The following is a 115,343-nucleotide window of genomic DNA, read 5'->3' on the forward strand; positions in this document are numbered from 1 at the left end:
CCAAGTAAATCTGCAGCTGAGCGAGCCGTGACTTCTAGCACAAAAAATTCAAGTAATTTTCTCTGTATAGATTTCTTTAGTTTACAATGAGTTATATTCATTTTTGTAGATTAGCATAGTACCTAATCTACGTCAGCCCCTAATTTTTTATTATAAAAACTAATTCTTTAAAGTTGGCACGATAAAGATTAGTATCTAGCCGCCCTATACTCTCAATTTCTTTAATCGTAGGTAAACTAAATGAAAAAGTATTATCTTTTTGATTATCCAGTAATTCTTTTTCAATCAAGGCTAAAATTGATTGATGGCGTTCTTTAATCAATCGCTGTTTATTCACAATCGCTCGAGTTAAATTCTCTACAAATTGAATGACGTTATCGGTATTATCATTCGGCATAGGAATTTTACAATCCAAAAACAAGGTTTTTGCGTGTCGAATAGTTGCTCCTTTGGGTACAATAAAATCTAACTGTTCACGAAAAATAGCGTGTTTCATCATGGCAAGCAGATAATATTTATACCGCCTAACAGGTAGCTTATACAATGCTCCAGACAACATCACATTGGGATAGTCTTTATCCAAAATCACAATTTCGCCAATATTACTGTCTTTAGAGATAATCAAATCCCCAGCTTTTAAATTCATCTTAACAAAACTGCTTGGCATAATTGGTAATACTGTTTCAGGTGTGACCTCAGGCAGGTAAGAATGGTTTTGCAATGCTTTGGTACGCAAAAAATAATGGCTAGATTGTCCGATATAATTCGCGGAACCCACCTCTACGCCTAAATCTTTACGAGATAAATCATGAGTTAGAAAATCTTTTACCAATTTACAATTCTGATTAGCAATTTCAAATTTTTTATGTCGTGATGATGATAAGCTAAAATCACATTCTACAATATTGTTGTAGCTAATCATTTTGGGGGTATGTATATAATTGCTCATGATTATTTTGCCTTAATAAACATATTTTGTAATGCTTCTTCTTGCGATACACACCACGCTTTAAAATCAGCAATCGTTTGGCTAAAATCTTCATCTAACAGCGGATTGCCTTCATCATCAATTTGTACCTCAAAGGTTTTATAATCAATCTTATACGTCGGCACAAACTGTTTAACACGCTTACTGGTTTTGACTTCATAGCCTACTTTTTTAATATCTTTTGCAAAGACTTGATAATTTTTCATTTTTAGCTTTTGGAGTTCATCAGCCGTTGGTTTATACGCCACGATAATAGACGTATTTACGCCTGTTTCGGCAAATACATTGGCTGGTAAATCAAAAATTGCCACAATTCGCATTTTATCCATCAACCATTGACGAGCGATTTTATGGCTATCAATGCTGGCAATAGAATTGGACAACACAATCCCCATTCTTCCTCCATCTTCTAAAATACGGTAGGCATTTTCAAGAAACACCACGCCCAAATCAATTTTTTTGGCTTGTTTTTTGGATTTCTTGTTGTCGTCCGTTTCGTTATCATTGCCTTTACTCCCATACAAATTCCACAATTCGTAACACTCAATCACGGCTTTATCTTTATCATCTTTTGGCGTAAAGGCACGGTCTTCACCAAATGGCGGATTGGTTAAAACCACATCAAATTTTTTGAGTTTATTTTTATCAGGGCGGTTATCCCAATTACCGTTTTGGTTCATAGAAGGCACAAGTTCTAAAATATTGCCTTTATGGTCGAACTTTGATAATAGAGAACCGTAACCTGATTTAGCTTCAATAGTGGCATTGCCATCGCCATTTAACAGCATATTTAAGGTCGCCAGCATTACCATTTGCTCGTCAATATCCATACCAAAAATATTGCCGTCATCTAGCTTACTATTTGAATTTACATAAGAAACTGATAAGAAGTCAGCAATACCTACTGTTGGGTCAATTACAGTTTCGCCATTTCTAGGATTAACAATTTTGACTAAGAAATCAATAAGCGGTAAGGGTGTTACAAATTGTGCGTTATTATCTTTTGCAAATGGTGTGGCAAACTTATAAAACACAAGTTGATAAAGGTCAGTTTTGTGTGACCGCACAAAAGAGTAGTTTTGAAATTGGGTAATAACTTCAATCAACACTTTGATGTGATTTTCGTTTTTGTCATCAAACGCATTATTTTCTAAAATACGAAAATACTCACCAGACGCCTTCTCTCGTAACTGATGAATACGACTTAAAAATTGTTGTATATTATCATCGGCTAATGACTGATATTTTTTCTCATCAGGTGTGATATAAAAATCAAGATAATGGCTAGTATTTTTTTCGTTACGTTTTTCATCAAAAATTTTTAAGGATAAAATCTGAATTAAAATTTCAAATCCACGTTGATTGGTTAAACCAACCTTATCCATAGTTCGCAAAATACTGCTCATTACATCGTTAATTTGCGTAGAATGTACGCCCGAAATAATATCCAAATCCCAAATGGTCTGTTTTGATAAATCTTTTTCTTTTTCATTTTCAATATCCAAGATAACATCAAAATTTGGAATATTAAGATAAGGGTCTGGCAGATTTAAAGACAAATCTTTAGTTTTACTCTCATCACCTTTTGTATTGTACTCATCGCTAAATCGTAAAAATTTACCATTGTGTTTTTTAAATAAGTACAAACGCTCGGTATCATACAAAATACCCAAACAAAAGTTTTTGTTACTTTCTTTCATATAGGCTTTAAGCTGCTTATCCCATACATCAGAAATATTTTTGTTATCTTCTTTTTTAAACTCAATGGCGACTATCATGTGGTCTCGGAGCCATTCCAAGCTATCTAAATCATTTTTAAGGTGATAATTTTGGTAGTGTATAAACCAGTCTTTATCATCAAAAATAACGGCATCAATTTTTAATGCTGTTGAAGATTTATTACCTTTAGGAAAATGGATTTCCGTACCAATATAATCTTTGGCTACCAATCCCGAATTGATAAGAGCATACAAAAATTGCCATTTGTAATATTGCTCATTTTTTGTTCCATTAGCTTTTTTGAAGTTTGATTTTGGCGTGGGATTTAAATGCTCTGTCAGAAATCCTTGATATTCAATATCTAAGTTACCATATTCATTATCAAAATCATTTTTTAATAATGAGAATGTCTGCTTATTGGCTGTTGGCTGTTGGCTGTTGGCTGTTGGTTGTTGGCTGTTGGCTGTTGGCTGTTGGCTGTTAGCTGTTAGCTGTTGGCTGTTGGCTGTTGGCTGTTGGCTGTTGGCTGTTGGCTGTTGGCTGTTGGCTGTTGGCTGTTGGCTGTTGGCTGTTGGCTGTTGGCTGTTGGCTGTTGGCTGTTGGCTGTTGGCTGTTGGCTGTTGGCTGTTGGCTGTTGGCTGTTGGCTGTTGGCTGTTGGCTGTTGGCTGTTGGCTGTTGGCTGTTGGCTGTTGGCTGTTGGCTGTTGGCTGTTGGCTGTTGGCTGTTTCATTTTTATGCCTTATTTTGAAAAGTCAAGTTGATTTACAAAGGAATAGCAGAACGTTTGGATATATCTGCTGACCTAATCGTACATATGGTTTTGCGAATATAATCGAGCAAAATCGTTTCTTTATTTGTCACAGTATCTTTGGCGAAATTCACAAAATTGTGATACACCAAATAATTATTTAAGTATTTAGTGGCTACACCCTTGAAACGATGTACCAGCATGTTTTTCAGTCGGCTATGATAGCTGTTGATTGTTTGAATATTGAACGTACCGACTGCACGTTTACCACGTGGAATACGGATATGGCTTAGATTCATATCCAGCGATAGCTTTTGATAAGGGCGCAACGAATCAGTAACAAAAACGGAATCTTTGGCAATTTTACCATTCAAAACTTTCTGCAAATCTCGCAATGAAGGCTTGCCGAGATTACTAATTCTAGCAATAGATAAGCCATTAAGGTTAATACCACAAGGAACGCAAACCTGTTCTTTAGAAATGCCACGTTTAGTCGCTCTCGTTCCTCGTTTGTGAGCGGGACGTGGCAGGTTAAAATTTTTGTGATTACCCTTGTAAGAAATGGTTGAATAAGTTTCATCAGCTTGGACAACACCATCTAACTCAACTTCATTCATCATGTTTTGAAGGGCATCTAAAATTTTGTGTCGCCATACAAAAGCGGTAGCCAGACTGATTCCACAAATTGCAGCGCATTTACGAAGTGGATATTTTTCAATCATGCAATGAATGTATTTCTCCCAAACTTCAATGTCTTTTTGCGTACCATACAAAATAGTCCCTGTTTGCTCAACGAATGATTTCTTGCAATCACGACACAAATATCGTTGATTCCCACAATCTTTCCCATTTTTGACAAAATGTGTAGATTGGCAATGTGGGCAATTCGTAATTTTTCTCGGCTCAATGACTCTCTTAACCTGTTCTTTTGGGCTGACAGAAGTCAAAAAAGCCTGTTTATCTGTCTCGGATAAATTTTCAAAAAGTTGTTTTAAAATGTCTAATTCTTTCGTTATGCCCGACATGATAAAATCCCTTACAGTTCAATTAACTATAAGAGATTTTATCGAAATTTAGTGGGAATATCAACGGATTATTAAAACACAGCCATTTTCAACAACTTCAATAGTCCATTCACCTTCTTTTAAAACTTGACTAGTTAAAGCATAAGATGAAACATTCTCAATGCCTGTAAAATATTTCTCTTTCTTATCTTTAAAATCCCAATTTGAAGCTGAAGAATTACGTCTTTTATTTAGAGGCACAAGATTAGCTAAACGATGTAACCACAATTGATGATTATCATCAGACCATAATTTCTGCCATTGGCTATTTTTGTCAAGTGTTTGAGGCAAAACATGCTCAATAGTAAGTAACACATTTCCGTCCTATCGATCGGGTATCCAATGCCATTTACTACAACTTGCGTATTATGCTTTTAATGATTGCATATCAATAACAAAGCGATATTTTACATCTGATTTAAGCATACGCTCATAGGCGTGGTTAATATCTTGAATATTGATCATTTCAACATCTGGCACGATATTATGTTTACCACAGAAATCTAACATTTCTTGGGTTTCTTTGATTCCCCCAATATTTGAACCCGCAATTGAACGTCTGCCTAAAACAAGAGGAACCGTGGTAATACTTGGTTCAAGATCACCAATTAACCCCACAAGCACAAGCGTACCGCTGATTGCTAAGGTTGGTACATATGGTTTGAGATCGTGGGTATAAGGTACGGTGTCGATGATTAAATCAAAAGTATTTGCCACTGATGCCATTTGTTTTTCATCGGTTGAAATCACTACACGGCTAGCACCTAAGCGGAGTGCATCTTGTTCTTTGCCCGCTGAACGCGTGAAAAGTGTTACCTCTGCCCCTAACGCTACGGCAAGTTTGATCGCCATATGGCCTAATCCACCTAAACCAATAACGGCAACTTTTGAACCTTTGCCAATGTTCCAATGGTGTAATGGAGACCAAGTCGTAATACCTGCACAAAGTAATGGTGCAACCGCTTTTGTATCAAGATTTTCTGGCACGCTCAAAACAAAGCTTTCGGTAACCACAATTTTTTCGCTATAGCCGCCGAAAGTAGGTGTATTATCGCCATAACGGTCGGTATCACAATAAGTAAGTACTGCACCGTGATCACAGTATTGTTCTAACCCTTGTTCACAAGGATGGCAATGACGGCAACTATCGACAAGACAGCCAACCCCGACTAAATCGCCCACTTTGAATTTGGTGACTTTATCACCAACACGGCTTACTCTGCCGACAATTTCGTGGCCTGGCACCACAGGGTAAATTGATGATTTCCAATCGTTACGAGCTTGGTGCAAATCTGAGTGGCATACACCACAATAGAGAATATCAATTTCCACATCATCTACACGTATATCACGGCGTTCAAAAGTATATGGAACAAGAGGCGATTTTGGATCTAAGGCGGCAAAGCCTTTTACTTTAAATGTCATAAATTTTCCTTTTTGGATATGTGAAAAGTGCGGTCAATTTTGCAAGAGAATTTGTAAAATTGGCGTTATCGAAGTCGTAGAAGAACAGGCTTGAACGGACAGATCACGATAAATCAATGTTTCCTTTTTTGTGTATCAACACCCTAAAAAGGAAACCACACCGCTTTATTTTAATCCTCTTATGATTAAATACAAGATAGATTGCAAATCTTATTTTCCTACACAATTCCTTCTACACGAGGGGCAGAATGATGAATTGCCAATATTTCTCGCCAATAGGATTAGTTCGCATTATTTGCTTTTAACGCCGTTTTATTGCTGATATAAATAAAATATAAGGCAATGGCTAAAGATACGGCTGCCATAAGGCGAGTTGGCGAGAAAGAGAGCGATTGATTGCCAAATAAACCAAAATTATCAATCAGTAAACTCATTAAAATTTGCCCAAAAATCACTGCCACTGTCCCCGTGGTTGTGCCGATTCGTTTCACCGCCAGCACCATCGCCAACAGATACGGCACGCCGAAAAACGCCCCCATTAGCTGCCATTTAGGCACATTCATCAAGCCCATCTCACGGCTATGTTCAAAAAAGATAATGGAAAGCCCCGTAAGCAGTGTGCCTAAAAAGAAGGTTAAAAACGCAGTATAAAAAACGCCTACCTGACTGCCTAATTTACCATTTACCGCCGATTGCACGCTAAGCATCGCACCGCCTAGCACCGCTAAAATTACCATTAACCAAGTCATTTTATTCTCCTTAAATAATCATCAACATTAACGCGATAATAATAAAAAATAACGCGACAACTCTTTTCTTATCCACCTGCAAACGCGGCATACCAAACCAACCAAAATGATCGATTAAAAGGCTTTTTGCCACCTGCCCGAACAGCACGCCGATCATCGCCATTGCGATACCAATTTTTGGGGTGATTAATGCCAAAATCACCACATACATCGGCCCTAAAATACCGCCCGTAAGCGTCCAATTAGGCTGCGAAAGCAAAGATGGCACTTTGCGTGGTGCAAAAAAGAGCATCAGCAAAAACGTTAAAACCGTTCCCACAGAAAAAATGCTAAATGTCGCCCAAAGGTTCCCAACATTTTGCGATAATGCAGAGAGCAATCCTGCTTCCACCGATAGCCCCATTCCCGCCAAAATCACGATAATAATTAACAAAAAGTACATATTTACCTCTCAATATTCATTAGATGCCGCTATTTTAAGGTGTTCTTCTTTGCTTAAAAAGCGTATAATCCTCAAAACACTTTTGCAAAATTCGCACAAATGAACTCATCTATCAACCTTAATCAAATTAATATCAAGGCGTTGCGTTATTACGTGGACGTTTGCCATCAAAAAAGTTTTTCTGTTATAGCACGCAAAGAAAATGTTTCTGTTTCCGTGATTTCTCGCACTATTTCGCAATTGGAAGATGTGCTGGGTATCTCGCTACTTTATCGCAACACTCGCTCGGTGCTGCCTACCGAAGCTGGCGTGATTTTTCTGCAAACGGCACAAAAAATTTTAGAAATGTTGGATCGCTCATTACAAGAGCTACACAACAACACAGAAGAAGTGCAAGGCTTGGTGCGAATCAACGCACCGCTGAGTTTTACCAGACACCATATAATGCCTTATCTTGCGGAATTAAAACTAAAATACCCCAAATTACAATTAGCATTAACCCAATCAGATACTTATATCGACCCGCATCAACAAGGCACTGATTTGATTTTCCGCATTGGCTCTTTAACTGATTCCACACTGCGTGCGAGGATACTAAGTGTGGTCAATTATGCGTTATTTTCCTCGCCCGATTATTTACGCACACACGGAACGCCCGTTGATTTAGATGATTTAAAAAGCCACGAACGCATTTTATTTAAAGGGCATTTAGGGGTTGAGACTTGGTTTGTACAGCAAGATGACAATTTACAACGCATTGATTTGCCTGTTTCTTTTACCGTGAATGATGGCGACAGCTTATTAGCGGCTGCAGAATCGAGTATGGGGATTGCGATGCTTCCCGACTGGTTGGCTTGTCAATCGGTGAAAAATGGCAAATTAATTCCGATTATGACAGATCACAAATGGTGCATTAGAGCAAAGCCCATTCATATTGCGATGATTTACCCCAATGTGCAGAATTTGCCTTGTAATGTGCGTGCCGTAATGGATTATTTTATTGAAAAATATCAAATTGGATGGTGAGAAGTCGCCATTTTTGCATAAATAGCAAAATACTTTTCACTTCTTTAGGCGGGGAATTAGGTTATAATCGCCCTCCCTTTTAATATAGAGAAATCAGTTATGAATATTTTATTACTTAATGGTGCGAAATCTTTCGGACATTCGCAAGGGCAACTCAATACCACGTTGCATAATGAAGCCAAAACCGTTTTAACGGAACTAGGGCATTCAATTCAAGAAACGCAGATTGATGCAGGCTACAATATTGAACAAGAAATTGAAAAATACCTTTGGGCAGATGCGGTGATTTACCAGATGCCAGCGTGGTGGATGGGCGAACCGTGGATCGTGAAAAAATATATTGATGAAGTTTTCACCATTGGCCACGGCAAACTCTATCAAAGTGATGGTCGTCATCGCGTTAATCCAACGGAAGGCTATGGCACAGGTGGCTTACTACAAGGGCGTAAACATATGCTTTCACTCACGTGGAATGCCCCTATTGAAGCCTTTACCCGTGAGGGCGATTTTTTCAATGCTGTTGGCGTGGACGGCGTGTATCTGCACTTCCATAAAGCCAATGAATTTTTAGGAATGAGCCAGCTGCCAACCTTTATTTGTAATGATGTAATTAAATCGCCAGATGTGCCAACCTACTTAGCGAATTACCGCCAGCATTTAACGGATGTGTTTGGTGAGAATAGATAATCTTTGATCTAATAGTCTGCCTGAAAGCAATTTCAAGCAGACTATCATTTTATAAAATGAGATGAGAACCTTGACTAATCACGTTTACGGCTGAGTAGCCACCAAGTAATTAATAGGAACATAATACTTGGCAATAATGCTCCGATTAATGGAGTGACGTTATACACCAAGGTTAAAGGTCCAAAAATTTCATTGACTACATAGAAGAAGAAGCCGAAACAAATACCTGTCACAATGCGCGCGCCAGCAGTTACACTGCGTAATGGTCCAAAAATGAAAGATAGCGCGAGCATCATCATCACGCCCACTGAAACAGGTTGTAATAATTTACGCCAGTAAGTGAGCTCAAATTTTTTACTGTCCTGCCCTGTTTGTTTTAAGAAACTAATATAATCAGCCAACCCAGAAATTGAAAGCGAGGTTGGGCGCAATGATACAATCCCCAATTTATCGGGAGTCAGGTTAGTTTTCCATTGTTGCGTCAGATAATTTTTTGTGTCGATTTTATCTGCTGAAATTTCTGAAACATTAAATTGCTTTAATGTCCAAGTGCCATTGGCATAATCGGCGCGACTAGCGTGGCTCACCTGTTGCAACTTGCGATCATCGGCAAAATGATAAATATAAACATCTCTCAGGCTCGCATCTTCATTCACTTGTTTCACATATATAAAGTCGTTGCCATCTTTTGCCCATACACCATTTTTTACGGACATTAATGAACCGCCAGAAATGGCTTTAGTTCGCATATCTCGTGCATATTGTTCCGTTTGCGGAATGCCCCACTCACCAATAACCATAGTGAGAAGCACTAATGGAATTGCCGTTTTCATCACAGCCAAGCCGATTTTTAAACGCGAAAAACCTGCAGACTGCATAACCACAAGTTCACTACGACTCGCAAGATTCCCCAAGGCAATCAATGCTCCAAGCAATGCCGCCATTGGGAAAAAGGTTTCAATATCTTTAGGCATAGTTAAGACTGTATAGGCAACGGCTTGCAAGGTGTCATAAGTGCCGCTCCCGACAGTACGAAATTGTTCAACAAATTTAATAATCGCAGACAATCCCACCAACACGAATAACGTGGCAAAGATTGTGCCTAAAATACTTTTCCCGATATAACGCTCAAGTGTATTCATTTGCCGTCCTTATGCTGTTTTTTTGCTAAATAGATGACGAATTTTATACATAAATGCACTTTCCCAACTGTTCAATACAATGCCAATAATCAAAAACAACAGATTAACGAGTGGCATAAAAATACTCGCATCTAACTTGCCCACAGCCCCTGCTGATTTCAACGAGCTTTGCGCTAAGAAATAAATCAGATAAAGCAATAAAGCAGGCAAGACTTTAGCAAAACGCCCTTGACGAGGGTTTACTCGGCTAAGTGGCACCGCAATTAAAGCCATTAATGGCACCGCAACCACCAGCGCAATGCGCCAATGAAATTCCGCTTTCATTGCGGGTGTTTTGCCTTTTAATAATTCATTCACTGTGAGCATTTCCGCTTCTGAATTATTATCATTGACAGATTGATGGCCTAAATAAGCCTGATATTCATCAAAATGGGTAATCCGAAAATCAGGTAATGCCGCAGTGCCTTCCACACGTTGGCTATTTTGTAAACTTAAAATTTGATCGCCATTTGGCAACGATTTTAATTCACCTTTCTCAGCGGTCACCACCGACGGTTTCGCGTTTTTCGTTTCTTTCGTTTGGAAAAGATAAACGTCATTAATTTGATTATTTTGGATATTGTTGATAAATAACACAAATTCGCTGTTATTGGACACAATAAACTGACCTGCCGAAAGCGCAGACATTCGCGGATTAGCTTTCGCGTCTTCGATGATTTCTGCTTGTTTTTTGATTGCCCAAGGGGATACCCACAATGCATTATAAGCAGCAAGGGCGGCTGTCAGAAATGACAATATTAACGCCACACGCACTAAAATCCGCTGCCCCACACCACAAGCTCGCATCACAGTAATTTCACTTTCGGCATATAAACGCCCAAATGTCAGCAAAATGGCGATAAATAAACAAAGCGGCAACATCAGTTGCGCCATTGTTGGCATTCCTAGCCCAAGTAATGATATGACCAGATCCGCAGGCACTTTACCAGTTGACGCCGATCCCAATACGCGCACCAGTTGTTGACAGAAGAAAATCAGTAATAAAATAAACAAAATCGCGATCTGGCTTTTGAATACTTCTTTCGTTAAATATTTGGTTAAAATCACGTTATCTCTTTTTTCACTTGCAATTTTTAGAAAATTCGTTCATTTTAGACCGCACTTTGAGCAAGTCTATGCGGTCAAATTCGGTCGCTTATGATAGCTTATTTTCATTGATAAAGACAGTAGGAATAAATATGAAATATTCAGCAAATTTAACCGCACTTAATGGTGCAGAAGCCGTTTTTGTTGCCATTTTTGAAGAAGGCAAATTATCAGCCACCGCAGAAAAATTCGATCATCAGGGGGAAATCTCCGCATTAATCAAGTGCGGTGAAATTTCAGGAAAAATCGGGGAAACCGCCCTACTCCGCCAAGGTTCGCAACGCATTTTATTAGTTGGTGCAGGCAAACAAGGTGAAATTAGCGAACGCCAATTCAAGCAAATTAATCAAAAAGCGTTCCAAGCCATTAAGGGCTCTGCGGCGAAAACTTTGGTGAATGCCTTAACGGATGTGCAAATTAAAGGGCGCGATCTGTATTGGGCAATCCGCTTTGCCGTAGAAACCATTGATGCGGAAAATTATGTGTTTGATGCATTTAAAAGCAAAAAAGCTGACACCATAAAACTCGAAGAGATCATTTTCCCCGTAGAATCGGAAGAGGCTAATCGCGCCATTCAGCATGCAAGTGCGGTCGCTTTTGGGGTTAAATCTGCTCGCGATGTAGCCAATTGTCCGCCTAATGTGTGCAATCCCAAATATCTGGCCGAACAAGCCAAAACGCTTGCTAAACAGACCGCACTGATTAAAACCACCGTCTTAGGTGAAAAAGAAATGGCGGAATTAGGTATGCAGGCGTATTTAGGGGTGTCGCAAGGTGCTCAAAATGAAGCACAGCTTTCCGTTATGGAATATAAAAATCACCCAAATCCTGATGCAAAACCTATTGTTTTGGTGGGTAAAGGGCTCACCTTTGACGCAGGCGGTATTTCATTAAAACCTGCCGCGGACATGGATGAAATGAAATATGATATGTGCGGCGCCGCTTCGGTTTATGGCGTGATGAATGCCCTTGCTCAATTGCAGCTGCCGCTAAATGTGATTGGTGTGATGGCGGGTTGTGAAAATCTACCTGATGGCAATGCTTACCGCCCAGGCGATATTCTCACCACGATGAACGGATTAACGGTGGAAGTGTTAAATACCGATGCCGAAGGGCGTTTGGTATTATGCGATACATTAACTTATGTAGAACGCTTTGAGCCTGAATGTGTGATTGATATTGCTACTTTGACAGGCGCTTGCGTGGTGGCATTAGGTCAACATAACAGCGGTTTAGTTTCGACCGATGATGAACTAGCCGCCCAATTGTTCCAAGCCTCGCAACAAACTCAAGATAAAGCATGGCGTTTGCCACTGAGTGAAGAATACCAAGAGCAACTAAAATCGCCATTTGCCGATCTCGCCAATATTGGTGGACGTTGGGGCGGCGCTATCACTGCTGGCGCATTTTTGTCGAATTTCACCAAAAAATACCGCTGGGCACATTTAGATATTGCTGGCACAGCGTGGCTACAAGGCGCAAACAAAGGCGCTACAGGACGCCCAGTAGGGTTATTAACCCAATTCTTGATCAATCAATGTCAATAACGGATTATCAATAACCCAAAGGGCACGCATTGTGCCCTTTTTATCATTTGGAAACCCATAACGGTATTCTCTACTCGCCAATCATTGCTAATAGAGAAAAAAACTGCCAAATCAGTCCATTACAATGATTATTATAGGCAAAGCATAATGGCTTATGCTTATTTTTAACTACAAAGTGCGGTCAAATTTTGACGAGTTTTTTCTTTTACTTCATCCAATATTCCTTGGCGTTGTTCATGAGTAATGCCATATAGGCTACCGAATATGCTGTGCTCAATGTCTGTTATGCCACAAAAGTTAAACAAACCATTTACTAAACACACATTTAATCCGTCAGCAAAGCCGTTATTTTGGTATTCCGTTTCATTGCTACCAATATTGATAAATTGTTGCATTTTCTTGCCGTGAATCAATCCAACAGAGCCATTTTCATCCGTTTTATAAGCGAAACCGTGCGTCAACACACGATCTAAATAACCTTTCAAAATCGCAGGAAAACCCATCCACCACAAGGGATAAATCAAGGTGATAAGATCGGCATCACGAATATATTGCTGCTCTTGCAACACATCTGTCGCGAGCTCGCCGTTCAATTCTGTTAGATTTAAAACAGGGTTAAAATTCATTTGGTACAAATCGCGTACAATCGTTTTTGTCTGCTGCGGATCGCCCGCTTCGATTACCTTTTCCACCATTGCTTTTGTAAAACTGTTGGGGTTCGGGTGTGCAAAAATAATAAGATGATTTATCATTAAATTCATTTCCAATTAAGTAATACGGCTTTGTCAAATTAAAATAAGAAAGGGCGTAAATTATACGCCCCTATTGTTCCTTTAAAATTAGAGTACGTTTTTCACATTCAGAGTAATGCCCTGTACAGACTGCACTTGTATTGTATCGCCAATTTGAAGTCGTTCGCCTTTAATACGCCAAGTGGTATCGCCAAAACGTCCTCGCCCGATACCATTGGCACTCACTTCTTCAACAATACCTTTCGCGCCGATCATCGCATGATCTCGTTGATTGAGCGCTGTTTTTTGATCATCCAAATAATCACGATTTCGTTGATATTTCCACCAAATCAGGCTTAAGAATATTGCCAGAATCGCAAAAATAAAACTTAAGGTGCTGAAACTCAAGGCTGGAAATAATGCCATCAACCCTGCCACAACTAAAGCGGATAGCCCCCACCAGAGCAGGAAAATGCCCGGCACAATAATTTCGGCAATTAATAAACCAAAACCTAGCATTAGCCAGTGCCATACATCCCATGTTGATAGCCATTCCATAATCGCCCCTTATTTTTTCTCGCCTTTTAACAATTCTGCAATACCCGCGACAGAGCCAATTAAATTGCCCGCTTCTAATGGCATTAACACGACTTTGCTATTATTTGAACCACCAATATCTTTCAACGCTTCCGTATATTTTTGCGCGATGAAATAATTAATGGCTTTGGTATCGCCGTTCGCAATGGCTTCTGAAACCATTTGCGTTGCTTTGGCTTCGGCTTCTGCCGCACGTTCACGCGCTTCAGCTTGCAAAATCGCTTCTTGTTTTTCCCCTTCCGCTTTGAGAATACGGGATTGTTTTTCCCCTTCTGCACGCAAAATTTGCGCTTGGCGAATCCCTTCTGCTTCTAAAATTTCTGCACGTTTATTACGCTCTGCTTTCATTTGCGCATTCATGGCTTCGCTTAATTCCCGTGGCGGACGCACATCTCGAATTTCAATACGCGTCACTTTCACGCCCCAAGGGTTCGTGGCTTCATCCACAATGGCAAGCAAACGCCCGTTGATACTATCACGTTGAGATAGCATTTCATCAAGTTCCATCGCCCCAAGCACGGTACGAATATTGGTCATCACAAGGTTCACAATCGCTTGCTCTAAATGATTTACTTCATAAGCGGCACTGCGCGCATCAATCACTTGCACAAAGCAAACTGCATCAATCGCCACGTTGGCGTTATCTTTTGAGATCACTTCTTGCGATGGAATATCTAATACTTGCTCCATCATATTGATCTTGCGACCCACACGATCAATAAAAGGCACCACAAAATTCAAGCCTGGGGTTAAGGTTTTGGTATAACGCCCAAAACGTTCAATCGTCCAATGATAGCCTTGCGGCACTGCTTTAATGGTGGAATACAAGACCACAAAAATCAGAATGACAAAAACGATGCCAATCGGAAAAGCATCAAATAAATCCATTTTATACTCCTTAATTTCGAAATCACGAAAACAGAAAAACTATAACAAATTAGACCGCACTTTGTACATATTTATAGCCGCCATTTTCTGCAACAAATTCAAAAAGATGCGTAATACAATTCGGCGCGTCTTGGTCTTGATGAGAAACAAATAACAGCTGAGTTTCACTGTTGGCAACAAGCTGTTCAATAAAGCTTTTTACCAACTTTCTGCTAATTCCATCTAACCCTTGTAGCGGTTCATCTAAAATTAATATCGGCGGATGTTTCACCATCGCCCTTGTTATCAGCAACAAACGCTGTTGCCCCCATGACAACGAACGAAACGGTTTATTCGCAAGTGCGGTCAAATTTAAGCGAGAAAGCCATTGCATTGCTTTAAGACGCAATGCGTCAGGCACTTGCTGATAAACCCCAATGCTATCGAAAAACCCCGATAAAATCACATCTAGCGCAGAGCTATTCACACGATAATCCATATGCAGTTGGCTGCTGACATAACCGATTTTTGATTTAATATCCCACACCGTTTCGCCACTGCCCCGCTGCTTGCCGAATAAGACAACATGGTTGCTAAATGCTTGCGGATGATCCCCTGTGATCAACGACAGCAAAGTGGACTTGCCTGCGCCATTGGGGCCTTTAATCCACCAATGCTGCTTAGGTTCGACACGCCAAGAAAGTCGATCCAAAATCACTTTATCGCCATAACGCACGGTAACATTTTCTAGCTCAAAGTGCGGTCGATTTTCGGGTAATTTTATTAACGGCGCGGCACTTTCAGGCAATGCCACATCGATTGCGTTTTCTGCATAACGAAGTTGCTGGAAAATGCTTTGGTTCTCAATTTGCTTGCGTTCGCCTTGCAAAATCAAGGTTAAATTATCCAATATGGCAATATTTTTTGCTTCGTTTGGAATATCAGTAAAACGGTTTACAATTAAAACTAGCGCCATTTTTTGATTTAACAACGCCAATAGCTGCATCCAGTCTTGGACGGATTGTTGATCTAGCCCTTCAAACGGTTCGTCTAAAATTAATAATTGGGGCTCGCTCACCAAGGCTTGCGCAAACAATACTTTGCGACTTTCCCCCGTGGAAAGCTGCATAAAAGGGCGATCGAGCAATTGGCTGATCTGCAAATAGTTGGCATATTGCTCACAAAGATCGTGGCGATCGGTACCGTTTAAAATAGTTTGTAGCGCTGTTTTGCCAAAATCATCTGGGCTCACGGTGTCATTATTACGATCGTTGAAGGTTTGCTCTAAAATTTTCTGTTGCTTTTCAAAAGAAAGCAAACTGATGTGGCGGAACTGATTATCATAGCTCCCCGAATAAGGCGCAAGACTGCCTTCCAACGCCATTGAAAATGCGGTTTTTCCACTTCCATTGCCGCCAATCACCACCCAATAATCTTGCGCGTTGATCTCAAAGTGCGGTAGATCAAGAAAACGATTTTGATATAACTTAAATTTCCCATTCTCAATTTTTAACATAATGATTTCCTACATATAAAAAAAGCGGCAAAAGCCGCTTTCTAATTTGGTTAAAGTTATCCGTTATTTTTATTTTCTTCTGCCATACACACTGCAGCAGTGAATAATACGTCAGTTGATGAGTTGAGCGCGGTTTCCGCTGAATCTTGTAATACACCAATTACAAAACCAACAGCAATCACTTGCGCCGCCACTTCTGCTGAAATACCAAACAAGCTACAAGCAAGCGGGATTAATAATAGCGAACCACCTGCCACACCTGATGCACCGCAAGCACAAATCGCTGACACAACGCTTAATAGAATTGCTGTAGGAATTGAAACCACAACACCTAATGTTTGTACTGCAGCCAGCGTTAAAATAGTAATAGTAATTGCCGCACCCGCCATATTAATGGTTGCACCTAAAGGAATCGAAACGGAATAAGTTTCTTCATCTAAGTTTAGTTTTTTCGCTAAATCAATATTTACAGGGATATTAGCGGCAGAACTACGTGTAAAGAATGCAGTTAAACCACTCACACTAATACATTGCCACACTAAAGGATATGGGTTACGGCGAATTTTCCAATACACAATCATTGGATTTAGCACTAATGCCACAAATAACATTGAACCGATTAGCACTAAAAGCAAATGACCATAATTCCAGAGCGCGCTTAAACCTTTATCGGCAAGGGTTGATGCTACTAAACCGAAAATACCAAACGGCGCTAAGCTAATCACTAAGTGAACCACTTTAGATACCGCTTCGGCGAAATCATTGAACACATTTTTTGTTGTGTCCGCTGCGTGACGTAATGTCATCCCTAAGGCAATTGCCCAAGCCAAGATCCCGATGAAATTACTGGTTGCAAGAGCATCAACAGGGTTTGAGAAAATATTAGAAATAACAACGGTAAATACATCAGCAACGCTGCCTGGTGGCGAAATTGAATCCGCAGCTGTTGATAAAGGAATATGCATTGGGAAGGCAAAACTTGCAAATACTGCAATCACTGAAGCCCCGAAAGTGCCAAGAATATAAAGCAACACAATATCTTTCATATTGCTTTTGGTGCCAACACGTCTATTTGCAATGGCCGCAATTACCAGCACAAAAATCAAGATTGGTGCCACAGCACGCAAACCTTTTACAAATAAACTACCAAGAATGCCGACTTTTTCAGCTAGATTAAAGCCTAAAGTGGATTCTAAATTTGGGCTGATTAATGCAACAAGCACACCGAGGACTAAGCCAATGATGATACGTTTCACCAAGCTGCCGCGAAAAAATAAAGATAGAAAACGAGAAGTTGTCATAATTAAGTCACTTAGGTTATGCAAGCGTTTGCCTGCGAGTTAAAAAAAGAGAATTTAAAGATAGCGGAAAATACATATAAAAGAAACATAAAATTATAAATTTCTTCGCCATATTAAAAAATTTCTAAAAAAAGATCGAAAAAACAGTTGACGATCTATTTTTAGATACAGTAATATACAGCTGTTTAAAAAACCAATATGACAAAAATATAGTATTTATCTAATTTTACAAAGAGAGAAATAGGAGCAGATTATGCACTATATGAACACTAACTCAATGATCGCTAATGATTTTTCATATCACCCAATGCCATTTTTTGATGATGGTATTGAGTCTAATTGCTCAATGGGATCAAATTATAGTCGTAAACTGGATCTAAATTTATACTGTATTAAAAATCCAAAACAAACTTGTTTTATTCGAGTGACTAATCCCGATATGCTCGCTTGGGGCATTGAACAAGGTGATATGCTTGTCGTAGAAAAACATGAGGAAATCTGCGAAGGTGATCTTGTGGTTATCGAAAATAATCACAAAATGGAAATTTATGAATTGATGACGCACCATAACAATGAATTTGTCTTTTTTGCGTTAAGTTCAAAAGCACCCAATATTAAAACCACTCATCTTGCACAACTCGATATTGTAGGCACAGTGACAAATACTATTCATCAAGTGAAACCGCGTGCCCAACGCCTGATGAAATTTGCTGCATAATGTTAAAGCAAGAAAAGTAAGAAATGAAAGCCATAACGGCAGATATTTAATTAAAGCAAAAGTGCGGTCAAAAATTTCAATATTTTTGACCGCACTTTTAACTTGTTAAATATTCAGATTATAAAATACGACGAGATTGCGTATAAGTTCTTGCCCAGTAGGCTTCATCCAATGAGCTAATTGTTACACCTTGGCTTGAACTTGCATGCATAAATTTATTATTTCCCATATACACGCCAACATGTCGATTACCACGGAAGAACACTAAATCCCCTTGTCGTAATTGTTGTTTTTGAATGCGTTGACCTAAATAACGTTGTTCTGCTGTTGAGCGAGGTAAACTGATACCAAAAGCGGCGGCAAAGGTTTCTTGCATAAACGCTGAACAATCAATACCGTTTGCACCAGTTCCCCCCATGCGATAACGTGTACCAGCCCATTGATTATAGACTTTTGCTAATTTCTGATAATCCGCTTTAGAAGTCGGGGAAACTGTAAATGATTGATAAGGACGGTTTGTTTTCAGGCTACCAATCAATGCCGTTAATTCTGCATCATTTTGTTCGTTAACCGAGGGATAACCTGCATTTTGCTGTGTGGGTGCTGATGAACAAGCAGCTAAAAATAATACGCTTGCGACAGCAATAATCTTCTTAAACATAATAAATACAATCTAAAATAAGTAAATCAACTAAACTTGCTAGACTTTACCAAAAAAAAACTGATAAGACTACCCTTAATTCGGTTTTTAATCATTTTTTGCGAGAAAAATCACATTTTTATGCAATTTTAAAAGTATAAGCATATTTAAATGCATAATTATGCAAAAATAAAACCGCACTTTTAATTCTATTTATCAAAAGTGCGGTCAAGTTTTATTAAATTTTATTGCTTATTTTTTCTTTGCTTTAGGATTTGGTAGATCAGTGACTGAACCTTCAAATACTTCCGCTGCTAAGCCAACAGATTCATGTAAAGTTGGATGCGCGTGAATGGTTAATGCGATATCTTCTGCATCACAACCCATTTCAATAGCAAGACCAATTTCGCCAAGTAATTCACCGGCATTCGTCCCGACAATTGCGCCACCTAAAATACGATGTGTGCTTTTATCAAAAATTAATTTCGTCATCCCATCTGCGCAGTCTGATGCAATCGCACGACCAGATGCTGCCCACGGGAACATTGCCACTTCGTAGTTTAGATTTTCAGCTTTACATTCTTTCTCAGTTTTACCCACCCAAGCAACTTCAGGCTCAGTATAAGCAATAGAAGGAATCACTTTAGGATCAAAGTAGTGTTTTTTGCCTGCGATAACTTCTGCTGCCACATGACCTTCATGCACGCCTTTATGCGCAAGCATTGGTTGACCCACAATATCACCAATCGCAAAAATGTGTGGAACATTGGTGCGCATTTGTTTATCTGTGCGGATAAAGCCACGTTCATCCACTTCTACGCCTGCTTTTTCAGCATCGATCAATTTACCATTTGGCGTACGACCAATTGCGACTAACACAGCATCATAAACACGAGTTTCATTCGCCGCTTTGCCTTCCATTGATACGTGAATACCATCTTCTTTCGCTTCAACTGCTGTTACTTTTGTTTCGAGCAACAAGTTAAATTTGTTTTCGATACGTTTAGTGAAGATTTTCACGATGTCTTTGTCTGCCGCAGGAATCACTTGATCAAACATTTCCACGACATCTATTTGTGAGCCTAATGAACTATACACAGTACCCATTTCTAAACCGATGATACCGCCGCCCATAACCAATAATTTTTTCGGTACTTCACGCAAGGCAAGTGCATCTGTTGAATCCCAAACACGCGGATCTTCATGTGGAATAAATGGCAATTGGATTGGGCGTGAACCCGCAGCAATAATTGCGTTGTCGAATTTGATCGTTGTTGCATTGCCATCACGATCCGTGGCAACTAAAGTATGGCTGTCAGCAAATTTTGCTAAGCCTTCAACTACGTTCACTTTACGCATTTTAGCCATACCAGCTAAACCGCCAGTTAAACGGCTCACTACGCCATCTTTACCTGCACGAATTTTATCTAAATCAATCGTTGGCTCGCCAAAAACAACACCATGATGTTCAACGTGTCTTGCATCTTCAATCACTTTTGCTACATGCAATAAAGCTTTAGACGGAATACAACCAACGTTTAAACACACACCACCTAACGTTGAATAACGTTCAACTAATACAGTTTCTAAACCTAAGTCTGCGCAACGGAATGCAGCGGAATAACCCGCAGGACCCGCACCAAGCACAACAACTTGTGTTTTAATTTCTTTACTCATTTCTTTTCCTTATCAAAAATGTGCGGATTTTGACCGCACTTTTTTGCCTTTACTTACATCGCTAAACGGCGTAAGTCTGATAATACACCATTAATAAAGCTAATGAAACGTGCACCATCTGCACCGTCAATAACACGGTGGTCAAATGACAATGACAATGGCAACATTAAGCGAGGTGCAAACTCTTTACCATTCCATACTGGCGCCATTTCAGATTTAGACACACCTAAAATCGCCACTTCTGGCGCATTCACGATTGGTGCGAAGTGCGTTGTACCAATACCGCCTAAACTTGAAATAGTGAAGCAGCCGCCTTGCATATCTGATGCAGTTAATTTGCCTTCACGCGCTTTTTTCGACACTTCCATTAATTCGCGTGAAAGTTCGATAATGCCTTTTTTGTTCACATCTTTAAACACAGGCACAACTAAACCGTTTGGCGTATCAACAGCCACACCGATATTGACGTATTTTTTCAGCGTTAAGCGTTGACCATCTTCTGAAATTGAGCTGTTGAAACGTGGGTATGCTTCTAACGCTTTTGCTGCCGCTTTCATGATGAACACCACTGGAGTGATTTTCACGCCTAATTTTTGTTTTTCCGCTAAGGCATTTTGCTCTTTGCGGAATTGTTCTAAATCGGTAATGTCGGCACGGTCGAAATGGGTTACGTGTGGAATCATCACCCAGTTACGATGCAAGTTTGCACCGGAAATTTTGTTGATACGGGTTAATTCAACTTCTTCCACTTCACCAAATTTGCTGAAGTCCACTTTTGGCCATGGTAATAAACCAAGACCGGCACCGTTGGCAACGCCAGATGAAGCGGCACCGCTTTCAAGCGCTTGAAGTGCTTTTTTCACGTATTCTTGAACATCTTCTTTTAAGATACGACCTTTACGTCCAGTACCTTTTACTTTATCCAAGTTCACGCCAAATTCACGGGCTAAACGGCGCACAACTGGAGTTGCATGCGCATAACCATCACTTGCTTCTACGGCATCTTGATTCACAGGCGCTAAAGATTGGCTTTGCGCTGCTGGTGCTGAAGCTGATGTTGTGGTTGATTCTGGTGCAGATGCTGGCGCACTTGGTGCTGCCGCTGGTGCAGAACCTTGAACTTCAAAGCGCATAATTAATGAACCTGTTGACACTTTGTCGCCAGATTGAACAAGAATTTCTTTTACCACACCTGCAAATGGTGCTGGTACTTCCATTGAAGCTTTATCGCCTTCAACTGTAATCAATGATTGTTCTTCTGTAACTGTATCACCAACTTTAACCATGATTTCTGTTACATTCACTTCATCGCCACCAATGTCTGGCACGTTGACATCTTTCACTGAAACAGAAGCTGTTGCTGGTGCTGATGATTGTTCCGCAGCGGCTGACGCTGGAGCTGCGGAAGCTGTTTCAAATTTCATGATTAATTTGCCAGTCGATACTTTATCGCCCACAGCAATTAAAATTTCTTTCACCACACCTGCGATAGGGGCTGGTACTTCCATTGAAGCTTTGTCGCCTTCCACATTAATAATGGACTGGTCAACTTCAACGCTGTCGCCCACTTTCACCATAATTTCAGTTACGTTCACTTCATCAGAACCGATGTCTGGCACGTTCACTTCAACGACAGCGCTCGCTGTAGGTTGAGTCTGAGCTGGCGCTGCTGTTTGCGCTGGTGCTTCAGCGGCTGGCGCAGAGCCTGCAGCTTCTAATACAAACATAGGTGAGCCCGTTGACACTTTGTCACCCACTTTTACTAAGATTTCTTTCACCACACCTGCTTCTGGGCTTGGGACTTCCATTGACGCTTTATCACCTTCGACATTGATAATAGATTGGTCAACTTCGACGACATCCCCTACTTTTACCATTACTTCTGTTACGCTAACTTCATCGGCGCCGATGTCTGGTACATTAATTTGTTTTGACATTTTTATCATCCTTCATAGAGTGGGCAGCTCGCCCACCATAAAATTTGCTGCGGCGGTCAATAAAACTTAAGCAAATTTGACCGCACTTTAGTGGGCAATAAGCCCACTCATTTATTATGCGTGTAATGGATTAATACGATCCACATTCAAACCAAATTTTGCAATAGCATCTGCAACCACTTGATTTGTTACCGTACCTTCTTTCGCTAATTGTGATAATGCAGCAACCACAATGTAACGTTCATCCACTTCAAAATGCTCACGTAGGTTCGCACGGCTGTCTGAACGACCAAAACCATCAGTACCTAACACATGGTAGTGTTTGCTTGGTACGAATGCACGAATTTGATCGGCGTATGATTTCACATAGTCAGTTGCGGCAACCGTTGGTAGATCCGCAAGCACTTGTGCTACATACGGTGTGCGTGCTGCTTCGGTTGGATGTAATAAGTTCCAACGTGCACAATCATGGCCATCACGACCTAATTCATTAAATGATGGCGCACTAAATACATCCGCTGTTACACCATAATCATTCGCTAAAATTTGCGCTGCTTCACGCACTAAACGCATGATTGAGCCAGAACCTAATAACTGAACACGACCTTTGCCTTTGCCTTCCACGGTTTCAAATTTATATAAACCTTTACGGATGCCTTCTTCTGCGCCCGCTGGCATAGCTGGTTGGTCAGTGATTTCGTTCAAGGTTGTCATGTAATAGAACACGTTTTCTTGTTTTTCACCGTACATACGGTTAATACCGTCTTGCATGATAACTGCCACTTCAAAGGCGAATGATGGGTCATAAGTGACACAGTTCGGGATAACGCCTGCTTGAATATGGCTATGACCGTCTTCATGTTGTAATCCTTCACCATTCAATGTTGTACGACCTGAAGTACCGCCGACCATGAAACCTCGCGCTAATTGATCGCCTGCAAGCCACATCATATCGCCCACACGTTGGAAACCAAACATTGAGTAATAGATGAAGAATGGGATCATTGGCAAGTTATTGACAGAGTAAGAAGTTGCCGCAGCTACCCAAGATGAGGTTGCCCCTAGCTCATTGATACCTTCTTGTAAAACTTGACCATCTGTTGCTTCACGATAGTAAGCCACTAATTCACGGTCTGAAGGCACATAGTTTTGTCCTTGTGGATTATAAATCCCGATTTGACGGAATAAACCTTCCATACCGAATGTACGCGCTTCGTCCGCAATAATTGGCACGATATTTTTACCCATATTTTTATCTTTCAATAGGGTATTTAATACACGCACGAACGCCATGGTTGTTGAAATACCACGTGGCTGTTCATCTAACAACGCTTTAAATTCATCTAATGCTGGAACTTGGAATTCCGTTGTGAATTTAGGGTGGCGCGCTGGTAAATAACCATTTAATGCTTTACGACGACCGTGCATGTAAGCATATTCTTCGGAATCTTCAGCGAATTTAATGTATTCTAATTTTTCTACTTGCTCATCAGTTAATGACAATTGGAAATAATCACGGAAACCTTTAAGGCTTTCTAGTGACATTTTTTTAGATTGGTGAGCTGTATTTTTACTTTCCGCTTCTGGGATTTTATAGCCTTTCACTTGGTGCGCTAAAATCACAACAGGTTTACCTGCATTCTGTGCTTTCGCATAAGCCGCGTATAATTTTTCGCTATCATGAGCACCGCGGCGTAACTCCCAAATTTCGTCATCAGTCATATCTGCCACTAACGCTGCAGTTTCTGGGTAACGACCGAAGAAGTGTTCACGAATATAAGCACCATCTTTTGATCTAAAGGTTAAATAATCCCCATCAACGGTTTCCATCATTAACTGGCTTAATTTACCTGAGGTATCTTTCGCGAATAATTTATCCCATTCGCTACCCCATAATACTTTAATGACTTCCCAACCCGCACCAGTAAACAAGCCTTCAAGCTCTTGAATAATTTTACCGTTGCCATCTACTGGGCCATCTAAACGTTGTAAGTTACAGCTAATAGTGAAAATTAAGTTGTCTAATTTTTCACGAGCGGCAAATGTTAATGCCCCTTTAGACTCAATTTCATCCATTTCGCCATCGCCAAGGAATGCATACACTTTTTGATCTTTGGTATCTTTCAAACCACGGTTATCAAGATATTTTAAGAAACGCGCTTGATAAATCGCATTTACAGGGCCTAAACCCATTGATACCGTAGAGAATTGCCAGAATTCAGGCATTAATTTAGGGTGAGGATATGAAGATAAACCGTCTGCAAAGGCTTCTTGACGGAAATTATCCAATTGTTCTTCTGTTAAACGGCCTTCTAAGAAAGCACGAGCATACATACCTGGTGATGCATGGCCTTGGAAGAAAACTAAATCGCCGCCATTTTTTTCTGTTGCCGCTTTAAAGAAATGGTTAAAACACACTTCATACATTGTTGCTGCTGCTTGGTATGTAGATAAGTGACCACCGAGATCTAAATCTTTTTTCTGGCTACGCAATACCATTGCGATCGCATTCCAACGCGCAGCAGAACAGATGCGCTCTTCAATTTTGTGATCACCAGGATAAGCAGGTTGTGCAGAAACTGGGATCGTATTGATATAAGGTGTTGTGATACCTGATGGCAATGAAACGCCACCAACACGTGCTTTGCTCATTAACTCTTCAATAATAAATTTTGCACGTTCTACACCTTCTTCACGAATTAATGAATCAAGTGATTGTAACCAATCTTGGGTTTCGATTGGATCTACGTCATTTTTTAAAATTTCTGACATAGTTCTTTCCTTTTAGTAGATGAATGAAATGGCTTTTACAAGGAAAAGCCGCTAAAGTCCTAAATGAATAAATTCCTTTTGTTAATTTTTCACTTAACAAATTGTTGAAATTTTATAAAATTTTTTGAGTTAAAGATAGTAAATTTTACTTATTTTTAACAATTAATTCACTTAACCACGCTGTTTTTGGCTAAATTTGTCAAATTTTGACCGCACTTATGCGCGCTTTTCATGATTTGATTTATTTCTACGACAGCCAAATACCCCAAAAGTGCGGTCATTTTTGCGCAAGTTTTTGCCATTCAAGGCCATTCACTTTCTTAGCAAAGTGCGGACAGATTTTAACATATAAAAAAAGCGTGAATATTGATTCACGCTTTTTATTAGACGACTAACGCTAATTATTTAGCCGCTTCGCCATATTTTTGATTTAATGATTTATCCAATTCATCTAAAGCTTTTGCAGAGCTTTGTAACTCATTCACTTGTGCTTGAAGTTTGGCTTTTTCTTCATCTGTTAAGGGTGTTGCTACAGCTCTTGCTGATTTAGACGCGATTTCTACAGATAATTTAAGTAGTGCTTCGCTTTTATCTTTAAGTTCTTTTACTTCTTTATTTTTTACATCAATTTTATCCAATGAAGCAATAATTTCTTTGGCACCATCTTCATATTTTTTAATGATAGGCTCAACATCCGCTGGCGTTTTTGCTTGTGATAAAGCAGTTTGAAATTCGCTTAACATTTTTTGTTGAGCAGGTTGTTGCTGTTGATTCCAATCAACGATTTTTTTATAGTCTGCTTTTGGATTATCACCACAAGCAGTGATGGTAAATGCTAACGCTAAAGCAGCTACAAATTTGATAAATTTATTCATAAGTTTTTCCTTATATTTAAGTAAGAGAGATTAAATTGCCCAACCAAAGGCATAGAACGCAACTAATGCGATTGCGATTAGTACCGTTCCAAGGTTTAAGTTTTTCACATCGCCTGACACGATGCGACCGATGACTAATGTTGCGAAACCAAGCATAATGCCCGTGACAATATTAGCTGTTAATACAATAAATACAGCACAAACTAAACCGCTTATTGCACCAACAAAATCATTAAAATCCAGCTTGCTTACATTACTTAACATCAGTAAACCAACGTACATTAATGCTGGAGCTGTTGCATAGTTCGGCACCAGAGTAGCAAGGGGCTGAAAGAATAACATTAATAGGAAGCCAATGCCAACAACAATTGCAGTAATTCCCGTTTTTCCGCCTGCTGCTGTACCCGCTGCTGATTCAATATAAACTGCTGCAGGTGCAGTACCAAACACGCCAGACATTAAACTACTCACTGAATCTGATGTTAACGCCTTGCCGCCATTGATAATTTGCCCATCTTTGTCTAACAAATTACCTTGCCCAGCAACTGCGCGAATTGTGCCTGTTGCGTCAAATACGGCGGTCATCACTAAAGCGAAAACTACTGGTAAAATCGCAGGCTGTAATGCGCCTTGAATATCTAATGCCAAGAACAAGGATTGTTCACCAAATGTTGGCATTTTAAAGACTTCGCCGCTAAATTTTACATTTGGATCAACGATTAAACCAATTATCGTGATCGCAATAATCACCCATAAAATTGCACCTTTAACTTGCAATTTTTCCAAGCCAATAATCAGCGCAAGACCGATTAACGACATTAATACAGGGAATGCAGTGAAATCGCCCAATGCCACTAATGTGCTTGTGCCGCTGGCTTTGACAATACCAACGCCTCCCGTAGCAATCAGCAACAAGAATAGCCCAATACCAATTCCTGTACCGTGAGCAATGCTCGCGGGTAAGTTACGCAAAATCCACGAACGGATACCCGTTGCAGAAATTAACGTAAAGAATAACCCCATTAAGAACACAGCGCCTAAAGCAACAGGAATGCTCACTTGTTGCCCTAATACCAGACTAAATGCGGTGAAAGCCGTCAATGAGATCGCACATCCAATTGCCATCGGCGCGTTCGCCCATAAACCAATTAGGATCGATCCCAAACCAGAAACCAAACAAGTGGCAATAAAGACACTTTCCGCAGGAAACCCTGCTGTGCCCAGCATATTTGGCACCACAATAACGGAATAAACCATCGCTAAAAATGTCGTTAATCCAGCGATAATTTCTTGGCGAACATTCGAGCCTCGCGCTGAAAGTTCAAAGGTTTTTTCTAAAGACATACGCTACCTTTTCAAAGATCTAAAAATTTCGCGTATTTTACCGAAAAGTTGCCAATAGTAAACGTTTTCGTCATAAAAAAGATCTGCAGATGCAGATCTTATAAAGAATGTTGACGATTATTTGTTGATTTGGCTACCGATTACACCACCCAACGCTGCACCACCTAAGGTTGCCCCTGTTGAATTGCCGAGTACATTACCCGCTACACCACCGATTGCAGCGCCAATAGCGGTATTTTTTTGTGTACGGCTCATATTGCTGCACGCAGCCACTGAACTAGCAATAAATACTAAGGTTAAGATTTTTGCGATACTTTTCATAAAAATAACTCCATTTTTCCAAGTTAATCAAAATTAAAAATCCGTGCTTAAGACAATGGAGAATACTGAAAGTTCGTAATTAAATTGTTCGCTATCATTTTTTTTTCATACAAGTGCGGTCAAAAACAGTAAAATTTTTCACCGCACTTTGTACAATTGAGCTGCAATTTAGCGAGCTGATATTCGGGAAACAAATGAAAATCGCTTTTGCTCTAATCCTAAAGGATTTATACTAATGGCTTGGTAACCTCTATTCAAAAGGAAAAGATGATGGCAATTTTAGTGACTGGTGGCGCTGGCTATATTGGTTCGCATACGCTTGTGGAATTATTAAATAATCACCGTGAGGTTGTGGTATTAGACAATTTATGCAATTCCTCCCCAAAATCCTTAGAGCGCGTAAAGCAAATCACGGGGAAAACGGTAAAATTCTATGAAGGCGATATTTTAGATAATGCGCTATTGCAACGTATTTTCGCTGAAAATAAAATTGATGCGGTAATTCATTTTGCAGGATTAAAAGCCGTTGGCGAAAGCGTGCAAAAGCCGATTGAATATTATCGCAATAATGTCACGGGTTCCCTTAATCTTATTCAAGAAATGCGTAAAGCCGGCGTGTGGAACTTTATTTTTAGCTCATCTTCTACCGTGTATGGCAACCCTGAAGTCATTCCTGTTACAGAAGATTGCAAGGTGGGTGGCACAACAAATCCTTACGGCACATCAAAATTAATGGTCGAACAAATTCTCACGGACATCGTCAAAGCGGTTCCTGAATTTAGCATTACCCTATTGCGTTATTTTAACCCTGTGGGCGCTCATGAAAGTGGCTTGATCGGCGAAGATCCAAATGGTATTCCAAATAATTTAATGCCATATATTAGCCAAGTGGCAATTGGTAAACTCAAAGAATTATCTATTTTTGGTAACGATTATGACACCGCAGACGGCACAGGGGTGCGTGATTATATCCATGTTGTCGATTTAGCTATTGGGCATGTTAAAGCCTTAAATCGCCATGAAAATGACGGTGGTTTACATATTTATAATTTAGGAACAGGTGTGGGCTATTCCGTGTTGGATATGGTGAATGCATTTAATCGCGCAAATGGTATTGAAATTCCGTATAAATTTGCTCCTCGCCGAGCAGGCGACATTGCTGTAAATTATGCCGATGCTTCGCGTGCAGCCAAGGAATTAGGCTGGAAAGCCGAACGTGGTCTGGAACAAATGATGAAAGACACATGGAATTGGCAAAAAAACAATCCGAAAGGTTATAAGGAATAATGTATTCTTCATCGGGGCGTCATCACGCCCCATTTTTTTACTAAGCTAGGTTTAGGCTATTACATTGCAACCCCATTATGCTACAACAACGTTCAATCATTTCACAAATTTTCAGTAAGAATATGCTCCTTTGCCTGTACACTGGTTTCTGTTCAGGTTTGCCTTATTTTTTATGGGCGCAATTATTGCCCGCTTGGTTCACAAAATCAGGCTTAGACATCAAACTCATTGCGGGTTTCACCCTTACTTCGCTCCCCTACACATGGAAATTTCTGTGGGCGGCACTGCTCGACCGCTATGCTTTACCCTTTTTAGGCCGCCGTCGTGGTTGGATTTTTGTGGTGCAAGTTTTACTGATCACCATTATGGCGTGCTATGGCTTGCTCGATCCACACCAAGATATTCTGATGATTGTGGGTATGTCGATTGCGCTCACGTTTTTATCCGCCACGCAAGATATCGTGATTGATGCCTATCGCCGAGAAATTCTCTCTGATGAAGAGTTAGGTTTAGGCAATTCTATTCATGTTTATGCCTACCGCATTGCTGGGCTTATCCCAGGTGGGTTGTCGTTATTTTTAGCCGATCATTACGCTTGGCAAAGCGTCTTTCTCATTACGGCAAGCTTTTTGCTGCCTTGCCTATTTGTAACGTTTATTGCTCGCGAACCCAAATCTTTGCCTGTGGATCGCAACCAGCCTTTTTATATGGCATTCGTTGCGCCATTTAAGGAATTTTTCCAGCGCAAAGGTATTGCAAGTGCGGTCGGTTTAATCGCATTTATTTTCTTATATAAGTTAGGGGATTCCCTTGCCACATCATTGCAAACGCCGTTTATTATGAGCATGGGCTACAGCCTTTCAGATATTGCCGCGGTTGTGAAGCTAACATCATTTTGGGCAAGCTTGGCGGGCGGTATTATTGGCGGGATTGCGATGATAAAAATTGGTGTCAACCGCGCCTTATGGCTTTTCGGTTTAGTGCAATTAATCACCATTTTAGGCTTTGCTTATCTCGCTAGCTTTGAGCATTTTGATACGGTTCAATTAGCCGAACTGATTAAATTAGGCATCGTCATTACTGGGGAATATCTCGGCGTGGGGCTTGGCACAGCAGCGTTTGTCGCATTTATGGCGCGAGAAACCAACCCGCTTTATACCGCAATGCAACTCGCTATTTTCACCAGCTTATCAGCACTGCCAAGCAAATTACTTGGTGCTTACACGGGGCACATTGTCACCTGGCTGGGCTATTACCCATTCTTCTGGATCTGCTTTTTCTTAGCCATTCCAGGGATGATTTGTCTGATTTGGGTCGCGCCTTGGAATGAAAAATCAAAAGAAAATTAGGAATAAAAAATCGAAAGAAAAATCGCCAGCCTAAAACTGTGAGAATTTTGACCGCACTTTTGCCTGTTTCGGGCTGCATATATTCCATCACACAGTCCTTATCTTATGCGTGATGAATATACAAAATTGTTAAACACCACAAAGCAGAATTTGTTTTCAAGCTCATTGCCTTATGCATTAACTTTCCGCATTTTTTTGCATTCAGGGCTTGAGTTTATTCTGCTAGCAAGGTATTTTATGGGGATATTTTTCACAGTCAGAGGTTAATATGAAAATTATTCTTTTAGGCGCACCAGGTGCGGGCAAAGGCACACAAGCGCAATTCATCATGAATAAATTTGGCATCCCACAAATTTCAACAGGGGATATGTTGCGTGCGGCAATCAAAGCGGGTTCTGAGTTAGGCAAACAAGCCAAAACCTTAATGGATGCGGGTCAATTAGTGCCAGATGATTTAATCATCGCCTTAGTGCAAGATCGTGTGGCACAACCCGATTGCGCCAAAGGTTTCTTATTAGACGGTTTCCCACGCACCATTCCACAAGCGGATGCGTTAAAAGCAGTGGGCGTTAGCATTGATTATGTTTTAGAATTTGATGTGCCTGATGAAGTGATTGTAGAGCGTATGAGTGGACGCCGTGTTCACCCAGCTTCTGGGCGTTCTTATCATGTGGTTTATAATCCACCAAAAGTGGAAGGCAAAGACGACGTTACGGGCGAAGATTTAATTATCCGCGCCGATGACAAACCTGAAACTGTATTAGATCGTTTGAAAGTGTATCACACAACAACAAAACCGTTGGTTGATTACTATCAAGCAGAAGCCAAAGCGGGCAACACTCAATACTTCCGTTTAGACGGAACGCAAAAAGTGGAAGAAGTGAGCGCGGAATTAGACAAAATTCTGGCTTAATCCACATATTTAGTTAATCCATACAAAAGTGCGGTCAAATTTTTCAAAATTTAACCGCACTTTTCTTATGTTAAAACCTTTGTTTTTCTATTATCTCACTTCGCTTGTTTTACTTCACTGCGGATTCCAGCTCAGTCACCATTTTATCCATAGATTCCAAGCCGCCAAAAGTTAAATACCAATTTTCCGCATTCAAATACACGATATGGTGATTTTTCGCTGCGTTAGTTTTATTGACGATTTCATTATTTAACACAGTTTGCGCATTATTGGCTTTATCAGTAATTGCCGCGGTGCGATCTACAACCAGCAAGTAATCAGGATTTTTCTCCGCAATGTATTCAAATCCAATGCTGTTGCCATGAGTTGAACCGGTCAAGTTGGTATCAATAGGGGTAAAGCCGAAGTTTTGATACACCATAGCATAACGTGAATTTTGACCAAACGCACTGATACGGCTTTCGTTCACTAATGTCATCAGCGCAGTTTTCCCTTTAGCTAAACTCGCTAGTGCAGAAATGCGTTTATCGAGCGCTGCTAATTTCTCTTTGGCTTGCGCTTCTTTATTGAAGATTTTTCCAATGGCTAAAATATTTTGTTGCAAGCTTGGATAATAATTTGTGTAATCATTTTCAATGTAAAACACTGGCGCAATTTCTTTTAAACGAGCAAGTGCTTTTTTCTGACGGGTGGAAGCAATAATTAAATCTGGTTTCACATCATTAATATTTTCAAACGCAGGCTCTGGTGCAGTGCCCATATTGGCATATTTTTCATCCTTAAATTCAGATAAATAAGCCGGTACTTTGCCTTTGATTGTGCCTACCACACGATCTTTCACGCCTAATTGACGCATAGTATCTAACGCCGCAAAATCAAGCACCGCAACACGTTGCGGATTTTCTGGCACCACTTGTTTGCCCGCAAAGTTTTCGACCGTAATGTCCGCTGCATTCGTATTAACAGCCCAAAGTGCGGTTAAAGTAACAGCTAAAATTGAACGTTTTTTCATTATGATTTTCTCCTGTTAATAAATTTTAGTTTCTAAAATAGGTCGCAATTTTATGTCCTGCAATTTCTTGAATAGGGATCGACATTTCATAAATATCTTCCAAAACATGGCTTTGCATAATTTCTTCAACACTGCCCTGCGCCACTAAATTGCCCTGTTTCATCGCCACAATATAATCGGAATAGCAAGAGGCAAAGTTAATATCATGAATTACGATCACCACGGTTTTATTCAGTTCGGTGACCAATTTACGCAACACTTTCATGATTTGCACCGAATGTTTCATATCTAAATTATTAAGCGGCTCATCAAGCAAAATGTAATCCGTATCTTGAGCAAGAGTCATTGCGATGTAAGCCCGCTGACGTTGCCCCCCACTTAATTGGTCAATATAACGATGGCGAAATTCCTCTAAATCCATATAGCCAATCGCATTGTCAATAAAAGTGCGGTCAGTTTTCGTTAAATTTCCTTTAGAATAAGGAAAACGCCCAAACGCCACTAAATCTTCCACCGTTAAACGCAAATTAATATGGTTCGACTGCTTTAAAATAGAAAGCTGTTTCGCGATATCTGCGCTTTTTTGTTGAGAAAGTGGGCTGCCATTTAGCAACACTTCGCCATTATCCGCTGCAAGTAAACGGCTAATAATGGATAATACCGTGCTTTTCCCTGCGCCGTTTGGGCCGATAAACGATGTAATTTTCCCCTGTGGAATGGTTAAAGAAACCGAATTTACTACCGTTTTATCGCCGTATTTTTTCGTAATATCACAAATTTCTATTGCCATTTTTTGCTCGTTCTTAACAGTAAATAAATAAAATACACGCCACCGACAAAATTAATGATAATGCTTAAGGTCGTGTTAAAAGTGAACACGCGTGCCACCAATGTTTGCCCTAAAATCAATGTCATCATCGAGATCAACATCGCGGCAGGGATTAAAATCTTGTGTTTATAGGTTGGCATAAATTCAAAGGTTAAATTCATCACCAACAGCCCAAGAAAGGTTAATGGACCGACAAGTGCGGTCGCCACGGAAATTAAAATTGCCACAATCACCAATAAAATTTTCGCCAGTGATTGATAAGGCACGCCAAGATTAATCGCTTGCTCACGCCCTAAAGCCAACACATCAAAATAACGCCAATAGCGCAATGACCACAGCATTGTTGCCACTAGCATCACCAAAGCGAGCCAGAGAATATCTTGGTTTATGCGGTTGAAACTGGCGACACCAATATCTTGCGCTACTTGAAATTCATTCGGATCGATCAGCACTTCCATAAAGGTTGTCATGCTTTGGAAAAAAGTGCCGAAAACGATGCCGACTAATAATAAAAAGAAAATATTTTGGCTTTCTCGGCGGAATAAAAAATAATAAAGCAACAAAGCAAAGCCAACCATAATGGACGTAGAAACAAGAAATAGTAATGTTTGGTTGACCGACATCAAGGTGGTGAAACCAAACATAAAGATAATCAGAGTTTGAATTAAGAGATAAAGCGAATCCAACCCTAAAATACTCGGCGTTAAAATACGATTATTGGCAATCACTTGGAAGATCATAGTCGCCAGCGCAATTGCCGCCCCAGTGACCGCAATGGCAATGAGATTCAACACTCGATGATGCAGAGCATATTCCCAACGATTCGGTAATTGATAAAACAAAAATGCCACCACCGCAAACAAGACTAGCAAGCCTAAACTTGCTAATTTTTGACCGCACTTTGCACCAGATTGACTATTCATATTGATACCGCTTGAAAAGTAAAATCAAAAAAATCGCACTACCACATACCCCAACCACCGCATTAATCGCAATTTCATAGGGATAAATCACTACACGGCCTAAAATATCACACAGCAACACAAATACCGCCCCGAGCAATGCCGTATGCGACAAAATTTTCTTCAAATTATCCCCTAAATATAAGGTGACTAAATTCGGAATAATCAAGCCTAAAAAAGGAATTACGCCAACCGAAATAATGATAATTGATGACACCGTTGCCACAATCGCAAGCCCGAGATAAAGCACTTGCGTATAATTCAGCCCTAAATTCGTGGCAAAATCCTGCCCCATTCCCACAATGGAAAAACGGTGTGCAAATAAATAGGCAAAAATAAGCGCGGGAATACTGAAGTATAAAAGCTCATAACGCCCCGCCATCACCAAAGAAAAATCCCCTTGCAGCCAGCCCGAGAGATTTTGGATAAGATCTTCTTTATAGGCAATAAACATCGTAATCGAGCTGATAATATTGCCAAACATAATCCCCACCAGCGGAACGAAAATGCTGTCCTTAAATTTTAGGCGAGAGAGAATCGTCATAAATAACAACGTGCCGATAAACGCCACCGCAATGGCTACCGTAGTTTTTGTTAATACTGAAGCTGTCGGCAAGAAAATCATCGTGAGCAAAATGCCTAAACGAGCGCTATCCATTGTGCCCGCCGTGGTTGGAGAAACAAAACGGTTACGGCTCAACTGCTGCATCACCAAACCACAAATGCTCAACGAAGCCCCAGCGATCAAAATGCTAATTAAACGTGGAACACGGCTAATTAAGAAGATCTGCCATTGTTCAGGGTTGAAGTTAAGTAACCCACTGATATTTAAGGTGCTCACACCAATAAATAATGAAATGAAAGAAAGCAAGATCAATAAAAAAACTAAATAACGGCGCTTAAACATCACCCTCAATACCGATAAAGTAAAATGATAACAATTCTTAATATAGAATATCATCCTAAAAATTTTGCGCAATAAAAAAGTGCAGTAAAAATTAAAGCATTTTTGACCGCACTTAGGTTAGCTTGTTGATATTGCTATTTTGCTCACTCAAACATCATAACAATTACATTGCCACTGCAATTTTCCCATCGGGTTTTGACCCGTATTATTGAGTTCTTAGAGCAATAAATATTAACTGAATTACCAAGGTTGTGTTGTTGGGCCCAAAGTAAATTCACTCACATTGGTGTCATCTGGCTGGCTTAATGCAAATGCGACTACATTTGCCACACGTTCTGCCGGAATTTCATAGGCATCGTATAACTGACGGTAAGCTGTCGATGTTGCTTCATCAGTGATATTAGAGACTAATTCTGATTGTACCGCCGCTGGATAAATAGTCGCTGTACGAATGTTAGTGCCAGCTTGTGCGGATTCCATACGCAAAGCTTCCATAATGGCTTTCACCGCCCATTTGGTACCACAATACACCGCACAACCTGGATAGACTTTTAAACCTGCCACAGAAGACACGCTTAAAATATGACCTGATTTTTGTTCGTTGAAAGTCGGTAATACGGCAGCGATACCATTCAACACGCCTTTGATATTTACCTCCACCATCGCATTCCAATTTTCTGTTTCAAGCGCAGAAAGCGGTGAATTTGGCATTAAACCTGCATTGAGAAAAATTGCATCGAGTTTACCAAAGGCGGATTTGGCTAGCTCAACCAGCATAGCATTATCTTCAGGTTTAGTTACATCAGTAACACGATAAACCGCTTCGCCACCTTGTGCTTTGATATTATTTACAATTTCCTGTAATTTAGCCTCACGACGCGCACCAAGTACAAGTTTTGCGCCTTCTTCTGCCAATTTATACGCTGTTGCTTCGCCAATACCACTTGATGCTCCCGTGATAATCACGACTTTATTTTTAATGTTATCCATTGTGTTTTCCTTTTGTTTTGTAGCTAATGACCATAAGCTTACACTTGTCATTTACGCATAACAATGACATAAATCCGAATTAATTATTAAGCAAATCCGAATAATCTTTTTATATTTAGGTCAGCTATTTCTCTCTATTTTGCTGAGAAAGCTCAATTGTGGCTAATTTTCTGCTCTAACACATAAAACAAGAGAAAGATTACAATTTGTTATATTCTTCGTCTGAAACTGCTTCTAACCATTCGTTACTGGTATTTTCTCCGTCCACTTCTACGGCTAAATGTTGAAACCAGCTGTCTTTAGCGGCGCCGTGCCAATGTTTTACGTTGGCTGGAATGTTCACTACATCGCCTGCTTTGAGTGCTTGTGCAGGTTTGCCCCATTCTTGATAATAGCCTCGTCCTGCTGTCACAATAAGCAGCTGACCGCCGCCTTTGCTTGCATGATGAATATGCCAATTGTTGCGAACGGTGGGTTCAAACGTCACGTTATAGATTTTCACTTGCTCGGTCGAAATTGGGGCAAGATAGCTTTTGCCTGTAAAATATTGAGCATAAGCATCATTTGATTGACCAAGCGGGAATTGGCTCAATGTTGGCGGAAGTATGGCTTTAATTTCAGCAATTTGCGCATCCGTCACGCCATTATGCTTACTAATGCCAATATGCGCATTAAGTTGGCTTTCTGCGCCTGCAAGCTGGCTAAGGGCTGCCACAGTCACGATTTCGCGTTCTTGCCATGTTAATAAATCGCTAGCAAAAATATCGCCAAATAAATGCGCTTTTAAATAGCGATCGATATCGGGCGAAAGCGCGGTTAAATTCACAGTTTGTCCGACTAAATCGGTTTGTGTTTGCGTGCCTTGTTGAAGAATATCAGTATCGGCTGCAAGTGCGGTCGGTTCTCGTCCAATTTCTGTTTTTACGCCTTTTTCTTGTCGCTCGTTCACGGTTTCCATCAACGCATTTAACGCATTTAAACTGCGCGGAAAGCCCGTATAAGCATAAAGTTGCACCATCACATCTTTAATTTCATTCACGGTTAATCCGTTATCTAACGCCTGATCGGTGGCAATTTTTAAGTTTTCGATATCGCCTTTAGCGGTTAAAGCGCCAATTTTGGCAAGTGAATATTGTCGAGTGGAAAGATTCATTTGCATTGCTCCTTGTGCTGTCTGTTGTGTTGCAGGTTTTGTGTCAGTGGCAAAAACGTCTCTGGCAAGGCAAAAAGTGCGGTCAAAATTTGAAGGGTTTTGGTTAGCGGTGTCATTTGTTCGCTAACCATATAAGTAGAAACAATTATATATTATAGAACCTTGTTTATGTGATGATAATAACGAAAAAACGAATTCTCTATTAGGTAGAATCAAACAATCAGTATATGATAACGCATATAAAAATTAATAAATTTGATGAGAAAAATACTATGCACAGTTCAATTTATGGCTATTTGACTATATTTCATACAATTGTCGCTGAAGGCTCTATCGCAGGAGCGGCGCGTAAATTACAAATGGCATCGCCTTCAATTAGCCAATCCCTCAAGCTCTTGGAACAGCACGTGGGCTTGCCGCTATTCAACCGCACGACGCGGAAAATGGAATTAACCGAAGCGGGTTATCGTTTGGCGGAATCCACTCGTGATGCATTGCAATCCTTAGCCGTTGCCGTAGAAACGGTGCAAGATCTCAGCAACACGCCCAAAGGCATCGTCAGAATTACCGTTCCCCAAGTGGCATATTGGTTGTTAATCGAGCCCCGCTTAGGCGAATTTTCCGAACGTTTTCCCGATATTCAATTAGAAATTTCGATTAATGACGGCATTGTCGATATTTTAAAAGAGCGGTTTGATTTGGGGATCCGCTTTGGTGATAAAGTCGAAGAAAATATGGTCGCCAAAAAACTCACCGCGCCGCTCCGTTTGGGAATATATGCGTCTAAGGCTTATCAAGCAAAATTCGGGCTGCCTAAAAAAATTGAAGATCTGCAACAACATCGTTTAATTGGCTTTCGTTTTACCACCTCTAATCGCATTTTCCCATTAACCTTACTCAAAGACGGCGAAGAAATTTCAGTGGATATGAAAATGCCAATGATGGCGAACAGTTTATCGGTTGTCAAATCTGCGATAAAACAAGGGGTTGGCATTGGGCATCATTTTGAGCCATTAATCGCCAGCTATGAAGATAAATCCGAATTTTCACCCGTGCTAGAAAAACATTGGAAAACCTTCGGCACGCTTTATCTCTATTATATGCAGCATAACCAAAAAGCAGGGCGAATACGCGCTGTGATTGACTTTCTTACCGAGCCCCAAGCTTAAAACAATATAGACCGTCTTTAAACTAGGCGGTCTTTTTTATTTCAAAGGTAACATTCTGAGCATTTCAGGCTTTAGGTTAAGATAAAAAAATCCTGTTTTTTTGACCGCACTTTTATCGAAAATAAGCCCATTAAACTTTTCATTTATGGAAATATGGATTTTAAATTCGCATATTGTTGCAAATATTCTCTGCTTTCAGATTTATCTCACCACTAAAATTACGCTCTTTGGCTGGTTCGTAATAACGTCCGTTGCCGTCATTGATGACTACCGTAGCGTAATGCTAATAATGCTTTTTCATCGCATTTTTTAGATATTGTTATTAAAAAAGGAGATAAATACTACCGCACTTATCTCCTATGCTCTAAATAATTAAGCCGTTATTTTACTTCAAATACTAAGATTGAACCTGGGTTGGCTAATTGATCGGTAACTTTACCATCAAGCCCCATTACATTACCCGCCACATCAGTTGCCACATAGATTTTTTTCGTATCTGGGTTAATTACAGCTTTACGATAACGGTTATTTGAGTGGAAGTAAGTTTTTACATCACCACGAATATTCGTGCCATCAGCATTTAATGGTAAAACGTAAAGTTGGCCATTTTTCAATGATGTCACCACTAATGAGTTATCCCACGTTTTGAGCGAACCTTCTTTTGGATAGTAGGTTACGCTACCTGGGGCAATGGTTGGCCAGCAGATATAAGCCATTTCACCGCAAGTTGCATCACTGAAAGAATAATTTTTGCTAACGGTATAGAATGATTTTACTGGTGCTTCAAAATCTTTATGGTGCCAATCGGTTTCTTTTTCGCCTTTCACGTCAGTTGGCATACCTTCTTTTGGACGCACTTTTGATGTTGAATAATTGACATACTCGTAAGCTTGGTTATCTTGATAACCTGCAACGTGTGGCCAACCGTAGTTTTTACCCGCTTTTAAAATATTCACTTCGTCATCACTTGATGGACCTTGCTCGCTTGAATACAAAGTATTGCCAACAAACACTAACCCTTGTGGATTACGGTGCCCATAAGTAAATAAATGGCTTTTCACCCCGTTGATAACAGGGTTATCCGCAGGAATAGAACCGTCGGCATTTAAACGCAATGATGAACCAACATAGGCAGAGAAATCGCCTTTAGCAATTTCCGCCTTCGTTGGGGTGCGTTGCGCTTCGTTTTCTTTATATAAATTTTTACCTTGGTTATGCCCCATATCACCAATGGTGTAGTACAGTTTTTCATCTGGGCCGAAAATTAAACGCCCTGCATTATGGTCATTTGAGGCAGGCAAGCGGTCTAAAATTGCGGTTTCTTTGCCTAATTTTTGTGCTTGTTCGTCATATTCAAAACGAACGATTTTTGCCAACTCTTTTTCCCCATCTTTATAGGTATACGCCGCATAAACATAGTTTTTGCTATTTGGTTTTAAAAAGTCTGGTGCTAATGCAAGCCCTAACAAACCTTCGTGTTGTGGGCCGATGAACACGTTGTCCAATGTAATTAGCGTATGTTTTTCACCCGTTTCTGGATTAATACGATCAATACTTTTTCCTTGGCGTTCAGTAACCCATAAAAAATTATCTGGCCCCCACAACATTTCCCAAGGCGCATTTAAGTTAGTGGTTAATACTTTGCTTGAGAACTGGGGTTCAAGTTGAACGCTTTATTCTGTTTGTGCATTCGCTGCAGCCGTAAATGCTAATAAGCCTAATGCGATTAATGATTTTTTCATTGTCTTTCCTTTTTTAAAAAATTAAGGGATTTTCTAGCTATTTTCCAGCTAGTTATGGGTGTTTTACCATTCATAACAATGATAAAACTACCCCATTGTAATATAGACAGAAATTTCCGCCTATCATATTTTTAAACTGTTTCTACCAACACTAATTCCGCATCTTCAACCGCCGTTACACGCACACTGCTTTCGCCGTGAATTGCTGCTCCATCGCCTTTTTCAATGCGAATGCCGTTGATTTCTACTGTGCCTTTAGCTGGCACAAGGTAACCGTAATGGTCGGCGTTATCAAAATGATATTCCACGCATTCACTAGCTTTAATTGTTGCACCAACAACACGAGCATCCGTGCGGATTGGTAATGCATTTTCTGCTGCATCGTTGGCAAAACCACTCGCTAAGATAACGAATTTGTTTGAGCGTTCATCTTTCGGAAAAGGTTTTGTTCCCCAAGACGGTTTGTCCGCGGCATTGGCGTGGGTTGGCAAAATCCAAATTTGGAAAATTTTCGTTGCTTCGTCTTCAAGATTATATTCTGAGTGGTAAATTCCTGACCCTGCAGACATCACTTGCACATCGCCAACCACTGTTCGCCCTTGGTTCCCTAAACTATCTCGGTGAGTGATTGCACCTTGGCGAACATAGGTTACGATTTCCATTTCTTTGTGTGGGTGAGTATCAAAACCTGCTTGGGCGGCGATAGTGTCATCATTCCATACTCGTAAATTCCCCCAGTGCATACGGTTGCGATCGTAATAACCAGCAAATGAGAAATGGTGTTTTGCATCTAACCAACCGTGATTAGCAGCACCTAATTGTGAAAAAGGGCGACGTTCGATCATTTTTGTATCTCCAAAATTTGTTAATGAATAGAATGAAGCAGAAAATGCTTTTTCGTTCTCTCTATTCGGTATGGGTGCAGTATAGTGAAAAGTTATTTGATAAAAAATAGAAAATATGGAATATTATTTATTCCAAAATAACGATGATAAGAGATTAATATGAGTGGATTACCCGATTTAGAAGCCTGGGCGATTTTCGCCAAAATTGTTGAAACTGGCTCGTTTTCACAAACCGCCCGAGAATTAATGCTGTCGCAAGCGACCGTATCCAAGGCAATCACTCGTTTAGAAGAGCGAATGAAAATTACCTTATTTCACCGCACTTCACGCAAAATGACCTTAACCGACAGCGGAATGGCAGCGATTGGCTTGGCAGAAAAGCTATTACAAACGGGCGAGTTGCTTGAAATTGAAATTGGCGAACAAGCTAACCACCACCGAGGCAACATCCGCTTCACTGTTCCAATGTCTTTTGGCTTGCTCCAAATCGCCCCATTACTCCCCGAATTTATGCAGCGCTATCCCGAAATTCATTTAGAAATGAATTTAAGTGATGAAGAGGAAGACCTAATCAACAGTCGTTATGATTTTGCTTTACGCATTACCGACCCCAAAAGCTCAAGCCTCATAGCTAGAAAATTATGCGATGTACCCATTTTATTAGTCGGTTCGCCCTCTTATTTTGAACGTTATGGCAAACCTGAACACCCACGAGAACTTGTTCACCACAAAGCCTTATCATATAGCAACGCTAAAAACCACTTAAATTGGAAATTTACCCACCCCGAACAAGGCGAATATATCCAACCCATAGTCCCCATTATGTTAGCTAATAATGCCGAAGCTTTTACTCCCACACTGCTTGCCGGGATCGGCATCGCATTACAACCTGAATTTATGGTGCATAACGAATTGCAAAACGGCACTTTAACCACAGCACTTGATGACTGGGAAACCTCATCACTCGGATTGTACGCCTTAACCCCGCCCCACAGAAACCGACCGCAAAGGGTTAAATTGTTGATGGAATTTTTGAGAGCTAAATTAAAAGGGGAAGAAGTTTAGAAAATCATTTAGTCCATTAAGAGAATAGAGATTCCATTATTCGTGGTGTAAATCGCTTTCAATGGTTTTAATGGAAAAAGTGGTTTCGGTTAATTTTAAGGCTTTGTGTATTTGCTACCGCAATACCGAAAAACTTGCGGTATTATGTAGCAGTTGCACAAAGATTTCGTCCGCTTGATAAATTAAAATCCTGATAAACCATTCTACTTTATCAGGATTTTTTTATGAGTAAAGCAAAAGAAAAACGCAGAGCCATTTGTTATGACTATCTCAGTGATGAGATAGAAGCCCTTAATCGTCAAAATGTAGAGCTTAAAGCCCAATTATCTGAAAACAAGAAGATAATCTACGCCCTAAAACAGACCATTGTTTACCTAGAATCAAAACAAAACTTGTTTGGCTTAGAAAGTCCTACTGTTGATATTTTGTATGATAACATTATGTACCCTTTCAAACGTAATTATATGCAGTTATTAGGGGAAGTGTTAAGGGAAAATCAAACACGGTGGCTGACAATAGATTTCATCTTAGATAAGATGTTAGAAAAGGATGGGGTAAAAGTAAGGCTTGATTTTCCGCATCATAGCTTTCACACCCGTTTATACTATGCTTTACGCAAATTACATCAACGGGGATTAGTTTTTCGTGAAGGGGATGACGATGTGCCAGAATCGGTATTAAATCAACTTGTGGAAGATGATTGGAAGAAAACAAACGAGTCTCGTTGGTTAATCAATATGGGGGCATATAAAGTTACGATGGACGCTTAAACTTCCAACGGACATGAATTGTTGTGCGTTGCTCTCGCTCTACCATGCCTTTATCTAACCAATGCTTTAATGCGCCTCGTACCGATACAGTATGCCCTTCCGTGAAAGCCGATTCAGGTTGGTTATCGGCTTTTAATAGCAGAAAGGTGAGTTCAGTGACACCAAAATAACGATTCGGCTCGGCTTTTAGTATGCTGAGCAAGGTTGTCCGCAGTTTGAGCTTAAAACGAGGTTTATGCGTACGATAAGAGTATAATTTTGTATTATGTTCCTCTAAACGGGATTTGGCTTGCATAATGTCAATGGCTTGATGAAGTGTTGCAATCTTTTCATCCACCAAAATTAAGTGTTGTAATACTTGTTTTCGTTCTCGTTGTAACTCGGTCAGTTTTTTCTCAATTTGGTTTAAATACACTTGTTTTGCCATTAGTGAAAAATCACCTCTTGATATGCAGTTTCACGTTGCCAATAATGGTTCCATTCGGTTTCATTGTGTGTGGTAAGGCACTTTTCTAAAATGTCACGGAACTGTGAACCATTTGATACCCGACGATTATCTTCACGGTAAGCCACTTCATTTGCATAGTTGAGCAAATAGGCGTTGCTCATCTTATGCATTTGTCCGTAGTACATCCGTTTGAATCGGGCAAAATAACTTTCCGCCTGATTGTTTGTTACCCCTAAATCACTACTGTATTCTTCTTTGTGATTTACCGTGCATAAATCGTAAAATGGCATAAGCACATCATACGCATGACTTTCATCGGTATTGATACGTGTGCCTCGCTCAACAAATTTGTCCGCAAAGCGTTTGACTGTCGATTGTGTTTCCCCGAACGTAACAGCAACCTGCGTACTTTTTGCCCCACGATATAATGGATTTTTCGCTTTTTCTTCTGCGGTATAATGCTCACGAGCAACTAAAATACAACGTTTTTCGGGATTTTGATTTTCCTTTAAACGGTAATCTATACGGTCAATCTTCTTATTTGCTTTGCGAGGTGCGGGGTGAATATATGTGCCATCTATATCGACTTCGCCTGAAAAGGTGGCAAATTCTCGTTGCTCAAGTAAGGCTTTACGAATCTTATGTAACAATACATAAGCACTTTTATACTCAATATTTAAATCCCGTGCCATTTGTAACGCAGAAACCCCTTTAACTGCATTTACAAATAAAGCGATGGCATATAAGTAGGTTTGGATAAGCAGTTTGTGATTTGCAAAGATTGTGCCAGATGTTACCGAAAAGGTATGCCGACAACTATTCACTTTACAACGCCACTGCTTGCGAGAGGCAATAAAATAGGCTTGATGACGACAACCACATTTCGGACAGGTCACGACTGTTTCACTTCCCCATCTTAGCTCGCACAACAATGAAAACGCCTTATCATCAGATAGCGTAGCTATCTTGATAGGCGAAAGCGTGCGGGCTTTGTTAGAAAGAAGAAAATGTTGTGCCATATAAATGGTTTTACCTAAAAAGATGTTTCTGATAATATGTATTAAAATTATCCAAATGAATAATTTTACAAATCAAAGATTTTGCAGAACGCTGTGATATCCCTTATCGCTCAATGTACAACTATGTACGTAGTGAGCGAGAACCTAATTTAGAAGCTCTTTCTAAAATGAGCAAAACTTTTAATGTCGATCTAAATTGGTTGATTTTGGGAGAAGGAGAAATACTGAAAGGTATATCAAAAGAATCATTTTCAGCCGAAGAAAATCAACTAATCACTCATTATCGCTTAATGCCTAATCTTGTACAAAAAACAATGAAAACAGCGTTTAAGGCGATTTCAACTGAAAAATTTTAGAGAATTTTTATTATGAGCCAAAATAAACTTCTATCTACTTTAAAAACTGCTCTGCATTCTTGCAACGGTATTTGGGCTAATGATGACAAAACAGAATTAGCATTTAATTTACTACTAGATAAATTGGAAAAGCACGATGTAGAGACAATGGCAGCACTGTTAAGTAACTCAGATTTAAAACGCCATTTTTTTACCGAGATCGCTGGGGCGTTAGTATTTAAGAAAGCTGATTTTCAATTTTTCTTGTCACAAAACAAAATCAGCCACTCATACACCCGATACAAGAACCGTATAGGTTTAACAGATGGCAGTCGTTTCTTAAAAGACAGTACTGATATAGTGTTGGATTTTCCGTTTAAAGATTGTGTGTTAAACGGTGGACAGAGTTCAGAAGAAGGTGATGAGACTTATTTTGAATGCAATAAGGACGCTCAGCTCAGCTCAGCTCAGCTCAGCTCAGCTCAGCTCAGCTCAGCTCAGCTCAGCTCAATTGTACACTAAAAAATCCCGCAAACGTCAAGAAATTTTCTTTAATCAAGTTTTAGCTTTTGATGAAATCGACCGCTTACTCGATCCGAAAGCCCTTTCAAATTTCTCTCGCTATAATCAAAACGGCAAACAGCCTGTTGGTACACTTAAACGCCATTCAGACGGCACACTTGCTGAAAATCTAATTATTAAAGGCAACAATTTAGTGGCTTTGCATACTCTTCTTGCTACGAAGTTTAAAGAGAGAGTGAAATTGATTTATATTGATCCGCCCTACAATACAGGCAACGACAGCTTTAAATATAACGATAAATTTAACCATTCCACTTGGTTGACTTTTATGAAAAATCGGCTAGAAATCGCACGGGAATTGTTGGCTGATGATGGCGTGATTTTTGTGCAATGTGATGATAATGAGCAGGCTTACTTAAAGGTTTTGATGGATGAAGTTTTTAGGCGTGAAAATTTTATTAATATTGTAACAGTAAAAACTAAAATCGGGGGAGTATCTGGAAGTTCGGAAGGAAAAAGTTTAAGAGATGCAACCGAATTTTTACTTTTATCTTCAAAAGATAAATTCAAACTACAACTTAATCCTGTATTTCAAAAAACAGAAATTAGTGAATATGTAGAAGATTATAAAAGCACAGGCAAAAGCTGGAAATATACACAAGTATTAGTTGAACTAGGGGAAAAATTTTTATTAGAAGAACAAGATGATTTTAAATATTATCATTATCCAAACTCTAAAAGTGTATCAATAGCAAAATATTGTGCTGAAAATAATTTATCTGAAAATGATGTTTATAATAGCATTTCCAATAAGGTTTATAGAACAACGAACGCCCAATCTAGTATTAGAACAAAAATAATAGAAGATTTAAAAGACATTAAAGATGGTATAGTCAGTATTGAATATACACCAAAGAAAGGAAAGAACAAAGGTCAGGTTACAGAAGTCTTTTATAATGGTTTTAATAAAGATATGTTTATGTTCCTATCTGATATGTTGTTTTTTGAAAATAAAAAATTTTTCTACCTTCAAAAAATAAATACTCTTTGGGAAGACATCCAATACAACAATTTAAATAAAGAAGGCGACTATATTGATTTTACCAATGGCAAAAAGCCAGAACAATTAATAAAACGCATTATTGAACTAGCCACAAATGAAAATGACATCATCCTAGACTTCCATCTTGGTAGCGGGACAACCGCTGCTGTAGCACACAAAATGAATCGCCAATATATCGGCATTGAGCAAATGGATTATATTGAAACCCTTGCAGTGGAACGTTTGAAAAAAGTTATTGATGGTGAACAGAGTGGTATTTCTAAAGCAGCCAATTGGCAAGGAGGTGGCGAGTTTGTTTATTTTGAACTGGCAGCGTTTAACGAGAAAGCCAAAGATTTAATCTTAGCTTGTGAAGATTTTGACAGCTTAAAAACCTTGTTTAACGAGCTTTGCAGTCGCTATTTTTTAAAATATACATTAAGCATCAAAGAATTTGCCGACATTATGCAAGAAGCGGAGTTTCAAGCCTTATCGCTTGATGAACAAAAACAGATGATGTTAGAAATGTTGGATTTAAACCAACTTTATGTAAATGTTAGCGATATGGAAGATAGTCAATTTGATGACGTGTTATCTGACGAAGACAAGAATTTAACCCTGCAGTTTTACGGAGAGCAATAATGGAAAAGACCTTATTTAATGTGATTAAAAACGAACGTAAAGCGGTTAAAAAATACAAACCTGAATTATTGGAAATACCTGAATTTGTGTCTAATAACTTAAAATTTAATTTTTTTGACTGGCAAAAAGCCGCTCTTGAAAACTTTTTGATTTTTGACCGCACTTCAGAGCTAGACGATTTCCCTGATTTAAAAAATAAGCCAACGCATTTGTTGTTTCATATGGCAACAGGTGCAGGTAAAACGATGATGATGGCAGCCTTAATGCTATATTACTATGAAAAAGGCTATCGTCATTTTCTATTTTTTGTGAATCAAAATAATATTGTAGATAAAACAGAAAACAATTTTGTGGACTCATCGCACCACAAATTTTTGTTTACACCAAAGATTTTGCAGGGCGACAAAGTCATTCCAATAAAAAAAGTGGAAACGTTTAGCGAATTTTCAGACGGTATTGAAATTAAATTTACCACCATTCAAAAATTGTATAATGACATTCATATAGAGCGTGAGAACCAAACCACGTTAGCAGACTTGCATAAGCTTAATATCGTAATGTTAGGTGATGAAGCACACCACTTAAATGCTCAAACCAAAAAAGGCAAACAAAACACGCTAGATTGGGAAGTGGAATTAAGTGGCAAAGCAAGTTCAGAAGAAATTGAACGTAGAGGTTGGGAACATATGGTATTGGAGTTGCTACTCAATAAAAACGGTAATACAAGCAAAAATGTGTTACTAGAATTTACTGCAACTTTACCTGAAAATGATGACGTAGCGAAAAAATATGCCGACAAAATTATCGCTAAATTTACTTTAAAAGAATTTTTACAAGCAGGCTATACCAAACAAATTAACCTTGTTTCATCAAAATTGGTAAAAAAAGAGCGTGTCTTTCATGCTTTATTATTTGCTTGGTATCGCTATCAAATTGCGATTCAATACGGTATTGCCAATTTCAAGCCTGTTATGCTATTTCGTAGTAAAACCATTGATGATTCTTGGGCGGATTATCAAACATTTTTGCAATGGACGGAAAGTGCAAATGGTCAAGATTTTGATTTTTTAACGACATTAACGCAAAACTTAAATGATGGCGGTACAGAAAACGAACAAGGTAAAACTCGTACAGAGCAAGTCTTGCTGTTTATGCGTGAGCATAATTTGACGATGTCGCATTTAGCGAATTGGGTAAAGGAAAATTATCAACCACATAATGTAATTATTACTAACTCGCAAACTAACAAAAGTAAAAGCGAAAAAACCGATGTGGATACAGAAAAACTTTTAAATAATTTAGAAGCTGCGGATAATCCGATTCGAGCGATTTTTACTGTTGAACGTTTAACGGAAGGTTGGGACGTGTTGAATTTGTTTGATATTGTTCGTTTGTATGAAGGACAAAATGGAGGTGGTTCAAATAAAAAGACAGGTAAAACAGCAGCCGCAACGGTATCAGAAAAGCAGCTAATCGGACGTGGTGTTCGATATTTCCCGTTTGTTTTTGAAGATAAATTGCCAAATAAACGCAAGTTTGACGGCGTAGAGCACGAACTAAAAATCTTGGAAGAGCTGTTTTATTATACCTTTGATGAGCAATCTCGCTATATTTCCGAACTGAAAGCTGAATTGCGAAAAGACGGCTATATCCCTGAAGATACGGATAGAATTAAGGTGCGTTTTGCGATTAAGCCTGAACTGGCACAGAACGAAAGTTTTAAAAATCTATTAATTTGGTCGAATAAAAAAGTGCCGAATCCAAATGCCAAAGCCAATAATGCAGATAGTTTAAGGGCATTAAATCAACCTTTAAGCATTACGGTTCACAGTAATGGATTGTTACAAGAAACACAGTTTAATACTGATGAACTGAATCAGTTAGGTATGGAAAACAATCACTCAAAAACCTTAACTATTGGCGAGATTGAACAACATATTTTTGATAAAGCTATTCATATTAAAGGTAAAAATAGCAATTCGTTGTTCCATTTTGACCGCTTGCAAGAAAAACTAGACATTAAAAGTCGCCGAGAGTTGCAAACGGATTTGATGCAAGATTGGAAAGTGGAGTTTTTGGGATTGGACAACAATCTTACCATCTCGCCATATGAAAAATTAAAGGCTTGTTTGATAGCACTAGATACTGCAGAACAGCATTTAAAACAAAGTGATACGCCATTTATAGGCACAAAAGAATTTACAGCAAAGACCTTGTGGGAAATTTTTGGACAACCTAAAGAAAAATGGGTCAGTAAAGATACAGTTAAAACTGAAGTAGCAAAACCTGAATGGTATGCTGTGGATAATTTTGCAGGCACGGATTTGGAAGCGAGCCTAGTTCAATTTGTGAAAGAAAGAATGGGAAATTGGGAGAGTAAATACGATTTCCATCTATTACGAAATGAAGAAGTATTAAAATTAAGCAATTTTGATAATGGTGAGGGTTTTATGCCTGATTTTATTTTATTACTCAAAGATAAGACAAGAACAACGCTAAACAACATCAATGCTTGTTTGCATTATCAAATTTTCATTGAACCAAAAGGTGCACATTTAACAGAAAAAGACCAATGGAAAGAGAATTTTCTGCAAGCTATCACGGCAGAGTATGGTAAAGATAAACTTATCCAAAAAGATACCCCTTATTATAGGCTAATTGGCTTACCATTTTACACAGAGAAGTCTTCTGATTTTATAGATAAATTTAATGGAATTTATGTGGAATAAATTATATTAATGCCATTAATCATTGATGAACATCTACAATTTGCCAATGAACCATTTATTTATATTTAGCCTAGCTTCTTTCAAAGAAACACAGCGAACCATATAGGCATAGAACCCTTTTATTAAGGCTCTATGTTGGGTTTGTAACTCATTTATTAAAATCCACGCATTTCTTGTGGCAGTACGGTATTCAAGGCAAAACGCTTTGAGCCGACCTGAAAATTCAGGTGGGCGATTTTTTATGTCTGGCGTTTAGCTTTGAGTGCCTTGTGCATACAAGAAAGATTTACTGCTCATTACTTTCAGACAAATCCAAAAGCCATCCCTTAAAGATATTTTGCTGTTTAAAATAAAAGCAAACAAAACAATAACACTTTTCAATATTCCGCTATTTTCCTTTCAAATAAGATTTATATATCAGAAAGTTAGAAAATATTTCCAACATTTAGTTAAAATAACTTGACAAATATTTGAATTTTAGATTGAAAATATCGCTTGACAAAGCCCCTAATAATTAATACCATTTTTGCCACAGAGAATAGTCCCTTCATTATGACTTTTGTTTTTAAGCCTAAAAAGGTTTTTAAATCAAGAGTGCTAATGAAGGGACTTTTTTTATTTTCATCTTTATTGTTTCTTTCGTATAGCACTATAACTCTGAATTAATTTTTTATTTTTAACTAAATAACTACACTAAGGAAATAGCAATGAAAGACAGACTAACTTATCTTATAAATAGACGTTATCCTATCTATTACTTTTTGCATGATGAATATGATGAGTATAGTGACGATGCAATAAGAATCCTTCATGGTAAAGCACCGTTAAATGGTGCTATTGATCTAAGTTTATTTGAGGATGATGAACTTGACTGGAATGAAGGTGCAAAGAAAGAAGCGCAAAGGAAACAAGATGAATATGATAGATGGATGAGCTATTATGAGAACAATCCTTTTCATTGTGATGTAAAAGAGATACCCACCTATTCTCAAGAATACGCTCTTTATCAAGCCCAAAGTCTTATTGAGAGCACGAACGAATATTGCAAATTTTTTTGTGGAGCACCAGAGAGCGCACTTATAACTCGTTTTCAAATAGAATGTATGAAAGAAGATACGCAACATTAGCGTAATCTAAGACAAAATATAATTTAGGATGGATAAAGCTAATAATATATTTTGTCATGACAAGATGAATACCACTTTAAATTTTATATAAGCTAAAAATAGCTTATCCAATACTTTATCCACTGATGGCAAGTTACTTTAAAGAGCCAATATTACTTGGGTATTCAAAGCATTATGCGACACGTTTAAGCCAATTTAGGTTATCTAAATGGGAGGTTTTGAGTGTCTGCGATACGGTTATTTGCTTTGAAACCCTTGTGATAACAAGGAACACTTTATGGCTCAACATTACTTACTTTCATCCCAATCCAAACTGCTTTCAATTAAACAAATTTGTCGTTTAACCGACGAACAAGCCTTTCAGATGTTAAAAGCCCATCGTTGGGGTAATCCTGATGATATCAATGATGTTTGTTGCCCGTTTTGCGGCATACGCCACCATGCTTATTTTCTTCAATCTCGCAAACGTTGGACGTGTAAACATTGCAAACGAAATTTCTATATTACGACGAACACGGCATTTGCTTTTCATAAATTGCCCTTAGTCGATATTCTGTTAGCTATTTCGCTCTTTGTGAATGAAGTCAAAGGGATTTCGGCAATAACAATGAGTCGCCATTTGAATGTGAACTATAAGACCGCTTTTGTCCTCTGCCATAAATTGCGTGAAGCCCTATTCAAAACTCGTGATTTAACGCCCTTACAAGGTGAAATTCACGAAGATGGGACGTTAATTAACTATAAGTTACGCAAAGCAAATTTTAAAAAGAATCAACATAAACAACGAGATAAAAAGACAAATTATCCTAAATTGAGACCAACTAAACGTGTCATTATCAGCCTAAATCAACGGGCATCTAATGATGAAACATTGTGGGGTTCAAATCGCACCATCGTGGCAATGGACTATACTGAAAATGCCAAAACAATTTTGGCATTAAATCACCAATTCGTGAAACAAGGTAGCGATATTATGTGTGATGAAAATGGGGCGTATTATGACTTAGATTTTCATTACTCACGTTGGAGTGTTAATCACGATTTATGTTACAGTGCAAAAGGCATCAATAACAATCTCGCTGAATCCTTTAATGCCCGCTTTCGAGATTTACATCGTGGTGTACATCACAAATGCGATAACAAATACGCCCTACATTATGCCAATCAAGCGGCGTTTATGTCAGACAATCGTCAAAAGTCTAATGGCGAACTGTTTAGTGATATTCTCAAACGTTGCTTATGGGTGTTGCCATTAAGGGAATGGGTGGGTTATTGGCAAGGAAATCATCGAACGCAAGAGCTTATTGGCATGACCGCATTTAGCCCTGAAGAAATTTCTCAAAGCTATTTTAAAGCATTAAACGAACGTATGGCTTACGAAGAACGTTTACTTGCTGCGTAGTTCATCACGGGCATTTTTCATTAAATAGAACAAAATGCATTTGAAAAGCTTACCTGAAACAAGGTGGAGCGGGTTGGCTACGCTTGTAATAAGGAAATGTTGTGTAATCAGTGAGAAAATCGGCTAGAATTAGGTCAAAGAAATGCTCTTAACCCTGTTTTTGACGTTAAGAGCATCGTAAATTTTATTGCGGTTAAGATTGCGTTTTGGGTTTTGTGCAACTGCTACATAATACCGAAAACTTGTAAAAATTTAACCGCACTTTTCTTGTATTCCCTGCTCACTTCTAAAATTTTAATGTTCAGCGTACAATATCAATAAATTGCATTATTAAGGACAGAAATATGAAAATTGGTTTAGTTGGCACAGGCATGATCGTGAACGATTTATTGCACACGCTCAATAAAACAGGGGTGGAAGCCATCAGCATTTGGGGGCGAAATGTAGCCAAAGCAAAGGAAATTGCAACACAATTTCATATTCCAACCGTCTTTGAACGCTATGAAGATTTATTGGCTAGCGAGTTTGACACTATTTATATTGGTCTGCCGAATCACTTGCATTTCCAGTTTGCGAAACAAGCATTGGAAGCAGGCAAACACGTGATTATGGAAAAACCATTCACGCCCACCATGGCAGAATTTCAAAGCTTACGCACGCTCGCTAAAAATCAGGGCGTGATGCTTATCGAAGCAGTCACCACCCATTATTTACCTGCCTATCAACAACTTAAAACAGAATTATCCCATTTAGGCGACATCAAAATCGTCAGTTTAAATTATAGCCAATATTCTTCTCGCTATGATCGTTTCAAAAATGGCGATATTGCCCCTGCGTTCGATCCTAAACAGGCTGGCGGTGCGCTAATGGATCTTAATGTTTACAATCTCAACTTTGCAGTGGGCTTATTTGGCGAGCCAAAATCTTATATTTATGCGCCGAACATTGAGCGTAATATTGATACCAGCGGTGTTTTGTTGCTCAATTATGGTCATTTCCAAGCCGTTTGTATTGGCGCAAAAGACTGCCAAGCACCCGTGATGCTTTCCATTCAAGGCACCAAAGGAAACATCACGATCCCAATGCCTGCCAACGTGATGAACGTCTATCAAGTGAATGATAACAAAGGCAACAGCGAACAACATGAATTTGAAAACCGCCATAGAATGTTCTACGAATTCAAAGAATTCGTACGCATTATTGACGGAAAAGATCACGAAACTGCCGAAAAAATGCTCGATATTAGCGAAATTGTCTGTGAAACGCTCGAAAGCGCAAGAATGCAAGCGGGGATAAGGTTTGATGTGTAAATGAATGGTTAATTGTCTGGATTTCAGTTGCTTTGGCTGTTGATTATAATCTCAAAGTTATTCATCTCATCAATCACAAAATTGCCTATTGTTAAATAGTGGAAATTGCCTGTCTAACGATGATTTATAAAATAAAACCACCTTAAATAAGGTGGTTTAGTTTTTGATTATATATCTAAAATATTAGACTTTTGCCCTTTTAACGGTGGAAGCCAAGCCTGCGTGCCGCTCATTGTAGAGTCCCATAATAAATCAGGAAATCCATAGTGATCTGCTTGATCAGGATCCACTGAGCGCTGAATGTTATTCTCTTCACCATTTAAAATACGTGTCGCAATATCTGGATTCACCATGACAGTTTTTCCTAATGCGATAAATTCAGCCCAACCCGTATTAAATGCTGCTAAAATTTCATCTGGCGTATAAAGATTTCCCACACCGATTAGTGGCAATTTTCCACCAATACGCTCATGCACAAGTTGTAAACGATGTGCATTTGTGTCTGCACCGCGACGAGCTTTTTTATAAAAATCCCATAATGAAATATGAAGATATTGCAATGATTTTTCTTTTAGCGCATCAATAAGTGCAAAAGTATCTTCCATCGTAATGCCTAATTCTTCAGGTTCTTCAGGCGAAAAGCGATAGCCTACAATAAAATCATTAGCATTATGTTTTGCTTTTGCTGATAGCACCGCATCAACTACGGCAAGTGGAAAACGCATACGATTTTCACGTGATCCACCCCATTCATCAGTACGACGATTTGAATGACCAGAATAGAACTGCTGAATCAAATAGTTATTTGCACCATGAATTTCAACACCATCAAAGCCAGCTTGAATTGCCAAATCAGTCGCATGACCAAATGCAGCGATTAATGACCGCACTTCAGCCGCTGTCGCTTCGCGAGTACCAGTTGCTTCATCAGCACTTGCCGAGATTTTATCTTTACCATTAAGCAATTCTGTAATTGCTTGCTTACCACCATGGTGAATTTGCAAAATAGCTTTTGCTCCCTGTGCCTTAATAATGTTTGCCGTTTCTTTTAATGAAGGCAATTGCGATGCATGAATGACTTCAGGTTGACCGTAAAAGGCTTTTCCCCCATCTTGCACGAGCGTTGCAGCAAGAATAAACATTCCCATATCATTTGCTCGATTGCCAATAAAACAGCGTTCTTGCTCTCCTAACGTGCCATCTTCATTAGAGCCCAAATGAGTCATTGGTGCCACTACCAAACGATTTTTAATCTTCACACCATTATTTCAAGTATAGTCTTGAAATAATGGTAAAAATTTTGAATTCATAATAGTTTTCCTTTTTTAAATTAACCCTGTAAGTATAGCATTTATATCAGCATATTTTCTTAAAAAATTCTCTCAATTAAAAATTTGAAGAATATTGACCGCACTTTAAATACAGGTGCAAGAAAATTTCTCTCCCATTTTAATAGTTCTCAAATAGTTAAAATAAATCTAATTTAACTTTGTCGCTTGACAAAAAATTTTCAATATCGTAGCATAAAAAACGATTCAGTCTGGTAGTTATGCTACATTTCAATCGAGTGAATTCTCACTATCTTATATTATCCTTTTCTTAATAGGATAATGTTCAGAAATCCCCTGTCTTGTAGGGTGTCAATAAATAAATTTCTTTTTACACGGTACTTTCATCATTCTAAATTTTAGAAAACAAAAGAAAGTGCGGTCTTATTTTAGCTAAAAAATGGAGCATAAGATGAGTTTTATCCAAGAACTTCGTGCATCAAGCACGTTAAAAGCCCCGATTTTTGTGCCTACGGTGGCTTTTGTCGCTTTCATAGCGTTTTTTTGTTTGTTTTTTCCTGATCAGGCGCAAAACACTTTAAATGCAGTGAAACAAGTTCTCTTTACGAACTTCAGTTGGTTCTACATTCTGGCTGGAGCAATTTTTTTCCTATTTCTGATGTTTTTGTGTGTCAGTTCACTAGGTAGCATTCGCCTTGGTGCAGACACCGATGAGCCCGAGTATTCCTTTATGTCTTGGATAGCAATGCTCTTTGCTGCTGGTATGGGGATCGGGTTGATGTACTTCGGGGTTGCAGAGCCGTTCTCGCATTATTTAAACCCAGTGCATGAAAACCTAAACGAATCGGAACGTATAAAAGATGCATTGATGACCAGCTTTTATCACTGGGGGATTCACGCTTGGGCAATTTATGCTGTTATTGCATTAGCATTAGCCTATTTTGGTTTTCGTTATAAATTACCGCTTACCGTGCGTTCAGGCTTTTATCCCTTATTAAAAAATCGCATTTCAGGTTTTTGGGGCAACTTAATTGATGTTATCGCATTATGTAGCACAATCTTCGGTTTAACCACTACCTTAGGCTATGGTGCGATGCAGGTTAACGCAGGTTTTAAATTCCTTGGTGTATTAGATAGTAGCAGTTTTGGCGTATTAGCGATTATCGTCATTGTCGCAATGACTATTTCTGTTGCCTCTGCGATTTCAGGTGTAGGTAGAGGTGTAAAAATACTGAGCGAAATCAACCTTGTAATCGCAGGTTTATTATTACTCTTTGTTATTATAGCTGGCCCTACTCTATTACTCTTTTCTGAATTAACAGAAAACCTCGGTTATTATTTTAGTTCACTTTTAGAGATTAGTTTCCGTACCTTTGCTTATGAAGCAGACAAACAAGGCTGGTTAAGCAGTTGGACTGTCGTTTATTGGGCATGGTGGGCTTCTTGGGCGCCGTTCGTGGGCTTGTTTATTGCGCGAATTTCTAAAGGGCGTACCATCCGCGAATTTATTTTAGGCGTGTTATTTATCCCATCACTCTTTAACATTTTATGGATGACGAGTTTTGGTAGCTCAGCAATTTGGGTCGATCAACAAACAGGCGGTGCATTAACGGCAATCAGCAGCAACACAGAAGCCTTATTATTTGGTTTATTTGATCAATTACCATTTAGTACGCTGACCTCAACCGCTGCGGTAGTGATTATTTCAATTTTCTTTATAACATCTGCCGACTCAGGTATTTTTGTGTTAAATAATATCGCCTCACAAGGCTCAGAAAAATCACCGAAATGGCAAAGCATACTTTGGGGTGCATTGCTTGCTGTACTCGGTTTATCACTATTATATTCAGGTGGTTTAGCCTCGTTACAAACTATGACCTTAATTATCGCCTTACCGTTTATGGCAATTATGATCGTGCTTTGTTTCGGTTTATGGAAAGGCTTAATGGTTGACAGCCAATACTCTAACAAAAAATTCACGCAAGGCAGTGGTAACTGGAGTGGAGATAATTGGAAAGAACGTTTGGAAAAAATCGTCAATCCAACCAACCACAAAGATATTCGCCAATTCTTATTAAAAACAGCCCGTCCAGCGTTTAAAGAATTAGTCGAAGAATTTGAAGAACACGGTTTAATTGCGCAAATGCGATTTATTGACGGGAAAAATCCAAAAATCGAATTTGAAGTGGTGAAAGAAAACCTGCGCAACTTCTTATATGGTATTGAATGTCAATCACGCGAATTATCTGAATTAGTGGTGGAAGACAGCAATGTGCCGAATATCGATGAAAGCAAGATCTACGAACCGATCACCTATTTCTTCGATGGTCGCAATGGTTATGATGTGCAATATATGACCAAAGACGAGCTGATTGCCGATGTGTTAAAACAATATGAGCGTTTTATGAACTTGGCGATGGACGAAAACCACACGCTAATGACGGCTGATGTAGAAAATATGACAGACAGCGTTGAACCCAAAAACGAAAGCGCGTTATAAATCTTTGCGCATTGGCATAAATAAGTAGGCGCTTGCGTTCATCTATGTCCGTCTGCGCCCATAAATCAGGCTTGTTGTATTGATTACACGAGCCTGATTTTTTCCTATTTGCTTGGCGATTTATCTCGCTTATCTAAAAAACTTGCGCAATTTCGACCGTACTTTTATTCCTTATTAAGAATGAACTGGCATTTTAAACTCAATTTGTTTATTATTATGAATAATCTTTTTTGACAAAAAGGGATAATATGCATTTTTTAGATGATATGGCATTGTTTGTTGAAGTCGTAAAAGCGAGGAGCTTTACGAAAGCGGCGGATAACTTAGACATCCCGAAATCCACACTTTCAGTGCGGATACACAAATTAGAAGATGCGATTGGGCTAAAGTTATTAAACCGAACGACACGCAAAGTTGAAGTCACTGAAGTGGGTCAGCTTTATTATGAAAAAGCGATAAATATTATCGAAGAAGCGCATTTAGCGCATATTCAGCTCACGGAGATGATTGCAAATCCGCAAGGCGTGCTAAAAGTGCTTGTGCCTGTTGATTTTGCGATACATATTATCGCCCCTATTTTGGCTGAATTTAGTGAGCGTTATCCGCATATTCAACTTGAATTTGACCTTATGCCGCGCAAAGTGGAACAGGTTGGTGAACATTTTGATATTGCGCTGTGTCATGAACGCCCGCAAGACAGCACCTTAGTAGCGCATCATTTGAGTGCATTTTCGGGGGGGATTTACGCCTCAGCACGCTATTTACAGCAATATGGCGAGCCGAAAAACTTAAATGATTTAACCAAGCATGAATGCATTCGTTTTCACACCGAGTTCAACCATGAATGGCATCTGATGAAAGGCAAGGAACAGCAACGCATTTCGGTGCTTGGGCAATATCATTCTAATAGTATGGAAATGTCATTAACGCTGGCAGCCCAAGGGTTAGGCCTTGCAATTCTGCCCGAAATTATGGCTCAACACGCCGTTGAAAAAGGGCAGATTAAACGTATTTTGCCCCAATGGCATACGGCTGAAATGAATATTTATGCGATCACGGCAACTCGCATTTTACCCCGCAAAACTCAAGTCTTTCTTGAACTATTGCAGGAAAAATTGAAAGCTGGCTAATTGCTAAAACAGTTTTCCACGCTAAATTATGCAAAAACTTAATGAATTTTGACCGCACTTAACGCGTTGATCTTTTTGATTATTTTAGGAGTATTTATCTTATGGACTTTTTACAACGTTTTTTTAAGATGGAATCGGCGAGCGGTATTTTGCTCTTCGCCTTTGCCATTTTAGCGATGATTTTCGCGAATACAGGCTTGCAATCCACCTATTTTGATTTTCTTGATATTCCAGTGACCGTGCAATTTGGATCCTTTGTGATTAATAAAACCTTTATCCATTGGATTAACGATGGGTTTATGGCGGTCTTTTTCGTGCTTGTGGGTATGGAAGTAAAACGGGAAATGTTTGAAGGCTCATTATCCAGCTATCAAAAAGCGATTTTCCCTGCAGTTGCCGCTATCGGCGGTATGCTCATCCCAGCCGCAGTTTATTGGCTAATCACCAAAGATCACCCAGAACTCGCCAACGGTTGGGCAATTCCAATGGCAACGGATATTGCCTTTGCACTGGGGATTGTGGCGTTATTAAGTAAACAAGTGCCGCCTGCGCTAAAAGTATTCTTGCTCGCCTTAGCGATTATTGATGACTTGGGCGCAATCGTTGTTATCGCGCTTTTCTTCTCAACAGACTTAAGTATGCAAGCCTTAACGATTGCGGCAGTTGCCGTTGTAGGCTTATTCATCTTAAATCGCTTCAAAGTGAGCAATATCAGCGCCTATATCATTATTGGTCTTGTGCTATGGGCTTCCGTATTGAAATCTGGCGTGCACGCCACACTTGCTGGTGTGATTATCGGCTTCAGCATTCCATTAAAAGATAAAAACGGCGAAAGCCCGTTACATAAAGCAGAACACGCGCTTGAGCCTTGGTGCTCTTACTTCATTTTGCCTTTATTTGCCTTTGGTAACGCAGGGGTTGTATTAGGCAACATCAGCAGCGATCAACTGTTCTCTGCTCTGCCTTTAGGTATCGCCCTTGGCTTGTTAATTGGTAAACCTGTGGGCGTGTTTGGCTTAAGCTATCTTTCCGTTAAATTAGGAATGGCAAAATTGCCTGACGGCGTTAACTTTAAACAAGTGCTTGCTATCGCGATGTTATGTGGTATTGGTTTTACTATGTCTATGTTCTTGGCGGGGCTTGCCTTCATCAGCGAATCAAATAGTATGATGAGTACTTTATCGCGACTCGGTATTTTGCTCGGCTCATGTCTTTCAGCCTTGTTAGGTTATGTGCTATTACGTTCTTCAACGAAAAAATCATAACTTTAGAAAAAATCCTAATTTTTGACCGCACTTAGCGGGATAAATCATAAGATTGGGATTTCATTTCAAACACAAAATTGATGCTTTGTAAGCGTTAAACACAAAGTGCGGTTAAAAACGAAAAAATTTTAACCGCACTAAAAATATGTGGACTAAGGCGCTATTCGCTTTTTCTTCCCTGCTAAGATTTGAATGGTCTCCGCAAGATGTTGGGACTGGGTAATCGCAGAAATCACCGCAACACCATCCGCCCCTTGTTCCCTTAAAATATAGGCATTGCTTTCATTGATACCACCTATCGCCACCAGCGGTTTTTCAACGCCTAAGGCTTTTAATTCCCCCACAAAAGAAACACCCAACGCGGGTGAATGATCGGCTTTGGAATGGGTTGGGAAAATAGGCCCTACGCCAAGATAATCAATATTTGCATCATCTTTCGCTGCCAAAACATCCGCCAAATTATTGGTGGATAAACCCAAAATAAATTTATGCTGGGCTTGCGCTAAAATCTCTGACACCGCCATATCACTCTGCCCAACATGAATGCCGTCCGCCCCAATTTCTAGGGCGAGTGGCACGTTATCATTCATAATAAACGGCACTTGATATTGCCGACACAAGGCAAGGCATTGTATTGCCAGCTGTTTTTGTTTTTCAGACGCATACTCCAACGAATGTTCCCCTTTATCACGAAATTGAAAACAAGTGATTCCCGCTTGTAAGGCTTGCTCTAAAATTCGTAATAAATTTGCCGAAGGCTCACCCGCCAAATGCAAACAATCTTGTGTTCCTGCCACAAAATAGACAGATAACATTTGTCGGATATTATTCATCTTGATATGCCCAATGATTGGTCGGCCCATGCCCATGGCCGAGATTTAACGGATGGCTGATTGCGGCGGTAATAAAGGCTTTAGCGGTGTGAATCGCCTGCTCCACAGAATGCCCTTTCGCCAATTCTGCCGTGATACAAGCCGAAAACGTGCAGCCCGTGCCATGGGTATGTTGCGTTGGGAAACGTGGGCTTGATAGGGTAAATTTCTCTGTTGGAGTAAAAATCCAATCCAAACAGACCGCACTTTGCGAGTTTTGGCTATGTCCACCTTTGATTACAACAGTTTCCGCGCCCATTTCTTGCAATAAGCGCGCCGCCTTTTCTGCACTGGCTTCGTCAATAATTTTAATCCCTGTTAAAGCTTCCGCTTCAGGCAGATTTGGGGTGATCACTTTGGCTTGCGGCACAATATATTGTTTTAATGCGGCGACTGCGTGATTTGGCAGCAATGGTGCGCCGCCTTTGGCGATCATCACAGGATCTAACACAATTTGCGGCAACTGATGTTGCTGTAAACAATCTGCCACAGTTTCAATAATATCCACATCGCCTAACATTCCAATTTTCACCGCTGAAAGCGAGAAATCTTCGGCGACTGCTTTGATTTGCGCTCGAATCGTTGCTAATGACACGGGGTAAATATCAAACACCCCTAAGGTGTTCTGCGCAGTGACAGCGGTAATTGCAACAGTGCCAAAGACATTACGCATTTGAAAGGTTTTTAAATCTGCTTGGATACCTGCTCCACCGCCACTGTCGGAACCCGCAATGGTCAATGCTTGAGGGATGTTATGCATTATTGTTCTCCTTATTTAGTTTCAAAAGTGCGGTCAAATTTTCACAAGAAATTTCAGCTAACTGATTCAAAAACGCAGTGGCAAAAGATCCCACCTGTGTGCTGAGATTTTGTGCAGCTATTTCCCCTGCTAGCGCATAAACCGTGCAGGCTTCAACCACGGCGTTTAAATTATCTTGTTTATCCACCACGCCTAAAAATGCGGCGATCACCGCGCCCAATAAGCAGCCAGAACCCGTTATTTTCGGGAATAATGGCGTGCCATTGGCTATTTGTATGACGTTTTTTCCATCGCTGAGATAATCAATTTCCCCACTGACTGCCACAATGCATTGGTATTTTTGAGCGGCAGTGCGAGCAATCTCGCCGAGATTGGCTTCTCCTTGCCCAGCATCAACGCCCTTGCCTTGCCAATCCACGTTCGCTAAAAACGCAATTTCTGCGGCATTGCCTCGAATCGCTGTAAATTGAATTTCGCTCAAGAGTTGCGAAGTTACTTGGCGGCGATATGCCGTTGCCCCTGCGCCAACAGGATCTAAAACCACGGGAATGCCTTGCTGATTAGCGGCTTTTCCTGCAATCAACATCGCGTCAACATCTGATTTATTGAGCGTGCCAATATTGATTAACAAGGCTTGCCCAAAGGTTTGGATTTCCGCCACTTCTTGTGGCGAAGTGGACATAAAAGGTGAGGCGCCTAAAGCAAGTAAACCATTTGCGGAAAAATTCGCCACCACAATATTCGTCATGCAATGCACTAATGGGTTGCGCTCTCGCACTAAATTTAAGTATTTGAATTGCATAGAGTTTCCTAATAACTAGATAGAAAAGATACGCAATAAATGGTCGAAAGGAGAATAAAGAAAGGATTAGTTCCCTACGCCAGTATTAGCTGTATCAGGTTTTACGGGTATGTTCTCAGCCGCTTCGCAGCACCCCGACTAACGCTGACTAGTCTAAATTCTTTTTGCCTCAGAAACAAAGAAAAAACAGAAAAATTGTGAACTCTGTCACAAAAAAGTGCGGTCAAAATTTTCATTATTTTTAACCGCACTTCGTTCAATCATATTCGTGCCATCGTAAAAGAAACAAAGGCTGTTTATCTTTCATAAACAGCCTTGAGTTTAAAATTTCAATTGACGTTCCACTGAACGTGCTTTGGTAATAAAACGACGGCGTTCATCTTCACGCATTGCATTGCTTGTGCCCGGCAATTTGACCGTCATTGGGTTGACTGGGCGACCATTAATATGGAATTCATAATGCAAATGCGCCCCTGTCGAAATGCCTGTGTTGCCCGAAAGCGCAATACGTTCACCACGTTTCACGGTTTGCCCTGCACGGACCAAAGGCTTACTTAAATGCATATAAACCGTTTGATATTCACGCCCATGGCGCAACACGACATAACGCCCTGCACCACCAGATTGATAGGCGACTTTTTCCACTACGCCATCTGCAGGCGCAATCACTGGCGTTCCAATTGGCAAAGCAAAATCCACGCCATTATGTGGGCGAACGCGCCCTGTGACTGGATGACGGCGTTTCGGATTAAACGGCGAAGAAATACGCGCTTGGCGCTGAATTGGGAAACGTGCAAAACCTTTGCCTAAGGTTTCACCTTGGCGGTTATAATAGCGTCCATTTTCAGCTTGAATTGCATAATAACTCTTGCCTAGGTTTTTAATGTGAATTGCTTCAACATTACCTTGCCCTGTGAGTTTGTTGTCTAAATATTCACGCGAAACCAAAATAGCGAAAGCATCACCTTTTTTCAGTTTATTCATACTAAATTGCCACTGAAGTGCGCTGGTTAATTGACTAATTTGGCGGCTATCCAAACCAAGGTTTTTCAAAGCAGCATGGAATGATGTGTCCACTGTGCCTTTTAGCACCTCTTTCTTCCAGATACTTTTTTTCTCGACAATTTGGCGTGCGAATTTACCGTCAGATTTACGCTCGTATATGCGCTCTTCTTTTTCTGACACTAACCAGTTTAAATATTCAAGATCATTTTCGTTATCTAAGATCCAATACATTTGCTGCCCAGGTCTCAAGTTTTTCAACTCTGGGTAGCTCGCAATTAAATTTTTACTGGTTTCATCTTCTAACCCCGACAATTCCAGCACATCTTTCAATGTATCACCACGCACAATCGTGTGACTAAATTGATCGGTGATGCGCTTAGCCTGAGTCGCGGCATCAATAAGGTCGTCCACCGCAGCTTGCGCATCTTTCGGCAAGGGTTCACTGGTATTAAGATCATCGGGATCGATGGTGATAGACTCTGACTCATCGTCTTTCCCCGTGAGTTCATCATCATAAGAGGTGGCATCATCGCTGTTTTTCTGTGCGATTGTATCGCCACCGACAGCCTGATCTGAGCCGCTGGTAATTTGAGCTGGCGTGGCCTCTTCTTGCAAAGGCTGATACGCCGCGCTTTCAGTTGTTTTTTCAGGCTTCTGCTCAACCGTATCTTTTAAACTTAATAAACCGCCCAAACAAATACAGATAAGCGCAAAAAAGAAAATCAGCGCTTTAATCCGTGATTTTCTTTTCCGTCTTTCTCGGGCAAGTTTAACGTGTTGAGCCAAGGGGAAATGCCTACCTAAAAAATATCAAAAATTTATCTGTGGGTGTAAGACCGCAAAATGCGAAAAAAATTCATTATACACGAGCAGGGAAATTTTACGACTTAAACTTTGAGCAATTAGCTTGTTTCACTGGCTGAAATACGTTATCTTTAAACGTTTTTTCAATTCACCGAAGTTTATTATGCATATCAATGCCATTCACAGAAATTCAGATAATTCGCCAAACAAACAGGCTGCACCTTTAATTGAGCTTAAGGATATTTGTGTCAATTTTGGGCAAAAAACAGCATTACAGCATATTAATATGGCGGTGTATCCGAATGCGGTTACGACCATTGTCGGCCCTAATGGTGGGGGGAAATCGACCCTGTTGAAAGTGTTGCTAAAATTAATCAAACCAAGTTCTGGCAAGATAAAATATGGCAAAAACGTGCGCATCGGTTATCTGCCACAAAAAATTCACTTAGATCATAGCTTTCCGATTACGGTCGAAAAATTTCTGTCACTCAAAAAAGGCATTTCGCAATCAGATATTCAACAAGCGATTGAATTGCTTTCAATTGGCCATTTAATAAAAAATTCGCTACAAAAACTCTCTGGCGGCGAGATGCAACGCGTGCTGCTCGCCCGTGCTATTTTGAATAAACCGAATTTATTAGTGCTTGATGAACCGACTCAAGGTGTTGATATTAATGGGCAAGTTGAACTCTACCAATTAATTCATCAAACACGAAAAACCTTAAATTGTGCGGTACTGATGGTCTCTCATGATTTACATATTGTGATGGCGGACACCAACAATGTACTTTGCGTTAACCAACATATTTGCTGCGCGGGTTCGCCGGAAACCATTAGTGCTGAGCCTGCATTTATTCAGCATTTTGGCGATCAATTTGCGAAAAATATTGCGTTTTATACCCACCACCATAACCACCGCCATGATATGCATGGCGATGTATGCTGTTCGGGGCAATATCAATGCGCACAACACAATCACCACAATCACTAAGTAATCATCATTATGTTTGAAATTATCTTTCCCGCTTGGCTCTCTGGTATGTTGCTTTCCTTAATCACGGCACCACTTGGAGCTTTTGTAGTGTGGCGTAAAATGGCTTATTTTGGCGATACGCTCGCTCATTCTGCTTTACTCGGCGTGGCATTAGGGATTTTTCTTGAAATCAATCCCTATCTCGCCATCATCATTTTGACGGTGTTGCTCGCCATATTAATGGTATGGCTGGAAAATAATTCCCATTATTCTGTGGATACGATTTTAGGCATTATCGCGCACAGTTGCTTATCTCTCGGGGTTGTTACTGTCGGTTTATTGCAAAATGTTCGCGTCGATCTCATGGGGTATTTATTTGGAGATTTACTTGCGGTCAGTTCTGAAGATTTATGGCTAATTAGCCTTGGTGTTGTTGTGGTACTCGCGGTTTTATTATGGTTTTGGAAACCGCTCATCTCCACCACGGTTAGCCCAGAATTAGCTCAAGTAGAAGGCATTAATATTCAGAAAATGCGTTTTATTTTGATGATTTTGACCGCACTTACCATCGCATTAAGCATGAAATTTGTCGGCGCGTTAATCATCACTTCTCTATTAATCATTCCTGCCGCCACTGCTCGACGCTTTGCCCGCACACCAGAAACGATGGCAATCATTGCGGTGTTGATAAGTATGCTATCCGTATCTATGGGCTTAACCTTGTCTGCGTTTTATAACACGGCTGCTGGGCCTTCAGTGGTGATTTGTGCCGCAATATTATTTTTGCTCTCGTTACTCGTTAAAGAACGGGTTTAAATGACTAAAATTTTTCATTTTTTGACCGCACTTTATTCTTCATTTGCTCCGTCAAATCAGTGCAACTACAAAAAAGTGCGGTCAGATTTTCATTTATTTTTTATGCTTTCTGCAAAATAAGCTTTTTCGTTACGTTCCAAAATAAAAAAGAGCAAGGGTTCGCCTTGCTCTCTTCTTTTTATGTTTAATAACAACTAGTTATTTAATACTCTCAAAATATCATCCACACGCTCTTTCGCATCGCCGAATAGCATTTGGGTATTTTCTTTGAAGAACAATGGATTTTGTACGCCAGCGTATCCAACTGCCATTGAGCGTTTGAATACGATAACGTTTTGTGCTTTCCACACTTCTAACACTGGCATACCTGCGATTGGGCTTGATGGATCGTCTAATGCCGCTGGGTTTACCGTGTCGTTGGCACCGATAACCAATACAACATCGGTATCTTCAAAATCATCATTAATTTCATCCATTTCAAGCACCACATCGTACGGCACTTTCGCTTCTGCAAGCAATACGTTCATATGACCTGGTAAACGACCTGCAACTGGGTGAATACCAAAACGCACGTTCACTCCTTTCTCGCGTAATTTTGCGGTAATTTCTGCCACAGGATATTGAGCTTGTGCAACCGCCATTCCGTATCCCGGTGTGATGATGACAGAGCTTGCATTTTTCAGCATTTCCGCCACTTCTTCAGCGGTAGTTTCACGGTGTTCGCCTTGTTCTTCATCGCCTGAACTTGCGCTCACTTCTGTGCCGAAGCCGCCTGCAATCACGCTGATAAATGAACGGTTCATCGCTTTACACATGATGTAAGAAAGAATCGCACCTGATGACCCCACTAAGGCACCTGTTACAATTAATAAGTCATTGCTTAACATAAAGCCCGCTGCAGCCGCTGCCCAACCTGAATAAGAGTTCAACATTGAAACAACCACAGGCATATCCGCGCCACCAATGGATGAAACTAAATGCCAGCCAAAGACTAGCGCGATTGCTGTCATCACCAACACTGGAAAAATGTTGTGCGGATTGTTTAAGAATGCAACCATTAATAAGGCTGAAACCACTAATGCTGCTAGATTCCATTTGTGTTTATGTGGAATATTTAATGCCGCAGAAGACACTTTGCGACCGAATAATTTGCCACTTAATTTGCCGAATGCCACTAATGAACCAGAGAAGGTAACTGCACCGATAAAGATGCCAAGAAACACTTCAACATTGTGAATGTTCGCCAAGGTAGCTTGTTCTGCGTGGAATGCCGCTAGTGCCACTTCGTCTAAATTAGCTGGTGGAACGGCATCTACGTGCAAACCATAGCTGTTAAAGCCGACTAAGACCGCCGCTAAACCTACAAAGCTGTGCAAAATTGCCACTAATTCTGGCATTTCTGTCATTTCAACTTTTAAGGCTTTTTTCACGCCGATAAAGCCCCCGATTGCCATTGCAATCAAGATCCAAAGTGTGCCTTGTGATTGTGGGCCGAAAATGGTGGCAACTAACGCGATCGCCATCCCTACAATACCGTACCAACAACCTGCTTTTGCGGTTTCGTGTTTAGAAAGCCCTGCTAAACTCATAATAAAGAGAATCGCAGCAATAATATATGCAGCTGTTACAAATCCAAAAGACATGAGTTTCTCCTTAACCTTTTCTAAACATTGCAAGCATACGTTGCGTCACTTTAAAACCACCGAAGATATTAATGCTTGCCACTAAGATCGCAATAAATGCAAGAATATCTACAACTAAATTACCTGTCGGCTGCGCAATTTGTAATACCGCCCCAACAATGATAATACCTGAAATCGCATTTGTTACTGCCATTAATGGGGTGTGCAATGCGTGGCTGACGTTCCAAACCACATAATAACCCACCACGCAAGCTAAGACGAATACGGTAAAGTGTGATAAGAATGCTGCTGGTGCAACAGAGGCTAACCATAAGAATAGCGCGCCGCACCCTGCCATTAAGCCATATTTCACTCGTGGATCTGCAGGTTTTTCTTCTTTTTTCTCGACTGGCGCTGCCGCAGCTGGTTTTTGAGGCTGTGCTGACACTTGAATTGGTGGCGCAGGCCATGTTAATTCACCGTCACGCACCACAGTGACACCACGCAATACCACATCGTCAAAATTAATATCAATCTGACCGTCTTTATTTGGTGCAAGTAGTTTGAGTAAGTTAACTAAGTTTGTACCATAAAGTTGTGAAGATTGAGTCGGCAAACGTGCTGGGAAGTCTGTATAACCAATCACTTTGACTTGATTTTCGGTTACCACCACTTCGCCTGCTTTGGTGTAATCGCAGTTACCACCCGTTGCCGCCGCCAAATCAACAATCACCGAACCTGGTTTCATTGAATCAACCATCTCTTTGGTGATTAAACGCGGTGCGGCTTTACCAGGAATCGCGGCTGTGGTGATAATAATATCAACTTCTTTCGCTTGTTCAGCGTAAAGTTCCATTGCGCGGCGGTTAAACTCTTCAGACATCACTTTGGCATAACCATCGCCTGAACCACCTTCTTCTTCGAAATCAATTTCTAAGAAATCTGCGCCCATTGATTTAACTTGTTCTTTTACTTCTGGACGAGAGTCAAAAGCACGGACAATCGCACCTAAGCTATTTGCTGCACCAATTGCTGCTAATCCTGCAACCCCTGCCCCAATCACAAGCACTTTCGCTGGTGGTACTTTACCTGCGGCAGTAATTTGCCCTGTAAAGAAACTACCAAAAGCGTTTGCCGCTTCGATCACCGCACGATAACCAGAAATATTCGCCATTGAACTCAATGCATCAAGGGCTTGCGCACGTGAAATACGCGGTACCGCATCCATTGCTAACACATTGATTTTTTTCGCTTGCAATTTTTCCATTAATTGCGGGTTTTGCGCAGGCCAAATAAAGCTTACTAGCGTCGCACCTTCTTTAATCAGAGCAATTTCATCGTCAGTTGGCGCATTCACTTTAAAAATAATATCTGAAGCCCAAACTTCTTGTTGTGTGCCAACAGCCGCACCTGCGTTTACAAATGCGCTGTCTTCAAAACTCGCTTTAAAACCTGCATCGTGTTCAACGAGCACATCAAAACCGAGCTTTTTGATCTGTTCAACAGTTTTTGGCGTTGCTGCCACACGTGTTTCGCCGTTAAACAGTTCTCTAGGTACACCAATTAACATAACACTTCCTTAAAATTAGTTGATCGATACACATTGAGCTAACAGTTTGTATTAGTCCAAATACCCGAGATGACAATAAGTCAAACCGTCTCAACTTTAACACTAAATAATAGAAAATGGGAATTGTTTTTTTATGAAAAAATCCTATAAATTTGGATTTCATTGAATAAATCAGAAAAAATAAACAATTATTTTAGAAAATTCGCAAAGTGCGGTCGATTTTGCTATAGTTTATTTCACTTTTAATGCTTATTTAGGATAACTTTATGCAATTTCCCTCTCTTCAACCAGCCACCTTAATCCGCCGCTATAAACGTTTTCTTACGGATGTGCAGCTACAAAATGGTGATGAGATGACCATTCATTGCGCCAATACTGGGGCAATGACGGGCTGCGGCGAAAAAGGAAACACGATTTGGTATTCCGATTCTAAAAGTGAAACGCGAAAATATCCTTGCTCTTGGGAATTAACCGAGCTTGAAAGTGGCAATTTGGTTTGCATTAACACCCATCGTTCTAATCAACTAGTGCATGAAGCTTTGTTAAACAAGCAAATTAAAGAGTTGGCAATGTATGATGAGATCTATCCCGAAGTGAAATATGGTGAAGAAAATAGTCGAATTGATTTTTTGCTGAAAGGGGAAGGGCTGCCAGATTGTTATTTGGAAGTGAAATCGATCACTCTAGTGAAAAATAATATCGGTATGTTTCCTGATGCTGTGACTACTCGCGGACAGAAACACGTTCGTGAATTGATGGCGATGAAAAAGCACGGGCATCGTGCCGTTGTGCTTTTCGCGGGCTTACATGATGGTTTTGATTGTTTCAAAATTGCGGAATATATTGATCCTGAATATGACAAATTGCTTAAACAAGCCTTGCAAGAAGGCGTGGAAGCCTATGCTTATGCGGGAAAATTTGAAAAAACACAAGGAATTCCGACCGCACTTTCGCTGACTGAAGCGGTCCCCTTCATTTAAATCTCATTATTTGAGAATTATTTTCATTTATCTATTGACACGCTAATTGAGAATTATTATCATGAACACATCAAAACAACAATAGATAATCACTCCAACTTTTAGGCGTTGCACTCCCCACAAGTCAACGCCTTTCTTTTGTCAAATTTACGCTTTAACCCTTTTCATTTCAGCAATATCCACTATAATTACCTTTTCTTTATTATAGAAGGCAAATAATAAGATGACTGATTTGAATACTGTTCTCGCGGAACTAAAGCGCGGTGTTGAGAATATTTACTCTGAAGAAGATTTAATTGAAAAATTGAAAGAAAACCGCCCATTACGCGTAAAATTAGGGGCTGACCCAACTGCACCAGATATTCACTTAGGTCATACTGTAGTTTTAAATAAATTGCGTAAATTTCAAGAACTTGGCCATGAAGTGATATTCTTGATTGGTGATTTCACAGGAATGGTCGGCGATCCATCGGGCAAAAATGCAACGCGCCCGCCGCTGACTCGTGAAGATGTCATGCGCAATGCAGAAACCTATAAACAACAAATTTTCAAAATTTTAGATCCGCAAAAAACCAACATTAGCTTCAACTCCGAATGGTTAGGACAATTAGGCACAGAAGGAATGATCCGCCTTGCTTCAAACTATACGGTCGCACGCATGCTTGAGCGAGATGATTTCAAAAAACGTTTTGCAAATCAACAACCTATCGCGATTCACGAATTTATCTACCCATTATTACAAGGGCAAGATTCTGTTCACTTAAAAGCAGACGTTGAACTTGGCGGCACAGACCAAACATTCAATTTATTAATCGGACGTGAATTACAAAAAGCAGATGGGCAAAAACCACAAGTGGCGATGACAATGCCATTACTCGTGGGCTTAGATGGCGAGAAAAAAATGTCTAAATCCTTGGGCAATTACATTGGGGTTACTGAAGCGCCGAATGAAATGTTCGGTAAAATCATGTCAATTTCTGATGATTTAATGTGGGATTGGTATAACTTGCTCTCATTCCGTCCATTAGCGGAAATCGCACAATTAAAAGCAGAAGTGGCAGCGGGCAAAAATCCTCGTGATGTCAAAATCTTACTCGCCAAAGAAATCATCGCCCGTTTCCACAGTGAAGCCGATGCAGATGCGGCGGAGCAAGAATTTATTAACCGCTTCCAAAAAGGTGCGATGCCTGAAGAAATGCCTGAATTTACTTTTGAAGGTGAGATCGGCTTAGCCAATTTATTAAAAGAAGCGGGCTTGGTGGCTTCAACATCCGAAGCAATCCGCAGCGCGCAACAAGGCGGTGTTAAAATTGATGGCGAAAAAATCACTGACGTGCGCCAAAATGCACAGCCAGGCACATTCGTTTACCAGGTAGGCAAACGTAAATTTGCTCGTGTTACAGTAAAATAACGAAATAACCAATCTGCAGGCGGACCAAGTGTCCGCCTCTTCTTTGATAGGAAAGCAAAATGGCCAATAAAATTTGGGTGCTTGGTGATGCCATATTGGATTGCGAGAACCATTAGCTAAAATGTGCAAATGCTGCGTTGGCTTGTACTATAAAAGGCGCAATGTCTGCTTTGCCAAATCAACAGCAATTAGCAGTATTTTTAGCCAATTAATTCTCAGTGGTGGCAACAAATAGCGTCCCCAACTTTTCGTTTTTCGTTCTACATTTAGGTGCTTTCAATGATCATTTTCAATAATGGCAAATACAAATCCTTACATGCCGCCACTCAAGGCGAACTCGATGCGCTTGAAAGTGCGGTCAAAAAAGATCAAGATTTTCGACCGCACTTTCATCTCACCACGCCAACAGGTTTACTCAATGATCCTAATGGTTTAATTTTCGATGGGGAGAAATTTCATGTGTTTTATCAATGGTTTCCATTCGATGCCATTCATGGAATGAAACACTGGAAACATTATACTACCAAAGATTTTATCCATTATGAAAGCGCCCAAGATCTGATCCCTGATGAACATTTTGAGAGCCACGGTTGTTATTCTGGCGGGGCGTTATTGGTTGAGGATAAAATCGCGTGTTTTTATACAGGCAACACGCGCCGAGCTAGCGACAACCAACGCATTCCATTCCAAAATTTAGCCATTTTCGACAAAGCTGGGCAGCTTATCAGCAAACGCCCATTATTAGAGAATGCGCCCACAGGTTATAGCGAACATTTCCGCGATCCCAAACCTTATTACAGCAAAGACGGAAAAATCCGTTTTGTGTGTGGTGCGCAGCGTGAAAATTTCACCGGAACGGCTGTGATTTTTGAAATGGCAAATTTAAATGATACGCCACGCATAATCGGCGAGCTCGCCATTCCTGCTTTTGATAATCACGGCGTATTTATGTGGGAATGCCCTGATTTACTCAACATTGGCGGCAAAGATGTTTTTATTTGGTCGCCGCAAGGCAAACAACGCGAGGCGCATCAGTTCCAAAATAATTATCACGCCACCTATGCGGTTGGCGAATTAGATCACCAAACATTCAACGCTGAGCAGATTGCCGAGCTTGATCAAGGTTTTGATTTCTATGCACCGCAAACCATTGCCAATGTTGCAGATCGAACCATTTTATTGGCTTGGATCGGCTTACCTGATTTAACCTACCCTACTGACGAATTCAAATGGCATTCTATGCTCACTTTGCCGCGCGAATTGCGTTTAGTGCAAAACAAACTCTATCAACAACCTGTTCAAGAAATTTATCAAAATTTGACCGCACTTCAAACCATTCAGCTTGAAGAACAGGTTGAGATCGCGCATTTAGATACTTCCTATATCAAATTTAACGCAAACAACGCCGCCTTTCATTTAGCGTTTTTCCACAATGAACAAGGAGAAAAACTCACCCTTTCCTATGATGGAAAACTGCTGTACTTAGATCGTAGCCACACAGCGCAAACAGTTTGGATGCAAAAGTTTGGCAGGCAGCGTTATTGTGAAATTGAAAATCTGGAACAAGTAGAAATATTTTTTGATCGCTCGGTGTGTGAAATTTTCCTCAATGGTGGGGAAAAAGCGATGACCTCGCGCTTTTTTATTCGCCAGCGAAAAAATATTGTTAAAACTGACCGCACTTTGCAGTTAGAAATTGCACAACCAAAGGCAATTGAAATCAAATAAAACGCCTTTAACGTTGAGTTATCGTGCAAAAACGAGTAAAGTATTGAAGATTATTGTTAAAAACCACGGGACAAAATTATGGGTAAAAGTGTTGTAATTCTCGGCGCTCAATGGGGCGATGAAGGGAAAGGCAAAATTGTCGATCTGTTAACAGATCGCGTGAAATACGTTGTGCGCTATCAAGGCGGCCACAATGCGGGTCACACCTTAATTATCAACGGTGAAAAAACGGTATTGCGCTTAATTCCAAGCGGAATTTTACGCGATAACGTAACCTGCTTAATTGGTAATGGTGTGGTGCTTTCTCCCTCCGCATTAATGCAAGAAATGGGCGAATTAGAAAGCCGCGGCATTAAAGTGCGTGAACGTCTTTTAATCTCTGAAGCTTGTCCATTAATTTTGCCTTATCACGTTGCAATGGATCACGCGCGTGAAGCGGCGTTAGGCAATAACAAAATTGGTACCACTGGTCGTGGTATCGGTCCTGCTTATGAAGATAAAGTGGCTCGCCGTGGTTTGCGTGTGAGCGATTTATTCGATAAAGAAAAATTTGCAGAAAAATTGAAAAATGTGTTGGATTATTACAATTTCCAACTCGTCCACTACTACAAAGCCGAAGCGGTTGACTTCCAAAAAACATTAGATGATGTGTTAGCGATTCGCGATGTCATTTTAGGTATGGTGGCTGATATCAGCACAATTCTTGATACCGCTCGTAAAAATGGCGACAACATTCTGTTTGAAGGTGCGCAAGGGGCGATGTTGGATATCGACCACGGCACCTATCCATTCGTCACCAGTTCAAATACAACCGCAGGCGGTGTGGCAACAGGTTCAGGTTTTGGCCCACGTAATATCGATTATGTGTTAGGTATCATCAAAGCTTACTGTACGCGTGTTGGTGGCGGTCCATTCACCACAGAATTATTTGATGAAGTCGGTGCAGAAATTGCGCGTAAAGGTAACGAATTTGGCGCAGTAACAGGTCGCCCACGCCGTTGTGGTTGGTTTGATGCAGTGGCAATTCGCCGCGCCATTCAAGTGAACTCGATCTCGGGTTTCTGTATGACCAAATTAGACGTATTAGACGGCTTTGATGAAGTAAAAATCTGCGTCGGTTATAAATTACCAAATGGCGAAGTGGTTGATTATGCACCACTTTCAGCGAAAGACTGGGAAGGTGTAGAGCCAATTTACGAAAGTATGCCAGGTTGGAAAGAAAATACCTTTGGGGTAACCGAATACGACAAACTGCCAAAAGCGGTTCACAATTATGTAAAACGCATTGAAGAAGTTACTGGTGTGCCAGTTGCTATTCTTTCAACAGGTCCAGACCGTTTGGAAACAATGATTTTACAAGATCCGTTTGCAGCTTAATATTGTAAGCTCTCCCAATTAAAAAGCCCACAAATTGTGGGCTTTGTTTTTTCAACTATTTTCTGAGCTCTTTTAATCTGCTAATTTAACTGCCAGTTGCCATTAACCGCGGTGCCAATCACGTTAAAATCATGGCTAAACACGGTTAAATTAGCAATTTTGCCCACTCCAATAGAGCCTAATTTGTCATCAACGCCAATAGCTCGGGCTGGATACAAATTACACATACGCAAGGTTTCATCAAGCGGAATGCCCACAAACTTCACGGCATTTTTCACGCTTTCTATCATGGTAATTGCTGAACCGCCAAGCGTACCATTGGCATCAAAACATTTACCATCACGCACATAAACCGTTTTGTCCACAAAGGTAAATTGCTCAATCGATGCGCCCGCTGCGGCAGTGGCATCCGTCACAATACAAAGTTTTTCCCCTTTGCAACGTTTGGCAATTTTAATGTTGCCAAATTCTACATGCAATCCATCGACAATAATGCCTGCGTAAATATTGTCTGAATCTAATACAGCCCCCACCAAGCCCATCTCGCGACCACTGCTCACAGGCGACATCGCATTATGAAGATGAGTGGCGAAACTAACGCCATTGGCGATGGCTTGTTTGGCAACATCATAAGAGGCATTAGAATGCCCAACCGAAACAATCATGCCCGCATTAACAAAATCCGCCGCATATTGCATTGTTGGATTTTCTGCCGCAATGGTTAGTTTGGTGATCACATCGGCATTCTCACATAAAAAAGCTTTCATTTCTGGGGTGATTTCACGGATATATTCCGCACGATGAACGCCTTTTTTCTCCAAGCTCAAATAAGGCCCCTCCAAATGCAGCCCCAAAGCCTGATTTTGGTGTTTAGCCAAATAATCTCTCATCATTTTGACCGCACTTTTCATGCCTTCATCGCTATCGGTAATGAAAGTCGGTAAATAGCTTGTCGTGCCGGAACGTAAATTAGTGGCTTGCATGATTTCCAAGGTTTCGACTGTCGGCTGTTCATTCACCATCACGCCACCGCATCCATTAAGTTGTAAATCAATAAAGCCTGCCGTGAGATTATGCCCTTGTAAATCAATTCGTTGAATGTCCTCTGCCAAGTTCTCTTCTGGAATTACCGCAGAAATCTTGTCATTTTCCACCACCACTGCATAGCCATAAAGCACATCATAATTGCTGTAAATTACCGCATTCGTTAACGCATATTTCATCTTATTTTTCCTTGCTTTCAATTTGAAAAGGACGCTTTACGCGTCCCTATATCACTACAAACATCACACCACAGAATGAATCGCTCTGCGTTCTAATTCAGTAAAATATTTTACCGTTTTCACTTTCAATTCTTGGGTGGCTGGCTCATCACAAACCAAAATATAATGGCGATGTTGTTGCAATGCGGAAATAGTCCAAAAATGATTAATCGAATTTTCCACGCCAGCTTGCACAGCCAAGGCTTTCTGATGCCCTGTAGCCAAAATCATCACCTCTTCTGCATCTAACAATGTCGCCACACCAATTGTCAACGCATATTTCGGCACTTGATTCACATCGTTATTAAAGAAACGTGAATTGGCAATTAAGGTATCTGTTGTCAACGTTTTAATGCGGGTGCGAGAACTCAAAGAAGATGCGGGCTCATTAAATGCAATATGTCCATCATTGCCCACACCGCCCATAAATAAATTAATTTTACCGTAGGATTTTATCTTTTCTTCATAACGGCGACATTCTTCATCATGATCTTCTGTATTGCCATTTAAAATATTGATATTTTTTTCTTGTATATCAACATGATTGAAGAAATTTTTATACATAAAACTATGATAACTTTCAGGATGTTCTTGCGGCAAGCCCACATATTCATCCATATTAAATGTCACCACATTTTTAAAACTCACTTCTCCCGCTTGATAGAGTTTGATCAACTCTTTATAGGTTTTTAACGGTGTCCCCCCCGTAGGCAAACCAAGCACAAACGGACGCTCCTCTGTGGGTTTAAATTGATTGATACGATCAACAATATGGCGTGCAGACCACTTTGCCACTTGTTCATCAGTTTGTAATGGAATTAAACGCATAATAACCTCCTAAAATTCGTGAAATTTTGACCGCACTTTTGGGATGAGAATCAAAGTGCGGTCACTTATTAATAAATTTAGATGATAGATTACATCACTCGGCTGCCAGCTTTGGCGCCGGTGTCCACATCAAGCAAGAATAGATCTGCGCCGCCTGTGCCAGCAGATAGAATCATGCCTTCTGAAACGCCGAATTTCATTTTGCGTGGAGCAAGGTTGGCGACCACAATCACTTGGCGGCCGACAAGCTCTTCAGGTTTATTGTAGGCGGCTTTAATCCCTGAAAGCACTTGGCGTTGTTCAAAGCCTAGATCAAGTTGGAATTTTAATAATTTGTTACTTTCAGGCACTGCCTCGCAACTTAACACCGTTGCCACCCGCAAATCAATTTTGGCGAAATCATCAATGGTAATTTCCGCTTCAACAGGTTCAAAATCGCCAGAAAGTGCGGTCAATTTTTCGCTTGTTTTTTGCGCTTTTGTCGCGGTATTCACGGCGGCATTTTCAGCTTTAGAAGCTTCGATCATCGCTTCAATTTGTTTCATATCGATTCGGCTAAACAATGCTTTGAACGGGGCAATATTATGCGCAAGTAACGGCTGGCTTAAATTTTGCCAAGTCAGTTCTGTTTGTAAAAATGCTTCTGAACGCTCGGCTAATTTTGGTAAAACAGGTTTTAAATAGCCCATTAATACGCGGAATAACTGGATGCCCATTGAGCAAACCGCTTGCAACTCGGCATCACGCCCTTCTTGTTTTGCGATCACCCAAGGTGCTTTGTCATCTACATATTTGTTGGCTTTGTCGGTTAACGCCATAATTTCACGGATGGCTTTGCCAAATTCACGATTTTCATAGTAAGCCGCGATCACATCGGATTGGGCGATAAATTCATTGAATAGTGCTTCATCTTCTAATTTATCGGCTAATTTCCCTTCAAAACGTTTTTGAATGAAACCTGCATTACGCGATGCCAAATTCACTAATTTATTCACTAAATCCGTATTAACACGCTGCACAAAGTCATCTAAATTGAGGTCTAAATCATCAATTCGGCTGCTCAATTTTGCGGCATAATAATAGCGTAAACACTCTGGATCTAAATGTTTTAAATAGGTGGCGGCTTGAATAAAGGTGCCACGCGATTTAGACATTTTCTCGCCATTTACCGTGACATAACCGTGGACGAAAATATTCGTTGGTTTACGGAAATTCGCGCCTTCCAACATCGCTGGCCAAAATAGGCTGTGGAAATACATAATATCTTTACCGATGAAATGGTAAAGTTCTGCTTGGCTGTCTTTGTTCCAAAAACTTTCAAAATTTAGACCGCACTTTTTGCAAAGATTTTTAAAAGATGCCATATAGCCAATCGGCGCATCTAACCACACATAGAAATATTTGTTTTCGGTACCTGGAATTTTGAACCCGAAATAAGGCGCATCACGAGAAATATCCCATTGTTGTAAACCACTGTCGAACCATTCTTGCATTTTGTTCGCCACTTCAGATTGCAATGCGCCTGAACGATTCCATTCTTTCAACATTGCTTCAAAACTCGGCAAATCAAAGAAGAAATGTTCACTTTCTTTCACCACAGGCGTTGCACCAGACACCGCCGAACGCGGATTAATTAATTCTGTTGGGCTATATGTGGCAGAACAAACTTCGCAGTTATCGCCATACTGATCTTCCGCTTTACATTTCGGGCAAGTGCCTTTCACAAAACGATCTGGCAAAAACATGGATTTTTCAGGATCGAATAACTGAGAAATTGTGCGGCTTTTTATAAAACCATTTTCTTTTAATCTTGTATAAATTAATTCAGATAATTCGCGATTCTCCTCACTATGTGTGGAATGATAATTATCAAAACTAATGTTGAACCCGCAAAAATCTGCGTAATGGCTTTGTTGCACATCGGCGATCAATTGCTCGGGGCTAATGCCCATTTGATCAGCTTTTAACATAATTGGCGTGCCGTGTGCATCATCTGCACAAACAAAGTGAATGTCATTGCCACGCATACGTTGAAAACGCACCCAAATATCCGCTTGAATATGCTCAAGCATATGCCCTAAATGGATCGGGCCGTTGGCATAAGGTAACGCACAGGTAACAAGGATTTGACGGTTTTGTTTTGACATATTTCTTCTGCTCTATGATTCGTGAAAATTAGCCACAATTTTACCCGAATTGCGGTATTTTTTCCAGCCGAACCAGATTTTACTTAACAGATGATAAGCTTCGTGATTAAATAGCCGAGAATTTTACTCTACTGTTTTACAATTTAGGAATCATTATGGCAATTCAATTTTCAGCGAATCTGAATGCTGAACAACAAACGCAACTTGAACAAGTGTTCAAAAACTTCCAACACCCTAGCCTACAACAGGATTTGCTTGCATTAAGTGCGGTCAAAAAAATCGAAAAAGGTGGGGAAACCTTACGCATTGAATTACAAATGCCCTTTGCTTGGAATACGGCATTTGAACAATTAAAAGCGGAAGTTTCTCCGAATTTACTCACTATTGCAGCAGCGAGTGAAATTAAATGGATGCTCAACTACCAAATCGCCACGCTAAAACGTGCCAATAGCCACCCAGCGGTAAAAGGGGTGAAAAATATCATTGCGATTACCTCAGGCAAAGGCGGCGTGGGTAAATCCACAACCAGCGTTAATCTAGCTTTGGCTTTGCAAGCACAAGGTGCGAAAGTGGGATTATTGGATGCGGATATTTATGGCCCTTCGATCCCACATATGTTAGGCGCAGAAAATCAACGTCCAACTTCGCCAGATAATCAACATATTGAGCCGATTGTTGCTCACGGATTACAAACCAATTCCATTGGTTATTTAATGGAAGCGGATAATGCCACAATTTGGCGTGGACCAATGGCGAGCAGCGCGCTCAATCAGCTATTAAATGAAACGCTTTGGACAGAACTCGATTATTTAGTGATCGATATGCCGCCAGGCACTGGGGATATTCAGCTAACCTTATCCCAACAAATTCCCGTCACTGGGGCTGTGGTCGTCACTACGCCGCAAGATATTGCGTTGCTAGATGCTATTAAAGGGATTGCGATGTTCCAACGTGTGTCCGTTCCCGTGTTAGGCATTATCGAAAATATGTCTATGCATATTTGTTCAAACTGCGGCCATCATGAGTCAATTTTCGGCACAGGTGGCGCACAAAAAATTGCAGAAAAATATCAAACTAAAGTGCTTGGTCAACTGCCATTACATATTTGCTTGCGTGAAGATCTGGACAAAGGCTTGCCTACGGTTGTATCCAACTCAAATGAAGAAATTCGTCAGGCTTACTTGCAATTAGCCGAAAAAGTATCAAGCGAACTCTATTGGCAAGGTTCAGTGATCCCCGCTGAAATTATGTTCCGCGAAGTGAAATAATTTTAACCACTCATTGCAAAGCACGCTATTTGGTTTTATCAGCATTAGGCTATTCAGCATTAGGTTTCAGCATTGTAACCGCGCTATTAGAATAGCGATTGCATTAAAATAACAACGGCATAGCCATAATCAACAAAATAGCAATATTCGCTTGATTTAAGGTTATCAAATAGCATAAAAAAGGTCTGACCGAAGTCAGACCTTTGTTTTTAGATGAATAATAAATTACTGCGCTTCCGCTCTTGTTGGCTCGCTAAACACATGGCTCACCGCTGAGTGATGACCCGCAGCACCTTTTCCATGGAAATAATAACGGCTTTCGTGCCATTCCACAATTTCAAATAGCGCATTCATTTCATCACTAGCTTTCGCTAACGTCATTTCAGCTTTAGTATGTTGCACCGCTGAAATTGTACCTAACTGCCCTTCAAATTGATAAGTACGTTGAAAAGTGCGGTCAATTTTCTCATTATTTTCCACAATCACAGCGGTTTCTTCCGCTTGTTGCTCAAGAATACGTTGTTCTTCGTTCAAACGTTCAAGTGATTCTTGCACACGTTTTTCAACGGCTTCATTCGCAGGTTGAGTAACAAAGCCCAATGGCTGAGCATTTGATGAAACAGGTTCAACAATTGCAGAGGCTGGCATATTCACTGCCACTTCATCACCTTGTTGACTCTGCTGTTCAAGCAATTCATCCACAGATAAGAATTTGCTTTCTTTCACTTTTTGCGCAGCCGTCAAATCAATCCATACTTTACCGCTTGCAAGCTCTGGCGAGGCAACCGCAGCAAATAATGGCATTGGCGAAACCACATCATTACGGCGACGGCGTTGATTGTTAGCACGCAAATGACGAGGCGAACGGCGATTGTTATTATTGCGCTCACGACGGTTAGCTTGTGGCATTTCTTCCGAAGCTAAAACTGGGCTAAATTCGACCGCACTTTCTGCTGACGCAGAACTGATTTCAGTTTGTTGCTCATCAAATTGTGCCACATTAGATTGCTCAATATTCGTGCTAGCTGCTTCATCCGCCACACGCACACGTTTACGCAAATCACGGCGTTCGCGACGTTGACGGGTCGGCGCTTTTTGTTCTTCCACCGCATCAACATTACTTTCCGCAGCGACGGTTTCAGTTACGTTCTCCGTTAAAGTTTCATCCACAAAATTAGCTTTACGCATATTGCGACGCTGATTGCGATCATTTTGGTTGCGTGATGGTCGAGTTTCTGTTTTTTCTTGCGAATTTTCATCTGCGCCTTTGTTATTGCGCTCACCGCGTGAACGGCGGTTATTGCGGCGCTCATTATTACGGCGATTATTGCGTGAATGACGTCCTGCCGCTGGCTTAATCTCTTCTTTCACTTCTGTCGCAAATAAACCTTTAATCGCTGCAACAATACGTGCAAGCAAAGATGGTTTTGCTTCGACTTTACGTTCAATCACCGGCGCTGCTTCAGAAATCGTCATGGATAACGCAGCCGTTTCAGCCACTGTTTCTGCGCTTACCGCGGCAGTTTCTGGCTGTGGACGTGTTGTCCAAGAATCATCAGAAATGTTGAAATCATCATTATTTTCATGCAATTTAGCCAAGTTATAGCTCAATACATCGGCATCTTCGCCATCACGCAAGCGGAACACGCTGAAATGCGGAGTTTCCATTGCTTCGCTTGGCGCAACAACGACATCCACATTATGGCGTTTTTCAATGCTACTAATGGCTTTACGTTTTTCATTTAATAAATAAGAGGCAATTTGAACCGGTACAATACATTGCACTTGTTTGGTATTTTCTTTTAATGCTTCTTCTTCGATTAAACGTAAAATTGAAAGTGATAGGCTTTCATTATCACGCACTTTACCCGTACCTTGACAGCGTGGGCAAACATGGCTTGACGCTTCCCCTAAAGACGGGCTTAAACGTTGGCGGCTCATTTCTAACAAACCAAAGCGTGAAATACGGCTAATTTGAATGCGCGCACGATCTTGACGCACAGCATCACGAATGCGGTTTTCCACTTCACGTTGGTGGCGCACTGGGGTCATGTCAATAAAATCGATAACGATCAACCCACCTAAATCACGCAAGCGTAATTGACGTGCGATCTCATCCGCGGCTTCAAGGTTAGTATTTAACGCCGTTTCTTCAATATCACCGCCACGAGTTGAACGCGCTGAGTTAATATCAATGGCTGTCAACGCTTCAGTTACATCAATAACAATTGAACCACCAGAAGGCAAACGAACTTCACGTTGGAATGCAGATTCAATTTGCGATTCGATTTGATAATGGCTGAATAGCGGTACTTCGCCTTGATAAAGCTTAATGCGATTAATAAAATCAGGACGCACAAGTTTAATGTGCGCTTTCGCTTTTTCATAGATTTTCGGGCTATCGACCAAAATTTCGCCAATATCTCGGCGCAAATAATCACGGATAGCACGGACAATCACATCACTTTCTTGGTGAATAAGGAATGGCGCAGGACGACTTTCTGAAACCTGTTTAATCGCTTCCCAATGATGTAATAGAACTTTTAAATCCCATTGCAATTCTTCTGGCGATTTACCCACACCAGCGGTTCGTACAATTAAGCCCACGCCTTCAGGCACATCTAATGAACTTAATGCTTCTTTTAATTCCAAGCGTTCATCGCCTTCAATGCGGCGAGAAATGCCACCAGCACGCGGATTATTTGGCATAATCACCAAATAACTGCCTGCTAATGAAACAAAAGTCGTTAGCGCCGCACCTTTATTGCCACGCTCTTCTTTATTCACTTGAACAATTACTTCTTGTCCTTCTTTGATCACATCTTTGATGTTTGGGCGACCGTTATAAACATAATCAGCTGGAAAATATTCACGCGCAATTTCTTTTAATGGCAAGAAACCGTGGCGCTCTGCACCGTAATCGACAAAAGCCGCTTCAAGACTTTGTTCAACACGGGTAATTCTTCCTTTGTAAATGTTTGCTTTTTTCTGCTCGTGACCTGGACTTTCAATATCCAAATCAAATAGGCGTTGCCCATCAACCAGCGCAACGCGCAACTCTTCTTTTTGAGTTGCATTGATTAACATTCTTTTCATGTGTAAAAAATTCTCTGTTATTTTTATATTAAAATTATCTCAAATTTAACCGCACTTGAGCTGTTCTCAATTCCAATCGACCTCGTGTTTGTCGCTATAGCTCGTCATCTCGACGATCAACTAGCTGGGTGCATTGATTGGAAATCGTTCTCAAAGCCTATGCTTATTCACGATAATGCCGGAAATTTGGTCGTATTTTCGTTAAAAATGAACGTCTTATGTCTAAACTGCATCCACTCAAAAATTAACGAAATTAATGATTTTCTGACCGCACTTTTGGCTCGCAAAAAATCTTTGCTATTATGGGCGAAAAGGGTTGCTTTAGCAAGGCATTTCACTGATTTTCGCCAATTCAAATTAGGCTAAATCTATGCTAGAATCCCTCCCAATTTTTACTTAAAAATCACATTTATGAATGACAAAATAATCAATGCCAACGTAAAAATGCTCGAAATTTCTGATGACGAAGCAGGACAGCGTATTGACAATTATCTCTTAGCCAAGCTAAAAGGGGTGCCTAAAAGTTTAATTTACCGCATTGTGCGCAAAGGCGAAGTGCGCGTCAATAAAGGGCGGATCAGACCCGAATATAAATTACAAGCAGGCGATGTGGTTCGCGTTCCGCCTGTACGTGTTTCAGAAAAAGCGCAAGCCCCTGTTTCCACTAAATTAAATAAAGTTTCACAACTCGAAAATCAGATTATTTTTGAAGATGATTGCTTATTAGTATTGAACAAACCCTCGGGAATTGCTGTGCACGGCGGCAGCGGCTTAACATTTGGTGTGATTGAAGGATTGCGCGCATTACGCCCCGACGCACGTTTTTTAGAATTGGTGCATCGCCTTGATCGCGATACATCAGGCATTTTATTAGTCGCCAAAAAACGTTCAGCCTTGCGCAATTTGCATGAGCAATTACGCATCAAAACAGTGCAAAAAGATTATCTTGCGCTGGTGCGTGGGCAATGGCAATCGCGCGTGAAAGTGGTGCAAGCGCCATTATTGAAAAATGAACTCGCCAGTGGCGAACGTATTGTGAAAGTAAGCGCTGAAGGAAAGCCCTCAGAAACCCGTTTTTCGATTGAAGAACGTTATCACAATGCCACCTTAGTGAAAGCCTCGCCTGTTACTGGACGCACCCACCAAATTCGCGTGCATACTCTGCACGCAGGGCATCCCATTGCGATGGATGACAAATACGGCGATAAAACCTTTAACCAACAAATGCAAACATTAGGTTTAAATCGTTTATTCCTGCACGCCGCAAGCATTCGTTTTGAACACCCAAAAACTGGGGAAACCTTACGTCTGAACGCGCCACTCGATGAAAAAATGAAAGGAATTTTGACCGCACTTCGCGCGCAAAACGCGAATATTTCATCATAAAACGAGCAATATCTTCGCGCGTTATTATCGCTACATAGTCTATTATTGTATTCTTTCATTTTCTTAGATGGGCATTGATATTTTCAATGATCTAAAGTGAGAGATATAAATACAAAAAATAATAAATTTTTCACCGCACTTTAATGATTTTTGTTTGAATGATGGCAAAGTGCGGTCAATTTTGCCGAAGTTTTGGATCTATTTCATAGTGGCTATAATGGATATGGCGAGGAATCATCAATCCCATATAAGCGCGATGCTCTTTGAACATAAAAAAACCGCTAATCTAGGTTAGCGGTTTTTAACAATTAGGCTTGTGCAGAATGACGTTCTGCCACTTCTTTTAACAGCGGCTGCAATTCGCCTGATTGGAACATTTCTAACACGATGTCGCAACCACCGATTAATTCACCCTCAACCCATAATTGTGGGAATGTTGGCCAGTTTGCAAATTTAGGCAATTCAGCGCGCACATCTGCGTGTTGTAAAATATCCACATAACCGAACGGCACTTGGCAATTAATTAACGCTTCTACTGCACGAGCAGAGAAACCACATGAAGGCAATTTTGGTGAACCTTTCATATAAATTAAAATTGGGTTTTCAGCAATTTGCTTTTTGATTTTCTCTAAAGTTTCCATTGTTTTTCCTTTTGTAAATTCGAAAGTGCGGTCCATTTTAGCAGAATTTTGTTTTAATCCAAGTAATTTAATCAACTACTACTGACTATTATCAACGCTACCAACTACCGCCTGCTCCACCGCCACCGAAACCGCCGCCGCCAAAGCCGCCGCTATCCCCGCCGCCGAAACCGCCACCAAATCCACCGCCGCCATAACGATTACGGCGACTGTTGGCAATCATACTCGCAATAATGGCTGCATTTTGTAATTGGTCGTGATTTTTTGTTGGGCTCACATAAGCCGAACGGCGCCAACTCAGCTCGCCAAATAGCACAAATAAGATAAACAGGCAGATTATGATGAATGGGATATAATCATCAATCGCCGTTTCATTCGCATCTGTTGGCAATGCGGCATATTCGTTTTGACTGGCGGCAATAATATTATCTAATGCTTGATTAATGCCTTGAGCATAATTGCCCGAGCGGAAATTAGGCAAAATGACTTTACGAATAATCTGTGAAAGCAAGGCATCGGGCAACGCGCCTTCCAACCCTCGCCCCGTTGCGATAAAGACTTTGCGATTATCTTTTGCAACCAATAACAGTACACCGTTATCTAATTTTTTACGTCCAATCCCCCACTTGTCTCCAAGCTGGAAAGCATAATCAGAAATGTCATATTGCCCTACTGAACCCAGCATAACCACCGCGATCTGCGAACTCGTTTCGCTGCTGTATTGACGCAATTTATTCTCTAAATATTGCACTTCTTGAGAAGAAAGGGTGTGCGTGTAGTCATTCACATAACGAAATGGGCTAGGCACAGGCGGAAAATCATCCGCGAATGTAACACTAGACATAAAAACAGTGAATAAAACTACCGCACTTTTCAACCATTTAACCATTAATAATCACCTCATTTGGCAATTCATTCACGTCATCAGGTTGAATTGGAAAATATTTTGCCAATTCTTTGCCGATCATTTGAATTGCAAGAACCACAGCATCCGTATGTTTGCCTTGTTTAAATTGTGCCACCATCACTTGATGCGCTTGTTGCCAAAAGTCATCACCCACAAATTGGTGTATGCCTTCATCACCAATAATGGCAGATTGATGATCTTTATAGGCAATATAAATTAATACGGCATTACGCGCTTGCGTTTGCTGCATGCCTAACTCATCAAAAACCTGCAAAGTGCGGTTTAAAATCGGCGCATTTTGTAAATGTGGCTCAATATAAACACGTAATTCCGCAGAAGTTTGCTGCTCAAGTGCAACAATAGCTTGCTCAATATGGCTTTTCTCAAAAGGAATTTTAGCAGAAAATAGGGGCATAATTTCTCACTTATTCGGGTGGTTTATTTTGTAATAAGTCCTAAAAGAAAGGTGCGTCAAACGCACCTTATGACATTAAACGGGCATTATTCAAAACTTACTGTTGGTGCATTCTCAGCACCTGATACTGATTTGAAATAAGGTTTTTCTTTAAAACCGAAAATCATTGCAGCAAATTTAGTTGGGAATGTACGAACATAAGAATTATAAGTTTTCGCAGCATTATTAAAGTCATTACGAGCTTTATTAATACGATTTTCCGTACCTTCTAATTGCTGTTGTAAATTCATAAAACCTTCATGCGCTTTTAATTCAGGATATTTTTCCACTGAAACTAATAAACGTGATAAGGCTGAACCCACTGAATCTTGATTTTGTTGGAATTGTGCTAATTGTTGTTCAGTCATATTAGCTGGATCAATTTTGACTTGTGTCGCTTTAGCACGAGCTTCAATCACACCTGTTAACGTTTCTTTCTCAAAATTAGCTTGACCTTTTACCGTATTCACTAAATTTGGGATCATATCTGCACGACGTTGATATTGAGATTCTACATTTGCCCAAACCGAATCAATTTCTTCTTCTGATTTTACTAAGCCGTTGTAACTTGACATTAATGTAAAACCAACAATAACTGCGATAATCACCGCAATAAGCCATTTTTTCATTACAAAGTTCCTTTATGCATAAAATAACTTCATTATTCCCCCTCGTTATCATGATGGAAATAAATGAGCTGTTATCTCACGCTAATAAAATTCATTTTCTAGTTACAGTGGATAACAAAGCAATTTCCACTTAACCTTTAATTGATGCTAACAAAAGACCCAAACATTACTGCCTGGGTCTTCCTTGAATTTATTTATCTAATTGCTTAGATAGTTAAATTACATAGTAGCTTGCTTGTTGCCTTGAACTTGAACTTCAACGCGACGGTCTGGTGCTAAGCAAGCGATTAATGCTTTACGACCTTTAACTGCATCACAAGTGTTGCCAGTTACTGGGTTTGCTTCACCGTAACCAGTTGCTGTGATTGCGTTAGAGTTAACACCTTTAGAAACTAAGTAGTTAGCTACTGTTTCTGCACGACGTTGTGAAAGTTTTAAGTTAGATGCATCTTTACCGATACGGTCTGCATAACCATTAACTGCTACTGCTGGGTTAGATACTTGGGCGATTTCGCCGTAGATACCGTCTAATGCTGTAGAAGCTTCAGGTTTTAATGTTGATTTACCGAATGCGAAAGTTACATCACTGTTTAAAGTGAAAGTTTTGTTTACAACTTCAGGTGCTACAACTGCTGCGCCTTGACCGAAACGGTAAGAAATACCTGCAGTTACAGAGTGAATATCTGGGCTGTAGTTGTAGTTAGTATCAGAGTAGCCAGCTTTGTCTAAAGCGCTATCTAAGTTACCCGCTTTGCTTAACCATTGGTATTCAACGCGTGCCGCTAATTCTGGTAAAATTGCGTATTCAACACCTGCACCTAAAATTAAAGATGCTTTAGTTTTGTTGAATTTTTCTGCATCGTCGCCTTTACCTGCTTTATACATGTTACGAACGATACCAACACCTACTTTACCGTAAACGTCTAAATCTTGATAAACTTCATAGCTAGGTTTTAATGCTAAGCTAAAACCGTGTGCTGAGTGGTAACCTGTACCTTCACCAGCTTCGCGAGTTTTGTTTTTACCGAAGAAATCATAACCTGCTTCTGCTGCTAAACCAAAGTTATTTTGGTTTAAGATTTGGTAACCGCCAAATACGCCGTAAGTTACAGAATTACGGTTAAAACCTACATCTTCTTGCGCTGCTACACGTTTAACACCGTTGTGCATTGCTGACCAACCTACACGAGCACCCGCGTAGAATGTGTTTTCTTGTGGAGCTGCTTGCGCAACTGTTGTTGCTGCTAAACCAGCGATAGCTAATGCGATTGCTGTTTTTTTCATTGTGATGATCCTCTTAAAATTTAGTCATCTTAATTAAAAAATTTTGTATCAGCTGATATAGCTGAAGTACAAACACAATTTCTTGTGCCATATATATCTTAAATCTTTTTGCTAAAAAAGTGAACTTTTTCATGCAAACAAGAACTAAGCATACATCTTCTTAAGGGTACTGAATTTGCCCTGTATCCTTTTGACAAATTCATTTCCTTCAAACTTGCTGTAAGAAAGAACGTTTCAAAAGTGTGCGTATTATCTAACATAAATATAGGAAATCAAATTTTTCTAGTTCTTTTGATTACTTTTTATTCAATTCTATATTCTTTAGGTTATTTTTTAATCTATTTTTGATATTTTTATATAACCAACAGTTAAAAACTATTAAATTTTGACCGCACTTTCCCATTTGTTCACCTTAAACACCCTTTTTTCTGTACTTTTCTATGCTAAAATCAAGCTAATTTCACTTATTCCTATAAATATAAGAGCACAACATTATGTTACCTCGTCTAAAAAATGTTCCTCAACTCAATCCATTAGTTACTGAATATCTGCAAGATTTGCAACAGCAAGCCTTTGAAGGGGATATTGCCTCCAATTATGCGGATCGCTTAAGCCTTGCGACGGATAACAGCGTTTATCAAATGTTGCCACAAGCCATTTTATTTCCTAAATCCGTTGCGGATGTTGTGCGCATCACTAAGCTAGGGCAACAACAAAAATATCGTTTACTCAAGTTTACCCCTCGAGGTGGCGGAACGGGCACGAATGGACAAGCGCTTAACGACACGATAATAGTCGATCTATCGCGCCATATGACTGGCATTTTAGAACTGAACGTGGAACAGCGTTGGGTGCGGGTGCAAGCAGGCGTGGTGAAGGATCAATTAAATCAATATTTAAAACCCTATGGTCTATTTTTTGCGCCAGAACTTTCCACCAGCAACCGCGCGACTCTCGGCGGCATGATTAACACAGATGCCTCTGGTCAAGGTTCATTACAATATGGCAAAACCTCTGATCACGTGCTGGCATTAAAAGCCGTGCTCGTCAACGGTGAGATATTAGAAACACGCGCTATTAACACGAGCAATTTTGCTGAAAATTTACCGCCAAATTTGACCGCACTTGGTCGTCAAATACACCAAGAAATTTTTACTCGCACGAAAGAAAAGCGTCAAACTATTATTCGTGATTTACCCCAGCTCAATCGTTTTTTGACAGGATACGATCTCAAAAATGTATTTAATCAAGAAGAAACCGAATTTAATCTCAGCCGAATTTTAACGGGTTCAGAAGGTTCTCTTGCCTTTATTTGTGAAGCCGTGCTGGATCTCACGCCCATTCCCCAATTCCGCACCTTGATTAATGTGAAATACAGCTCATTTAATGCGGCATTGCGTAACGCGCCATTTATGGTAAAAGCCAATGCGCTTTCTGTGGAAACCGTGGACAGCAAAGTCCTAGGCTTGGCAAAAGAAGACATTATTTGGCATTCGGTGCAAGATCTGCTCACAAAAACAGAAGAAAACCCCATTCTCGGATTAAATATTGTGGAATATGCAGGTAATGATCAGCATAAAATTCAAGATTTAGTCACTGCACTTTGCGCGCAGCTAGATGAGAAAATGGCGAAAGGCGAAGACAATATTATTGGTTATCAAGTCACCCAAGATTTAGCCAGCATTGAGCGCATTTATGCTATGCGTAAAAAAGCGGTGGGATTATTGGGTAATGCCAAAGGCTGGGCAAAACCCATCGCCTTTGTGGAAGATACCTGCGTGCCACCAGAAAATTTAGCGGACTATATTTTAGAATTCCGCGCGCTTCTTGACTCGCACAATCTTCAATATGGAATGTTCGGCCATGTGGATGCGGGGGTGTTGCACGTTCGCCCTGCGTTGGATTTAACAGATCGCTCTCAAGTGCAATTATTCAAAGAAATCTCTGATAAGGTAGCGGAACTCACCCACAAATACGGTGGACTCATTTGGGGCGAGCATGGCAAAGGCATTCGTTCTTATTATGGCGAGAAATTTTTCACCCCTGAATTATGGCAAGAATTGCGCTATATGAAATTCTTATTCGACCCTGAAAATCGCCTTAACCCGGGTAAAATCTGTACGCCACTCAACTGCGATGATGAGCTTTATGGCTTGCTGTCGCCTATGCGAGCCGATCACGATCGCCAAATTCCGATTCAACTTCGTGAAGAATTTCGCGGCGCGATGAATTGTAACGGCAATGGCTTATGCTTTAATTTTGATGTGCACAGCACCATGTGCCCGTCAATGAAGGTTACACGCAATCGCTTATATTCGCCGAAAGGACGCGCAGCGATGGTGCGTGAGTGGTTAAAACTGATGGCAAATGAAAATGTCCAACCGAATGAACTCGATTTTCGCCATTCTGAAATCAAGCTTAGCGAATTTATTCAAAAAATTAAAAATCAGTTTAAACGAAAAACAGAATATGATTTTAGCCACGAAGTCAAAGCGGCAATGGACAGCTGTTTAGCTTGTAAAGCCTGTGCAAGCCAGTGCCCGATTAAAATTGATGTGGCAAATTTCCGTTCTAAATTTTTCTATTTTTATCACCAACGCTATTTGCGCCCAGCCAAAGATTATGCCGTGGCGAATTTAGAACTTGTCGCACCTTATCTGGCAAAAGCGCCAAAAGTGTTCAACTTTTTCACAAAAATGAAAGCAGTCCAAACGGCGGCGGAAAAAACGCTGGGAATGACTGATTTGCCTTTGCTTTCCCAACCGAATTTACAAAGCCAATTAGTGGAATTGGGCTATCAAGGTAAATCTTTGGAAGCACTAGAAAAACTGTCTGCCAGTGAAAAAGCCAACTTAATTTTGGTGGTGCAAGATCCTTGGACATCTTATTACGATGCGAAAGTCGTTCGTGATTTTGTGGCGCTCGCGGAAAAATTGGGCTATCAAGCCATTTTGTTGCCTTTCCGACCGAACGGTAAAGCACAGCATATTAAAGGCTTTCTCAAACAATTTACAAGAACCGCCAAAAACCAAGCTGAAATGTTAAACCGTGTCGCTAAACTAGGCGTGCCGCTCGTGGGCGTAGATCCTGCGATTGTCTTGTCCTATCGTGATGAATATAAAGAAGTGTTGGGCACAGATCGTGGGGATTTCCACGTGCTCACCGCCCACGAATGGTTGAAAGCTGAACTGAAATCTGAACGCTTGCAAAGTGCGGTCAAAAACTTGCAAATTTCTGACCGCACTTCTGCGCCAGAAGCCTGGTATTTATTCCCGCACTGCACGGAAGCGACCTTTATGCCAACAAGCCCGAAAGACTGGCAGCAGATTTTTGCTACATTCGGCGAAAACCTGCAAATTGAAAATGTTGGCTGCTGCGGTATGGCTGGCGTATTCGGGCATGAAGTGCAAAATCAGCAGATCTCTCGCGATATTTATGATCAATCTTGGGGCGAAAAACTTAAAGGCAAAGCCGCCGAACGCTGTCTTGCCACGGGTTATTCTTGCCGCAGTCAAGTAAATCGTTTTGCGCAATTCAAGCCGAAACACCCCGTTCAGGCATTATTGACATTATTTTCGTCATATTAATTGCCAGTATTCGTAAAATGATGCCCGCTTGGAAATATCCAAAAAAACAGGCGGGCATCAAACCCACCGTTATAATCTTTTGCCGCCTTTTTACAACCTTTATTACTCATTCATCACACATTTTCCTTTGCCCTAAAATCTTATCCTTTATATAGAGGAAAGAAATAAAGAAAAGTGCGGTCAATTTTTGCAAAATTTTATGCGGGACGCGCCCCAAGAATGTGGCAAATAGTGTAAGTCAATTCGCTACGATTTAAGGTGTAAAAATGGAAATCGTTCACCCCTTCTCGAGAAAGCACACGCACCATATCCGTAGCAATACTCGCCGCCACTAAATTTCGCGTAGTGGGATCATTATCTAACCCTTCATACATTTTGTTCATCCAGCTAGGAATTTTCACATTGGTCACCGCTGACATTTTTTGTAATTGCTTAAAATTGGTGACGGGCAAAATCCCCGGGACAATTTCTGCATCAATACCAATGGACGCACAGCGATCGCGGAATCGCAAATAACTCTCTACATCAAAAAAGAACTGAGTAATCACATGATTTGCGCCCGCATCTACTTTGCGTTTTAAGTTGATGAGATCAGCTTGCGCGGATTTCGCCTCTGGGTGAATTTCGGGATACGCCGCCACCGAAATATCAAAGGGCGCCACATCGCGCAGCAACTCAATTAAATCCGATGCATAAAATAGCTCGCGCTGATAATTGGCTGGTACATCGCCCCGCAATGCCACAATACGGCGAATGCCGCTATCCCAATAATCTTGGGCAATTTGGCGCAATTGCTCGGGCGTGGCATCAATGCCCGTTAAATGGGGCGCTGCTTCTAATCCAGTTTCCTGTTTAATGCTTTTTACCACGTTATGAGTGCGATCACGTTCGCCCGAATTCGCCCCATAGGTGACAGAAACAAATTTGGGTTTTAGCACTTTTAAGCGATGGATCGATGCCCACAGGGTTTCTTCCATTTTTTCAGTTTTCGGCGGAAAAAATTCAAAAGACACATTAATGTTACCATTTAAGTCAGCGATATGTTGATTCAGCGTATCAATTTCTTTTGCGTAGCTCATAAGTTCCTCCAATTTGCGCTTTTGAACATAGTAAATTGGCATCATTTATGCGTCAATTTCAAAAAATTCACTTTTAAACTGAATCTAATTCATAGTAAAACTTTTCTAATTTTGACCGCACTTTGTGCTAAAATGCCCTACTTTAAAACGGCTTGCCTTGGGTAAGCTACTGACTTGAACTCAGACTACGGAAAAATGATGACTTTCAAACCTGAACTTCTCTCGCCTGCGGGCACTCTGAAAAATATGCGTTACGCCTTTGCCTATGGCGCTGACGCGGTTTATGCGGGACAACCGCGTTATAGCTTGCGTGTGCGTAATAATGAATTTAATCATGCGAATCTTAAAATCGCCATTGATGAAGCACACAGCCTCGGCAAAAAACTATATGTGGTTGTCAATATCGCGCCGCATAATTCCAAGCTCAAAACCTTTATTAAAGATCTGCAAGTGATCGTGGATATGCAGCCCGATGCCTTGATTATGTCCGATCCGGGATTAATCATGTTGGTTCGAGAACACTTCCCCGATGTGGCAATTCACTTGTCCGTGCAAGCCAATGCAGTGAACTGGGCAACGGTTAAATTCTGGAAACAAATGGGATTAACGCGTGTGATTTTATCGCGGGAATTATCGTTGGAAGAAATCGCCGAAATTCGCGAACAAGTGCCAGATATTGAAATCGAAATTTTCGTTCACGGCGCGTTATGTATGGCATATTCTGGACGCTGCTTGCTTTCGGGCTACATCAACAAACGCGATTCAAACCAAGGCACCTGCACGAACGCTTGCCGTTGGGAATATAATGTGCAAGAAGGCACAACCGATGATGTAGGCAACATCGTGCCGAAATACACGCCTGAAATTGAAGTAAAAAACGTGGCGCCAACATTAGGCGAGGGCGAAGCCACAGATAAAGTCTTTTTATATACTGAACCCCATCGTCCAGATGAACAAATGACAGCCTTTGAAGATGAACACGGCACCTATTTTATGAATTCAAAAGATCTGCGTGCCGTTCAACATGTGGAACGCTTAACCCAAATGGGCGTGCATTCCTTAAAAATTGAAGGGCGTACAAAATCTTTCTATTATTGCGCGCGAACTGCACAGGTGTACCGTAAAGCCATTGATGATGCAGCCGCAGGAAAACCCTTTGATGAAAGTTTATTAGGCACCTTAGAAAGCCTTGCTCACCGTGGTTATACCGAGGGTTTCTTGCGCCGTCACAATCACGATGAATATCAAAATTACGATTATGGCTATTCAATCTCAGATCGTCAGCAATTTGTCGGCGAGTTTACAGGCAAACGCAATGAATTAGGCTTAGCGGAAGTGGCGGTAAAAAATAAATTCCTACTTGGTGATGAAGTAGAAATGATGACCCCAAAAGGCAATATTGTGTTTACCATCAATCGTATGCTTAATCGCAAAAATGAAATGGTGGAAGCTGGGCTTGGTGATGGACACTTGGTCTATTTAGACGTGCCTGAAGATGTGGAATTGGACTACGCGTTATTAATGCGCAACTTAAACGGCACCAATACACGCAATCCTCACCAAAAATAACCGATAGATTAAAGCCCTTATTTCGGGGCTTTTCTTTTATATAAAAACACAGAAAAGTGCGGTCAAAATTGAATAATTTTTTACTATCGATATCAGCACTTTATTTCTTCACTAAAACTTTTCAAATTTTGACCGCACTTGAAAAAAGCAAAAAAGCCGCAATATTACTATTACGACTTTCTTAGAATAAGATGGCGGAAGAACTGAGATTCGAACTCAGGGTGGGCTCGCACCCACGCCGGTTTTCAAGACCGGTGCATTCAACCGCTCTGCCATTCTTCCGCAGTTAATTGCGGTGAAATATAATATAGTTTTCTCAAAAGGTAAACTAAAATTTTATAAATTTTTATCAGGCGATGATTATTTACACACATTGAACAAAATGCGCCCATAAACACAAAAAATCTTTTGACTTTTTAAACATTTAACTTTAATTTAACAAAAGTTTGTATTCATTCTTATTTAAGGAGAAACTATGCAACAATCTCGTATTGTTTTCGATTCACGTGAGCAATCAACATCATTACTTCAAACACATAAAGTGTTACGCAATACTTATTTCTTATTAGCGTTGACACTCACTTTTTCAGCCGTTGTGGCGTATATTTCAATGTCACTTGGTTTGCCACGCCCTGGCATTATTGTGACTTTAGTGGGCTTTTATGGTTTACTTTTCTTAACCAATAGCCTTGCTAACAGCGGTGCGGGGATTCTTGCAGCGTTTGCTTTCACAGGTTTCCTAGGTTACACCGTTGGACCTATCCTTAATATGTATGTAGGCGCAGGCTTAAGTGATTTAGTTGTATTAGCGTTAGGCGGCACTGCTGCAGTGTTCTTCGCTTGTTCCGCTTATGTATTAACCACGAAAAAGGATATGTCATTCCTTTCTGGAATGTTATTTACATTATTCATCGTGTTATTAGTGGGTATGATCGCAAACATCTTCCTAAAAATGCCTGCATTGCATGTGGCGATGAGTGCCTTATTCGTTGTGTTCTCAAGTGCGGCGATTTTATTTGAAACAAGCAATATCGTTCACGGGGGCGAAACCAACTACATCCGCGCAACAGTGAGCTTATTTGTTTCAATTTATAACTTATTCATTAGTTTGCTAAACTTATTAACCATTTTTAGTCGCGATGACTAATTAAACCCCAATCAATGACGCCCCAGTTTGGGGCGTTTTTGTTCTAGTGAGAGTAATATGTTAACGGTAAATAATATTCAAATTGAAACAGATTCTGCCGGATATTTAATGCATAACCAGCAATGGAATGAAGACGTTGCCCGTGCGATTGCGGAAAAAGAAAATCTGCAATTAACTGATGCCCATTGGGAAGTGATTTATTTTGTTCGCGATTTTTATCAAGAATACAATACTTCGCCTGCGATTCGTATGTTGGTGAAAGCGATGGCAGAAAAACTGGGGGCGGACAAAGGGAACAGTCGCTATTTACAACGTTTATTTCCCGATGGCCCCGCCAAACAAGCAACCAAATTAGCGGGTTTGCCTAAACCTGCCAAATGTCTTTAACCTTTAGAACGCCCAAGTGCGTTCAAAAATCACAAAATTTTGACCGCACTTTATGGCTAATTTATACGCTAACTTGCGGGCTAACGTTCAATACTAAACTCACTAAAATGGCGTTCGCCAAGATAATCCTGTTCAATGACTCGTTCCACTTTCGCCGTTGGCGGCCCTTGTTGCAACCATTGGCGCAAGCTGTCGATTTGTTCTGTAACCCCTTGTGCAATGACTAATACTGAACCATCAGAAAGATTTTTTACGCTGCCGCATAGTAATAATTTACGCGCAAACTGGGCGGTATAAAAACGGAATCCTACGCCTTGCACGCGACCATAAATGGTAAATTGTCGTTTTTTCATCATATTTTTCTTTGATCTATTTCAGAAAATGGTAAATTTTTTAGTACTAACTATTTTAATTTTAACCAAATTAGCATAGCATACAAGCTAACGTTGTTTAGAGAAACTTTTCATCAATAATCTCTAGTGAACGTTTTATTTAGTTTTATCTATCCTTAAAAGGAGTCACTATGAAATTTCGTTTAGCTGCCATCACAGCTGCAACATTATTAGCAAGCACTGCCAGTTTCGCAGGCGTCGTTACTAGTTCATCAAATATTGATTTTTTAGCTATTAATGGTCAAAAAGCAAGTAAATCTTTATTAAAAGAAACACGCTCTTTCAATATTAATGATACCAATACTCACCAAGTCGTTGTTCGTGTTGGTGAAATTGTTCGTTCAGGTTCTGACCGCACTTTATTTGAAAGTGATCCAATCGTGGTGACATTCCAAGGCTCAAACGAAGATATTCAAATTTCTGCAGAAAGATTATCTAATGAGCGTGATGTAGAAAACTTCAAAGCAAATCCTAAAATCACCGTAAAAACCGCTTCAGGTGTAGAAATTCCAACAAAACAAGAATATTTGAAACAAGAAGGTTTCTTGCCAAATGTTAATTTAGTAGAAAATCTTTCTGATTATAATTCATCTGGCGCGCCAGCTGCGGTCGCAAGTTTTGCCACTGCCACAATGCCAGCTACCGTTGCAACTGTTGGTTCAAATGGTAAAGTTCAGAAAGGCAAAGTAACTGTTCAAGGCGAAAATGCAGCAGAACAAATGTTACAATATTGGTATCAACAAGCAGATAAAGAAACTCAACAACGTTTCTTAAACTGGGTGAAAAAACAAAAATAATCACCGTGAATATCATTCGAAGAAGTGAGCCTAGCTCACTTTTTCTTTATTGGAACTGACAATGGAAACCACAACTCGCACACTACAATCCTGTAAACGCATTGCGTTAGTCGCCCATGATCACCGCAAACGAGCGCTCATAAATTGGGTGAAAACACACCGCACTTTATTGGCTCAGCATGAATTATATGGCACGGGCACCACAGGAAATCTGATTCATCAAGAAATGGGGCTGAATGTTCATACTTTGCTGAGTGGTCCAATGGGCGGCGATCAGCAGCTGGGTGGTATGATTGCGGAACTCAAAATGGATATGATGATTTTCTTTTGGGATCCAATGAATGCTGCGCCTCATGATCCTGATGTAAAGGCGCTAATGCGAATTGCCACGGTGTGGAACATTCCTGTGGCATTGAATGCTGCCACTGCTGATTTTTTGATTTCATCATCGGCGTTTAATCAGCCCATCGACATTCATATTCCTGATTATGAAAGCTATTTAAAACAGCGTCTAAAATAACCGCACTTTAAGGAAAATTATGGCATTAATTCTTAACATTTTAAATTTCGTTCTTGGTGGATTTGCTGTGGCTTTCGGTTGGTTAATCGCCACAATAGTCAGCGCACTGTTAATCATCACACTCCCCTATTCTCGTAGCTGCTGGGAAATCACCAAAATGTCATTAGTGCCATTCGGTCATGATATTGTTCATATTAAATTACTCGAGCCGAAAAGTGCGGTGCAAAATACCCTAGGTTCGGTGTTAAATGTGATCTGGTTTGTCCTTTTAGGATGGTGGCTATGCCTTGCCCATATTTTTGTAGGGATTATTCAATGTGCCAGTATTATTGGCATTCCAACAGGATTAATGCATTTTAAATTGGCCAAAATTTCATTATTTCCTGTTGGCCAACGGGTGGTATCAAAAGAAATGGCGAAACTGGCATATCAATATGCCGCAGAAAAAGAATTTGAGTTTAAACGCAATGGTTAACGCTAAAATACTCGGTAGTTTACCTATTTTCATTGCCGTAAACATTGCGGCATTATTGGTTTGGAAGCTTGATATTTCTCAATGGAGTATGCCATTGGTATTAGGCATTATTGCGGGTGGCTTAGTGGATTTAGATGATCGTTTAAGTGGCCGTTTACGCAATATTTTTTATACCTTAATTGCCTTTTCTATCTCTTCACTCTGCGCACAAATGCTTATCAATCAAGGCATTTTCTTTATTCTTGCCATGACGGTGATGACATTTGTATTCACCATACTCGGCGCAGTAGGGCAACGTTATAGCACCATTGCTTTTGGCACATTAGTGGTCGCCCTTTATACCACGCTCACATATTTGCCCGAAACATTATGGTATATCAATCCTGTGATGATTTTGTGCGGCACCCTGCTATATGGCATTATCGCCGTTATCATTCATTTACTCTTCCCCAACCGCCCTGTACAAGAAAGTATTGTCCGTTCCTTTTTAGCGTTGGCGGACTATTTAGAAGCCAAATCCGATTTTTTCGATCCTGATGATATTGAATCCCTTGAACGAAAACGGATTGAATTGGCAATGAAAAATAATGCACTGACTGCGGCGTTTAATGACAGTCGTCACGCACTCTTTAACCGTATGCGGGGGCAACATCGCCATTCCCACACCAATAAAATGTTGCGCTTTTACTTTGCCGCTCAAGATATTCATGAACGAGCAAATTCTAGCCATGTGAATTATGAAAATTTAGCCGCTCAGCTTAAAAATTCCGATTTGATTTTCCGAATGCAGCGTTTATTAGAGCTAGAAGCGCAAGCCTGTCGTGATATTGCCAACGCATTGCGCCAGAACCAAAATTATCAATATAACAAACGTTTAGAGCGCACCGTGCAAGGCATTGCGCAATCCTTTGAATTATATGCGCATGCAAATCAAGGGAGTCAGCAGGAAAATGCGGTGCAAGCGATCCGCACTTTATTAGAGAATTTGCAAAGCATTGACTGGCAATTACATCACTTAGAACAATCACAACATCGTGAAGAACGGCATGAACACGCGCAGATTTATACGGAAAATATTAGTGGTTTAAGCAATATTGCAACGCGAATCGCTAGCCATTTCACCTTAAACTCTCAGCTATTCCGCCACGCAATACGCCTGTCAATTGTCGTTTTTGTTTGCTGTGCATTAGTCGAAATTTTTCATTTACAACTCGAGCGTGGCTATTGGATTTTGCTCACAGCTATTTTTGTCTGTCAACCCAACTATTCCGCCACAAAAGTGCGGTTAAAACAACGAATTATTGGCACCTTGCTCGGTGTATTAGTCGGCTCATTTTTGCCTTATATGGCATCCACGCTAGAAGCCAAGCTGGCTATTGTGGTCATCAGCAGTACGTTATTTTATTTTTTCCGCAGTAACAATTACAGCTATTCCACTTTTTTCATTACCATTCAAGTTTTAGCCAGTTTCGATATTATGGGCTTTAACATTTATGATGCAACGCTGCCAAGATTTATTGATACGCTCATTGGTGCTGCATTGGCTTGGCTTGCGGTATCGTTCATCACACCAGATTGGAAATATTTGCAATTAGACAAAGTGACCCACCAAGCCATTCTTGCTGATGGAAAATATCTGCTACACATCATCAGCCATTTGCAATTTGGCAAAGGCGATGATTTACAATATCGCATTGCGCGTCGCCATGCCCATGAAAGTGCGACGGCGTTAAACAATACCATTTCCACCATGAACAGCGAGCCGAAAAAATATGCCGCTTATTTAATGAAAGGGTTTGAATTGGTGCAATTAAACAGCACATTATTAGGCTATATTTCTGCGTTGGGGAGTTATCGCCATACAATGACAGAATTAAAACAAGATACGGCATTTTTAAGCGAATTTTATCCCATTGCGAAAATGTTGATTGAATTGCTTGAACAAATTGATCATATTGATAGCGAGAAATTTAATCAGCAATATCAGCAAATTGAAATGCGCCTAAAAAATTACACCGAAATAAATGATGGCGAAAATCGACCGCACTTTGCCATCCCGTTGCAACAACTCACGATGATTAGCCAGCTGTTGCCGTCACTACATCATCTTTTACGATAACAAAAGGGCGAACTCACCAGTTCGCCCGTTCTCATTATTCGTCTAATTCATCTGCCATCGCAGCTAAAATTTCTCGGCTTAACAATGCTAGTGCGCGATAAAATGGCAATCTAGCTCTATTTTCTACTTTTGCCAAAAATTTATTTGCGCAAGGCAATAAGAAAACTTCAAATAAATGGCGTTGCGCCTCTGTGGACTCTAAGTTATCTTCAATCCAAGAGGCTGTCAAAAAAACTAAGCCAAAATTGTCCGCACTTTCCACCACAGGCATACCGCGTTCATGGCGAAATGCGATAAATTCATCAACATTAATCCCATAATCTGAAATTCGGCAAGATACGCTATCTTCCCCTGCAAAAAGAAACTCATATTCAGCTTGAAGTGCATCTGTTGCGATGGGCATTTGCAAACTCTCAATCGCCGCTTGGCTATGTTTATCAACATCTAATGCCCAAACTTGCTCCAAGCCTTTTTGCTGTAACCAAGCAAAAACGCCTGCCAAAATTTCATCATTTGGTGCGCGATAAAACAAATTGCCAAATAAACGGCTGATCAAAGAAAAATTATTTAACGTTTGTGCTGACATTGTTTATCCTAATTCTCGGCGCCCTAAGAAAGAATGGGTTAAGGTTGTGCCATCTACCATTTCCAATTCGCCCCCCACTGGGATTCCGTGAGCGATACGGCTTACTTTAATGCCTTGTTGCAAACAAATTTCGGCGATGTAATTCGCCGTTGCATCGCCTTCAATTGTTGGATTAGTCGCCAAAATCACTTCACTGAATGCTTCGTTTTGTAAACGCTGTTGCAATAAATCCAGCCCAATTTCTTTCGGACCAATGCCATCTAATGGCGATAAATGCCCCATTAGCACAAAATAACGCCCTGAAAATTGCCCTGTTTGCTCAATCGCTTGAATATCGGCAGGCATTTCGACAACACACAACAAACCCGAGTTTTGACGACGTGGATTATTACAAATATTGCAGGTTTCTTCTTCAGTAAAATCACGACAATGGCTGCAATGTCCAATTTTTGACATCGCATCTGTTAAGGCGCGAGCAAGATTCATGCCGCCGCTGCGATCTCGCTGCAATAAATGATATGCCATACGCTGTGCTGATTTAGGACCGACGCCAGGCAAACAACGTAAATGTTCAATCAAACTTTCTAAAAGTGGACTGCTTTGCATAAAAATCCTTAAAAATAAACCGCACTTTAGCCTACAAAGTTCTTTATAAAGCTCTTAAAGTGCGGTCAAAAATTTACTTTTTTTACTAAAATGGCATTTTGAAGCCTGGTGGCAACGACATTCCTGCGGTAACTGACGCCATTTTTTCTTTTTGCAATTCTTCAGCACGACGCACCGCATCATTAAATGCTGCGGCGATCAAATCTTCCAACATTTCTTTATCATCTTCCATTAAGGAAGGATCAATATCAATGCGGCGACAATTATGCGCACCATTAATGGTAATTTTCACCAAACCCGCGCCTGATTCGCCAGTCACTTCTAACTGTGCGATCTCTTCTTGCATTTTCTGCATGCGCTCTTGCATTTGTTGCGCTTGTTTCATCAAGCCGCCTAATCCTGCTTTTCCGAACATTTCTCATTCCTTATCAAAGAAAAAGTCCGCCAAATAAAGCGAACTTTTAGAGTGAATATTAAATCTTATTGATTACTTCTTAAGAGATAAAACTTCAGCCTCACCAGCCACTACTGTACCCACTTTTTTCTCAATATGGCTAATTTCATCCATATTAGAAATCACAATTGGAGTTAACACTGATTTGGCTTTCGCTTTTAACAGTTCTAAATCAAATTTAATGATCACATCACCACGTTTTACAGCTTGACCTTCTTGTGCGACACGAGTAAAGCCTTCGCCTTTTAACTCAACGGTATCAATACCGAAGTGAACGAAAAGTTCAACCCCTTCGGTGGATTCCATTGAAAACGCATGGTTAGTTTCAAAAATTTTGCCAATTGTGCCATCCACTGGTGCAACAATAACATCGCCAGTAGGATTAATTGCAACACCGTCACCGACGATTTTCTCAGAAAAAACCACATCTGGTACATCTTCGATATTGACGATTTCGCCTGACAATGGTGCGTAAATTTTCACTTCGACCGCTTGGCTCTCTTTTGAACCGAATAATTTAGCAAAAAAGCCCATTTATTCATCTCCTAACTAATTAAATTTTCCGTATTCTAACGCAAAAACTTCAGTTTGTATCTAGTTTAATGTTTTTTCTTTTAAGAATTCATCAACTAATTTTTCAATCTCTGCGGCAGTCGGAAGTTGTAATGCTTTATCCGCTAATGCTTTCGCATCTGCAAAGTTTACATTACGAATTAATTTCTTAATGCGTGGCACAGAAATTGCACTCATACTGAACTCATCTAACCCCATACCTAATAATAATAAGGTTGCGCGTTCATCACCAGCTAACTCACCACACATTCCAGTCCATTTGCCTTCTGTATGTGAAGCATCAATCACTTGTTTGATTAAACCTAATACCGATGGCGACATTGGGTTATATAAGTGAGAAATCATTTCGTTACCACGGTCAACGGCTAAGGTATATTGTGTTAAGTCATTTGTACCAATACTAAAGAAATCGACTTCTTTTGCTAAGAATTCTGCATTTACAGCCGCTGACGGTGTTTCTACCATCACGCCAATCTGAATGTTTTCATCGAATGCTTTGCCTTCATTACGTAATTCTTGTTTTAACTCTGCAATTACCGATTTTAGCTCACGGATTTCTTCCACAGAGATAATCATCGGGAACATAACAGCTAATTTACCGAAAGCAGAAGCACGTAAAACCGCGCGTAATTGGGCATGTAAAATTTCACGACGGTCTAAAGCGATACGAATTGCGCGCCAACCTAAGAATGGGTTCATTTCTTTTGGTAAATTTAAGTATGGCAGCTCTTTATCGCCACCAATATCCATAGTGCGCAATACCACAAGGCGACCATTCATCGCTTCCACAACTTCTTTATAAGCTTGGAATTGTTCTTCTTCTGTTGGTAGCTGATCACGATCCATAAATAGGAATTCAGTACGGTATAAGCCCACACCTTCAGCGCCATTACGATCTGCACCTTCGCAATCACGAATGGTACCGATATTCGCCACAACATCTACACGATGACCATCTAATGTCAACGCTGGTAAATCTTTTAATTTCGCAAGCTCCGCTTTTTCTTCGGCTAATTGCGCTTCTTGTGCTCTTAATTCGTCAATTTGCTCTTGTGTTGGATTCACATACACCGCATTATTAATCGCATCAAGAATTAAGAAATCGCCTGAATTGACTTGCTCAGTAATATTGTTTGTCCCCACAATCGCTGGCAACTCTAATGAACGTGCCATAATAGAAGTATGGGATGTACGGCCGCCAATATCAGTGATAAAACCTAATACTTTATCAAGGTTTAACTGCGCCGTTTCAGAAGGGGTTAAATCATAAGCAACCAAGATCGCTTCTTCATTAATTTCACCTAAATCCACGATATTCATACCTAAAATATTTTTCAATAAACGGTTACCAATATCGCGAATATCGCCTGCGCGTTCTTTTAAATATTCATCATCAATTTCTGACAGCATAGCAACTTGTTGATCGATGATTTTTCCAGTTGCGGCTGCAGCGTTTGCTTTATTAGAACGGATATAATCAATGATTTCTTCTTCCAACTCTTCGTCTTCTAAAATCATCAAATGGCCTTCAAAAATCGCCGCCTTATCTTCGCCTAATGACTTTAATGCACGATCACGAATTGAGCTGAGCTGTTCAACTGCGGCAGTGCGACCTTCATAAAAACGTGCAATTTCTGTCTCAATTTGATCTTCTGCGATTTTTTGATTATCAAGTACAATTTTCTCTTCCTTAAGTACAAGTGCTTTACCGAAAACAATACCTGGAGAAGCTGGAATTCCTGAAATCATGATTTAACCTTCTGATATTTATATATTTATAATCGTATAAAATAATAGCCATAACACCGCGCGATTCTTTTATACAAAGAATGTTCGGTGTTATGGCTAAACAAAATTATTCTAATGTTGGCACTAAAGCAACTAAATGATCTACTGCAGCTTGTTCGTCTTCGCCTTCTGCTGAAATAGTAATCACTGTACCTTGCGTTAAGCCTAAAGTTTGTAATTTAAATAGGCTTTTCGCGCTTGCGCTTTTACCAGCTGAAGTTACGGTAATGTCTGAAGCGAATGCTTTTGCTTCTTTAACGAATTGTGCTGCTGGGCGAGTATGTAAGCCAGCTGCTGCTGTAATTTCAACGTCTTTTGAGTACATAATGTGTCCTTTTTAAAAGTTTAAAGTAAAAAATTTAGTGAAAAATTTAATTGTGATTCATCACCGAAACTCTCGAGCAAAATCATTCAACCATACATTCCGTTTGATTACGCATTTCATTTAATCGTGGATTAAAAGTGCGGTCGAAAAAGCTGACTTTTTTGCACGCAAAAAATTCTAGGCGCTAGTATCAATATTCTAGGTAATTAATCAAGTTAAATCGCCGAAAAATTTGAAGTAGATCACAAAAATAGATAAAACTGATTGCATTTTAAGCAACTTTTACGCAAAAAACAACAAGACATTATTTGTGTCATCGCTCAATTGCATCATTGCTTCTATTCAACGTTTCTATTTAACCCTTCTATTCAACGCTTTTATTTAACTTTACTCAATAAAGTGGCGCTGCGACTTATTTTCATCGCGGCTTGTCATTAAACGATGATAATTTTCAAAACGTATTGGATGAATTTTCCCCTGCTCCACTGCCTCACGCAATGCACATTGTGGATCGTTGAGATGCTTGCAATCTCTGAATTTGCATCCGCCTAAAAAATACTGAAATTCGCGATAACCTTTGGTGATTTGATCGGGTTCTAAATGCCACAAACCAAATTCGCGAATGCCTGGGCTATCAATTAAATTGCCACCATGTGGTAAATGATATAACCGCGAAGCCGTTGTCGTGTGTTGCCCCAGCCCAGAATTTGCACTCACTTCCCCAGTTTGTGCATTCACATCAGGTAAAATTTGGTTCACCAAACTGGATTTTCCCACCCCAGATTGCCCAACAAAAATAGAAGTGCAATCGGTCAAAAGTGAGGTCAGTTTTTCCATATTTTTCCCTGTTTCTGCGGAAATCATCAGGGTTTGATAACCAATATCTTCATAAATTTTGAGTTGTTCAGCTGCCGCCTTGAGTTCTTGTTCAGACAATAAATCAATTTTGTTTAACACGATAACCGCAGGGATATGCGCATTTTCACAAATGACTAAATAACGATCAATAATGTTCAACGACAAACTCGGCAGCACCGCAGAAACGATAATAATGCGATCAATGTTAGACGCCATCACTTTGAGCCCATCATAATAATCTGGGCGCGCCAATTCATTTTTGCGCGCTTGCACCGCTTCGATCACGCCACTAATGCCTTGTAATTGTTCTTTGCCCTCGCGCCAAATAACCCGATCCCCCACCACAACACTGGCTAAGGTTCGGCGCAAATTACAACGAAAAATCTCGCCTTGCGTATTTTCTACATCCGCGTGCATAGAATAGCGGGCGACTACGATGCCATCTTGAGTATCTCCAAGCAAATCGTCTTGCCAATCAATATTTTTTTTCTCTTGACGGCGATGGCGATCCAAGGCTTTGGCGTTATTAGAATGAATACGGCGTTTTTGATTTTGAGTTAATTTACGTTTTGTCATTAAAGTGCGGTCAATTTTCGGGTAAAATAGAAATAATTTTGAATAGGATACTGAAATTATGGCGCAAGATAAAGAAAATCTCATTTGGATCGATTTAGAAATGACGGGGTTAGACCCAAAAAAAGAACGTATTATTGAAATTGCCACCATCGTAACCGATAAAAATCTCAATATTTTGGCGGAAGGCCCTGTGCTGGCGGTTCATCAATCGGATGATTTATTAAACAAAATGAGCGATTGGTGTGTTAAAACGCATACGGCAAATGGTTTAGTGGAACGTGTGAAAGCCAGCAAGCTCACCGAACGCGCTGCGGAGTTACAAACTCTCGATTTTTTGAAAAAATGGGTGCCGAAAGGCGCATCCCCGATTTGTGGCAATAGCGTCGCGCAAGATAAACGTTTTTTATTTGAATATATGCCCGAGCTTGCGGATTATTTCCACTATCGTCATCTTGATGTCAGCACATTAAAAGAGTTGGCGCGCCGCTGGAAACCCGAAATTTTAGACGGTTTTACCAAAGCGAATACCCACCTAGCATTAGACGATATTCGTGAAAGCATTAAAGAACTGGCTTATTACCGCGAGCATTTTATTCAATTAGACTAATTTTTCAGCAAGCGAACATTTTTCTGAAATTTCCACTTGCACAACGAAAAAATAATCGTATAATGCGTTTCCGTTGTCATAGACAACCTTTGCGGGAATAGCTCAGTTGGTAGAGCACGACCTTGCCAAGGTCGGGGTCGCGAGTTCGAGCCTCGTTTCCCGCTCCAAATTTTTAAAGGATGCTTTTAAAGCATCCTTTTTTCTTATCTAAAATTCTTCCCAAATGATAGAAAAACTATCGAAAAATCGACCGTACTTTTCCATTAATTAATTTGAATTAAGGCTGATTATTGATTGAAACCATCATCACCTTTCAAAAAATATCTACGTTTAAGCAAAATCGCCATTAAGATCATCAAAAGAAATGAATAAGCGCACATCAGTAATGAATTTTTACTGTTTAATCGCTGGAAAGTGCGGTACAATTTCGCCCATTTTTAACAAGTCGAAAAAGCCTTATGCTTGCACATTCTTATTCACAATTTCTCCCTGATGAAAACGCTATGATTGCCTTTGGTCAACGATTGATTACCGCAATCTGCCAACTGCCGTCAGCGACAAATTCCAAAGGAATTACGCTATATTTAAACGGTGAGTTAGGTGCGGGGAAAACAACACTCAGCCGTGGAATGATTCAAGGACTTGGTCATCAAGGCAATGTGAAAAGCCCGACTTACACCTTGGTGGAAGAATATCATCTGCAAGGCAAACGTATTTATCACTTTGATTTATATCGCTTAAGCGATCCCGAAGAATTGGAATTTATGGGCATTCGCGATTATTTTTCAGCGGATAGCATTTGCTTAATTGAATGGGCGGAAAAAGGAAAAGGCTTGTTAGAAGAAGCGGATATTTTAGTCAACATTACTTATGCGGATACCGCTCGCCATATCGAATTGATAGCGCAAACCGCGCAAGGTGCACAAATTATCACACAATTAACATCATAAATACGAAATAATAATGAAAACACTCGGTATTTTTTCACTTAAATTTTTGCTAAAAACATTAAATGCGCTCACTTCAGCGAACAAAAACGCTATTCAAAAAATTACGTTATTTTTGACCGCACTTTTTGCGCTTTCTGCTCAGGCAGAACCTTGGACAATCGCGATTGATCCCGGCCATGGCGGCAAAGACCCTGGGGCAATTAGCCGCAGTATGCGTATGTATGAAAAAGACGTTACCATTGCGATTGCGCGCGAGCTAAAAGCTTATCTTGATAAAGATCCCAACTTTCGAGCCGTGATGACGCGCACGGGCGATTACTATATTTCTGTCCCCTCACGTTCCGAAATCGCACGGCGTAAAAAAGCCAATTATCTCGTGTCGATTCATGCTGACTCATCAGAAAATCCCCAACAACGCGGCGCGTCTGTATGGGTTTTATCCAATCGCCGCGCCAATGACGAAATGGGGCAATGGCTAGAAGATCACGAAAAACAATCAGAATTACTCGGCGGCGCAGGCAATGTACTAGCCACCCATAACAATGAAAAATATCTCAACCAAACGGTATTAGATCTACAATTTGGGCATAGCCAACGAGAAGGCTATCAATTAGGCGATGCGATTTTGCGTAATTTTGCCAAAATCACTACCCTTAGCCGTAGCCGCCCACAACACGCCAGCCTGGGGGTTTTGCGCTCGCCTGATATTCCTTCTGTGTTAGTGGAAACAGGCTTTTTGTCTAACCCAGAAGAAGAAGCCAAACTCAGCTCACCGTCTTATCGCCGCCGTATTGCCTATATTATCTATCAAGGCATTGTGGAATATCGCAGACGCAATGGTGGTGTAGATGTGAAAACTACAGTACAAATGCCGGCATTGAAGAAAGACACGGCGGAACAAACTCAGCCGCAGCAAGAAAAAGGCACTCTCGCCATTAAAGACAGTGGCGTGAAACACACCGTAAAATCGGGCGAATACCTAAATAAAATCGCCAAACAATACGATGTGAAAGCTGACGATATTGTGGCACTCAACAAACTTAAACGCAGAGAATTGTTCATCGGGCAACGTTTGCACATTCCTGATAACGGCAAAAGTACGGTCAAAACTGACGATAAATCGCAAGCTAAAACAGATAAACAAACCACCCAAACTGCGACCAACGTCAAAGACAGTGGCACCGTTTACACCGTGAAATTGGGTGATCGCTTAGACAAAATCGCTAAACAATACAATGTGAAAGCTGACGACATTGTGGAATTGAACAAACTTAAACGTAAAGAACTGTTCATCGGGCAACGTTTGCGTATTCCCGATAATGGTAAAAGTGCGGTCAAAACTGACGATAAATCGCAAGCTAAAACAGATAAACAAGCAGCCCAAACTGCGGCCAACGTCAAAGATAGTGGCACCGTTTACACCGTGAAATCGGGTGATCGCTTAGATAAAATCGCTAAACAATACAATGTGAAAACCGATGATATTCTGGCGTTAAATAACCTAAAACAACGCACATTGCGCATTGGCGATAAACTAAAAATCCCTGCGAAAGCCGCCAACGTGGAAAAAGTAAAAGCTGAAAAAGCAAAACCTGAAAAAGTAAAAGCTGAAAAAGCGAAAGTGGGAAAAGTGCAAGAAGCCAAATCGGAGAAAGAGAAAAAAGCCAACGCACAAAACAGCAAAGCGGATACAAAATCGGCGAAAGCCACAAAGGGAAAATTCCATACCGTAGAGAAAAACCAAACGCTATTTATGATTTCTCGCTTGTATGGCACCACGCCAGATAAATTATTAAAGCTCAATCCAAACTTAAAGAATGAAAAAATTATTGTTGGACAAAAAATTAGAGTGAAGGAATAGAAAATGCCAATTCAAATTTTACCCCCACAACTCGCGAACCAAATCGCTGCTGGTGAAGTGGTGGAACGCCCTGCGTCAGTGGTAAAAGAATTGGTAGAAAATAGCTTGGATGCTGGCGCCAATAACATTCGTATAGATATTGAAAACGGGGGCGCGACTTTAATTCGTATCCGCGATAATGGGCTTGGCATCGCCAAAGATGAGTTAGCACTCGCATTGGCGCGCCACGCCACCAGCAAAATCACGAGCATTGACGATCTTGAAGCAATCTTAAGTTTTGGCTTTCGTGGCGAAGCCTTAGCCAGTATCAGTTCTGTTTCTCGTCTAACACTCACTTCTCGCACCGCAGAGCAAAATGAAGCTTGGCAAGTTTTTGTGCAAGGGCGCGATCAAGAACATACTATTCGCCCCGCCTCACACCCTGTCGGCACGAGCGTTGAAGTTGCCAATCTCTTCTTCAACACCCCTGCACGCCGTAAATTTTTGCGCACAGATAAAACAGAATTTGCTCACATTGATGAAGTGATTCGCCGTATTGCGCTCGCCAAACCGCATATCGTCTTAACATTAACCCACAATGGCAAAATCATTCGCCAATATAAAAGTGCGGTCAATGATCAGCAAAAATTAAAGCGTGTCGCTGCGATCTGTGGCGATGATTTTGTACAGCACGCCCTACAAATTGATTGGAAACATGATGATTTACATCTGTCGGGTTGGGTGGCAACGCCTCAGTCCACGCGCGCGCAAAATGATCTGAATTATTGTTATATCAATGGGCGAATGGTGAAAGACAAAGTGATAAATCATGCAATTCGTCAGGCTTATGCAGAACATTTAGGTGCGGAGCAATACCCTGCTTTCGTGTTATTTTTGGATCTCAACCCCAATGATGTGGATGTTAACGTGCACCCAACCAAGCATGAAGTGCGTTTTCATCAAGCGCGTTTAATTCACGATTTTGTGTGCCAAGGCATTGCGAATGCGTTGCTCAGCGCAGAGCAATTTGATTTTTCTCAGTCCAAAGAACAAGACAACCAAATTCAAGAGCCACAAGCGAATTATTCTTATGCACCAAGCATTCGAGAAAATCGCGCTGCCGCTGGGCGTAATATTTTTTCGCCCCACTATACAGCTCAAACAACGGCTCAAACAATAACCACAGCAACAGCCCAAACAACAGGCAATACAAGCACCGCGCGTTCAGAACACACAATTAGATCAAAACGCTCTGATTTTTCACCGCACTTTTCATCAAATCCTGCCACGCCATATTTTCAGCACGAAAATGTGAGCAAGACAGAGCAAAAAGCCTATGCGGATTTATTGCAAACAGAGCCTCATGCGGATGTTTCTCTTGCGCCAATCAGCGATCAACCGCAAAACAGCAGCGTGCTGCGTGCGTTAGCATTAGTTAAAAATAAAGCCTTGTTATTACAACAAAACGAGCAGTTTTATCTGTTATCACTCACTCGCCTGCAACGAGTGCGATTTGAATTGTCATTGAATGCACAAACGGCGAAACAGCCCTTGTTGATCCCGGTGGTGTTTCGTTTAACCGACCAATTAGAACAAGCTTGGCAGCAACAAAAAACATTCTTTGAACAAGCAGGTTTTGAATTTGTGGAAAATCTTGCGCAGCACAGAATTACTCTCAACAGCGTGCCACAATGTTTGCGCCAACAAAATTTACAGTATATTGTGATGTCGCAACTCAATCATCAATTTGAAGAAATTCACGAATTTTTGACCGCACTTTGCGCGCTGCTAGAATTAGCGGATATTCAGGTCTTCGCCAGCGCGGTCAATTTGCTGCAAGAAGTGGAATTATTGATTGCCAAGCAAAATAAAATAGCCCTAAATTCACTGCTGACAGAGATCGATTTCAGCCCTTATTTAACCGAGTAATCCATGCCAAATAGCAAACCTACCGCCATTTTTCTGATGGGGCCCACCGCCTCAGGCAAAACTGATCTTGCCATAAAATTACGTCAAAGCTTACCCGTGGAAGTCATCAGTGTAGACAGCGCCTTGATTTACAAAGGTATGGATATTGGCACGGCAAAACCAAGCAAAGCAGAACTGGCATTAGCTCCTCATCGTCTTATTGATATTTTAGATCCTGCCGAAAGTTATTCCGCGATGAATTTTCGTGAAGACGCATTGCGTGAAATGGCAGAGATCACTTCACAAGGCAAAATCCCATTATTGGTAGGGGGAACAATGCTGTATTACAAAGCCTTGATGGACGGTCTTTCTCCCCTGCCAAACGCCGATGAAAAAGTGCGGTCAGAAATTGAAGAAAAAGCAGCAAAACAAGGTTGGGCAGCATTACACCAAGAATTGATGCAAATTGACCCTGTTGCTGGCGCACGCATAAACCCTAACGATAGCCAACGTATTAACCGTGCGTTGGAAGTGTTTTATCTCACAGGAAAATCGCTCACGGAATTAACTGCGCAAAAAGGGGAAAGCCTGCCTTATAATCTTCTGCAATTTGCGATTGCCCCGACTGAGCGCAGCATTTTGCACGAACGCATTGCATTACGTTTTCACAAAATGATAGAACTCGGCTTTAAACAAGAAGTGGAAAAACTCTTCGCGCGCACGGATTTGCACTTAGATCTGCCCTCTATTCGTTGTGTGGGCTATCGCCAAATGTGGGAACATTTACAAGGGGATTATAATCTGGATGAAGCTATTTATCGGGGCATTTGCGCCACCCGTCAACTCGCTAAACGCCAAATCACTTGGCTACGCGGTTGGAAAGCGCCGATCACTTGGTTAGATAGCCTGCAACAGCAGCAAAATTTAGAAAAGCTCATACAAGTCTTTGATTCGACTATGCAAAACCGCTAAAACTTGATATAGTGGAACGCGCCGCGAGAGATGAGCGGTGTATAACAACAATAAATAATAAGAAGGTACCCAAATGGCAAAAGGACAATCATTACAAGATCCTTATTTAAACGCACTCCGTCGTGAGCGTATCCCCGTGTCGATTTATCTTGTGAATGGCATTAAATTGCAAGGTCAAATCGAGTCATTCGACCAATTTGTCATTCTGTTGAAGAACACAGTTAATCAAATGGTATATAAACACGCCATTTCTACTGTGGTTCCTGCGCGCGCGGTGTCGCACCACAACAATAATGCGCAATATCAACAGTCTCAAAATACCGCAGCTGCGCCTGCTGAAACAGCGCAAACGGAATAATCGTTGACTAACGAGAATTTATCCAATCCAAGTGCGGTGAAAATTTGTGAAATTTCCACCGCACTTTCTACATCTCCAGAAAATACCTCGCACTCACATCAATCCGATCGTGCGATTGTCGTGCATGTTTTCTTTTCACAAATTAAAAATTTAGACGATTTAACCGAATTTCAGCTGCTCGCCAAATCGGATCAAGTTGAGATTGCAGAAGTGATTACCACTTCACGCAGCACGCCACAAGCGAAATATTTTGTCGGACAAGGTAAAGCCGATGAAATAGCCCAAGCCGTAAAAACCCACGATGCCGATGTGATTTTAGTTAATCATCAGCTCACACCAGCGCAGGCGCGTAATTTGGAAAGCTTGTGTCAATGTCGTGTTGTGGATAGGACAGGATTAATTTTGGATATTTTTGCCCAACGTGCCCGTTCTCACGAAGGTAAACTGCAAGTGGAATTGGCTCAATTAAAACATTTAGCCACAAGATTAGTGCGTCGTAAAACAGGGTTGGATCAACAAAAAGGGGCGGTCGGCTTGCGCGGGCCTGGCGAAACCCAACTAGAAACCGATCGCCGTTTAATTAAAGTGCGCATTGCACAGCTGCAAAATCGCCTTGAGAAAGTGACAAAACAGCGTAATCAAAACCGCCAAACTCGGCAAAAGGCTGATATTCCCACTGTCTCACTGGTTGGCTACACCAATGCAGGAAAATCTACCTTATTCAATAAGTTGACGCAGTCTGATGTGTATGCAGCAGATCAACTTTTCGCCACGTTAGACCCAACTTTGCGCCGTTTACACATTCAAGATGTGGGCACCACTATTTTAGCGGACACCGTAGGATTTATCCGTGATTTGCCACACGCTTTGGTTTCCGCGTTTAAATCAACCCTGCAAGAAACCACGGAAGCCAGTTTATTACTGCATGTCATTGACGCTAGCGATACGCGTAAATTGGAAAATATGGACGCCGTGCACCAAGTTTTAGAAGAAATTAACGCACAAGATATACCTGTGCTATTGGTTTACAATAAAATTGATCAGCTAGAAAACATACAACCGCATATTGAGTGGAATGAGGAAAACCAGCCCGTAGCGGTTTATTTATCCGCCCAATCAAGCGCAGGTATTGAGCTTTTATTTGATGCTATTCGCTTACGCTTAAGTGATGAAATTTTTAAATTACATATTTCTCTCGCCCCCAATCTTGGACGAGTTCGCCATGCTTTTTATGAGCTAAATTGCATTCGCCAAGAACACATCAATGAACAAGGGGAATTTGAGCTAGCTATCGAAATCGACAAAGTTGAATGGCTGAAATTAGTGAAGCAGTTTCCGTTGTTAGAGCAATATACGCCAAGTGAAGTGAAAAGTACGATTTGTTAATGATAAATGGTTAAAGCTAAAGAATTGAACTATATATGATATAAAAAATAAGGAATAGATTAAAAACCTATTCCTTATAAAACATTACACTAATCTATAAAATTCATTAAAAATGATAATTTAGCCCTAGCTTATAGTTGGTATATTTAGCAGAAATCTTTTGCTCCATATATCCTTTTAATGGTTTAAGATGTGTTCTATTAACTTCTAAATTAAGCGAAACATTGTCTGTCAACGCATAGAAGAATCCCACACCATAGTTGTAACCATAATCAAAATAAGAATGTTTCCCTATAAGCTGATTTCTACCTGGCGCATATCCTGAGAGATGTTCACAACGCCATTCACCTCCTACAAATGGAGTCCTACAGCTTTCAGGTCCTCGTCCATCCATAGAAGTAAATCTAAAATCAATTTTTGCGAAAGATGCTCCTAATGAGACATAAGGCAAGAACCTCTCTTTTACTTTATATCCTATAATACCTTTTAGTTTTGTCTCAAATTTAAGATGACTATATCCATCTGGAAGTGTAACTTCATGAGTTATAGGTTTTTTTTGACTTATCAGAAATAATTGATCATTATTTTTTTTATGATTGAATTTATTTAATGAAAGCTCCCAACCCAAAACCCAAGATGACTCTACTTCTTCTAAATAACCTAATTGTATTCCAAATGAATGCCGCCCTACTTTAAAATTCCCACCTTGCAAATGAGGATTTAAAGGGTTGCTTGGATCTTGCTCTATTTCGCTGCCAATAAAATTGAGAGGGCTATTTTTATCGTGAATAGAAGGGGTCTCAAGGTCAAGATGGCCAACATTATACCCCACATTTACGCCAGCATAATAACCAGTCCAGTTTGTTGCTTGCGCAAATGGCATGCTAAATAAACCAATTCCTAAAAGAACTATGTGTTTTTTCATAATAAATCCTGCTTTATTATCCTATAAGTTCATGTTAAAACCCCTAGCTCTTTAAAGCTAGAGATTTTGAACAAATTATATTCAGATATACTAAAAACGGTAATTTAAGCCTAATTTATAGTTTGTATATTTAGCTGAAATGTCCGCACTCATATAACCATTTAATGGTTCCATATGCGTTCTACTTATTTCCATATTAAGCAC

The 115,343-nt window shown here is 40.4% G+C and carries 100 protein-coding genes, 2 tRNA genes, 2 pseudogenes and 1 riboswitch (1 of these 105 running past the window's edge); of the genes and pseudogenes, 44 read left to right on the plus strand and 60 right to left on the minus strand.

The window, feature by feature from the left end:
- The 8 genes and pseudogenes from C8D76_RS03990 to C8D76_RS04030 all read right to left on the minus strand — a co-directional run.
- Window positions 1-101: pseudogene (locus C8D76_RS03990) on the minus strand (IS1595 family transposase); the annotation flags it as partial.
- A 38-nt stretch (window positions 102-139) separates the two neighbouring features.
- Window positions 140-949 carry a hypothetical protein gene (locus C8D76_RS03995; RefSeq protein WP_116631519.1) on the minus strand — a complete coding sequence of 270 codons (810 nt, stop codon included), beginning with the start codon at window positions 947-949 and terminating at the stop codon, window positions 140-142.
- Window positions 950-951: 2 nt separating this feature from the next.
- On the minus strand, window positions 952-3,438 hold the full coding sequence (locus C8D76_RS04000; protein ID WP_207774999.1) for an HsdM family class I SAM-dependent methyltransferase: 2,487 nt from the start codon (window positions 3,436-3,438) through the stop codon (window positions 952-954).
- A 32-nt stretch (window positions 3,439-3,470) separates the two neighbouring features.
- A complete protein-coding gene (locus C8D76_RS04010; protein WP_116631520.1) occupies window positions 3,471-4,481 on the minus strand; it encodes an IS1595 family transposase in 1,011 nt (336 codons plus the stop codon).
- A gap of 60 nt (window positions 4,482-4,541) precedes the next feature.
- Window positions 4,542-4,835 carry an HNH endonuclease family protein gene (locus C8D76_RS04015; RefSeq protein WP_116631521.1) on the minus strand — a complete coding sequence of 98 codons (294 nt, stop codon included), beginning with the start codon at window positions 4,833-4,835 and terminating at the stop codon, window positions 4,542-4,544.
- A gap of 51 nt (window positions 4,836-4,886) precedes the next feature.
- Window positions 4,887-5,945 carry an NAD(P)-dependent alcohol dehydrogenase gene (locus C8D76_RS04020; RefSeq protein ID WP_116631522.1) on the minus strand — a complete coding sequence of 353 codons (1,059 nt, stop codon included), beginning with the start codon at window positions 5,943-5,945 and terminating at the stop codon, window positions 4,887-4,889.
- A gap of 281 nt (window positions 5,946-6,226) precedes the next feature.
- Window positions 6,227-6,694 (minus strand): DMT family transporter, encoded by a 468-nt coding sequence (locus C8D76_RS04025; RefSeq protein ID WP_116631523.1) that lies wholly within the window; start codon window positions 6,692-6,694, stop codon window positions 6,227-6,229.
- 10 nt (window positions 6,695-6,704) lie between these two features.
- Window positions 6,705-7,136, minus strand: a complete 432-nt coding sequence (locus C8D76_RS04030; RefSeq protein WP_116631524.1) for a DMT family transporter — start codon at window positions 7,134-7,136, stop codon at window positions 6,705-6,707.
- Between the two features lie 99 nt (window positions 7,137-7,235).
- Between C8D76_RS04030 and C8D76_RS04035 the strand changes: the two genes are divergently transcribed.
- Entirely contained in the window at window positions 7,236-8,162 is a 927-nt protein-coding gene (locus C8D76_RS04035) for a LysR family transcriptional regulator (protein WP_116631525.1), read from the plus strand.
- Between the two features lie 99 nt (window positions 8,163-8,261).
- On the plus strand, window positions 8,262-8,849 hold the full coding sequence (locus tag C8D76_RS04040) for an NAD(P)H-dependent oxidoreductase (RefSeq protein WP_116631526.1): 588 nt from the start codon (window positions 8,262-8,264) through the stop codon (window positions 8,847-8,849).
- A gap of 74 nt (window positions 8,850-8,923) precedes the next feature.
- On the opposite strand, the gene lptG is transcribed toward C8D76_RS04040, so the two are convergent.
- Entirely contained in the window at window positions 8,924-9,991 is a 1,068-nt protein-coding gene (lptG, locus tag C8D76_RS04045) for an LPS export ABC transporter permease LptG (RefSeq protein ID WP_116631527.1), read from the minus strand.
- A gap of 9 nt (window positions 9,992-10,000) precedes the next feature.
- On the minus strand, window positions 10,001-11,098 hold the full coding sequence (gene lptF, locus C8D76_RS04050) for an LPS export ABC transporter permease LptF (RefSeq protein WP_116631528.1): 1,098 nt from the start codon (window positions 11,096-11,098) through the stop codon (window positions 10,001-10,003).
- 131 nt (window positions 11,099-11,229) lie between these two features.
- On the opposite strand from lptF, the gene C8D76_RS04055 reads away from it, so the two are divergent.
- Entirely contained in the window at window positions 11,230-12,684 is a 1,455-nt protein-coding gene (locus C8D76_RS04055; RefSeq protein ID WP_116631529.1) for a leucyl aminopeptidase, read from the plus strand.
- Between the two features lie 164 nt (window positions 12,685-12,848).
- Here C8D76_RS04055 and C8D76_RS04060 read toward each other — a convergent pair whose 3' ends face one another.
- The 5 genes from C8D76_RS04060 to sstT all read right to left on the minus strand — a co-directional run bounded on the left by C8D76_RS04060 (window position 12,849) and on the right by sstT (window position 17,696).
- Window positions 12,849-13,433 (minus strand): NAD(P)H-dependent oxidoreductase, encoded by a 585-nt coding sequence (locus C8D76_RS04060; RefSeq protein ID WP_116631634.1) that lies wholly within the window; start codon window positions 13,431-13,433, stop codon window positions 12,849-12,851.
- Window positions 13,434-13,523: 90 nt separating this feature from the next.
- Window positions 13,524-13,973 (minus strand): NfeD family protein, encoded by a 450-nt coding sequence (locus C8D76_RS04065; protein ID WP_116631530.1) that lies wholly within the window; start codon window positions 13,971-13,973, stop codon window positions 13,524-13,526.
- A 9-nt stretch (window positions 13,974-13,982) separates the two neighbouring features.
- Window positions 13,983-14,900, minus strand: coding sequence for an SPFH domain-containing protein (locus C8D76_RS04070; protein WP_116631531.1), 918 nt, complete (start codon window positions 14,898-14,900; stop codon window positions 13,983-13,985).
- 49 nt (window positions 14,901-14,949) lie between these two features.
- The gene (gene modF, locus C8D76_RS04075; RefSeq protein ID WP_243405816.1) at window positions 14,950-16,401 is read right to left on the minus strand and encodes a molybdate ABC transporter ATP-binding protein ModF; all 1,452 of its coding nucleotides are present in this window, start codon (window positions 16,399-16,401) and stop codon (window positions 14,950-14,952) included.
- A gap of 50 nt (window positions 16,402-16,451) precedes the next feature.
- A complete protein-coding gene (gene sstT / locus C8D76_RS04080; protein ID WP_116631533.1) occupies window positions 16,452-17,696 on the minus strand; it encodes a serine/threonine transporter SstT in 1,245 nt (414 codons plus the stop codon).
- 262 nt (window positions 17,697-17,958) lie between these two features.
- Between sstT and C8D76_RS04085 the strand changes: the two genes are divergently transcribed.
- Complete coding sequence (locus tag C8D76_RS04085) at window positions 17,959-18,414, plus strand: LexA family protein (RefSeq protein ID WP_116631635.1); 456 nt, start codon at window positions 17,959-17,961, stop codon at window positions 18,412-18,414.
- Between the two features lie 118 nt (window positions 18,415-18,532).
- Here the strand turns inward: C8D76_RS04085 and C8D76_RS04090 are convergent, their stop codons facing one another.
- The 7 genes from C8D76_RS04090 to C8D76_RS04120 form a co-directional block, all read right to left on the minus strand.
- Window positions 18,533-19,075 (minus strand): NlpC/P60 family protein, encoded by a 543-nt coding sequence (locus C8D76_RS04090; RefSeq protein ID WP_116631534.1) that lies wholly within the window; start codon window positions 19,073-19,075, stop codon window positions 18,533-18,535.
- 231 nt (window positions 19,076-19,306) lie between these two features.
- Window positions 19,307-20,731: a dihydrolipoyl dehydrogenase gene (gene lpdA / locus C8D76_RS04095; RefSeq protein WP_116631535.1), complete on the minus strand. Its 1,425-nt coding sequence runs from the start codon at window positions 20,729-20,731 to the stop codon at window positions 19,307-19,309.
- 53 nt (window positions 20,732-20,784) lie between these two features.
- Window positions 20,785-22,668 carry a pyruvate dehydrogenase complex dihydrolipoyllysine-residue acetyltransferase gene (gene aceF / locus C8D76_RS04100; RefSeq protein ID WP_116631536.1) on the minus strand — a complete coding sequence of 628 codons (1,884 nt, stop codon included), beginning with the start codon at window positions 22,666-22,668 and terminating at the stop codon, window positions 20,785-20,787.
- 114 nt (window positions 22,669-22,782) lie between these two features.
- Complete coding sequence (aceE, locus tag C8D76_RS04105; RefSeq protein ID WP_116631537.1) at window positions 22,783-25,440, minus strand: pyruvate dehydrogenase (acetyl-transferring), homodimeric type; 2,658 nt, start codon at window positions 25,438-25,440, stop codon at window positions 22,783-22,785.
- Window positions 25,441-25,841: 401 nt separating this feature from the next.
- Entirely contained in the window at window positions 25,842-26,315 is a 474-nt protein-coding gene (locus tag C8D76_RS04110; protein ID WP_116631538.1) for a hypothetical protein, read from the minus strand.
- 30 nt (window positions 26,316-26,345) lie between these two features.
- The gene (locus C8D76_RS04115) at window positions 26,346-27,659 is read right to left on the minus strand and encodes an NCS2 family permease (protein WP_116631539.1); all 1,314 of its coding nucleotides are present in this window, start codon (window positions 27,657-27,659) and stop codon (window positions 26,346-26,348) included.
- Between the two features lie 117 nt (window positions 27,660-27,776).
- On the minus strand, window positions 27,777-27,980 hold the full coding sequence (locus C8D76_RS04120; protein WP_116631540.1) for a glycine zipper 2TM domain-containing protein: 204 nt from the start codon (window positions 27,978-27,980) through the stop codon (window positions 27,777-27,779).
- 270 nt (window positions 27,981-28,250) lie between these two features.
- On the opposite strand from C8D76_RS04120, the gene galE reads away from it, so the two are divergent.
- From galE to adk, 3 genes are all read left to right on the plus strand, one after another.
- A complete protein-coding gene (galE, locus tag C8D76_RS04125; protein ID WP_116631541.1) occupies window positions 28,251-29,267 on the plus strand; it encodes a UDP-glucose 4-epimerase GalE in 1,017 nt (338 codons plus the stop codon).
- A gap of 77 nt (window positions 29,268-29,344) precedes the next feature.
- The gene (locus C8D76_RS04130) at window positions 29,345-30,616 is read left to right on the plus strand and encodes an AmpG family muropeptide MFS transporter (protein ID WP_243405812.1); all 1,272 of its coding nucleotides are present in this window, start codon (window positions 29,345-29,347) and stop codon (window positions 30,614-30,616) included.
- Between the two features lie 268 nt (window positions 30,617-30,884).
- Window positions 30,885-31,529 (plus strand): adenylate kinase, encoded by a 645-nt coding sequence (gene adk, locus C8D76_RS04135; protein ID WP_116631542.1) that lies wholly within the window; start codon window positions 30,885-30,887, stop codon window positions 31,527-31,529.
- 109 nt (window positions 31,530-31,638) lie between these two features.
- On the opposite strand, the gene C8D76_RS04140 is transcribed toward adk, so the two are convergent.
- From C8D76_RS04140 to C8D76_RS04165, 6 genes are all read right to left on the minus strand, one after another.
- Entirely contained in the window at window positions 31,639-32,541 is a 903-nt protein-coding gene (locus C8D76_RS04140) for a siderophore ABC transporter substrate-binding protein (protein ID WP_116631543.1), read from the minus strand.
- 25 nt (window positions 32,542-32,566) lie between these two features.
- Window positions 32,567-33,331, minus strand: coding sequence for an iron ABC transporter ATP-binding protein (locus C8D76_RS04145; RefSeq protein WP_116631544.1), 765 nt, complete (start codon window positions 33,329-33,331; stop codon window positions 32,567-32,569).
- Window positions 33,322-34,293 (minus strand): iron chelate uptake ABC transporter family permease subunit, encoded by a 972-nt coding sequence (locus C8D76_RS04150; protein ID WP_116631545.1) that lies wholly within the window; start codon window positions 34,291-34,293, stop codon window positions 33,322-33,324. Before C8D76_RS04150 ends, C8D76_RS04145 begins: the two co-directional genes overlap by 10 nt.
- Window positions 34,286-35,239 (minus strand): ABC transporter permease, encoded by a 954-nt coding sequence (locus tag C8D76_RS04155; protein WP_165814344.1) that lies wholly within the window; start codon window positions 35,237-35,239, stop codon window positions 34,286-34,288. Before C8D76_RS04155 ends, C8D76_RS04150 begins: the two co-directional genes overlap by 8 nt.
- A gap of 240 nt (window positions 35,240-35,479) precedes the next feature.
- Entirely contained in the window at window positions 35,480-36,229 is a 750-nt protein-coding gene (locus C8D76_RS04160; protein WP_116631547.1) for an SDR family oxidoreductase, read from the minus strand.
- Window positions 36,230-36,428: 199 nt separating this feature from the next.
- Window positions 36,429-37,382, minus strand: a complete 954-nt coding sequence (locus tag C8D76_RS04165) for a carboxymuconolactone decarboxylase family protein (RefSeq protein ID WP_243405813.1) — start codon at window positions 37,380-37,382, stop codon at window positions 36,429-36,431.
- A 272-nt stretch (window positions 37,383-37,654) separates the two neighbouring features.
- Here C8D76_RS04165 and C8D76_RS04170 point away from each other — a divergent pair, with 272 nt between their 5' ends.
- Entirely contained in the window at window positions 37,655-38,551 is an 897-nt protein-coding gene (locus C8D76_RS04170; RefSeq protein ID WP_116631637.1) for a LysR family transcriptional regulator, read from the plus strand.
- Window positions 38,552-38,931: 380 nt separating this feature from the next.
- Here C8D76_RS04170 and C8D76_RS04175 read toward each other — a convergent pair.
- Window positions 38,932-40,200, minus strand: a pseudogene (locus C8D76_RS04175) (glucose/sorbosone family PQQ-dependent dehydrogenase); the annotation flags it as partial.
- Window positions 40,201-40,424: 224 nt separating this feature from the next.
- Window positions 40,425-41,138: a pirin family protein gene (locus C8D76_RS04180; RefSeq protein WP_116631549.1), complete on the minus strand. Its 714-nt coding sequence runs from the start codon at window positions 41,136-41,138 to the stop codon at window positions 40,425-40,427.
- Between the two features lie 159 nt (window positions 41,139-41,297).
- On the opposite strand from C8D76_RS04180, the gene C8D76_RS04185 reads away from it, so the two are divergent.
- Both C8D76_RS04185 and C8D76_RS04190 read left to right on the plus strand, forming a co-directional pair.
- The gene (locus C8D76_RS04185) at window positions 41,298-42,203 is read left to right on the plus strand and encodes a LysR family transcriptional regulator (RefSeq protein WP_116631550.1); all 906 of its coding nucleotides are present in this window, start codon (window positions 41,298-41,300) and stop codon (window positions 42,201-42,203) included.
- Between the two features lie 224 nt (window positions 42,204-42,427).
- A complete protein-coding gene (locus tag C8D76_RS04190; RefSeq protein WP_116631551.1) occupies window positions 42,428-42,973 on the plus strand; it encodes a hypothetical protein in 546 nt (181 codons plus the stop codon).
- On the opposite strand, the gene C8D76_RS04195 is transcribed toward C8D76_RS04190, so the two are convergent.
- Together C8D76_RS04195 and C8D76_RS04200 are read right to left on the minus strand one after the other, a co-directional pair.
- On the minus strand, window positions 42,957-43,400 hold the full coding sequence (locus C8D76_RS04195; RefSeq protein WP_116631552.1) for a DNA repair protein: 444 nt from the start codon (window positions 43,398-43,400) through the stop codon (window positions 42,957-42,959). The two genes, C8D76_RS04190 and C8D76_RS04195, sit on opposite strands and share 17 nt — an antisense overlap.
- A complete protein-coding gene (locus C8D76_RS04200) occupies window positions 43,400-44,440 on the minus strand; it encodes an IS1595 family transposase (protein WP_116631553.1) in 1,041 nt (346 codons plus the stop codon). Before C8D76_RS04200 ends, C8D76_RS04195 begins: the two co-directional genes overlap by 1 nt.
- A 71-nt stretch (window positions 44,441-44,511) precedes the next feature.
- Between C8D76_RS04200 and C8D76_RS10030 the strand changes: the two genes are divergently transcribed.
- The 7 genes from C8D76_RS10030 to C8D76_RS04240 all read left to right on the plus strand — a co-directional run bounded on the left by C8D76_RS10030 (window position 44,512) and on the right by C8D76_RS04240 (window position 53,549).
- Window positions 44,512-44,796: a helix-turn-helix domain-containing protein gene (locus tag C8D76_RS10030; RefSeq protein ID WP_279305826.1), complete on the plus strand. Its 285-nt coding sequence runs from the start codon at window positions 44,512-44,514 to the stop codon at window positions 44,794-44,796.
- A gap of 12 nt (window positions 44,797-44,808) precedes the next feature.
- Complete coding sequence (locus tag C8D76_RS04210; RefSeq protein WP_116631555.1) at window positions 44,809-45,297, plus strand: site-specific DNA-methyltransferase; 489 nt, start codon at window positions 44,809-44,811, stop codon at window positions 45,295-45,297.
- A complete protein-coding gene (locus tag C8D76_RS04215) occupies window positions 45,197-46,981 on the plus strand; it encodes a site-specific DNA-methyltransferase (RefSeq protein WP_116631556.1) in 1,785 nt (594 codons plus the stop codon). Before C8D76_RS04210 ends, C8D76_RS04215 begins: the two co-directional genes overlap by 101 nt.
- Window positions 46,981-49,710, plus strand: coding sequence for a DEAD/DEAH box helicase family protein (locus tag C8D76_RS04220; RefSeq protein WP_116631557.1), 2,730 nt, complete (start codon window positions 46,981-46,983; stop codon window positions 49,708-49,710). The genes C8D76_RS04215 and C8D76_RS04220 overlap by 1 nt, the downstream gene beginning before the upstream one ends.
- A 707-nt stretch (window positions 49,711-50,417) precedes the next feature.
- On the plus strand, window positions 50,418-50,837 hold the full coding sequence (locus C8D76_RS04230; protein WP_116631559.1) for a hypothetical protein: 420 nt from the start codon (window positions 50,418-50,420) through the stop codon (window positions 50,835-50,837).
- Window positions 50,838-51,114: 277 nt separating this feature from the next.
- Complete coding sequence (locus C8D76_RS04235; protein ID WP_116631560.1) at window positions 51,115-52,239, plus strand: IS1595 family transposase; 1,125 nt, start codon at window positions 51,115-51,117, stop codon at window positions 52,237-52,239.
- 344 nt (window positions 52,240-52,583) lie between these two features.
- Window positions 52,584-53,549 (plus strand): Gfo/Idh/MocA family protein, encoded by a 966-nt coding sequence (locus C8D76_RS04240; protein ID WP_116631561.1) that lies wholly within the window; start codon window positions 52,584-52,586, stop codon window positions 53,547-53,549.
- A 167-nt stretch (window positions 53,550-53,716) separates the two neighbouring features.
- On the opposite strand, the gene C8D76_RS04245 is transcribed toward C8D76_RS04240, so the two are convergent.
- A complete protein-coding gene (locus tag C8D76_RS04245; protein ID WP_243405815.1) occupies window positions 53,717-54,808 on the minus strand; it encodes an NADH-dependent flavin oxidoreductase in 1,092 nt (363 codons plus the stop codon).
- 481 nt (window positions 54,809-55,289) lie between these two features.
- Here C8D76_RS04245 and C8D76_RS04250 point away from each other — a divergent pair, with 481 nt between their 5' ends.
- The 3 genes from C8D76_RS04250 to nhaA all read left to right on the plus strand — a co-directional run bounded on the left by C8D76_RS04250 (window position 55,290) and on the right by nhaA (window position 59,733).
- A complete protein-coding gene (locus C8D76_RS04250; protein WP_116631562.1) occupies window positions 55,290-57,338 on the plus strand; it encodes a BCCT family transporter in 2,049 nt (682 codons plus the stop codon).
- Between the two features lie 248 nt (window positions 57,339-57,586).
- Window positions 57,587-58,468 (plus strand): LysR family transcriptional regulator, encoded by an 882-nt coding sequence (locus C8D76_RS04255; protein WP_116631563.1) that lies wholly within the window; start codon window positions 57,587-57,589, stop codon window positions 58,466-58,468.
- Between the two features lie 101 nt (window positions 58,469-58,569).
- Window positions 58,570-59,733 carry a Na+/H+ antiporter NhaA gene (nhaA, locus tag C8D76_RS04260; protein ID WP_116631564.1) on the plus strand — a complete coding sequence of 388 codons (1,164 nt, stop codon included), beginning with the start codon at window positions 58,570-58,572 and terminating at the stop codon, window positions 59,731-59,733.
- Between the two features lie 152 nt (window positions 59,734-59,885).
- Here nhaA and thiE read toward each other — a convergent pair whose 3' ends face one another.
- From thiE to mepM, 4 genes are all read right to left on the minus strand, one after another.
- Window positions 59,886-60,566 (minus strand): thiamine phosphate synthase, encoded by a 681-nt coding sequence (gene thiE / locus C8D76_RS04265; protein ID WP_116631565.1) that lies wholly within the window; start codon window positions 60,564-60,566, stop codon window positions 59,886-59,888.
- Window positions 60,559-61,365 carry a bifunctional hydroxymethylpyrimidine kinase/phosphomethylpyrimidine kinase gene (gene thiD / locus C8D76_RS04270; protein WP_116631566.1) on the minus strand — a complete coding sequence of 269 codons (807 nt, stop codon included), beginning with the start codon at window positions 61,363-61,365 and terminating at the stop codon, window positions 60,559-60,561. Before thiD ends, thiE begins: the two co-directional genes overlap by 8 nt.
- Window positions 61,358-62,167, minus strand: coding sequence for a hydroxyethylthiazole kinase (gene thiM, locus C8D76_RS04275; protein WP_116631567.1), 810 nt, complete (start codon window positions 62,165-62,167; stop codon window positions 61,358-61,360). Before thiM ends, thiD begins: the two co-directional genes overlap by 8 nt.
- A 54-nt stretch (window positions 62,168-62,221) precedes the next feature.
- Window positions 62,222-62,314, minus strand: a riboswitch (TPP riboswitch).
- Window positions 62,315-62,488: 174 nt separating this feature from the next.
- On the minus strand, window positions 62,489-63,958 hold the full coding sequence (gene mepM, locus C8D76_RS04280; RefSeq protein ID WP_116631568.1) for a murein DD-endopeptidase MepM: 1,470 nt from the start codon (window positions 63,956-63,958) through the stop codon (window positions 62,489-62,491).
- A 181-nt stretch (window positions 63,959-64,139) separates the two neighbouring features.
- Here mepM and znuC point away from each other — a divergent pair, with 181 nt between their 5' ends.
- Window positions 64,140-64,967: a zinc ABC transporter ATP-binding protein ZnuC gene (gene znuC, locus C8D76_RS04285; RefSeq protein WP_116631569.1), complete on the plus strand. Its 828-nt coding sequence runs from the start codon at window positions 64,140-64,142 to the stop codon at window positions 64,965-64,967.
- A gap of 12 nt (window positions 64,968-64,979) precedes the next feature.
- Complete coding sequence (gene znuB / locus C8D76_RS04290) at window positions 64,980-65,765, plus strand: zinc ABC transporter permease subunit ZnuB (protein WP_116631570.1); 786 nt, start codon at window positions 64,980-64,982, stop codon at window positions 65,763-65,765.
- Window positions 65,766-65,959: 194 nt separating this feature from the next.
- Here the strand turns inward: znuB and pntB are convergent, their stop codons facing one another.
- Window positions 65,960-67,408, minus strand: a complete 1,449-nt coding sequence (gene pntB / locus C8D76_RS04295) for a Re/Si-specific NAD(P)(+) transhydrogenase subunit beta (RefSeq protein WP_116631571.1) — start codon at window positions 67,406-67,408, stop codon at window positions 65,960-65,962.
- A gap of 10 nt (window positions 67,409-67,418) precedes the next feature.
- Window positions 67,419-68,957: a Re/Si-specific NAD(P)(+) transhydrogenase subunit alpha gene (gene pntA, locus C8D76_RS04300; protein ID WP_116631572.1), complete on the minus strand. Its 1,539-nt coding sequence runs from the start codon at window positions 68,955-68,957 to the stop codon at window positions 67,419-67,421.
- 266 nt (window positions 68,958-69,223) lie between these two features.
- Between pntA and sfsA the strand changes: the two genes are divergently transcribed.
- From sfsA to C8D76_RS04325, 4 genes are all read left to right on the plus strand, one after another.
- The gene (sfsA, locus tag C8D76_RS04305; RefSeq protein ID WP_116631573.1) at window positions 69,224-69,937 is read left to right on the plus strand and encodes a DNA/RNA nuclease SfsA; all 714 of its coding nucleotides are present in this window, start codon (window positions 69,224-69,226) and stop codon (window positions 69,935-69,937) included.
- A gap of 223 nt (window positions 69,938-70,160) precedes the next feature.
- Complete coding sequence (tyrS, locus tag C8D76_RS04310) at window positions 70,161-71,348, plus strand: tyrosine--tRNA ligase (protein WP_116631574.1); 1,188 nt, start codon at window positions 70,161-70,163, stop codon at window positions 71,346-71,348.
- 279 nt (window positions 71,349-71,627) lie between these two features.
- Entirely contained in the window at window positions 71,628-73,076 is a 1,449-nt protein-coding gene (locus tag C8D76_RS04320; protein ID WP_116631575.1) for a glycoside hydrolase family 32 protein, read from the plus strand.
- A gap of 78 nt (window positions 73,077-73,154) precedes the next feature.
- Window positions 73,155-74,453 carry an adenylosuccinate synthase gene (locus C8D76_RS04325; protein WP_116631576.1) on the plus strand — a complete coding sequence of 433 codons (1,299 nt, stop codon included), beginning with the start codon at window positions 73,155-73,157 and terminating at the stop codon, window positions 74,451-74,453.
- Between the two features lie 80 nt (window positions 74,454-74,533).
- Here the strand turns inward: C8D76_RS04325 and nagA are convergent, their stop codons facing one another.
- From nagA to metG, 3 genes are all read right to left on the minus strand, one after another.
- Window positions 74,534-75,676 (minus strand): N-acetylglucosamine-6-phosphate deacetylase, encoded by a 1,143-nt coding sequence (gene nagA / locus C8D76_RS04330; protein WP_116631577.1) that lies wholly within the window; start codon window positions 75,674-75,676, stop codon window positions 74,534-74,536.
- A 63-nt stretch (window positions 75,677-75,739) separates the two neighbouring features.
- On the minus strand, window positions 75,740-76,543 hold the full coding sequence (nagB, locus tag C8D76_RS04335; RefSeq protein WP_116631578.1) for a glucosamine-6-phosphate deaminase: 804 nt from the start codon (window positions 76,541-76,543) through the stop codon (window positions 75,740-75,742).
- Between the two features lie 89 nt (window positions 76,544-76,632).
- Entirely contained in the window at window positions 76,633-78,690 is a 2,058-nt protein-coding gene (gene metG, locus C8D76_RS04340; RefSeq protein WP_116631579.1) for a methionine--tRNA ligase, read from the minus strand.
- A 155-nt stretch (window positions 78,691-78,845) separates the two neighbouring features.
- Between metG and apbC the strand changes: the two genes are divergently transcribed.
- Window positions 78,846-79,958, plus strand: a complete 1,113-nt coding sequence (gene apbC / locus C8D76_RS04345; protein ID WP_116631580.1) for an iron-sulfur cluster carrier protein ApbC — start codon at window positions 78,846-78,848, stop codon at window positions 79,956-79,958.
- A 225-nt stretch (window positions 79,959-80,183) separates the two neighbouring features.
- Here apbC and rne read toward each other — a convergent pair whose 3' ends face one another.
- Window positions 80,184-83,054: a ribonuclease E gene (gene rne / locus C8D76_RS04350; protein WP_116631581.1), complete on the minus strand. Its 2,871-nt coding sequence runs from the start codon at window positions 83,052-83,054 to the stop codon at window positions 80,184-80,186.
- Between the two features lie 402 nt (window positions 83,055-83,456).
- Between rne and rluC the strand changes: the two genes are divergently transcribed.
- Complete coding sequence (gene rluC, locus C8D76_RS04355) at window positions 83,457-84,440, plus strand: 23S rRNA pseudouridine(955/2504/2580) synthase RluC (protein WP_116631582.1); 984 nt, start codon at window positions 83,457-83,459, stop codon at window positions 84,438-84,440.
- Window positions 84,441-84,748: 308 nt separating this feature from the next.
- On the opposite strand, the gene grxD is transcribed toward rluC, so the two are convergent.
- From grxD to ompA, 5 genes are all read right to left on the minus strand, one after another.
- Entirely contained in the window at window positions 84,749-85,081 is a 333-nt protein-coding gene (gene grxD / locus C8D76_RS04360; protein WP_116631583.1) for a Grx4 family monothiol glutaredoxin, read from the minus strand.
- 97 nt (window positions 85,082-85,178) lie between these two features.
- On the minus strand, window positions 85,179-85,970 hold the full coding sequence (locus C8D76_RS04365) for a TPM domain-containing protein (RefSeq protein WP_116631584.1): 792 nt from the start codon (window positions 85,968-85,970) through the stop codon (window positions 85,179-85,181).
- The gene (locus tag C8D76_RS04370; protein WP_116631585.1) at window positions 85,963-86,403 is read right to left on the minus strand and encodes a TPM domain-containing protein; all 441 of its coding nucleotides are present in this window, start codon (window positions 86,401-86,403) and stop codon (window positions 85,963-85,965) included. Before C8D76_RS04370 ends, C8D76_RS04365 begins: the two co-directional genes overlap by 8 nt.
- An 86-nt stretch (window positions 86,404-86,489) precedes the next feature.
- Window positions 86,490-87,071, minus strand: a complete 582-nt coding sequence (locus C8D76_RS04375; RefSeq protein ID WP_116631586.1) for a LemA family protein — start codon at window positions 87,069-87,071, stop codon at window positions 86,490-86,492.
- Window positions 87,072-87,290: 219 nt separating this feature from the next.
- On the minus strand, window positions 87,291-88,355 hold the full coding sequence (gene ompA, locus C8D76_RS04380; protein WP_116631587.1) for a porin OmpA: 1,065 nt from the start codon (window positions 88,353-88,355) through the stop codon (window positions 87,291-87,293).
- Between the two features lie 494 nt (window positions 88,356-88,849).
- Between ompA and ydiJ the strand changes: the two genes are divergently transcribed.
- Window positions 88,850-91,942 carry a D-2-hydroxyglutarate dehydrogenase YdiJ gene (ydiJ, locus tag C8D76_RS04385; protein WP_116631588.1) on the plus strand — a complete coding sequence of 1,031 codons (3,093 nt, stop codon included), beginning with the start codon at window positions 88,850-88,852 and terminating at the stop codon, window positions 91,940-91,942.
- A gap of 197 nt (window positions 91,943-92,139) precedes the next feature.
- Here ydiJ and metF read toward each other — a convergent pair whose 3' ends face one another.
- Complete coding sequence (gene metF / locus C8D76_RS04390) at window positions 92,140-93,021, minus strand: methylenetetrahydrofolate reductase (protein ID WP_116631589.1); 882 nt, start codon at window positions 93,019-93,021, stop codon at window positions 92,140-92,142.
- A 198-nt stretch (window positions 93,022-93,219) separates the two neighbouring features.
- On the opposite strand from metF, the gene trhP reads away from it, so the two are divergent.
- Entirely contained in the window at window positions 93,220-94,590 is a 1,371-nt protein-coding gene (gene trhP, locus C8D76_RS04395; protein WP_116631590.1) for a prephenate-dependent tRNA uridine(34) hydroxylase TrhP, read from the plus strand.
- Window positions 94,591-94,782: 192 nt separating this feature from the next.
- On the opposite strand, the gene C8D76_RS04400 is transcribed toward trhP, so the two are convergent.
- Window positions 94,783-94,872, minus strand: a tRNA-Ser gene (locus C8D76_RS04400).
- A gap of 193 nt (window positions 94,873-95,065) precedes the next feature.
- On the opposite strand from C8D76_RS04400, the gene C8D76_RS04405 reads away from it, so the two are divergent.
- Together C8D76_RS04405 and C8D76_RS04410 are read left to right on the plus strand one after the other, a co-directional pair.
- Complete coding sequence (locus C8D76_RS04405) at window positions 95,066-95,737, plus strand: Bax inhibitor-1 family protein (RefSeq protein ID WP_116631591.1); 672 nt, start codon at window positions 95,066-95,068, stop codon at window positions 95,735-95,737.
- 57 nt (window positions 95,738-95,794) lie between these two features.
- A complete protein-coding gene (locus tag C8D76_RS04410; protein WP_116631592.1) occupies window positions 95,795-96,124 on the plus strand; it encodes a TusE/DsrC/DsvC family sulfur relay protein in 330 nt (109 codons plus the stop codon).
- Window positions 96,125-96,204: 80 nt separating this feature from the next.
- On the opposite strand, the gene C8D76_RS04415 is transcribed toward C8D76_RS04410, so the two are convergent.
- The gene (locus C8D76_RS04415; protein WP_341476710.1) at window positions 96,205-96,480 is read right to left on the minus strand and encodes an acylphosphatase; all 276 of its coding nucleotides are present in this window, start codon (window positions 96,478-96,480) and stop codon (window positions 96,205-96,207) included.
- A 167-nt stretch (window positions 96,481-96,647) separates the two neighbouring features.
- Here C8D76_RS04415 and C8D76_RS04420 point away from each other — a divergent pair, with 167 nt between their 5' ends.
- The 4 genes from C8D76_RS04420 (at window position 96,648) to yccS (ending at window position 100,427) form a co-directional block, all read left to right on the plus strand.
- Window positions 96,648-97,313 (plus strand): curli polymerization inhibitor CsgI-related protein, encoded by a 666-nt coding sequence (locus C8D76_RS04420; protein ID WP_116631594.1) that lies wholly within the window; start codon window positions 96,648-96,650, stop codon window positions 97,311-97,313.
- Between the two features lie 61 nt (window positions 97,314-97,374).
- Window positions 97,375-97,833, plus strand: a complete 459-nt coding sequence (locus C8D76_RS04425; RefSeq protein ID WP_116631595.1) for a methylglyoxal synthase — start codon at window positions 97,375-97,377, stop codon at window positions 97,831-97,833.
- A gap of 19 nt (window positions 97,834-97,852) precedes the next feature.
- A complete protein-coding gene (locus tag C8D76_RS04430) occupies window positions 97,853-98,308 on the plus strand; it encodes a YccF domain-containing protein (protein WP_116631596.1) in 456 nt (151 codons plus the stop codon).
- Window positions 98,301-100,427, plus strand: coding sequence for a YccS family putative transporter (yccS, locus tag C8D76_RS04435; RefSeq protein ID WP_116631597.1), 2,127 nt, complete (start codon window positions 98,301-98,303; stop codon window positions 100,425-100,427). Before C8D76_RS04430 ends, yccS begins: the two co-directional genes overlap by 8 nt.
- Before the next feature lie 34 nt (window positions 100,428-100,461).
- On the opposite strand, the gene C8D76_RS04440 is transcribed toward yccS, so the two are convergent.
- The 7 genes from C8D76_RS04440 to rsgA form a co-directional block, all read right to left on the minus strand.
- The gene (locus C8D76_RS04440) at window positions 100,462-101,013 is read right to left on the minus strand and encodes a TorD/DmsD family molecular chaperone (protein ID WP_116631598.1); all 552 of its coding nucleotides are present in this window, start codon (window positions 101,011-101,013) and stop codon (window positions 100,462-100,464) included.
- Window positions 101,014-101,016: 3 nt separating this feature from the next.
- On the minus strand, window positions 101,017-101,619 hold the full coding sequence (gene recR, locus C8D76_RS04445) for a recombination mediator RecR (protein ID WP_116631599.1): 603 nt from the start codon (window positions 101,617-101,619) through the stop codon (window positions 101,017-101,019).
- Window positions 101,620-101,704: 85 nt separating this feature from the next.
- Window positions 101,705-102,034, minus strand: coding sequence for a YbaB/EbfC family nucleoid-associated protein (locus C8D76_RS04450; protein WP_116631600.1), 330 nt, complete (start codon window positions 102,032-102,034; stop codon window positions 101,705-101,707).
- A 72-nt stretch (window positions 102,035-102,106) separates the two neighbouring features.
- Window positions 102,107-102,607, minus strand: a complete 501-nt coding sequence (crr, locus tag C8D76_RS04455; protein ID WP_116631601.1) for a PTS glucose transporter subunit IIA — start codon at window positions 102,605-102,607, stop codon at window positions 102,107-102,109.
- Window positions 102,608-102,667: 60 nt separating this feature from the next.
- Window positions 102,668-104,395: a phosphoenolpyruvate-protein phosphotransferase PtsI gene (ptsI, locus tag C8D76_RS04460; protein WP_116631602.1), complete on the minus strand. Its 1,728-nt coding sequence runs from the start codon at window positions 104,393-104,395 to the stop codon at window positions 102,668-102,670.
- 106 nt (window positions 104,396-104,501) lie between these two features.
- Window positions 104,502-104,759 (minus strand): phosphocarrier protein Hpr, encoded by a 258-nt coding sequence (gene ptsH, locus C8D76_RS04465; protein WP_115638499.1) that lies wholly within the window; start codon window positions 104,757-104,759, stop codon window positions 104,502-104,504.
- A 387-nt stretch (window positions 104,760-105,146) separates the two neighbouring features.
- Complete coding sequence (rsgA, locus tag C8D76_RS04470; RefSeq protein ID WP_116631603.1) at window positions 105,147-106,193, minus strand: small ribosomal subunit biogenesis GTPase RsgA; 1,047 nt, start codon at window positions 106,191-106,193, stop codon at window positions 105,147-105,149.
- 58 nt (window positions 106,194-106,251) lie between these two features.
- Here rsgA and orn point away from each other — a divergent pair, with 58 nt between their 5' ends.
- From orn to hflX, 8 genes are all read left to right on the plus strand, one after another.
- Complete coding sequence (gene orn, locus C8D76_RS04475; RefSeq protein WP_116631604.1) at window positions 106,252-106,800, plus strand: oligoribonuclease; 549 nt, start codon at window positions 106,252-106,254, stop codon at window positions 106,798-106,800.
- Between the two features lie 91 nt (window positions 106,801-106,891).
- A tRNA-Gly gene (locus C8D76_RS04480) sits at window positions 106,892-106,967 on the plus strand.
- Window positions 106,968-107,258: 291 nt separating this feature from the next.
- Window positions 107,259-107,750 (plus strand): tRNA (adenosine(37)-N6)-threonylcarbamoyltransferase complex ATPase subunit type 1 TsaE, encoded by a 492-nt coding sequence (gene tsaE / locus C8D76_RS04485; RefSeq protein ID WP_116631605.1) that lies wholly within the window; start codon window positions 107,259-107,261, stop codon window positions 107,748-107,750.
- Window positions 107,751-107,841: 91 nt separating this feature from the next.
- A complete protein-coding gene (locus C8D76_RS04490; RefSeq protein ID WP_479768639.1) occupies window positions 107,842-109,611 on the plus strand; it encodes a LysM peptidoglycan-binding domain-containing protein in 1,770 nt (589 codons plus the stop codon).
- 3 nt (window positions 109,612-109,614) lie between these two features.
- Window positions 109,615-111,519: a DNA mismatch repair endonuclease MutL gene (mutL, locus tag C8D76_RS04495; protein ID WP_116631607.1), complete on the plus strand. Its 1,905-nt coding sequence runs from the start codon at window positions 109,615-109,617 to the stop codon at window positions 111,517-111,519.
- Window positions 111,520-111,522: 3 nt separating this feature from the next.
- A complete protein-coding gene (miaA, locus tag C8D76_RS04500) occupies window positions 111,523-112,470 on the plus strand; it encodes a tRNA (adenosine(37)-N6)-dimethylallyltransferase MiaA (RefSeq protein ID WP_116631608.1) in 948 nt (315 codons plus the stop codon).
- Window positions 112,471-112,543: 73 nt separating this feature from the next.
- Window positions 112,544-112,828, plus strand: a complete 285-nt coding sequence (hfq, locus tag C8D76_RS04505; RefSeq protein WP_116631609.1) for an RNA chaperone Hfq — start codon at window positions 112,544-112,546, stop codon at window positions 112,826-112,828.
- Between the two features lie 3 nt (window positions 112,829-112,831).
- Window positions 112,832-114,214, plus strand: a complete 1,383-nt coding sequence (hflX, locus tag C8D76_RS04510; RefSeq protein ID WP_116631610.1) for a ribosome rescue GTPase HflX — start codon at window positions 112,832-112,834, stop codon at window positions 114,212-114,214.
- Between the two features lie 106 nt (window positions 114,215-114,320).
- Here hflX and C8D76_RS04515 read toward each other — a convergent pair whose 3' ends face one another.
- A complete protein-coding gene (locus tag C8D76_RS04515) occupies window positions 114,321-115,139 on the minus strand; it encodes an outer membrane protein (RefSeq protein ID WP_116631611.1) in 819 nt (272 codons plus the stop codon).
- Window positions 115,140-115,229: 90 nt separating this feature from the next.
- Window positions 115,230-115,343: the 3' end of an outer membrane protein gene (locus C8D76_RS04520; protein ID WP_116631612.1), read on the minus strand. The gene runs 690 nt beyond the window's last position; the window shows 114 of its 804 coding nt (coding positions 691-804); the start codon falls outside the window, past its right edge; it ends in the stop codon at window positions 115,230-115,232.

The sequence above is a fragment of the Alitibacter langaaensis DSM 22999 genome (genome assembly GCF_003096995.1).
Taxonomy (GTDB): Bacteria; Pseudomonadota; Gammaproteobacteria; order Enterobacterales; family Pasteurellaceae; genus Exercitatus; species Exercitatus langaaensis.

Bases quoted from the DNA above. Each gene is read 5' to 3' on its own strand.
- adk (WP_116631542.1), top strand. From the start codon at position 30,885: ATGAAAATTATTCTTTTAGGCGCACCAGGTGCGGGCAAAGGCACACAA.
- C8D76_RS04040 (WP_116631526.1), top strand. From the start codon at position 8,262: ATGAATATTTTATTACTTAATGGTGCGAAATCTTTCGGACATTCGCAA.
- C8D76_RS04220 (WP_116631557.1), top strand. From the start codon at position 46,981: ATGGAAAAGACCTTATTTAATGTGATTAAAAACGAACGTAAAGCGGTT.
- C8D76_RS04170 (WP_116631637.1), top strand. From the start codon at position 37,655: ATGCACAGTTCAATTTATGGCTATTTGACTATATTTCATACAATTGTC.
- tyrS (WP_116631574.1), top strand. From the start codon at position 70,161: ATGACTGATTTGAATACTGTTCTCGCGGAACTAAAGCGCGGTGTTGAG.
- C8D76_RS04375 (WP_116631586.1), bottom strand. From the start codon at position 87,071: ATGAAAAAATGGCTTATTGCGGTGATTATCGCAGTTATTGTTGGTTTT.
- C8D76_RS04430 (WP_116631596.1), top strand. From the start codon at position 97,853: ATGGCATTAATTCTTAACATTTTAAATTTCGTTCTTGGTGGATTTGCT.
- C8D76_RS04020 (WP_116631522.1), bottom strand. From the start codon at position 5,945: ATGACATTTAAAGTAAAAGGCTTTGCCGCCTTAGATCCAAAATCGCCT.
- ptsI (WP_116631602.1), bottom strand. From the start codon at position 104,395: ATGATTTCAGGAATTCCAGCTTCTCCAGGTATTGTTTTCGGTAAAGCA.
- C8D76_RS04200 (WP_116631553.1), bottom strand. From the start codon at position 44,440: ATGGCACAACATTTTCTTCTTTCTAACAAAGCCCGCACGCTTTCGCCT.
- nagB (WP_116631578.1), bottom strand. From the start codon at position 76,543: ATGCGTTTAATTCCATTACAAACTGATGAACAAGTGGCAAAGTGGTCT.
- ptsH (WP_115638499.1), bottom strand. From the start codon at position 104,759: ATGTACTCAAAAGACGTTGAAATTACAGCAGCAGCTGGCTTACATACT.
- C8D76_RS04115 (WP_116631539.1), bottom strand. From the start codon at position 27,659: ATGTCTTTAGAAAAAACCTTTGAACTTTCAGCGCGAGGCTCGAATGTT.
- C8D76_RS03995 (WP_116631519.1), bottom strand. From the start codon at position 949: ATGAGCAATTATATACATACCCCCAAAATGATTAGCTACAACAATATT.
- C8D76_RS04440 (WP_116631598.1), bottom strand. From the start codon at position 101,013: ATGTCAGCACAAACGTTAAATAATTTTTCTTTGATCAGCCGTTTATTT.
- C8D76_RS04185 (WP_116631550.1), top strand. From the start codon at position 41,298: ATGAGTGGATTACCCGATTTAGAAGCCTGGGCGATTTTCGCCAAAATT.
- C8D76_RS04195 (WP_116631552.1), bottom strand. From the start codon at position 43,400: ATGGCAAAACAAGTGTATTTAAACCAAATTGAGAAAAAACTGACCGAG.
- thiM (WP_116631567.1), bottom strand. From the start codon at position 62,167: ATGCAATTCAAATACTTAAATTTAGTGCGAGAGCGCAACCCATTAGTG.
- C8D76_RS04030 (WP_116631524.1), bottom strand. From the start codon at position 7,136: ATGTACTTTTTGTTAATTATTATCGTGATTTTGGCGGGAATGGGGCTA.
- aceF (WP_116631536.1), bottom strand. From the start codon at position 22,668: ATGTCAAAACAAATTAATGTACCAGACATCGGCGCCGATGAAGTTAGC.
- C8D76_RS04365 (WP_116631584.1), bottom strand. From the start codon at position 85,970: ATGGTTAAATGGTTGAAAAGTGCGGTAGTTTTATTCACTGTTTTTATG.
- C8D76_RS04320 (WP_116631575.1), top strand. From the start codon at position 71,628: ATGATCATTTTCAATAATGGCAAATACAAATCCTTACATGCCGCCACT.
- znuC (WP_116631569.1), top strand. From the start codon at position 64,140: ATGCATATCAATGCCATTCACAGAAATTCAGATAATTCGCCAAACAAA.
- C8D76_RS04035 (WP_116631525.1), top strand. From the start codon at position 7,236: ATGAACTCATCTATCAACCTTAATCAAATTAATATCAAGGCGTTGCGT.
- C8D76_RS04180 (WP_116631549.1), bottom strand. From the start codon at position 41,138: ATGATCGAACGTCGCCCTTTTTCACAATTAGGTGCTGCTAATCACGGT.
- C8D76_RS04090 (WP_116631534.1), bottom strand. From the start codon at position 19,075: ATGTTTAAGAAGATTATTGCTGTCGCAAGCGTATTATTTTTAGCTGCT.
- C8D76_RS04240 (WP_116631561.1), top strand. From the start codon at position 52,584: ATGAAAATTGGTTTAGTTGGCACAGGCATGATCGTGAACGATTTATTG.
- C8D76_RS04110 (WP_116631538.1), bottom strand. From the start codon at position 26,315: ATGAATAAATTTATCAAATTTGTAGCTGCTTTAGCGTTAGCATTTACC.
- C8D76_RS04000 (WP_207774999.1), bottom strand. From the start codon at position 3,438: ATGAAACAGCCAACAGCCAACAGCCAACAGCCAACAGCCAACAGCCAA.
- pntB (WP_116631571.1), bottom strand. From the start codon at position 67,408: ATGTCTTTTGGATTTGTAACAGCTGCATATATTATTGCTGCGATTCTC.
- C8D76_RS04010 (WP_116631520.1), bottom strand. From the start codon at position 4,481: ATGTCGGGCATAACGAAAGAATTAGACATTTTAAAACAACTTTTTGAA.
- aceE (WP_116631537.1), bottom strand. From the start codon at position 25,440: ATGTCAGAAATTTTAAAAAATGACGTAGATCCAATCGAAACCCAAGAT.
- rsgA (WP_116631603.1), bottom strand. From the start codon at position 106,193: ATGACAAAACGTAAATTAACTCAAAATCAAAAACGCCGTATTCATTCT.
- lpdA (WP_116631535.1), bottom strand. From the start codon at position 20,731: ATGAGTAAAGAAATTAAAACACAAGTTGTTGTGCTTGGTGCGGGTCCT.
- C8D76_RS04235 (WP_116631560.1), top strand. From the start codon at position 51,115: ATGGCTCAACATTACTTACTTTCATCCCAATCCAAACTGCTTTCAATT.
- orn (WP_116631604.1), top strand. From the start codon at position 106,252: ATGGCGCAAGATAAAGAAAATCTCATTTGGATCGATTTAGAAATGACG.
- ydiJ (WP_116631588.1), top strand. From the start codon at position 88,850: ATGTTACCTCGTCTAAAAAATGTTCCTCAACTCAATCCATTAGTTACT.
- grxD (WP_116631583.1), bottom strand. From the start codon at position 85,081: ATGGAAACTTTAGAGAAAATCAAAAAGCAAATTGCTGAAAACCCAATT.
- C8D76_RS04120 (WP_116631540.1), bottom strand. From the start codon at position 27,980: ATGAAAAGTATCGCAAAAATCTTAACCTTAGTATTTATTGCTAGTTCA.
- C8D76_RS04165 (WP_243405813.1), bottom strand. From the start codon at position 37,382: ATGAATCTTTCCACTCGACAATATTCACTTGCCAAAATTGGCGCTTTA.
- hfq (WP_116631609.1), top strand. From the start codon at position 112,544: ATGGCAAAAGGACAATCATTACAAGATCCTTATTTAAACGCACTCCGT.
- sfsA (WP_116631573.1), top strand. From the start codon at position 69,224: ATGCAATTTCCCTCTCTTCAACCAGCCACCTTAATCCGCCGCTATAAA.
- C8D76_RS04425 (WP_116631595.1), top strand. From the start codon at position 97,375: ATGGAAACCACAACTCGCACACTACAATCCTGTAAACGCATTGCGTTA.
- thiD (WP_116631566.1), bottom strand. From the start codon at position 61,365: ATGCATAACATCCCTCAAGCATTGACCATTGCGGGTTCCGACAGTGGC.
- C8D76_RS04370 (WP_116631585.1), bottom strand. From the start codon at position 86,403: ATGCCCCTATTTTCTGCTAAAATTCCTTTTGAGAAAAGCCATATTGAG.
- C8D76_RS04415 (WP_341476710.1), bottom strand. From the start codon at position 96,480: ATGATGAAAAAACGACAATTTACCATTTATGGTCGCGTGCAAGGCGTA.
- C8D76_RS04140 (WP_116631543.1), bottom strand. From the start codon at position 32,541: ATGAAAAAACGTTCAATTTTAGCTGTTACTTTAACCGCACTTTGGGCT.
- trhP (WP_116631590.1), top strand. From the start codon at position 93,220: ATGACTTTCAAACCTGAACTTCTCTCGCCTGCGGGCACTCTGAAAAAT.
- C8D76_RS04130 (WP_243405812.1), top strand. From the start codon at position 29,345: ATGCTACAACAACGTTCAATCATTTCACAAATTTTCAGTAAGAATATG.
- rne (WP_116631581.1), bottom strand. From the start codon at position 83,054: ATGAAAAGAATGTTAATCAATGCAACTCAAAAAGAAGAGTTGCGCGTT.
- C8D76_RS04515 (WP_116631611.1), bottom strand. From the start codon at position 115,139: ATGAAAAAACACATAGTTCTTTTAGGAATTGGTTTATTTAGCATGCCA.
- tsaE (WP_116631605.1), top strand. From the start codon at position 107,259: ATGCTTGCACATTCTTATTCACAATTTCTCCCTGATGAAAACGCTATG.
- C8D76_RS04255 (WP_116631563.1), top strand. From the start codon at position 57,587: ATGCATTTTTTAGATGATATGGCATTGTTTGTTGAAGTCGTAAAAGCG.
- C8D76_RS04405 (WP_116631591.1), top strand. From the start codon at position 95,066: ATGCAACAATCTCGTATTGTTTTCGATTCACGTGAGCAATCAACATCA.
- C8D76_RS04410 (WP_116631592.1), top strand. From the start codon at position 95,795: ATGTTAACGGTAAATAATATTCAAATTGAAACAGATTCTGCCGGATAT.
- C8D76_RS04250 (WP_116631562.1), top strand. From the start codon at position 55,290: ATGAGTTTTATCCAAGAACTTCGTGCATCAAGCACGTTAAAAGCCCCG.
- C8D76_RS04145 (WP_116631544.1), bottom strand. From the start codon at position 33,331: ATGGCAATAGAAATTTGTGATATTACGAAAAAATACGGCGATAAAACG.
- mutL (WP_116631607.1), top strand. From the start codon at position 109,615: ATGCCAATTCAAATTTTACCCCCACAACTCGCGAACCAAATCGCTGCT.
- C8D76_RS04450 (WP_116631600.1), bottom strand. From the start codon at position 102,034: ATGTTCGGAAAAGCAGGATTAGGCGGCTTGATGAAACAAGCGCAACAA.
- C8D76_RS04150 (WP_116631545.1), bottom strand. From the start codon at position 34,293: ATGAATAGTCAATCTGGTGCAAAGTGCGGTCAAAAATTAGCAAGTTTA.
- C8D76_RS04325 (WP_116631576.1), top strand. From the start codon at position 73,155: ATGGGTAAAAGTGTTGTAATTCTCGGCGCTCAATGGGGCGATGAAGGG.
- thiE (WP_116631565.1), bottom strand. From the start codon at position 60,566: ATGAATAATATCCGACAAATGTTATCTGTCTATTTTGTGGCAGGAACA.
- pntA (WP_116631572.1), bottom strand. From the start codon at position 68,957: ATGTTAATTGGTGTACCTAGAGAACTGTTTAACGGCGAAACACGTGTG.
- C8D76_RS04210 (WP_116631555.1), top strand. From the start codon at position 44,809: ATGAGCCAAAATAAACTTCTATCTACTTTAAAAACTGCTCTGCATTCT.
- C8D76_RS04420 (WP_116631594.1), top strand. From the start codon at position 96,648: ATGAAATTTCGTTTAGCTGCCATCACAGCTGCAACATTATTAGCAAGC.
- C8D76_RS04160 (WP_116631547.1), bottom strand. From the start codon at position 36,229: ATGGATAACATTAAAAATAAAGTCGTGATTATCACGGGAGCATCAAGT.
- ompA (WP_116631587.1), bottom strand. From the start codon at position 88,355: ATGAAAAAAACAGCAATCGCATTAGCTATCGCTGGTTTAGCAGCAACA.
- C8D76_RS04025 (WP_116631523.1), bottom strand. From the start codon at position 6,694: ATGACTTGGTTAATGGTAATTTTAGCGGTGCTAGGCGGTGCGATGCTT.
- C8D76_RS04055 (WP_116631529.1), top strand. From the start codon at position 11,230: ATGAAATATTCAGCAAATTTAACCGCACTTAATGGTGCAGAAGCCGTT.
- C8D76_RS04065 (WP_116631530.1), bottom strand. From the start codon at position 13,973: ATGGAATGGCTATCAACATGGGATGTATGGCACTGGCTAATGCTAGGT.
- nagA (WP_116631577.1), bottom strand. From the start codon at position 75,676: ATGAAATATGCGTTAACGAATGCGGTAATTTACAGCAATTATGATGTG.
- metF (WP_116631589.1), bottom strand. From the start codon at position 93,021: ATGAGCTACGCAAAAGAAATTGATACGCTGAATCAACATATCGCTGAC.
- metG (WP_116631579.1), bottom strand. From the start codon at position 78,690: ATGTCAAAACAAAACCGTCAAATCCTTGTTACCTGTGCGTTACCTTAT.
- C8D76_RS04085 (WP_116631635.1), top strand. From the start codon at position 17,959: ATGAACACTAACTCAATGATCGCTAATGATTTTTCATATCACCCAATG.
- lptG (WP_116631527.1), bottom strand. From the start codon at position 9,991: ATGAATACACTTGAGCGTTATATCGGGAAAAGTATTTTAGGCACAATC.
- C8D76_RS04190 (WP_116631551.1), top strand. From the start codon at position 42,428: ATGAGTAAAGCAAAAGAAAAACGCAGAGCCATTTGTTATGACTATCTC.
- sstT (WP_116631533.1), bottom strand. From the start codon at position 17,696: ATGACAACTTCTCGTTTTCTATCTTTATTTTTTCGCGGCAGCTTGGTG.
- yccS (WP_116631597.1), top strand. From the start codon at position 98,301: ATGGTTAACGCTAAAATACTCGGTAGTTTACCTATTTTCATTGCCGTA.
- C8D76_RS04070 (WP_116631531.1), bottom strand. From the start codon at position 14,900: ATGGATTTATTTGATGCTTTTCCGATTGGCATCGTTTTTGTCATTCTG.
- miaA (WP_116631608.1), top strand. From the start codon at position 111,523: ATGCCAAATAGCAAACCTACCGCCATTTTTCTGATGGGGCCCACCGCC.
- recR (WP_116631599.1), bottom strand. From the start codon at position 101,619: ATGCAAAGCAGTCCACTTTTAGAAAGTTTGATTGAACATTTACGTTGT.
- C8D76_RS04215 (WP_116631556.1), top strand. From the start codon at position 45,197: ATGAGACTTATTTTGAATGCAATAAGGACGCTCAGCTCAGCTCAGCTC.
- znuB (WP_116631570.1), top strand. From the start codon at position 64,980: ATGTTTGAAATTATCTTTCCCGCTTGGCTCTCTGGTATGTTGCTTTCC.
- galE (WP_116631541.1), top strand. From the start codon at position 28,251: ATGGCAATTTTAGTGACTGGTGGCGCTGGCTATATTGGTTCGCATACG.
- apbC (WP_116631580.1), top strand. From the start codon at position 78,846: ATGGCAATTCAATTTTCAGCGAATCTGAATGCTGAACAACAAACGCAA.
- crr (WP_116631601.1), bottom strand. From the start codon at position 102,607: ATGGGCTTTTTTGCTAAATTATTCGGTTCAAAAGAGAGCCAAGCGGTC.
- C8D76_RS04230 (WP_116631559.1), top strand. From the start codon at position 50,418: ATGAAAGACAGACTAACTTATCTTATAAATAGACGTTATCCTATCTAT.
- C8D76_RS04155 (WP_165814344.1), bottom strand. From the start codon at position 35,239: ATGTTTAAGCGCCGTTATTTAGTTTTTTTATTGATCTTGCTTTCTTTC.
- nhaA (WP_116631564.1), top strand. From the start codon at position 58,570: ATGGACTTTTTACAACGTTTTTTTAAGATGGAATCGGCGAGCGGTATT.